This is a genomic window from Actinophytocola algeriensis (assembly GCF_014203735.1).
In the GTDB taxonomy this organism is placed as follows: domain Bacteria; phylum Actinomycetota; class Actinomycetes; order Mycobacteriales; family Pseudonocardiaceae; genus Actinophytocola; species Actinophytocola algeriensis.
Genome location: NZ_JACHJQ010000001.1, coordinates 342,554 through 457,896 on the forward strand (window position 1 = coordinate 342,554; position 115,343 = coordinate 457,896).

General features: G+C 70.3%; 96 protein-coding genes (2 of these 96 running past the window's edge). 45 read left to right on the top strand and 51 right to left on the bottom strand.

Annotated elements, in window-relative coordinates:
- Both FHR82_RS01625 and FHR82_RS01630 read left to right on the top strand, forming a co-directional pair.
- On the top strand, positions 1–180 hold the 3' portion of the coding sequence (locus FHR82_RS01625; RefSeq protein WP_311770818.1) for an NUDIX domain-containing protein. 351 nt of this gene lie to the left of the window's left edge; 180 of the gene's 531 nt are visible here — the last part of the coding sequence; its start codon lies off the left edge, out of view; its stop codon occupies positions 178–180.
- A 67-nt stretch (positions 181–247) separates the two neighbouring features.
- Positions 248–772: an NUDIX domain-containing protein gene (locus tag FHR82_RS01630; RefSeq protein ID WP_184808418.1), complete on the top strand. Its 525-nt coding sequence runs from the start codon at positions 248–250 to the stop codon at positions 770–772.
- A gap of 403 nt (positions 773–1,175) precedes the next feature.
- Here the strand turns inward: FHR82_RS01630 and FHR82_RS01635 are convergent, their stop codons facing one another.
- Genes FHR82_RS01635 through FHR82_RS01650 form a run of 4 tightly spaced genes read right to left on the bottom strand, consistent with a single transcriptional unit; the run spans position 1,176 to position 5,331 of the window.
- Positions 1,176–1,385, bottom strand: coding sequence for a DUF5302 domain-containing protein (locus FHR82_RS01635; protein ID WP_184808419.1), 210 nt, complete (start codon positions 1,383–1,385; stop codon positions 1,176–1,178).
- A 4-nt stretch (positions 1,386–1,389) separates the two neighbouring features.
- Positions 1,390–2,985 carry a long-chain-fatty-acid--CoA ligase gene (locus tag FHR82_RS01640; protein WP_184808420.1) on the bottom strand — a complete coding sequence of 532 codons (1,596 nt, stop codon included), beginning with the start codon at positions 2,983–2,985 and terminating at the stop codon, positions 1,390–1,392.
- Positions 2,986–2,997: 12 nt separating this feature from the next.
- On the bottom strand, positions 2,998–4,125 hold the full coding sequence (locus tag FHR82_RS01645; protein ID WP_184808421.1) for an acyl-CoA dehydrogenase family protein: 1,128 nt from the start codon (positions 4,123–4,125) through the stop codon (positions 2,998–3,000).
- Between the two features lie 3 nt (positions 4,126–4,128).
- Positions 4,129–5,331, bottom strand: coding sequence for an acyl-CoA dehydrogenase family protein (locus FHR82_RS01650; protein ID WP_184808422.1), 1,203 nt, complete (start codon positions 5,329–5,331; stop codon positions 4,129–4,131).
- 71 nt (positions 5,332–5,402) lie between these two features.
- Here FHR82_RS01650 and FHR82_RS01655 point away from each other — a divergent pair, with 71 nt between their 5' ends.
- The 12 genes from FHR82_RS01655 (at position 5,403) to FHR82_RS01710 (ending at position 17,707) form a co-directional block, all read left to right on the top strand.
- On the top strand, positions 5,403–5,744 hold the full coding sequence (locus FHR82_RS01655; RefSeq protein ID WP_184808423.1) for an alcohol dehydrogenase catalytic domain-containing protein: 342 nt from the start codon (positions 5,403–5,405) through the stop codon (positions 5,742–5,744).
- Complete coding sequence (locus FHR82_RS01660) at positions 5,741–6,628, top strand: 3-oxoacyl-ACP reductase (protein ID WP_221463374.1); 888 nt, start codon at positions 5,741–5,743, stop codon at positions 6,626–6,628. The genes FHR82_RS01655 and FHR82_RS01660 overlap by 4 nt, the downstream gene beginning before the upstream one ends.
- A complete protein-coding gene (locus FHR82_RS01665) occupies positions 6,625–8,136 on the top strand; it encodes an aldehyde dehydrogenase family protein (RefSeq protein ID WP_184808425.1) in 1,512 nt (503 codons plus the stop codon). Before FHR82_RS01660 ends, FHR82_RS01665 begins: the two co-directional genes overlap by 4 nt.
- A gap of 1 nt (position 8,137) precedes the next feature.
- Positions 8,138–8,899, top strand: coding sequence for a glucose 1-dehydrogenase (locus FHR82_RS01670; RefSeq protein WP_184808426.1), 762 nt, complete (start codon positions 8,138–8,140; stop codon positions 8,897–8,899).
- 42 nt (positions 8,900–8,941) lie between these two features.
- Positions 8,942–9,733 (top strand): MlaE family ABC transporter permease, encoded by a 792-nt coding sequence (locus FHR82_RS01675; protein WP_184808427.1) that lies wholly within the window; start codon positions 8,942–8,944, stop codon positions 9,731–9,733.
- Positions 9,733–10,590, top strand: a complete 858-nt coding sequence (locus tag FHR82_RS01680) for an MlaE family ABC transporter permease (protein WP_184808428.1) — start codon at positions 9,733–9,735, stop codon at positions 10,588–10,590. The genes FHR82_RS01675 and FHR82_RS01680 overlap by 1 nt, the downstream gene beginning before the upstream one ends.
- 121 nt (positions 10,591–10,711) lie before the next feature.
- Complete coding sequence (locus tag FHR82_RS01685; protein ID WP_184809240.1) at positions 10,712–12,028, top strand: MCE family protein; 1,317 nt, start codon at positions 10,712–10,714, stop codon at positions 12,026–12,028.
- Positions 12,025–13,062 (top strand): MCE family protein, encoded by a 1,038-nt coding sequence (locus tag FHR82_RS01690; RefSeq protein WP_184808429.1) that lies wholly within the window; start codon positions 12,025–12,027, stop codon positions 13,060–13,062. Before FHR82_RS01685 ends, FHR82_RS01690 begins: the two co-directional genes overlap by 4 nt.
- 28 nt (positions 13,063–13,090) lie before the next feature.
- Entirely contained in the window at positions 13,091–14,116 is a 1,026-nt protein-coding gene (locus FHR82_RS01695; RefSeq protein ID WP_184808430.1) for an MCE family protein, read from the top strand.
- An 11-nt stretch (positions 14,117–14,127) separates the two neighbouring features.
- The gene (locus tag FHR82_RS01700; protein ID WP_184809241.1) at positions 14,128–15,324 is read left to right on the top strand and encodes an MCE family protein; all 1,197 of its coding nucleotides are present in this window, start codon (positions 14,128–14,130) and stop codon (positions 15,322–15,324) included.
- The gene (locus tag FHR82_RS01705) at positions 15,321–16,478 is read left to right on the top strand and encodes an MCE family protein (protein ID WP_184808431.1); all 1,158 of its coding nucleotides are present in this window, start codon (positions 15,321–15,323) and stop codon (positions 16,476–16,478) included. Before FHR82_RS01700 ends, FHR82_RS01705 begins: the two co-directional genes overlap by 4 nt.
- Positions 16,478–17,707, top strand: a complete 1,230-nt coding sequence (locus tag FHR82_RS01710) for an MlaD family protein (protein WP_184808432.1) — start codon at positions 16,478–16,480, stop codon at positions 17,705–17,707. Before FHR82_RS01705 ends, FHR82_RS01710 begins: the two co-directional genes overlap by 1 nt.
- Here FHR82_RS01710 and FHR82_RS01715 read toward each other — a convergent pair whose 3' ends face one another.
- The 4 genes from FHR82_RS01715 to FHR82_RS01730 are packed head-to-tail and all read right to left on the bottom strand — an operon-like array spanning position 17,708 to position 20,312.
- Entirely contained in the window at positions 17,708–18,523 is an 816-nt protein-coding gene (locus FHR82_RS01715; protein ID WP_184808433.1) for a hypothetical protein, read from the bottom strand.
- Positions 18,524–18,532: 9 nt separating this feature from the next.
- Positions 18,533–19,165, bottom strand: a complete 633-nt coding sequence (locus FHR82_RS01720) for a TetR/AcrR family transcriptional regulator (protein ID WP_311770820.1) — start codon at positions 19,163–19,165, stop codon at positions 18,533–18,535.
- A gap of 47 nt (positions 19,166–19,212) precedes the next feature.
- A complete protein-coding gene (locus FHR82_RS01725; protein WP_184808435.1) occupies positions 19,213–19,989 on the bottom strand; it encodes a DUF1700 domain-containing protein in 777 nt (258 codons plus the stop codon).
- Positions 19,986–20,312 (bottom strand): PadR family transcriptional regulator, encoded by a 327-nt coding sequence (locus FHR82_RS01730; protein ID WP_184808436.1) that lies wholly within the window; start codon positions 20,310–20,312, stop codon positions 19,986–19,988. Before FHR82_RS01730 ends, FHR82_RS01725 begins: the two co-directional genes overlap by 4 nt.
- A gap of 276 nt (positions 20,313–20,588) precedes the next feature.
- On the opposite strand from FHR82_RS01730, the gene FHR82_RS01735 reads away from it, so the two are divergent.
- Complete coding sequence (locus FHR82_RS01735) at positions 20,589–21,818, top strand: hypothetical protein (protein WP_184808437.1); 1,230 nt, start codon at positions 20,589–20,591, stop codon at positions 21,816–21,818.
- Between the two features lie 22 nt (positions 21,819–21,840).
- Here the strand turns inward: FHR82_RS01735 and FHR82_RS01740 are convergent, their stop codons facing one another.
- Positions 21,841–22,902 (bottom strand): dihydrofolate reductase family protein, encoded by a 1,062-nt coding sequence (locus tag FHR82_RS01740; protein ID WP_311770821.1) that lies wholly within the window; start codon positions 22,900–22,902, stop codon positions 21,841–21,843.
- Here FHR82_RS01740 and FHR82_RS01745 point away from each other — a divergent pair.
- A complete protein-coding gene (locus FHR82_RS01745) occupies positions 22,901–23,365 on the top strand; it encodes a cupin domain-containing protein (protein WP_221463251.1) in 465 nt (154 codons plus the stop codon). The two genes, FHR82_RS01740 and FHR82_RS01745, sit on opposite strands and share 2 nt — an antisense overlap.
- A gap of 77 nt (positions 23,366–23,442) precedes the next feature.
- The gene (locus FHR82_RS01750) at positions 23,443–24,219 is read left to right on the top strand and encodes an ankyrin repeat domain-containing protein (protein WP_184808439.1); all 777 of its coding nucleotides are present in this window, start codon (positions 23,443–23,445) and stop codon (positions 24,217–24,219) included.
- Here the strand turns inward: FHR82_RS01750 and FHR82_RS01755 are convergent.
- The 3 genes from FHR82_RS01755 to FHR82_RS01765 all read right to left on the bottom strand — a co-directional run bounded on the left by FHR82_RS01755 (position 24,216) and on the right by FHR82_RS01765 (position 26,280).
- Complete coding sequence (locus FHR82_RS01755; protein WP_184808440.1) at positions 24,216–24,962, bottom strand: sugar isomerase domain-containing protein; 747 nt, start codon at positions 24,960–24,962, stop codon at positions 24,216–24,218. The genes FHR82_RS01750 and FHR82_RS01755 overlap by 4 nt on opposite strands.
- Positions 24,959–25,597 (bottom strand): TetR/AcrR family transcriptional regulator, encoded by a 639-nt coding sequence (locus FHR82_RS01760; RefSeq protein WP_184808441.1) that lies wholly within the window; start codon positions 25,595–25,597, stop codon positions 24,959–24,961. Before FHR82_RS01760 ends, FHR82_RS01755 begins: the two co-directional genes overlap by 4 nt.
- Positions 25,598–25,845: 248 nt before the next feature.
- Entirely contained in the window at positions 25,846–26,280 is a 435-nt protein-coding gene (locus tag FHR82_RS01765) for a MarR family winged helix-turn-helix transcriptional regulator (RefSeq protein ID WP_221463252.1), read from the bottom strand.
- 80 nt (positions 26,281–26,360) lie between these two features.
- On the opposite strand from FHR82_RS01765, the gene FHR82_RS01770 reads away from it, so the two are divergent.
- Positions 26,361–27,761 carry an MFS transporter gene (locus FHR82_RS01770; RefSeq protein ID WP_184808442.1) on the top strand — a complete coding sequence of 467 codons (1,401 nt, stop codon included), beginning with the start codon at positions 26,361–26,363 and terminating at the stop codon, positions 27,759–27,761.
- On the opposite strand, the gene FHR82_RS01775 is transcribed toward FHR82_RS01770, so the two are convergent.
- From FHR82_RS01775 to FHR82_RS01795, 5 genes are all read right to left on the bottom strand, one after another.
- On the bottom strand, positions 27,762–29,495 hold the full coding sequence (locus tag FHR82_RS01775; protein ID WP_311770909.1) for an ArnT family glycosyltransferase: 1,734 nt from the start codon (positions 29,493–29,495) through the stop codon (positions 27,762–27,764).
- A gap of 44 nt (positions 29,496–29,539) precedes the next feature.
- Positions 29,540–30,769 carry a bifunctional glycosyltransferase family 2/GtrA family protein gene (locus tag FHR82_RS01780; RefSeq protein WP_184808444.1) on the bottom strand — a complete coding sequence of 410 codons (1,230 nt, stop codon included), beginning with the start codon at positions 30,767–30,769 and terminating at the stop codon, positions 29,540–29,542.
- Positions 30,770–30,834: 65 nt separating this feature from the next.
- Positions 30,835–32,580, bottom strand: coding sequence for a glycosyltransferase family 39 protein (locus tag FHR82_RS01785; RefSeq protein ID WP_184808445.1), 1,746 nt, complete (start codon positions 32,578–32,580; stop codon positions 30,835–30,837).
- Between the two features lie 39 nt (positions 32,581–32,619).
- Positions 32,620–34,068, bottom strand: a complete 1,449-nt coding sequence (locus tag FHR82_RS01790; RefSeq protein ID WP_311770822.1) for a sensor histidine kinase — start codon at positions 34,066–34,068, stop codon at positions 32,620–32,622.
- 7 nt (positions 34,069–34,075) lie between these two features.
- On the bottom strand, positions 34,076–34,792 hold the full coding sequence (locus FHR82_RS01795) for a response regulator transcription factor (RefSeq protein WP_311770823.1): 717 nt from the start codon (positions 34,790–34,792) through the stop codon (positions 34,076–34,078).
- Between the two features lie 133 nt (positions 34,793–34,925).
- Here FHR82_RS01795 and FHR82_RS01800 point away from each other — a divergent pair, with 133 nt between their 5' ends.
- Positions 34,926–35,462, top strand: coding sequence for a hypothetical protein (locus tag FHR82_RS01800; RefSeq protein WP_184808446.1), 537 nt, complete (start codon positions 34,926–34,928; stop codon positions 35,460–35,462).
- Here FHR82_RS01800 and FHR82_RS01805 read toward each other — a convergent pair.
- From FHR82_RS01805 to FHR82_RS01830, 6 genes are all read right to left on the bottom strand, one after another.
- Positions 35,444–36,658, bottom strand: a complete 1,215-nt coding sequence (locus FHR82_RS01805; protein WP_221463254.1) for a lytic transglycosylase domain-containing protein — start codon at positions 36,656–36,658, stop codon at positions 35,444–35,446. The genes FHR82_RS01800 and FHR82_RS01805 overlap by 19 nt on opposite strands.
- 192 nt (positions 36,659–36,850) lie before the next feature.
- Positions 36,851–37,861: a M14 family zinc carboxypeptidase gene (locus tag FHR82_RS01810; RefSeq protein WP_184808447.1), complete on the bottom strand. Its 1,011-nt coding sequence runs from the start codon at positions 37,859–37,861 to the stop codon at positions 36,851–36,853.
- Between the two features lie 43 nt (positions 37,862–37,904).
- A complete protein-coding gene (locus FHR82_RS01815; protein WP_221463255.1) occupies positions 37,905–39,089 on the bottom strand; it encodes an MFS transporter in 1,185 nt (394 codons plus the stop codon).
- 6 nt (positions 39,090–39,095) lie between these two features.
- A complete protein-coding gene (locus tag FHR82_RS01820) occupies positions 39,096–39,809 on the bottom strand; it encodes a hypothetical protein (protein WP_184808448.1) in 714 nt (237 codons plus the stop codon).
- Complete coding sequence (locus FHR82_RS01825; protein WP_184808449.1) at positions 39,806–40,681, bottom strand: ATP-binding cassette domain-containing protein; 876 nt, start codon at positions 40,679–40,681, stop codon at positions 39,806–39,808. The genes FHR82_RS01820 and FHR82_RS01825 overlap by 4 nt, the downstream gene beginning before the upstream one ends.
- Complete coding sequence (locus FHR82_RS01830) at positions 40,678–41,082, bottom strand: GntR family transcriptional regulator (protein ID WP_221463256.1); 405 nt, start codon at positions 41,080–41,082, stop codon at positions 40,678–40,680. The genes FHR82_RS01825 and FHR82_RS01830 overlap by 4 nt, the downstream gene beginning before the upstream one ends.
- A gap of 185 nt (positions 41,083–41,267) precedes the next feature.
- On the opposite strand from FHR82_RS01830, the gene FHR82_RS01835 reads away from it, so the two are divergent.
- The 5 genes from FHR82_RS01835 (at position 41,268) to fxsT (ending at position 50,865) form a co-directional block, all read left to right on the top strand.
- A complete protein-coding gene (locus FHR82_RS01835) occupies positions 41,268–42,074 on the top strand; it encodes a sugar phosphate isomerase/epimerase family protein (protein ID WP_184808450.1) in 807 nt (268 codons plus the stop codon).
- Between the two features lie 32 nt (positions 42,075–42,106).
- Entirely contained in the window at positions 42,107–43,516 is a 1,410-nt protein-coding gene (locus tag FHR82_RS01840) for a M20/M25/M40 family metallo-hydrolase (protein ID WP_184808451.1), read from the top strand.
- A gap of 121 nt (positions 43,517–43,637) precedes the next feature.
- Complete coding sequence (locus tag FHR82_RS01845; RefSeq protein ID WP_184808452.1) at positions 43,638–45,368, top strand: VMAP-C domain-containing protein; 1,731 nt, start codon at positions 43,638–43,640, stop codon at positions 45,366–45,368.
- A gap of 12 nt (positions 45,369–45,380) precedes the next feature.
- Positions 45,381–46,478 (top strand): AAA family ATPase, encoded by a 1,098-nt coding sequence (locus FHR82_RS01850; protein ID WP_376706379.1) that lies wholly within the window; start codon positions 45,381–45,383, stop codon positions 46,476–46,478.
- Between the two features lie 67 nt (positions 46,479–46,545).
- Positions 46,546–50,865, top strand: a complete 4,320-nt coding sequence (gene fxsT, locus FHR82_RS01855; protein WP_221463258.1) for an FxSxx-COOH system tetratricopeptide repeat protein — start codon at positions 46,546–46,548, stop codon at positions 50,863–50,865.
- A 6-nt stretch (positions 50,866–50,871) separates the two neighbouring features.
- Here fxsT and FHR82_RS01860 read toward each other — a convergent pair whose 3' ends face one another.
- Positions 50,872–52,725: an HEXXH motif domain-containing protein gene (locus tag FHR82_RS01860; protein ID WP_184808454.1), complete on the bottom strand. Its 1,854-nt coding sequence runs from the start codon at positions 52,723–52,725 to the stop codon at positions 50,872–50,874.
- A 352-nt stretch (positions 52,726–53,077) separates the two neighbouring features.
- Here FHR82_RS01860 and FHR82_RS01865 point away from each other — a divergent pair, with 352 nt between their 5' ends.
- Positions 53,078–53,407 carry a hypothetical protein gene (locus FHR82_RS01865; protein ID WP_184808455.1) on the top strand — a complete coding sequence of 110 codons (330 nt, stop codon included), beginning with the start codon at positions 53,078–53,080 and terminating at the stop codon, positions 53,405–53,407.
- Here FHR82_RS01865 and FHR82_RS01870 read toward each other — a convergent pair.
- Together FHR82_RS01870 and FHR82_RS01875 are read right to left on the bottom strand one after the other, a co-directional pair.
- Entirely contained in the window at positions 53,404–54,924 is a 1,521-nt protein-coding gene (locus FHR82_RS01870) for an Nramp family divalent metal transporter (RefSeq protein WP_184808456.1), read from the bottom strand. The genes FHR82_RS01865 and FHR82_RS01870 overlap by 4 nt on opposite strands.
- 785 nt (positions 54,925–55,709) lie before the next feature.
- Positions 55,710–56,066, bottom strand: coding sequence for a VOC family protein (locus FHR82_RS01875; RefSeq protein WP_184808457.1), 357 nt, complete (start codon positions 56,064–56,066; stop codon positions 55,710–55,712).
- Between the two features lie 55 nt (positions 56,067–56,121).
- Between FHR82_RS01875 and FHR82_RS01880 the strand changes: the two genes are divergently transcribed.
- The gene (locus tag FHR82_RS01880) at positions 56,122–56,643 is read left to right on the top strand and encodes a TetR/AcrR family transcriptional regulator (protein WP_184808458.1); all 522 of its coding nucleotides are present in this window, start codon (positions 56,122–56,124) and stop codon (positions 56,641–56,643) included.
- On the opposite strand, the gene FHR82_RS01885 is transcribed toward FHR82_RS01880, so the two are convergent.
- Entirely contained in the window at positions 56,597–57,079 is a 483-nt protein-coding gene (locus FHR82_RS01885) for an FxsA family protein (protein WP_184808459.1), read from the bottom strand. The genes FHR82_RS01880 and FHR82_RS01885 overlap by 47 nt on opposite strands.
- Before the next feature lie 27 nt (positions 57,080–57,106).
- Positions 57,107–57,472 (bottom strand): DoxX family protein, encoded by a 366-nt coding sequence (locus FHR82_RS01890; protein WP_184808460.1) that lies wholly within the window; start codon positions 57,470–57,472, stop codon positions 57,107–57,109.
- 71 nt (positions 57,473–57,543) lie between these two features.
- Here FHR82_RS01890 and boxC point away from each other — a divergent pair, with 71 nt between their 5' ends.
- The 4 genes from boxC to FHR82_RS01910 are packed head-to-tail and all read left to right on the top strand — an operon-like array spanning position 57,544 to position 63,048.
- Entirely contained in the window at positions 57,544–59,124 is a 1,581-nt protein-coding gene (gene boxC, locus FHR82_RS01895; RefSeq protein ID WP_184808461.1) for a 2,3-epoxybenzoyl-CoA dihydrolase, read from the top strand.
- Positions 59,121–60,542: a benzoyl-CoA 2,3-epoxidase subunit BoxB gene (boxB, locus tag FHR82_RS01900; RefSeq protein ID WP_184808462.1), complete on the top strand. Its 1,422-nt coding sequence runs from the start codon at positions 59,121–59,123 to the stop codon at positions 60,540–60,542. Before boxC ends, boxB begins: the two co-directional genes overlap by 4 nt.
- A 26-nt stretch (positions 60,543–60,568) precedes the next feature.
- A complete protein-coding gene (locus tag FHR82_RS01905) occupies positions 60,569–62,191 on the top strand; it encodes a benzoate-CoA ligase family protein (protein WP_184808463.1) in 1,623 nt (540 codons plus the stop codon).
- Positions 62,191–63,048, top strand: a complete 858-nt coding sequence (locus tag FHR82_RS01910) for an amidohydrolase family protein (protein WP_184808464.1) — start codon at positions 62,191–62,193, stop codon at positions 63,046–63,048. Before FHR82_RS01905 ends, FHR82_RS01910 begins: the two co-directional genes overlap by 1 nt.
- A gap of 38 nt (positions 63,049–63,086) precedes the next feature.
- Here the strand turns inward: FHR82_RS01910 and FHR82_RS01915 are convergent, their stop codons facing one another.
- The 7 genes from FHR82_RS01915 to FHR82_RS01945 all read right to left on the bottom strand — a co-directional run bounded on the left by FHR82_RS01915 (position 63,087) and on the right by FHR82_RS01945 (position 68,418).
- Positions 63,087–63,788, bottom strand: a complete 702-nt coding sequence (locus FHR82_RS01915; RefSeq protein WP_184809250.1) for an SAM-dependent methyltransferase — start codon at positions 63,786–63,788, stop codon at positions 63,087–63,089.
- Positions 63,789–63,793: 5 nt separating this feature from the next.
- Positions 63,794–64,696 carry a GNAT family N-acetyltransferase gene (locus FHR82_RS01920; RefSeq protein WP_184808465.1) on the bottom strand — a complete coding sequence of 301 codons (903 nt, stop codon included), beginning with the start codon at positions 64,694–64,696 and terminating at the stop codon, positions 63,794–63,796.
- 134 nt (positions 64,697–64,830) lie between these two features.
- The gene (locus FHR82_RS01925) at positions 64,831–65,238 is read right to left on the bottom strand and encodes an ABA4-like family protein (RefSeq protein WP_184808466.1); all 408 of its coding nucleotides are present in this window, start codon (positions 65,236–65,238) and stop codon (positions 64,831–64,833) included.
- Entirely contained in the window at positions 65,235–65,996 is a 762-nt protein-coding gene (locus tag FHR82_RS01930) for a hypothetical protein (protein WP_225943976.1), read from the bottom strand. Before FHR82_RS01930 ends, FHR82_RS01925 begins: the two co-directional genes overlap by 4 nt.
- 631 nt (positions 65,997–66,627) lie before the next feature.
- On the bottom strand, positions 66,628–66,981 hold the full coding sequence (locus FHR82_RS01935) for a YybH family protein (protein ID WP_184808467.1): 354 nt from the start codon (positions 66,979–66,981) through the stop codon (positions 66,628–66,630).
- Positions 66,982–67,039: 58 nt separating this feature from the next.
- The gene (locus FHR82_RS01940) at positions 67,040–67,873 is read right to left on the bottom strand and encodes a PaaX family transcriptional regulator (protein ID WP_221463259.1); all 834 of its coding nucleotides are present in this window, start codon (positions 67,871–67,873) and stop codon (positions 67,040–67,042) included.
- A gap of 14 nt (positions 67,874–67,887) precedes the next feature.
- Positions 67,888–68,418, bottom strand: coding sequence for a methylated-DNA--[protein]-cysteine S-methyltransferase (locus FHR82_RS01945; protein ID WP_184808469.1), 531 nt, complete (start codon positions 68,416–68,418; stop codon positions 67,888–67,890).
- 99 nt (positions 68,419–68,517) lie between these two features.
- Here FHR82_RS01945 and FHR82_RS01950 point away from each other — a divergent pair, with 99 nt between their 5' ends.
- Positions 68,518–69,042, top strand: a complete 525-nt coding sequence (locus tag FHR82_RS01950) for a hypothetical protein (protein WP_184808470.1) — start codon at positions 68,518–68,520, stop codon at positions 69,040–69,042.
- A 99-nt stretch (positions 69,043–69,141) separates the two neighbouring features.
- On the opposite strand, the gene FHR82_RS01955 is transcribed toward FHR82_RS01950, so the two are convergent.
- The 7 genes from FHR82_RS01955 to FHR82_RS01985 all read right to left on the bottom strand — a co-directional run bounded on the left by FHR82_RS01955 (position 69,142) and on the right by FHR82_RS01985 (position 75,784).
- Positions 69,142–69,399, bottom strand: a complete 258-nt coding sequence (locus FHR82_RS01955; RefSeq protein ID WP_184808471.1) for a helix-turn-helix transcriptional regulator — start codon at positions 69,397–69,399, stop codon at positions 69,142–69,144.
- Entirely contained in the window at positions 69,396–70,235 is an 840-nt protein-coding gene (locus FHR82_RS01960; protein ID WP_184808472.1) for an ABC transporter permease, read from the bottom strand. The genes FHR82_RS01955 and FHR82_RS01960 overlap by 4 nt, the downstream gene beginning before the upstream one ends.
- Positions 70,232–71,113, bottom strand: coding sequence for an ABC transporter ATP-binding protein (locus FHR82_RS01965; protein WP_184809251.1), 882 nt, complete (start codon positions 71,111–71,113; stop codon positions 70,232–70,234). Before FHR82_RS01965 ends, FHR82_RS01960 begins: the two co-directional genes overlap by 4 nt.
- A 176-nt stretch (positions 71,114–71,289) precedes the next feature.
- Positions 71,290–72,363, bottom strand: a complete 1,074-nt coding sequence (locus FHR82_RS01970) for a hypothetical protein (RefSeq protein WP_184808473.1) — start codon at positions 72,361–72,363, stop codon at positions 71,290–71,292.
- Between the two features lie 449 nt (positions 72,364–72,812).
- On the bottom strand, positions 72,813–73,634 hold the full coding sequence (locus FHR82_RS01975; protein WP_311770824.1) for an enoyl-CoA hydratase/isomerase family protein: 822 nt from the start codon (positions 73,632–73,634) through the stop codon (positions 72,813–72,815).
- Between the two features lie 9 nt (positions 73,635–73,643).
- The gene (locus FHR82_RS01980; RefSeq protein WP_221463260.1) at positions 73,644–74,459 is read right to left on the bottom strand and encodes a siderophore-interacting protein; all 816 of its coding nucleotides are present in this window, start codon (positions 74,457–74,459) and stop codon (positions 73,644–73,646) included.
- Complete coding sequence (locus FHR82_RS01985; protein WP_184808474.1) at positions 74,456–75,784, bottom strand: lysine N(6)-hydroxylase/L-ornithine N(5)-oxygenase family protein; 1,329 nt, start codon at positions 75,782–75,784, stop codon at positions 74,456–74,458. Before FHR82_RS01985 ends, FHR82_RS01980 begins: the two co-directional genes overlap by 4 nt.
- A gap of 101 nt (positions 75,785–75,885) precedes the next feature.
- Here FHR82_RS01985 and FHR82_RS01990 point away from each other — a divergent pair, with 101 nt between their 5' ends.
- Positions 75,886–76,836, top strand: coding sequence for a methionyl-tRNA formyltransferase (locus tag FHR82_RS01990; RefSeq protein WP_184808475.1), 951 nt, complete (start codon positions 75,886–75,888; stop codon positions 76,834–76,836).
- 156 nt (positions 76,837–76,992) lie between these two features.
- On the opposite strand, the gene FHR82_RS01995 is transcribed toward FHR82_RS01990, so the two are convergent.
- The 3 genes from FHR82_RS01995 to FHR82_RS02005 are packed head-to-tail and all read right to left on the bottom strand — an operon-like array spanning position 76,993 to position 93,573.
- Positions 76,993–77,196, bottom strand: coding sequence for an MbtH family protein (locus FHR82_RS01995; RefSeq protein WP_184808476.1), 204 nt, complete (start codon positions 77,194–77,196; stop codon positions 76,993–76,995).
- Entirely contained in the window at positions 77,193–92,534 is a 15,342-nt protein-coding gene (locus FHR82_RS02000) for a non-ribosomal peptide synthetase (RefSeq protein ID WP_184808477.1), read from the bottom strand. Before FHR82_RS02000 ends, FHR82_RS01995 begins: the two co-directional genes overlap by 4 nt.
- Positions 92,535–92,550: 16 nt before the next feature.
- Positions 92,551–93,573 (bottom strand): iron-siderophore ABC transporter substrate-binding protein, encoded by a 1,023-nt coding sequence (locus FHR82_RS02005; RefSeq protein ID WP_184808478.1) that lies wholly within the window; start codon positions 93,571–93,573, stop codon positions 92,551–92,553.
- A 118-nt stretch (positions 93,574–93,691) separates the two neighbouring features.
- Here FHR82_RS02005 and FHR82_RS02010 point away from each other — a divergent pair, with 118 nt between their 5' ends.
- Genes FHR82_RS02010 through FHR82_RS02025 form a run of 4 tightly spaced genes read left to right on the top strand, consistent with a single transcriptional unit; the run spans position 93,692 to position 96,828 of the window.
- Positions 93,692–94,732, top strand: a complete 1,041-nt coding sequence (locus FHR82_RS02010) for a FecCD family ABC transporter permease (RefSeq protein WP_184808479.1) — start codon at positions 93,692–93,694, stop codon at positions 94,730–94,732.
- A complete protein-coding gene (locus FHR82_RS02015) occupies positions 94,729–95,763 on the top strand; it encodes a FecCD family ABC transporter permease (RefSeq protein WP_311770825.1) in 1,035 nt (344 codons plus the stop codon). Before FHR82_RS02010 ends, FHR82_RS02015 begins: the two co-directional genes overlap by 4 nt.
- Before the next feature lies 1 nt (position 95,764).
- Positions 95,765–96,583, top strand: coding sequence for an ABC transporter ATP-binding protein (locus tag FHR82_RS02020; RefSeq protein ID WP_311770826.1), 819 nt, complete (start codon positions 95,765–95,767; stop codon positions 96,581–96,583).
- Positions 96,584–96,642: 59 nt separating this feature from the next.
- Entirely contained in the window at positions 96,643–96,828 is a 186-nt protein-coding gene (locus tag FHR82_RS02025; RefSeq protein WP_184808481.1) for a hypothetical protein, read from the top strand.
- 101 nt (positions 96,829–96,929) lie between these two features.
- On the opposite strand, the gene FHR82_RS02030 is transcribed toward FHR82_RS02025, so the two are convergent.
- Complete coding sequence (locus FHR82_RS02030) at positions 96,930–98,159, bottom strand: glycoside hydrolase family 18 protein (RefSeq protein ID WP_184808482.1); 1,230 nt, start codon at positions 98,157–98,159, stop codon at positions 96,930–96,932.
- Positions 98,160–98,321: 162 nt separating this feature from the next.
- Here FHR82_RS02030 and FHR82_RS02035 point away from each other — a divergent pair, with 162 nt between their 5' ends.
- From FHR82_RS02035 to FHR82_RS02055, 5 genes are all read left to right on the top strand, one after another.
- Positions 98,322–99,482, top strand: a complete 1,161-nt coding sequence (locus FHR82_RS02035; RefSeq protein WP_184808483.1) for an iron-containing alcohol dehydrogenase — start codon at positions 98,322–98,324, stop codon at positions 99,480–99,482.
- Positions 99,469–100,638: a sensor histidine kinase gene (locus FHR82_RS02040; RefSeq protein WP_184808484.1), complete on the top strand. Its 1,170-nt coding sequence runs from the start codon at positions 99,469–99,471 to the stop codon at positions 100,636–100,638. The genes FHR82_RS02035 and FHR82_RS02040 overlap by 14 nt, the downstream gene beginning before the upstream one ends.
- A complete protein-coding gene (locus FHR82_RS02045; protein WP_184808485.1) occupies positions 100,631–101,239 on the top strand; it encodes a response regulator in 609 nt (202 codons plus the stop codon). The genes FHR82_RS02040 and FHR82_RS02045 overlap by 8 nt, the downstream gene beginning before the upstream one ends.
- Positions 101,240–101,343: 104 nt before the next feature.
- Entirely contained in the window at positions 101,344–102,558 is a 1,215-nt protein-coding gene (gene fdhA, locus FHR82_RS02050; RefSeq protein ID WP_184808486.1) for a formaldehyde dehydrogenase, glutathione-independent, read from the top strand.
- Positions 102,559–103,071: 513 nt separating this feature from the next.
- Positions 103,072–104,106, top strand: coding sequence for an MBL fold metallo-hydrolase (locus FHR82_RS02055; RefSeq protein ID WP_184808487.1), 1,035 nt, complete (start codon positions 103,072–103,074; stop codon positions 104,104–104,106).
- Here FHR82_RS02055 and FHR82_RS02060 read toward each other — a convergent pair.
- From FHR82_RS02060 to FHR82_RS02080, 5 genes are all read right to left on the bottom strand, one after another.
- Positions 104,087–104,302: a hypothetical protein gene (locus FHR82_RS02060; RefSeq protein WP_184808488.1), complete on the bottom strand. Its 216-nt coding sequence runs from the start codon at positions 104,300–104,302 to the stop codon at positions 104,087–104,089. The genes FHR82_RS02055 and FHR82_RS02060 overlap by 20 nt on opposite strands.
- Positions 104,303–104,661: 359 nt before the next feature.
- The gene (locus FHR82_RS02065) at positions 104,662–105,438 is read right to left on the bottom strand and encodes an SWIM zinc finger family protein (RefSeq protein ID WP_184808489.1); all 777 of its coding nucleotides are present in this window, start codon (positions 105,436–105,438) and stop codon (positions 104,662–104,664) included.
- Between the two features lie 70 nt (positions 105,439–105,508).
- Positions 105,509–107,875, bottom strand: a complete 2,367-nt coding sequence (locus FHR82_RS02070) for a DEAD/DEAH box helicase (RefSeq protein ID WP_184808490.1) — start codon at positions 107,873–107,875, stop codon at positions 105,509–105,511.
- Positions 107,876–107,882: 7 nt separating this feature from the next.
- A complete protein-coding gene (locus FHR82_RS02075; RefSeq protein WP_184808491.1) occupies positions 107,883–108,668 on the bottom strand; it encodes an ABC transporter permease in 786 nt (261 codons plus the stop codon).
- Positions 108,665–109,618, bottom strand: a complete 954-nt coding sequence (locus FHR82_RS02080; protein WP_184808492.1) for an ATP-binding cassette domain-containing protein — start codon at positions 109,616–109,618, stop codon at positions 108,665–108,667. Before FHR82_RS02080 ends, FHR82_RS02075 begins: the two co-directional genes overlap by 4 nt.
- Positions 109,619–109,701: 83 nt before the next feature.
- On the opposite strand from FHR82_RS02080, the gene FHR82_RS02085 reads away from it, so the two are divergent.
- The 4 genes from FHR82_RS02085 to FHR82_RS02100 all read left to right on the top strand — a co-directional run.
- Entirely contained in the window at positions 109,702–110,493 is a 792-nt protein-coding gene (locus tag FHR82_RS02085; RefSeq protein ID WP_184808493.1) for a TetR/AcrR family transcriptional regulator, read from the top strand.
- Positions 110,494–110,551: 58 nt separating this feature from the next.
- Positions 110,552–111,433: a bile acid:sodium symporter family protein gene (locus tag FHR82_RS02090; protein WP_184808494.1), complete on the top strand. Its 882-nt coding sequence runs from the start codon at positions 110,552–110,554 to the stop codon at positions 111,431–111,433.
- A gap of 121 nt (positions 111,434–111,554) precedes the next feature.
- On the top strand, positions 111,555–113,777 hold the full coding sequence (locus tag FHR82_RS02095; RefSeq protein WP_184808495.1) for a heterodisulfide reductase-related iron-sulfur binding cluster: 2,223 nt from the start codon (positions 111,555–111,557) through the stop codon (positions 113,775–113,777).
- A 186-nt stretch (positions 113,778–113,963) separates the two neighbouring features.
- A protein-coding gene (locus tag FHR82_RS02100) for a 2-oxoacid:acceptor oxidoreductase subunit alpha (protein WP_311770827.1) crosses the window boundary here: on the top strand, positions 113,964–115,343 show its 5' portion. Its footprint extends 498 nt past the window's final position; the window shows 1,380 of its 1,878 coding nt (coding positions 1–1,380); it begins with the start codon at positions 113,964–113,966; the stop codon falls past the right edge of the window.

Consider the following 115,343-nt stretch of genomic DNA (forward strand, 5'->3'; position numbering starts at 1 on the left):
AGCTACCACGTGTTCCTCGCGACGGACCTGACACCCGGTAGGCCGGAGCGGGAGGTCACCGAGCAGGACATGCGGCAGGAGTGGTTCCCGCGCGGCGAGGTGGAACGGATGCTGCGCGACGGCGTGATCACCGACGACTCGTCACTCGCCGCGTACCTGCTCTACACGATGCGTACGTGAAGGCGCTCGCTCTCGGCGTGGCCGGGTTCGCGCTGGCCGGAGGGGCTGTGGGGAGCAGGGTGCGGTCGTGAGGCAGCTGTCGTCGCGGTTGGTGTACGAGAACCAGTGGCTGTCGCTGCGGGAGGACCAGGTCGCGCGAGCGGACGGCTCGCAGGGCATCTACTCGGTGGTGGACGCCGCCGACTTCGCGCTGGTGATGCCGTTCGAGAACGACGGGTTCCACCTGGTCGAGCAGTACCGGTACCCGGTGGGGGCGCGGTCGTGGGAGTTCCCGTCGGGGTCGTTCCCGCAGGGTGTCACCGGCACGCCGGAGGAGCTGGCGGCCGCCGAGCTGCGGGAGGAGACCGGGCTCACGGCCGGGAACCTCGAGCGGATCGGGTATCTCAACCCGGCGAACGCGATGTCGGGACTCGGGTGCCACGTCTTCCTCGCGACGGACCTGGCACCCGGTAGGCCGGAGCGGGAGGCCACCGAACAGGACATGCGGCAGGAGTGGTTCCCACGCGGCGAGGTGGAGCGAATGCTGCGCGACGGCGTGATCACCGACGGTCCGTCGATCGCGGCGTACCTGCTGCTGAGACTGCGGAGCTGACGCACCGCGGCAGGTTGCCCGCGAAGCGGGCCGCAACAAAGGGAGCCGCAAGGGGGCGCGAGCCCACACCACTCCCGAGGCTGCCATCCCGGAGACCTGCCACTCTGGCGAGGAGGCCCGTCCGGCGAGGACAAACCACCCACAGCAGCCGGAGCAGGGCGGACCGGGGCAGCGGGGTCAACCCCAAGCACGCCGCACAGCCGAACCAGCCAGATCAGCGGGCCAAACCGCCCGGAACGCAACCCCCACCCTGTCCCGGGGGCATCCCGCCTTGCCAGTCTACCAGTGGGTACCGACAAAACCAGGCGAACCGAGCCAGCCTGTGGATAACTACCCCTGCTGTGGACAACTCAGGGCACGAAAAGGGGCCGGCACGAAGGCCGGCCCCCATGTGATCGACAGTTCAGCCGCTCTTGCGGCGGAACGTGCGTTTCGCGGCCGCGGGGCCGTGGGCGTTGTCCACCTTGGAGCGGGCGTCCGCGTGTTCCTGGCCCTTGCGGTTCTGCGCCTGCTTGCGCTCCAGTGCCGCGCGGAAAGCGGCCTTCACATCCTCCTGCTCGGGCTCCGCCTCGGCGGACTCGGGAACGGACGTGGATTCCGGTTTGTCAGGCATGACCTCAGGGTCGCACGGACCGGGCACCCCAGTCGAGCCGGATTGGGTCGCTCGACGGGGTCAGCGGTTCGAACTCCAGTTCACGTCCCGGGCGCCACCACACGGTGTCCGGGGTGCGCCAGCGCTGGGCCGACAACGTGCGCTTGAGCACCTTGTAGGTGGCCGTTCTCGGCAGGCGGGCCGTGATGCGGAGGAACCTCGGGACCTGCTTGGGGCCCAGGTCGGTCTGCGCCGCCAGGAACTCCGCGAACTCATCCGGGTCGAACTCGCCGCGTACCACCAGCGCGGCCATCACCTGGTCGCCGGCGTGCGGGTCCGGGACCGCGTACACCGCCGCCTCGGCCACCGACGGGTGGCGCAGCAGGACCCGTTCGATCGGGCCCGCGCCCAGGTTCTCACCATCGACCCGCAGCCACTCCGAGGTGCGGCCCACGAAGAACAGGTAGCCGTCCTCGTCCTGGTAGACCAGGTCGCCGCTCCAGAACCTGCCGTCGCGGACGCGGTCGGCGTCGGCGGACGAGTCCTTGTAGTAGCCCGCGAACTGGCCCGCGCCCGACGTGTTCACCAGCTCGCCCACCTCGCCAGGTGGGCACGGCGCTCCCGACGGGTCCAGCACCGCCAGCGGGGGATCCAGGTGACCCAGTGAGCCCTGCGGCGTGCCCGGCGGGCGCGGCACGACGATGCCGCCCTCGGTCGAGCCGTACGCGTCCACCACCTGGCAGCCGAACCTCGTCGCGAACGCCTCGACGTCGCGTGCGTTGGCCTCGTTGCCGAACATCACCTTCAGCGGGTTGTCCGCGTCGTCCGGCTTCTCCGGGGTGGAAAGCACATAGGAGAGCGGTTTCCCCACGTAGTTCGCGTACGTCACGCCGTAGTCCCGGACGTCTTCCAGGAAGCCCGACGCCGAGAACCGCCGCCGCAGCGCGATGCGCGCGCCCGCCGCCAGGCCCACCGCCCAGCCCGCGATGATCGCGTTCGAGTGGAACATCGGCATCGACACGTACGTGGTGTCACCCTGGCCAAGGCCGTACCGGGCCGCCAGCATCCTGCCAGGACCCGCGATCTTGCCGTGCGTGCAGCGGACCGCCTTCGGCTCGCCGCTGGTGCCGGACGTGAAGATCAGCATCAGCAGGTCGTCCGGGGTGGCGGGTACCGCTTCGAGCGGCGCGTACTGGTGGCGGTACGCGCTGACGTGCCAGGCCGCCGAGTCGACGTCCAGCACGCGGGCGCCGATCTCCAAGCCCTGCAACAGTTCCACGTACCGGCTGTCGGTCAGCACAACCTGACAGTCGGCGAGTTTGATGTCCCTGACCAGCGCTTCGCCGCGCCTGCTGGTGTTCAGGCCGACGACCACCGCGCCCGCGAGCGCGGCGCCGCCGAGCAGGAACGAGAACTCGGGGGTGTTGTCCATCAGCACGCCGACGTGGAACGGACCGGGCCTGCGCAGCGACCGGAGCAACGCCGCGCGGTCGGCGCACTCCCGCAGGTGCTCGGCCCAGGTCCACTGCCGGCCCTCGAACACGAGTCCGGGGTCCGCATCTTCCGCGCGGGCGAGCAGCAGCTCGGTGACGGTGGGGACCTGATCCCCCTGCGCGGTCATGCGAAAACCTCCTCAGGCCGGCTCCGCGGCCAGTGCTGTACCGATGCGGCGCAGGTGCGTGGTGGCGCCGCCAAGAGTGAACTCGATGCGTTTCGTGGCCACAAAATATCGATGCAACGGGTAGTCCACGTCAATACCCACTCCGCCGTGAATGTGTACCGCGGCATGGGCTATGCGGTGACCACCATCGGCGGCCCAGAACTTCGCGGTCGCGATCTCATTGTGGGCAGCCAGATTTTTGGACAGTCGCCAAGCGGCCTGCCACAGGGTGAGCCGAATCGCCTCGACGTCGATGTAACAGTCGGCGAGGCGTTGTCCCACTGCCTGAAATGTCGCAATCGGTCGGTCAAATTGCACTCTGCCAGTTGCATACTTCGCCGTCATCTGCAGACTCTCGGCCGAAACTCCTGCTTGGAGCGCGCAGAGGCCGACCGTGCCACGGCTGGTGAGCCAGTCGACGACCGCCGAGCCGCCGCCGGGCTCGCCCAGCACGCGGTCGTCGCCGAGAACGACGTCGTCGAGTTCCAGCAATCCTTCGACATCGCCGTCGACGATCTCCTGGCGCCGTACGGTCACACCCGAATCCGTTGGAGTGATAAGGAACACAGTCAGTCCGAGCGCGGTTTCCGCGGGCACCAGAAACAGATTCGCCACAGGTCCGGCTTGCATCGCGACTTTTGAACCGTGCACATGCCATTGTGCAGATGCACTTGCACGCTCGGCGGTTGTCGCGGGCCGCGCCGGATCGACATCGACCTCTTCGGACAGTGCCGCCGTGAGCACCAGCGCCCCGGCCGCGGCCGGGGCGGCCCACGCCGCCCGCTGCGCGTCGGTGCCGAACTCCGCGATCGCCGACGCGGCCTGCACGATCGAGCACAGGTACGGCACCGGCGCGACCGCGCGGCCCAGTTCCACGAGCACCGCGCACTGCTCGAGGAGTCCCAGCCCGCTGCCGCCGACGGACTCCGGCAGCGCCGCGGACAGCACGCCCGCCTTCGCCAGGTCCGTCCACAGTGCACGGTCGAACCGGTCGCCCGTCGCCTCGACCTCGGCGAGCCTGACGGGTGTCAGGTGGTCGGCCACGATCGTCCTGGCCAGTTCCGCCAGGTCGGTGCACTCGTCACTGAAGGAGAAATCCACAGCTCACCTCTTCGCCACGGGCAGGCCGAGACCGACCGCTGCCACGATGTCCCGTTGCACCTCGTTGGTCCCGCCGCCGAACGTCAGGATCAGCGACGCCCGCTGCATGCGTTCGATCCGGCCGCGCAGCAGTGCGCCCGGGGAGCCCGCCCGCACGTTCGCCTGCGGCCCGAGCACCTCCATGAGCAGCCGGTACGCCTCGGTCGCGAACTCGGTGCCGAACACCTTGGTCGCGGACGCGTCGGCGGGGTTGAGCCCCTTGCCCGTGTCGTCGTCCGCGCCCCACGCGATCTTCCAGTTCACCAGCTTCAGGAACTCGGCCTTCGCGTGCACCCGGGCCAGGTGGAGCTGCACCCACTCCTGGTCGATCACCCGCCGCCCGTCGGGGAGTTTCGTCGCCTGCGCCCACTCGCGCACCTCACGCAGGGCCTCGCGGACCGGCGCCGACGACGTCAGCGCGACGCGTTCGTGGTTGAGCTGGTTGGTGATCAGCGGCCAGCCGCGGTTCACCTGACCGACCAGCGCGTCGGCGGGCACCCGCACGTCCTGGTAGTACGTCGCGCTCGTGGTCGGCCCGGACATCGTGCGGACCGGCGTCCACGAGAAACCGTCGGCGTCCGTCGGCACGATCAGGATCGACAGGCCCTTGTGCTTCGGCGCGTCCGGGTCGGTGCGGCACGCGAGCCACACGTAGTCGGCGTAGGAGATCAGCGAGGTCCACATCTTCTGCCCGTTGACCACCCAGTCCGCGTCGTCACCGGAGCCGTCGCGGACAGCCCTGGTCCGCAGCGACGCGAGGTCCGTCCCGGCCTCCGGTTCGGAGTAGCCGATCGCGAAGTGCAGCTCGCCGGAGGCGATTCGCGGCAGGTAGAACCGCTTCTGTTCTTCGGTCCCGAACCGCATGATCGTCGGGCCGACCGTGTTGATCGTCAGGAACGGCACGGGTGCCCCGGCGACGGCCGCCTCGTCGGTGAAGACGAGCTGGTCGATCATGGGCCGGGCCTGTCCGCCGTACTCCTCCGGCCAGCCCAGCGCGAGCCAGCCGTCGGCCCCCATCTGCCGCACGATCTCCTTGTACACCTCACCGTCGCCGTAGTCGCCGCCCGCGGCGAGCGCCTCCCGCCGCTCGGGCGTCATCAGCGTGGCGAAGTACGCCCGCAGTTCGCGCCGCAGTGCTTCCTGCGCCGGCGTGTACGCGATGTGCATCCGCCCTCCCTGAACACTAGAACACGTTCTAAGAATGTACTAGAGTCCTGGCCAAACGAGGAGGTCCGGCGATGAAGGCGGCGGTACTCAACCAGATCGGGGACGCCGAACTCGAGCTGCGCGACGACGTGACGACCACCGCCGTCGGCCCCGAGGAGGTCCGGATCCGGGTGCGTGCCACCGGCGTGTGCCACAGCGACATCTCCGCCATGGACGGCACGCTGCCGGCACTCGCGCCGGGCGTCCTCGGGCACGAGGGCGCTGGCGAGGTCGTCGAGACCGGCGGCAACCCGGCCTTCGGCTACGGGAAGCTCGACCTCGACGGCATGATCACCACGCGGATCACGCTCGACGAGGTCAACGACGCCCTGCGGGACGGCGCGAACGTCATCCGACAGATGGTCGTCTGCTGATGCTCGCCGGGAAGGTCGCGATCGTCACCGGCGCTGGTGCCGGGCTGGGGCGGGCCGAAGCGCTCGCGCTCGCCCGCGCGGGCGCCGACCTCGTGGTCAACGACGTCGACGAGGTCTCCGGCGCGGACCTGGTCGACGAGATCGAGTCGTTGGGTGCCAAGGCGGTGCTCGTGCGCGGCGACGTGTCCGACTCGGACACCGCGAAGGCGCTGACCACGACCGCCATCGACCGGTTCGGCGGGCTGCACGTCGTCGTGAACAACGCGGGTGTGCTGCGCGACCGGATGCTGTTCAACATGACCGACGACGAGTGGGACCTCGTCGTCCGCGTGCACCTGCGCGGCCACTTCCTCCTGTCCCGCAACGCGGCCGCCTACTGGCGGGGGCACGCCAAGGCCAACGGCGGCACCACGTACGGGCGCGTGGTGAACACCGCGTCGGAGGCGTTCCTGTTCGGCTCGGAAGGTCAGCCGAACTACGCCGCGGCCAAGGCGGGGATCACCTCGCTCACCCTCGCCACCGCGCGCGGGCTCGCCAGGTACGGCGTGCGGGCCAACGCGATCTGCCCGCGCGCCAGGACCGCCATGACCGCGGCGGCCTTCGGGGCCGCTCCGGCCGGTGTGGATCCCCTGTCCCCGGACCACGTCGCGCCGCTCGTCGCCTACCTCGCCTCGCCCGCCGCCGACAAGATCAGCGGACAGGTGTTCGTCGTGTACGGCGGCATGGTGGCGCTGCTCGCGCCGCCGACCGTCGAAGCGCGGTTCGACCATCCACAGTGGACTCCGGAGGCGCTGGACACCGCGGTGGGGGCGTACTTCGCCGACCGCGACCCCGGGAAGACGTTCGCCGCGATGGACCTGATGTCGCTCGAGGAGGGGCAATGACGCTCAGTCTGCTCGCCCGCCGGGACGAAGTGGGGCTCACGGACGGCATGCTGCTGATCGACGGGAAGTGGCGCGGTGCCACGTCCGGCGAGACGTGGACGCACCTCCACCCCGCGACCGGCGAGGCCATCGGCGACATCGCGGTCGCCGGACCGTCCGATGTGGATGAGGCGGTCCAGGCCGCGCGCCGCGCGTTCGACGACGGCCGCTGGTCGAACACCCGCGCCGGGGTACGCGTCAAGGCACTGCACCGGTACGGGGACCTCCTGCGCGACCACGCCGACGAGCTGCGTGGCCTGCAGGCACTCGACAACGGCGTGCCGCTGTCGTTCGGGCCGGTGTACGCGACCTCGGTCGGTGCCGCCGCGGACGCGTTCGACCACCACGCGGGCTGGATCGACAAGCTCGGCGGCCAGACGCTCACCCCGTACCAGGGCGGCGACCACCTCGCGATGACCTTCCGCGAGCCGATCGGTGTGGTCGCGGCGATCCTGCCGTGGAACGGGCCGTTCCTGCTGTACGCGCAGAAGCTCGCGCCCGCGCTCGCCGCCGGGTGCACGGTGGTGCTGAAGCCGTCCGAGTACGCCACGTTCTGCGTGCTGCGCATGGTCGAGCTTCTCGCCGAGGCGGGTATCCCGGACGGTGTGGTCAACGTCGTGACCGGACCGGGTGACCCGACCGGCGAGGCGCTGATGACCCACCCGCTCGTCGACAAGGTCAGCTTCACCGGCAGCCGCGGCGTCGGCAAACGGATCGTCGCCGCGTCGGCCGACACGCTCAAGCGGGTCTCGCTCGAACTGGGCGGCAAGAGCCCGACGCTGGTGTTCCCGGACGCACCGGACATCGGCCTCGCCGCGATGACCACCATGGGCACCGTCACCATGGGACTGTCCGGGCAGGCCTGCGTCGCGCACACCCGCGCCTTGGTGCACCGGGACGTCTACGACCAGTTCCTCGGCGCCGCCGAGATGATGGCGGGCGCGATCACCTACGGCGACCCGTTCGAGGCGTCCACACTGGCGAGCCCGCTCATCAACACCAAGCAGCTCGACCACGTCATGGGCCTCATCGCCCGAGGCAAGGAACAGGGCGCGCGGGTCGTGTGCGGCGGCGAGCGCGTCGAGGGCGACCTCGCGGCGGGCAACTTCGTGCGGCCGACGATCTTCGCCGACGTGGACAACACCATGGACATCGCCCGCCAGGAGGTCTTCGGGCCGGTCCTCGCGGTGATCCCGTTCGAGCACGAGGACGAGGCCGTCGCGATCGCCAACGACACCGAGTACGGTCTCGGCGCCGGTCTGTACACGGCGGACGCACGCCGGGCCTTCCGGCTCGCGCGGCGCCTGCGGGCGGGCACGGTCGGCATCAACGGGTTCCAGGTCGAGCCGCACCTGCCGTTCGGCGGCTTCAAGCAGTCCGGGCTCGGGCGTGAGGGCGGGCAGAGCGCGTTCGAGGCCTACACGGAACTCAAGACGGTCCTGATGCCACTCACTGAGGAGTTGATGTGACATGGGTCGGCTGACCGGGAAGGTCGCGCTGATCACCGGCGCCGCCGGTGGACAGGGCGCGGCCGCCGCGCGGCGGTTCACGGAAGAGGACGCGCGGGTCGTCGTCACGGACGTCAACGACGAGGCGGGCAAGGAGTTCGCCGCCGAGATCGGCGCGCACTACGTGCACCTGGACGTGTCGCGGGAGGACGAGTGGACGGCCGCGGTCGCCGAGGCGGTCGAGGTGTACGGACCACCGAACGTGCTGGTCAACAACGCGGGCATCCTGCACTTCGCACTGCTCACCGAGACCGCGCTCGACGACTACATGCGAGTGATCCAGGTGAACCAGGTCGGCACGTTCCTCGGCATGCGCACCGTCGCGCCGCTGATGGTCGACGGCGGTGGCGGCTCCATCGTCAACGTGTCCTCTGTGGAGGGACTGGCGGCGACACCGGCGCTGACCGCGTACACCGCCAGCAAGTTCGCGGTACGCGGCATGACGAAGGTGGCGGCGCTGGAACTGGCGCGCAAAGGGGTGCGGGTGAACTCCATCCACCCCGGCGCGATCGAAACGGGCCTGTTGCCCACCGCGCTCGGCGGGCAGCCCGTCGACCTGACCTATGTTGGCAAACGGGTGCCGCTGAAAAGGGTGGGCCAGCCACCCGAGATCGCGGAGCTGGTGCTGTTCCTGGCCAGCGATGAGAGCTCCTATTGCACGGGCGCCGAGTTCGTGGCGGACGGGGGTGTGACCGCGGCCCATTCTTTGTCGAGTTTCGGGTAACCGCAACGGATCGCGGTCGTTGTACCTCACGGGTGATGGCACATGAGCAATGAAGCTGGCGTGCGTCCCCCGCCTGTGCGTGCGCTCGCCCAGGTGGGGCGCATGTCGACGCTCGCCTGGGAGGTCGTCAGGTACACGCCCCGGCGGCCGTTCCAGTGGCGTGAGCTGATCCAGCAGTGCTGGTTCTTCGCGAGCGTCACGATCCTGCCGACGGCACTCGTGTCGATCCCGTTCGGTGCGGTCATCGCGTTGCAGCTCGGGTCGCTGACACAGCAGATCGGCGCGCAGTCGTTCACCGGCGCGGCCAGCGCGCTCGCGATCGTGCAACAGGCGTCGCCGTTGATCACCGCGCTGCTGGTGGCGGGTGCGGGTGGGTCGGCCATGTGCGCGGACATCGGGTCGCGGACGATCCGTGAGGAGATCGACGCGCTCGAAGTCCTTGGCGTGTCACCGGTGCAGCGGCTCATCGTGCCGCGCGTGCTCAGCATGACGATCGTCGCGGTGCTGCTCAACGGGCTCGTCAGCGTGGTCGGGGTCGCGGGTGGCTACTTCTTCAACGTGGTCATGCAGGGTGGTACACCGGGCGCGTACCTGGCGTCGTTCAACGCGCTCGCGCAGCTGCCGGACCTGTGGATCAGCGAGATCAAGGCCGTGCTGTACGGGTTCGTCGCCGGCATCGTGGCGGCCTACCGCGGGCTCAACCCGGGGCGCGGGCCGAAGGGTGTCGGCGACGCGGTGAACCAGACGGTCGTGATCACCTTCCTGCTCCTGTTCCTCATCAACGTGGTCCTGACGGGCATCTACCTGCAGATCGTTCCGCCGAAGGGCATGTAATGGCCACAGTGGACATTCCGCCGAAGGTGCCGCGACGGCTGGTCGTCGTCGCCACCCAGCCCGCGGACGGGCTCGCCACACTGGGCCGGCAGCTCGCGTTCTACGTGCGTGTCCTCGCGTGGGTGCCGCGCACGCTCGCCCACTACCCGCGCGAGATCCTGCGTCTGCTGTCGGACGTGTTCTTCGGCTCCGGCGCGCTCGCGGTCATCGGCGGCACGCTCGGCGTGATGATCGGCATGACCGTGTTCACCGGGCTCATCGTGGGCCTGCAGGGGTACTCGGCGCTCAACCAGCTCGGCACGTCCGCGCTCACCGGGTTCATCGCCGCGTACTTCGACACCCGCGAGGTCGCGCCGCTGGCGGCCGGGCTCGCGCTGTCGGCCACCGTGGGCTGCGGGTTCACCGCGCAGCTCGGCGCGATGCGGATCTCCGAGGAGATCGACGCGCTCGAGGTCATGGCGGTGCCGTCGCTGCCCTACCTCGTGACCACGCGGGTGATCGCCGCGGTCACGGCCGTGATTCCCCTGTACCTGGTGGGTCTGCTGTCGTCGTACGTGGCGTCGCGGCAGGTGACGGTGTGGTTCTACGGGCAGTCCGCGGGCACGTACGACCACTACTTCTACCTCTTCCTACCGCCGGAGGACGTGCTGTGGTCGTTCCTCAAGGTGATCGTGTTCAGCATCGTCGTGATCCTCGTGCACTGCTACTACGGCTACACCGCGTCCGGCGGCCCGGCCGGAGTCGGAGTGGCAGTGGGTAGGGCGGTGCGCGCGGCGATCGTGGTGCAGATGCTCCTCGACTTCTTCCTGTCGCTCGCCATCTGGGGCGCTACCACGACAGTGCGGTTGGCAGGGTGAGCGGAGCTTGCGGAGCGAAAAGACGATGATGAGCGGAGCTTGCGGAGCGAAAAGACGATGGTGAGCGGAGCTTGCGGAGCGAAAAGACGATGGTGAGCGGAGCTTGCGGAGCGAAGAGACGATGATGAGCGAACGACGCCGATACCAGATCTACGGGCTGATCTTCCTGGTGATCGCCGGGATGTTCGTCGTGCTGTCCGTCGCCTTCTACCGCAAGACGTTCACGCCGGTCGTGCCGGTGACCCTGGAGACCGACCACGTCGGCAACCAGCTCCGCACCGGCGCGGACGTCAAACTGCGCGGGGTGATCGTCGGCGAGGTGCGGACCATCCGGGCCCACGGCGACCACGCGGTCCTCGACCTCGCGCTGGACCCGGACCACGTCGGTGACATCCCGGGCAACGTGTCCGCACGGCTGCTGCCGAAGACGTTGTTCGGTGAACGGTACGTCGCGCTGCAGACGCCAGGGGCGCCGAACGGGACGCTGCGGGAGGGTGCGGTCATCGGGCAGGACCGCACCAGCTCGGCCATCGAGATCGAGCAGGTGCTCGACAACCTCATGCCGGTACTGCGGGCCTTGCAACCCGAGAAGCTCGCGTCCACCCTGAACGCGATGTCGACCGCGCTCGACGGGCGCGGCAAGCAGTTCGGGGACACGCTCGTCCAGCTCGGGCAGTACCTGGGGGAGATCACGCCGTCGCTGCCGGACCTGCGGGCGAACATCCAGCGGCTCGCGACGGTCGCGGACACGTACGCGCAGGCCGGGCCGGAGCTGCTGACCGCGTTGCGGGACCTGACCGTCACCACGCAGACGGTCGTCGAACAACGCGGCCAGCTGGCGAACCTGTACAGCACGCTGACGAACGCGTCGATCGACCTCACCGGTTTCCTGGCCGCCAACAAGGACAACATCATCAACCTGGCGAGCGAGTCGGAGTCCACCCTGGCGGTGCTGGCGAAGTACGCACCCGAGTACCCGTGCCTGCTCAAGCAGCTGGTCGACGCGATCCCGTCGGCCGACAAGGCGTTCGGCAAGGGCACCGACACCCCGAACGTCACCCGCGTGACCATCGAGATCACGTCCAGCCGCGGCAAGTACGAGCCGGGGGTGGACACCCCGCGGTACGACGACAAGCGTGGTCCCGCGTGTTATCCGGTCGCGAAGCCACCGGCCAGGTTCCCGCAGTACCCGGAGGGCGGGCCGCTCGACGACGGGTCGTCGAAACCGCCGCCACCGAACTCGGACCGGCCGGAGGACTTCCCGAACACGCTGCCGCAGAACGCCTCGGACGCCCAGGTCGCGAACACGCCCCCTGAGCGGGAACTCATCGCGGCACTCATCGCGCCGGGGCTCGGGGTGTCTCCGGCGGACGTGCCGGAGTGGTCGTCACTGCTGCTCGGTCCGCTGTTCCGAGGGGCGGAGGTGACGGTCGAATGAGGCACTTCGCCGGTCCCCTGATCAAGATGACCGTGTTCGCGGTCGTCACCGTGACCCTGACCGCGTTGCTGGGGTTGACGATCGCCAACACCACGCTCGGCGACACCTCGGGTTACGTCGCCAGGTTCACCGACGCCACCGGGCTCAACGAGGGCGACGACATCCGCATGTCCGGTGTCCGGATAGGACAGATCACCGACATCTCGGTGGTCGACGACAGGTGGGCGGACGTCCGGTTCGACGTGGAGGCGTCGCGGCGGCTGCCGAAGTCGGTGACCGCGACCATCAAGTACCGCAACCTGATCGGCCAGCGGTACATCGCACTCGCGATCGGCTCCGGCGACACCAACGCGGTGCTGCGGCCCGGCGACCTGATCCCGCTCGACCGCACCCAGCCCGCGCTGAACCTGACGCAGCTGTTCAACGGCTTCCAGCCACTGTTCCAGGCGCTGCAACCCGACCAGGTCAACAAGCTCGCCGGTGAGCTGATCCAGGTGCTGCAGGGCGAAGGCGGCACGATCGACAGCGTGCTGGCGCACACCGCGTCGCTCGCGAGCACGGTCGCGAGCAAGGACAAGGTGATCGGACAGGTCATCGACAACCTCAACACCGTGCTGACCACGGTCAACGAACGCACGACCGAGGTGTCCGGCCTCATCGACCAGCTGCAGCAGCTCGCCTCCGGGCTCGCCGCGCAACGGCAGCCGATCGGTGACGCGATCAGCGCGCTCGGCGACCTGACCCAGTCGACGGCCGGGCTGCTGTCGTCGGCACGGCCGCCGATCAAGGAGGACATCGCCGCGCTCGGCAGGCTCGCGGGGAACCTCGCCGACCACGGCGACACGGTCGACAAGTTCCTCGCCGGCCTGCCGCACAAGGTCCAGACGATCAGCCGGGTGTCGAGCTACGGCGGTTGGTACAACTACTACCTCTGCAGCATGTCGGGCCGGGTCGGGGTGTCGGACCTCGGCATCTCCGTCGACCTGCCGCTGCTGCCCGTGCCAGGAACGCCTCCCGCTGAGAGGTGCCAATGAGCGGAGCTTGCGGAGCGAGGAAGAACCCGTGAAGTCACTGAAAGAGCGGGACCAGGCGGCCGTCGGCACGGTGACGATCGTGCTGCTGGTGCTCGGCCTGCTCGTCGCGTTCAACTCCGACGACCTGCCGATCATCGGCGGCGGTACCACCTACACCGCCGAGTTCCGCGAGTCCGCCGGGCTGCGGCCGGGCAACGAGGTGCGGCTCGCCGGGGTCAAGGTGGGCGAGGTGCGGTCGGTCGAGCTGGCCCGCAACAAGGTGGTCGTGGACTTCCGCGTCGACGACGTGAGCCTCGGTGACCGCAGCACGGTGTCCATCCAGATCAAGACGTTGCTGGGGGACAAGTTCCTGGGCATCACCTCGTCCGGAAAGACCCCGCAGAGCGCCAACGACCCGATCCCGGTCAGTCGCACGCAGACGCCGTTCGACATCGTGCCCGCGGTCGGGAAGCTGTCGCAGACCGTCGACCAGATCGACACGAAACAGCTCGCGCAGAGCTTCCAGACCATCTCCGACACGTTCGCGAACAGCCCTCGGCACATGAAGGACACGCTGACCGGCCTGTCCCAGCTGTCGGCCACACTGTCCACACGGGACGAGCAGCTGAAGACGCTCCTCGCGAACACCGCCGGGTTCTCCAAGACCGTCGCCGACCGCGACGAACAGCTTCAGCAGCTGTTCACCGACGCGTCACTGCTGCTCGGCGAGCTGCAGCTGCGCCGAGACGCCGTGCACCTGCTCCTGACCGGCACCACCACCCTGTCCGGTGAGCTGCGCGGGCTGGTCGCCGACAACCAGGCGCAGCTCAAACCCGCGCTCGACGAGCTGGACCGCGTCACCACGATCCTCGCGAAGAACCAGGCGAACCTGTCGGAGAGCCTGCGTTCGCTCGCGCCGTACGTGCGGACCTTCAACAACGTCGTCGGCAACGGCCGCTGGTTCGAGGGGTACATCTGCGGGTTGCTGCCGCCCCCGACCGACCTCGGCGTCCTCACCATCAACCCCGAGGGCTGCACGCCGCCGCTCGCCTACACCGAGGGGGGTGGGCGGTGAACGCGCGGGCGATGCTGGGCGAGAGCCGCGCGAGCCGCCGCGCCGCGCTCGTCGTGATCTACGCGCTGGCGTTGATGCTGCTGATCAGCGCGGCGCTGTGGTGGATCACGATGGAACGGCCCGGCACCAGGATCACGGCGTACTTCTCGAAGGCCGTCGGGGTCTACCCGGACTCCGAGGTGAAGGTGCTCGGGATCGGCGTCGGGCGCATCACGTCGGTGACCCCGCAGGGCGACCGGGTGCGGGTCGAGATGTCCGTGGCCGACGGCATCGAGATCCCCGCGACCGCGCAGGCGGTCGTGGTCGCGCCCTCACTGGTCAGCGACCGGTACGTGCAGCTGACCCCGGCGTACGAGTCGGGCCCGCTGATGGCCGACGGCACGGTCATCCCGCTGGAACGCACCGCGACACCGGTCGAGCTGGACGACCTGACCGCGAGCGTCAACGACCTCACGACCGCGCTGGGACCCAATGGTGCCAACTCCGACGGTGCGCTGTCGGACGTGCTCGACACCGCCGCCGCGAACCTGTCGGGCAACGGCGAGCTGTTCAACCAGACCATCCAGCAGCTCTCCGCCGCCTCGGCCGCGCTGGCGGACTCGAGCGGCGACCTGTTCACCACCGTCGACAACCTCGCCACGTTCACCGAGGCGCTCGCCGAGAGCGATGCGCAGGTCAGGTCGTTCAACGACAAGCTCGCCGACGTGAGCGGCTACCTCGCCGAGGACCGCGACGAGCTGGGCACCGCCCTCACCTCGCTCGGCACCGCGCTCACCGACGTGCACGGGTTCATCGCCGACAACAAGGACGCCATCAGCTCCAATGTGGGCAAGCTGACCGGCGTGACGCAGGCCTTGGTCGACCAGCGGGCCGCGGTCGCGGAGATCCTGGACGTGGCGCCGCTCGCCATGTCGAACTTCCTCAACACCTACGACGCGGCGTCCGCGTCGTTCGCGATCCGCGGCAACCTGAACGAGCTGACCTACCCGCCGGTGCTGATGCTGTGCCGCACGCTGCGAGCCGGCACCCCGGCGGAGCTGCCGAAGACGATCAGCGACATCTGCACGCAGCTCGCCCCGTACATCGACGGCACGCTCGGCCTGCCCTCCCTGGCGGAGGTGCTCGGCGCGTTGTCGGCGGGCGAGCTGCCGCCGTTGCCGATCCCGATCCTCGACCTGTCCACCGCGGCCACGGGCGGTGGCCGATGAGAAAATTGTCGCTGTGCCTGGTTTTCCTGCTCGCGGGCTGTGCCACGGGCGGGTTCTCCGGCATGTACCAGCTGCCGCTGCCCGGCGGTGCGGACCTCGGTGAGCACCCGTACCGGGTCGTCGCGCAGTTCGGTGACGTGCTCGACCTCGTGCCGCAGGCCGGGGTGAAGGTGCACGACGTCGCGGTCGGCCGGGTCGACAGGATCGAGCTGGCCGAGGACAACAGGACCGCCGTGGTGACGATGCTCGTCAACGGTGACGTGCACCTGCCTGCCAACGCGGCCGCCGAGCTGCGGCAGTCGTCGCTGCTGGGCGAGAAGTTCGTGGAGCTGCGCGCCCCGGACAGTCCGGAAGGGACACTCCGCGACGGCGCGGTGATCCCGATCGACCACACCAACCGGAACCCGGAGATCGAAGAGGTCCTCGGCGCGTTGTCGTTGCTGCTCAACGGCGGCGGCATCAGCCAGCTCTCGACGATCGTGGACGAGGTGAACCAGGCGCTCGACGGCAACGAGCCGGAGCTGCGCGCCACGCTCGCCAACATCGACAGCGTCGTGACGGTCCTGGACAGCGAGAAGAACAACATCACGAAGGCCATCGACGCGCTCGGCCGCCTGTCGGGCAGGCTCGCCGCGCAGACCGACGACATCAAGGTCGCGCTCGACCGGCTCGGCCCGGGGCTCGCGGTCGTCAACGAGCAGCGGGACGCGCTCGTCACGATGCTGGGCGCGCTGGAGAACCTGTCGACCGTCGCCGTCGACACCGTCGAGCGCAGCCGCGACGACCTCGTCGACGACCTGAAGCTCCTCGCCCCCACGCTGAACAAGCTCGCGGAGGCAGGCTCGGACCTGCCGAACTCGTTGCAGTTCCTCGTGACCTACCCGTTCACCGATTACTTCCTCAACGCCGTCAAGGGCGACTACGTCAACGTGGACGTCAAGTTCGACCTGGACCTGTCGGTGCTGCTGGAGAACCTGGAGAACGCGAGCACGCCGATCATCCCGATCCCCGGCCTGTCGCCGGCTCCCGGGCCGGCGCCGTCGCAGTCCCAGGAGCCGCTGCTGCCGGTGCCGACGCTGCCGCAGGTCCCGCAGGGCGACGTACCCGGCGGGCTGACCGGGCTGCTCGGCTCGCTGCTGGGGGTGGGGCGCTGATGTTGTTGCGTGGCACCAAGGTCCGGCTGTTCCTGTTCGCGATGATCGCGGTCGTCGGCATCGTGTACGTCGGCGGCACCTACGCGGGCCTGGACCGGTTGTTCGGTACGCGCGGCTACCGGGTCGTCGTGCAGCTCGCGGACTCGGGCGGGATCTTCGCCAACGCCGAGGTGACCTACCGCGGTGTGACCGTCGGCCGGGTCGAGCGGCTGCGGCTGTCCGACGACGGGGTGGACGTGCTCCTCGACATCGAGGACGACGCGCCGCCCATCCCGGCTGACACGCGTGCGGTGGTGGCGAACCGGTCCGCGGTCGGCGAGCAGTACGTCGACCTGCGACCCGAACACGACCGCGGCCCGTACCTCGCGGAGGGCTCGGTCGTGCCCCGCGACCGCACGTCGACCCCGTCGAGCCCGGAGACCCTGCTGTCCAACCTGGACACGTTCGTCGACAGCGTGCCGCAGGACTCGTTGCGCACCACGGTCGACGAGCTGTACCTCGCCTTCCAGAACGCGGGCCCGGCGCTGCAGGTGCTGCTCGACAGCGCGGGCACGCTGACCGACGCCGCGACCGAGCACCTGCCGCAGACCACGTCGCTGTTGTCCAACGGCCGCGTCGTGCTGGAGACGCAGGCGGAGCAGACGCGGCAGATCCTGGACTACAGCGGCAACCTGCGGCTCATCGCCGAACAGCTGAAGACGTCGAACCCGGACCTGCGCAAGCTGATCGCGGCGGCGCCGGTGGTCGCGGTGCAGGTCAACGACCTCCTCCGCGACTCCGGCCAGGACCTCGGCGTGATCATCGCGAACCTGCTGACCACCATGCAGGTCACGAGCACCCGCACCGACGGGCTGGAGCAGTTGCTGGTGGCGTTCCCGATGATCACGGCGACCGCGCCGGGTGCGAACCCGGACGGCACCGGGCACCTCGGTCTCGTGCTGACGTTCAACGACCCGATGTCGTGCACCCGCGGCTACGAGGGCACGAAACAGCGGCCGGGCAACGACGTCACCCCCGCGCCACCGAACGACCAGGCGTACTGCGCGGAGCCGCCGGGCAGCCCGATCGGGGTGCGTGGCTCGCAGAACGCCCCGTTCGGCGGGAAACCCGTCGAGGTCCCGGCCCCGGCGGTGGCGCCGCGGACCTCGGTGCCGGGTCTGCCTGGCGCGTTGTCGTTCCCGGGCGGCGACCCGACGACGCTGGGTGGGTTGCTGGCGCTGCCGCGCTGATCAGGCCTCGACGGAGTGGTCCACCGGCGTGCGGTCGGCGGTGAACTGGACCGCCAGCCAGTAGCCGTCCATGACCAGGACATCGCTCGTGCCCTCGTAGTGGATCTCGAAGTCACCCGGCGAGAGGATCACCAGGCTGGTCGGCGCCATCACCTCGAGGAACGCCGCCTTGTCACCCTCGGGATCCGTCGTCCAGAGGAACTCGGCGCCCACACGGCCGATGTCCGCCAGGTCCGCCAGCAGCTCGCGGGCGTGGGAGAGCTGCCGCGTGACCTTCCCCGGCCCCGCGCACTCGAAGTCGAGCCACACCTCGCCGTCCCCGATCGCCACCATCGCCTCGCCCGCCGCGACGACGTCGGCCGGCTCGCGCAGCGCCGCGTCGCACGTGGGCGACTCCCGCGGCGGGGCGAACCGTTGTGGCGGGCGGAGGTGCGTCTCCAGGAAGAGCTGGTCGAGCTGCTCGGCGTACCGCGGGTTGACGTCCTCGTCGAGGAGTCTCGGTTCGACGGCGAACTGGTCCGGCGTGCCGTGCACCGTCCGCCCGTCCGCCGACGTGAGCACGAACTCCGCACCGTCCCGGCGGATCCCGGTCACGGGGAACGAGCGGGGCACGTGGATCGTGCTGATCGCGTTGCCGACCCCGTCGCTGCCGACGATGGCGACCGTGCCCGTCTGCTTCCCGTCGGCGGTGGGCCGCACCACGAGCACGCTCGACAGGTCCGGGGCGACGTCGATCATCGCGTCCGGTCCCGCCACGGTCCGCAACTCGGAGTCATCGCCTTCGATGGCCGCCATGAACGGCCCCAGCCTGCGCACCGGAGGAGGTTACCGCCCCAGCATCGCGTCGAGCTCCGACTGGAAGAACTGCCCGGTGTCGAAGCCCATGTTGGTGAAGTGGTTCGCGATCTCCAGGCTGATCACGCCGTGCAGGTTCGCCCACAGACCGAGCGCGGTGCGGAGCGTGCCCGCCCGGAGGTCGCTCTCCGCCCAGTCGCGGTGGGCATCGAGGTGCTCGTCGAACGCGGTCGCCGGACCGGGATCGCGGTCCGCCAGCGCGTCGAGCAGCATGCCCATCAGCTCCCCGGCGATCTCCGTGGTGGTGTCCGGCGCGTGGTAGCCGGGGATCGGGGTGCCGTAGATCAGGAAGTACCGCTGCGGGTACGCCAGCGCCCAGTCGCGCATGGCGTGCGCGATCACCGCCGGGTCCGAGCCCTTCGCCTCGACGGCCGCGTGGAACGCGTCGGCCAGCTGCCGGTACGCGTCGGTCACCAGCTCGGTGATCAGCTCGTCCCGGTTGGCGAAGTACCGGTACAGCGCCGGGCCGCTCAGGCCCATGGCCTTGGCGATCGCGTTGAGCGAGATCGCGGACGCGCCTGCTTCCGCGATCTGCGCCCAGGCGTGTTCCTTGACCTCGGCACGCACCTGCGCCCGGTACCGCTCACGAGGAGTAGTGCTCACCCCAGTCACTGTAACAGGCAGGTACGCCAGTTAGAACCTGTAACAGATCATGGCCAGGCGTGTTCGCCCGTGGACAGCAGCGGCAGCAGCTCCATGGCCCGGACGGCGACGCCCAGCGCCCACCCGGTGAGCGGGATGCCGAGCCACAGCCACCGCCGGTCACGTTGCGCGCGGTTGCCGACCAGCACCGTGAGCACCGCGGCGACCACGGCGACCGTCGCCGCGCCCGCGCCGAGCCACCCGAACCAGCCGAGCAGCCACACCGTGCCGAGCCACACGAGCGCGGCCTTGACGAGGCGCAACCCCGGCCGAACAGACGTCAGGTACGCGACGACCGGCAGCCGTCGCTCCGCCACGGCCAGCCGCTCCCGCACCAGTCGCAGCTCGGGCAACGCGGCGATCTCGTTCATCGTCGACCGGTCCCTGCCGACCGCGAGCCAGGACGCGAACAACCCGAAGAGCAGGAACACCAAGGGGGACCGGGGGTCGTTCCCCATGACCTGGCTCATGACGTAGCCGGCCACGCACGCCGTGACGGTGGTGGCCAGGAGCACCACCAGGCCGGTGCGCGCCAGCCACGGCGGCGGGTGCCACGGCGTGGGCTCGTCCGGCATGCCGAGGGCGCTGCGGAGTTCCTCCGCGTAGTCGGCCGGGTCGCCGAGCCGGTCGGCGAGCGTGTCCGTGCCGAGGTCGGCCGCCATCGCCGTCACCTGTGGTTCGACGTCCTGGAGGATCTCCTCGATCTCGGCGGCGGGCAGCCCGGCCAGTTCGCCTCGCAAGCGGTCCAGATAGGCCTGGACCTCGGTGTCCGTGCTGGTGTTCACGCCGTCGCCCCTTCCAGTAGATCCGTCATCGTGGTCGCGAACCCGCGCCAGGTCTTGCTCGCGTCCGCGAGCCGCTGCCTGCCGACGTCGTTGAGCGCGTAGTACTTGCGGTGCGGGCCTTCCTCGCTGGGCCGCACGTACGAGGTGAGCGCGCCGGAGTTGTACAGGCGGCGCAGCGTCCCGTACACCGACGCGTCGCCGACCTCGTCCAGCCCGGCCTGGCGCAGCCTGCGGACCACGTCGTACCCGTAGCCGTCCTCGTCGCTCAGCACGGCGAGCACGGCGAGGTCGAGCACGCCCTTGAGTAGCTGGCTGATCTCCATCGATGTCCAGTCGCGTCGTGTTAGTAGTACGTCGTGGACACTACCACGCAATGCGGAGTAGTCGGCAAGATCGCGAACACGCAGTTTCGGCACAGTTCTGGGCAATGTCATTGGTTGCCCTCTGTCACTCAGATAGGCTCGAATCGCCCATTCGGGGGCGGGGCGGTTCGCTGGGGGACACGGTGAGTATGCGCGCGCCTGCCCTCTGGTCCGCGGCTCCGCAACCTGTGTCAGACCATGAGGGGTTTCTTGATGCGTAGTCGAAGAATTGCGGCTGTGGTGGCCACTGCGGCCGTCGCGCTGCTGGCCGGGACGGTCACCGCGAACGCGGAGCCCGCGGGCGCGGGCCGGGACGGTGTGCTGGCCGAGCCGCTGCAGAGCGCCGCGGCGCGCGGGGACGCGCGCGCGGCCGACGACCCGCTGGGGTCCTACTTCGTCCCGGTGTCACCGGTTCGGGTGCTGGACACGCGGTCCGGTGCCAAGGTGGGACAGCGTGGCCAGGTCACCGTGGACCTGTCGGCGCGCACGCCGGCCTCGGCCACCGCGGTCGTGCTGAACGTGACCGGCACGGAGACGACGGCCTCCACGTTCATCACCGCCTACCCGACGGGTGAGGCGCGGCCCGAGGCGTCGAACCTCAACCTGGGTGCCGGCAAGACGCGGGCGAACGCGGTCGTCGTGGCGACGAGCTACGAGCGCCAGGTGACGCTGTACAACAACTCGGGCAGCACGCACCTGGTCGCCGACCTGGCCGGGTACTACATGCTCGACACCGCGTCCCGCTTCACCCCGACGGCCCCGCGGCGTGTCCTGGACACGCGGAACAGCGCGCCCGTCGGCCAGGGCGGCGTGGTGAACGTCAACCTGTCGTACCTGCCCGCCAGCGCCACCGCGGTGACGTTCAACCTGACCGGTGTCGGCGCCACGGCGTCCACCTACGTCACGGCGTACCCGTACGGCCAGGCGCGGCCGACGGCGTCGAACATGAACCTGTCGCCGAACGAGGTGGTCCCGAACCAGGTCACGGTGCAGCTCGGGACGAACCGGTGGATCAGCCTGTACAACAACACGGGCCGCACCCACCTGATCGTCGACGTCGCGGGCTACTACGCGTCCGACCGGGGCTACCAGTTCGTGCCCACCATCCCGTTCCGGCAGATGGACACCCGGCCCGACTTCCCGCTGGACCCGTCGTTCTTCCTCGCCCTGCCGGGCTGGGACAGCGAATCCGCGTCCATGACGATCGTCGGTGTCGCCGCCAACCTGACCGGTGTCGGCGCGACCTCGTCCACGTACGTCAAGGTGTGGCCGGGTGGCCAGGACGAGCCGCCCACGTCGAACCTGAACGTGGTGCCGGGGCAGGTCGTGGCGAACGCGGTGACCGTCGGGATCGGGTACGAGGACCACCCGCAGATCCAGGACCGCACGGTGAACTTCGCCAACAACTCGGGTTACGTCGACGTGATCTTCGACGTCGCGGGCCTGTTCGTGCAGTACAACGCCTGACCGTTCGCGTCGCCCGGGTGCGTCACCGCCCGGGCGGCGCGAGCTGCGGGCGGTTGACCTCGCGGACCGCGTCCGCGAGCTCCGGTCGTTCGACGACCGCCACCCCCGCGGCCGTGAGCTGCTCCGCGCCCTCGCCGACCACGAACGTCGACGGCTCCCGGTAGGCGAAGACGACGCGCGGGATGCCGGCGTCGAGGATCAGCCTGGTGCACGACCGCGGCCGGGACTTGCGGGTGCTGCAGGGTTCCATCGAGCTGTAGATGGTGGCGTCCGCCAGGCGCGGGTCGTCGTCGGCGAGCTTCGCGAGTGCAGACTCCTCGGCGTGCACGGTGTCGTCGGTCTCCCGCGAGTACCCCCACGCGATCTCCTCACCCGCCGCGTCGACGATCACCGCGCCGACGCTGAACGCGGTGGTGGACGGCGGGCACAGCCGCGACAGCTCGACCGTGCGGGACAGCCAGTGACCGTCCACAGCGGACTCGCTGAGCAGGTACCGGTGCAGCACGACGTTCCCGATCCGCGTCACGTCCGCGAGCGTCGCGCGGTGCTCCCTGGTCCACGGGAACCGTCCATCATGGACATAGCGGGGCGCGGCGGCGTCCCCGACGAAGAACGGCGCGATCACCAGCTGCAGCTCGTCGACCCGGCCGGAGGCGAGGAACTCGGTCAGGACGCGGCCACCGCCCTCGACCATGAGCCGCTCGACGCCTTTCGCCGCGAGCCGCGCCAGGACCGCGTCGACGTCCCCGTGGGTGACGAGCGACTCGCCGTCGGCGCGAAAGGCCGCGTCGGCAGGCAGGTCCCCGCTCGACAGCACGACTTTCAACGGTGTCACGGGTTTACCCGCTGCCTCCCGCGCGGCCCGGCGGGCCGGCGAGCGGACGGAGAGCCGCGGGTTGTCGTTGCGGACCGTGCCCGCGCCGACGAGGATCGCGTCGGCCTTCGCGCGCTCGGCGTCCACGCGGTCGAAGTCGGTGGCGTTGGAGAGCACGAGCCGCTCGGCCGACGTGTCGTCGAGGTAGCCGTCGAGCGAGATCGCGCAGCTGATCAGCACATACATGGTGTCGCCTATCATCCCAGACATGTCATTCTCCGGTGAGGTCAGCGCCACGTACCGGAAGGCGGACACCCCGCCGGAACTGGCCGGTGCCAGGACAACCGGCCGGTTCCTCGCCACGGGCGCGCTGACCGGCGGCCACTTCGGACTCTTCCAGTGGGACATGGCGCCACAGGCCGGTGGTCCGGGTGCCCACTTCCACAAGACGTTCTCGGAGAGCTTCTACGTGCTGGACGGCACGGTCCGCCTGTACGACGGCGAACGCTGGGTGAACGCCGAGAAGGGCGACTACCTGTACGTGCCGGAGAACGGCGTCCACGCCTTCCGCAACGACACCGACGAGCCCGCGTCGATGCTCATCCTGTTCGCGCCGGGGCCGCCGCGTGAGGAGTACTTCCTCGAGGCCGCCGAGATCGCGCGCAGCGGGCGGCAGCTCAGCCAGGAGGAGCGCACGGAGTTCCTCGCCCGCCACGACCAGTACATGGTGTAGCCCGGAACACGCCGGGCACCGCGCTCGTGGTGGCCGGAAACGGCCGGGAACCTGTTGGCACGGCATAGGATCGGCGCATGAACCTCCATGAGGCCGCCGCGGGCGGGACCGTCGAACAGGTCGCCGAACTCGCCGCACAGGCGACGGACGTCGACGAACTGGAGGAGGGCCGCACGGCGCTCTGGTGGGCCGTCTTCGAGCACCAGCGTGCCAACGCGCTGGCACTCGTCGCGGCGGGAGCGGATCCGTGGCGGCCGATGATGTCGGGCTGGTCGCCTGCGCGGCTTGCCGCCGCCGGCCCGGCACCGGACCTGTTCGGGACCGGCGCGGAGTTCCGTGCCGCCGAGACCGCGGCCGTCGAGGAGGCCATCCGCCTCCCCGGGGTGCTGTGGGACGTGGAGCGCGAGGGTCTCGGCCTGACCTGTGTGGCGGGCATCGACGTGGCGGAAGCGGTGCGGCGGCTGGCCGCCGTTCCGTGTGACCGCGAGGAGTCCCTCGACGTCGTCGGCGCGACCGACGTGCCGGGCGGCGTCGTGCTCGCGCAGCCGTGGGGATTCCGCCCGGCCGAACGGAGTGTGCTCGAACGACTGTCCGCCGGCACGGTCTGCTACGGCCTGTACGTGAACCCGAAGAGCGGCGACCAGGGCACCTCCGCTCGCGACGGGGTCATCACCGGATGGGACCTGTTCCCCGGCGGGGACGTCGCCGAGGACGCTCCCGCCGAGGAAGTCCTGCTCACGTACCTGTACCGGTTCGAGCCGGTCGCCTTCACCTGCGCCTACGCCGGACTGCGGCTCACCGACAGCCGCGCGATCGCCGGTGAGCCGGACGTGTGGCTGCGGGTGCTCGCCTAGCTCGCCGTGCGGCGGAGGCGGCCCTCGTACAGCGCTTCGAGCTTGATGTTGCGTTCGTAGCCGCCCGGGACGTTGTTCGACACGTACACCGGCGGCTCGATGCCCCACTCGATGAGCAGCCGGACCGTGTCCGCCACCAGCATCTGTGCCAGCAGGCCCGCGGTCAGGGACGACACGCCGCCGACGGAAGTGCCGTCCGGCAACGGAAGCAGGGTGTCGCCGAAGGGGGCGCCGTTGTCCAGCGTCACGTCCGCGAAGTCCGAAAGGCGCTTGCCCGACTCGTGCCGTGCCGGGACCTGGCTGCTGTGCTGCAGGGACGTGATCACCACGAGCTTGTGGCCCTTGGACGTCACGATGTGCGCCATCTCCACGACCGACGAGTTCACCCCGGAGCTGGACGCGATCACGAACACGTCCTGCGGCTGCGGCGCCGCCATCTCGTACAGGCGCGACACGACGTCACCGCGGCGCTCGAGCATCGGGTCGGCCAGGACCGCGGGGTCCTCGCCGCCGAACTGCACCAGGTCGGACAGCGCGATGCGGTTGGTCGGGATGAGCCCGCCCGCGCGACCCGCGATCTCCAGCGCGGTGCCCTGCGAGTGGCCGGTGCCGAACGCCTGGATGACGCCGTTGTTCCGCACCGAGGAGGCGAGCAGCTCGGCGGCGGGGGTGACGTCGGTCTTCGCCACCTCGTTGAGGCGCTCCAGCAGCGCGGCCGCGGAAGCGGTGGCGGAGACGCTCATTCGGCGGTCACCGCCGCGACCGCGAACCGCACTACTTCCGTGATGACCTCGTCCAAGGTGATCCTTCCGCGATTGACCGAGTAGTGGTGCACCAGTTCGTTGACCGAGGCGATCACCGCGAGCGCGGGCATCGTGAAGTCGCGCGGTTCCGCCTCGCCGCGCAGCACCGCGCGGTCGGCCTCGGCGACCATGAAGTCCCACCACCGCTTGCGCCACGCCAGCCGGTGCTTCTCGACCTTGTCGCTGACGCCGTACATCTCCACGTACGCGAGCCGCGCCCAGCGCGGGTCACTGGCCATGTTGCTGATGAACGTGCGCACGGCCAGCTCGAACCGTTCACCGAGCGCCGCGTCGGTCGCGTCGGCGAACGCGGCGTTGACCGCGTGGTAGGACTGCTCGTTCGCCCGCGAGTGCAGCGCGATCAGCAGGTCCTCGCGCGCGTGGAACTCCTCGTAGAAGTTGCGCGTGGACACCCCAGCGTGGGTGCACAGCTTCTCGATGGACGAGTTCGCGTACCCGTCGGTGCCGAACAGCTGCAGTCCGGCCTCCATCAGCCGTTCGCGCCGCTCGGCCCGCCGGTCGGCGGCCGTCCGGCCGCCGTACGTGCGGCGTGTCACCGCATCGGTACCCGGCATCCGCTTCCCCTCGCCCTCAAACCTCGTGCACTGCCACCGGTCAGGCTACTGGCAGTGCACGAGGCGAGACAACGAGGCAGCGCAAGCGGTCACGATGCCAACAAAACGTGCAATCAGGTCTGTATCGCGCTTCCCGGTTGCTGGTGCTGTGTACGCCTACGTTGGCGGGGGTGGTGTCCCAGCCGGACGAGCTTTGCCTCCGGCGGCTCCTCCCGCGTGCCTGGTGGCAGGAGCGGCCCGGCGCGGCGCTAGGTCTTCTTGGTTCGCAGCCCTTCCGCCAGTGCCTCCAGCGCGGGCAGGGCGTCGTGCAGGGCGTCCGTGACGTCGGGGGACAGCCCGTCGAGGATCCTGGCCACGGTCTCCGTGCGGGATTTGATGATCCGCAGGTGCACCTCGTGGCCCGCGTCGGTGGCCTCGAGCTGCACCGCCCGCTGGTCGGCGGGGTTGGGCAGCCGCGTGGCCAGCCCGTCGTCGACGAGCTTGGCCACCACGCGGGACAGCATCGTCGGGTTGAGGCCCTCGATGTCGGCCAGCTCGGTCATGCCGATGGGCCCTCGGTACGCGACGAGGCCGAGCACGGAGGCCTGCGTGGGCGTCAGGTTCTCGCTGACCGGGGCGGCGTTCAGCAGCCGCGCCAGCCGGCCGATGACCCGGCGCAGGCGGGTCACGTTCTCGGCATCCACTTACCGACTCCCCGTAGGTCTGGTTGGTCACACGCACTTGGTTGCTTGCCAGCAAGCAAGTATTATCCGCGGATATGGGGATGCGAAGCATAGGAGCAACGGCACCGGCCGACATCCCCGCAGGTGAGGTTCCCGGTCCGCTGCCACGTCGCCACGTGGTGTTCGCCGTGGTCGCGCTCGCCCTGTTCATGGCGTCGATGGACCAGACGATCGTCGCGACCGGCCTGAACGCCATCCAGTCCGACCTCGGCGCGGAGCTGACCTGGAGCGGGTGGACGATCACCATCTACTCGCTCGGCCAGATCATCGCCATGCCGATGGCGGGCAAACTCGGCGACCACTTCGGTCGCAAGAAGGTCTTCCTCATCGCCGTCGTGGTCTTCACGGCGGCATCGCTGGCCTGCGGGTTCGCGAACAACATCTACGTGCTGGTGGCCCTGCGGGCCGTCCAGGCGCTGGGCGGCGGCGCGTTCATGCCTGCCGCCACGGGCATCATCGCCGACCACTACGGCCCGGCCCGCGACCGCGCGGTGGGCATGTTCACGTCGATCTTCCCCATCGGCGGCATCCTGGGCCCGATCCTGGGCGGCGTCTTCGTGACCTACTCCTCGTGGCGGACCATCTTCTTCGTCAACGTGCCGATCGGCGTGGTGCTGTTCGTGCTCGCCTGGCGGCTGATCGGCGAGACACCGCGCAAACGGGCCGACCGGATCGACGTGCGCGGCCTGGTGCTGCTGGCGTCGCTCATGCTGACCACGATGTACGGCCTGACGAACCTCGACCACGGCCTGACCAGCCCGTGGTTCCTGGTGCCGGTGGTGGGCGGGGCGCTGTTCTCGTACCTGTTCGCGCGGCACACGGCCCGGTCCTCGGCACCCTTCATCCCGATGAGGTTCCTGCGTGGCAAGGGTTTCGGCGCGATGAACGTGCTGAACCTGCTCTTCGGCGGCGCCGCCATCGGCTTCGGCGCGCTGGTCCCGCTGTACGCGGAGGAACGCTTCCACCTGGACCCGCTCGCCGCGGGGACGGTCCTGACCGCCCGCGGCGCCGGGGTGATCGCGGTGGCGGCACTGGCCGTGCTCACGCTGCGCCGCCTCGGCTGCCGCATCCCGATGGTGGTCGGCTTCGTGCTGATCACGACCGGGTTCGCGCTGATGGCGTTCCCGCCCCCGAACACCAACGGCTACCTGTGGCTGATGATGGCCGCGGGCATCACGGGCGTCGGGATGGGCGTGTCGGTGCCCGCGTCGAACAACGTCGGGTTGCAGCTGGCCCCGGACCAGATCTCGTCGATCGCGGGCCTGCGGGGGATGTTCCGGCAGAGCGGTTCGATCATCGCGGTGTCGGTGATGACCGCGGTGGCCGCCAACAGCGCCAACCCGGCGCTGGCACAGGCACACGGTTTCGTGGTCCTGTCGGTGCTGCTGCTGGCGGCCGTCCCACTGATCTTCACGATCCCGGACCACCGGGGTAGCTGGTAGTCAGCCACGCAGGTCGTACACGGTCTGCCCGTCCACCTCCTGGGACTCGAAGGTGTCCGACACCCACTCGTCGATGTCGGAACCGCCCCGCGGCCCCATGCCGCTGATGTAGTAGCTGATCTCCCCGTCCTCGACGTACCGCTGGAACTCCGCCAGCGTCGGCGCCGGATCGCCGCCGTTCCAGCCGCCGATCGCGATCACCGACTTCCCCGAGGCCAGCGCCAGGTCCGCCGCCGCCGTGCCGCCGGTGGTCGCGGCCGCCCACGTCGTGCCGGTCGCGGCCAGCAGGCCGGCCACCGACGACGACACCGGCGGCCCGTCCATGTCGAACTGCTGCCCGTCGGCCACCGGCCCCGACAACGGAATCGATCCGGAGTGCGCCTCGGCCGCGGTCGCCACCGTGAAGGCGCCACTGCCCAGCAGCGCCGTCACCACCGCCGCCACCCCCAGCACCCGGGCCCGCACGCCCACCGCGAGCACCGCGGCGACCACGACCGACGCCACCACGATCACCCAGCGCAACCACGGCAGCCACTCCGGTGACCGGTCCAGCAGGATGAACGTCCACACCCCGGTCACCGCGACCATCCCCGCCAGCACGAACCGGGCAGGCGGATGCGCACGTCCCCGCCACAGCTCCCGCCCCGCGATCGCCGCCACCGCCGCCACCCCCGGCGCCAGCGCCACCGCGTAGTACGGGTGGATGATCCCGCTCATCAGGCTGAACACGACCGCGGTCACGACCGTCCAGCCGCCCCACAACAGGAGCGCGGCCCGCGTCCGGTCGGTCCGCGGCGCACGGCGGGTGAACCACAGCCCCGCCACCAGCCCGATCAGCGCCGCGGGCAGGAGCCACGACACCTCCACCCCGAACGCCGAGCCGAACATCCGCCCGGGCCCGCTCGCACCGCCGAAGCCGATGTTCCCGCCGCCCATGCCGCCGCCAGGGTTGCCGTCACCGCCGAAGATCCGGCCCAGCCCGTTGTACCCGAGCGCCAGCTCAAGCACGCTGTCGTCCGTCGAGCCCGCGATGTACGGCCGCGTCCCGGCGGGCCACAGCGCCACCAGCGCGATGTACCACCCCATCGACACGACCACCGAGACCAGGCCCAGCGCCAGGTGCCACAGCCGCCGCCCCAGCGACGTCGGCGCCGCCAGCAGGTACACCAGCGCCAGCGCGGGCAACGTCAGGAACCCCTGCAGCATCTTGGTCAGGAACGCGAACCCGACCGTCGCCCCCGCCAGCACCAGCCACGCGGGGCTCGCCTTCTCCACCGCCCGCACCGTGCAGTACGCGCCCGCCACCAGCAGCAACGTCAGCAGCGCGTCCGGCTGGTCGTACCGGAACATCAGCGCCGCCACCGGGGTCAGCGCCAGGCCGGCACCCGCCAGCAGACCCGCCGTGGTGCCGGACGTCCCGCGGACCGCCGCGTACAGCAGCCACACCGCGCCCACACCCATCAGCGCCTGCGGCACCAGCACCGTCCAGCTCGAGAACCCGAAGACCCGCGCGAACAACCCGGGAACCCACATCGCCGCTGGTGGCTTGTCGACCGTGATCACGCCGCCCGCGTCGGTCGCGCCGAACAGCCACGCCTCCCAGCTCTGCGACCCGGCCTGGACCGCGCCCGCGTAGTAGCTGTTCCCCCAGCCGGTCGCGGTCAGGTTCCACAGGTAGAGGACGGCGGTGCCCACCAGGAGCAGCGCCAGTCCCCACGGCCGTTGCCGCCGCACGGCAGCCGTCGGCGCGACGGCGGTGACGGGTGAGGCGGTGGCGATCACGACGCACTCTTCTCGGTCAGGCGGCGCGGGTGGAACACCCAGCCGCGGAGCAGCAGGAACCGCAGCACGGTGGCCGCGAGGTTGGCGGCGACGAGCACGGCCAGCTCCAGCCCTCGGCCGGGCGACGTCAACCCGTGCAGCACGGCGAGCGACCCGGACGTCAGCGCCAGGCCGAGGCAGAACACGATCAGGCCCTCGAACTGGTGGCGTGCCACCCCGGCCCGCCCACGCACCCCGAACGTGTACCGCCGGTTCGCGGCCGTGTTGCCGACCGCGGTGACACCCAGCGCGGCGAAGTTCGCGCCCTGCGCGCCCAAACCGTTGCGCAGCAAAGAGAACAACACCAGGTAGGCCAGGGTGGACACCACGCCGACCGCGGCGAACCGGACCAGCTGCCGCAACAACCCGGCCGGTGGCGCGTCCCGGCCGAGTTGTTCGCGCAGGTGGGCCACCGGGATCCGGCCCGTCGCGAAACCCCGTGCCAGGCGGGCGATCCCCTTCAGGTCGGCGATCGCCGTCGCGACGAGGTCGACGCGGCTGTCCGGGTCGTCCACCCAGTCCACCGGCACCTCGTGGATGCGCAGCCCCGTCCGCTCCGCCAGCACCAGCAGTTCGGTGTCGAAGAACCAGCCGGTGTCCGCCACGTGCGGCAGCAGCTTCTCGGCCACATCCCGGCGGATCGCCTTGAACCCGCACTGCGCGTCGGAGAACCGGGTCGCGAGCGCACCACGCAGCAACAGGTTGTAGCCGCGGGAGATCAGCTCCCGCTTCGGCCCGCGGACCACCCGCGCACCCCGTGCGAGGCGGGACCCGATCGCCAGGTCCGAATGGCCGGACAGCAGCGGCGCGATGAGCGGGGGCAACGCGTTGAGGTCTGTCGACAGGTCGACATCCAGGTAGGCGAGGACCGCGGCGTCGCTCGCCGACCACACCGCCCGCAACGCGCGTCCGCGGCCCTTCTCCGCCAGGTGCACGGCGGTCACCTCGGCGAACTCCGCCACCAGTGCGTCGGCGACCGCCGCGGTGCCGTCGGTGCTCGCGTTGTTCGCGATCGTGATCCGGAAGCGGTAGGGGAACCCGGTCGACAGGTGCTGGTGCAGTCCGCGGACACAGGGGGCGAGGTCCCGTTCCTCGTTGAACACGGGCACGACGACGTCGAGCACCAGGGTGTCCCCATCGGTGTCGATGGCACCCCGGTCGGTGGGGTTGGGCACGGTCAGCGTCATGGTGAACACGCTTCGCTGCCAGGCTGGGCCGGCCGTGTGCCTCGCCTGTGCGTGAGCTGTGGGTGTCATGACAGGTCGTAGACCGCGACGCCGGACACCTGCTGTGCCTCGAAGTTCTCCGCCACCCACTCGGCGATCCGCGCGCCCGCGTCACTGCCGCCGGTCGCGGTCGACGACATCGCGCCGTCACCGATGAACCAGTGGATCTGTCCACGCCGGACGTACTCCTGGAACTGTGCGAGCGTCGGCGACGGGTCCGTGCCGTTGAACCCGCCCACCGCCAGCACCGGTTTTCCGGACCCCAGCTGGTATCCGGCCGCGTTGTTCGATCCCACGGTCGCCGCGGCCCACGTGTGGTCGCCTTGCCGCAACAGCGCCACGAGGTCCGCGCCGGGCGTCGGCGCGTCGAGCAGGCCACCCATGCCGCCGAAGTTCATGTTCCCCACAGGCGGACCCACTGACGGGCCCGCCGACGGCAGCGCACCCGAGTGCGTCGCCGCCGCCGTCTGCAACGAGTACGCCGCGGGCCCAGCCAGCGCGATCACCACCGCGAGCGCCGCCACCGCCAGACTCCGCTCCACCAGCAGCAACAACGCCGCCGCCGCGAGCCCCAAGACCAGCAGCACCAGCGACTCGAGCAGGAGATACGTCTCCATCGCAGTCAGCGCCACCGCCCCCGACAGCACCGCGACCCCGGTGAACCCCTTGCGCCACAACGCCACCACGCCGATCCCGAGCACACCCGCGAGCGCCGGGGCCAGCGCCACCGTGTAGTAGGCGTGGATGATCCCGTCCATCAGGCTGAAGACCACGGCCGTGACGACCAGCCACCCGCCCCACAGCAACAGCGACGTCCACACCGGACCACGCCGCCATGTCGCCCACAGCCCGCCTGCCAGCAGCACCACGGCCGCGGGCAGCAGCCACGCGATCCCGCCCGCCATCTCCGCACCGAACAGCCGCCCCCACACGCCACCGGTCCCGCCCCCACCGACGCTGCCGACCTCGTCACCGGTCAGGCGGCCGAACCCGTTGTAGCCGAACGTCAGCTCCAGCACCGAGTTGTGCTGCGAACCGCCGATGTACGGCCGGTCCGCCGCGGGCCACAGCGTCACCAGCAGCACCCACCAGCCGGCGCTGACGATCACCGCGCCGGCCGCCACCGCCAGGCCCAGCAGGCGTTCGCGCCGCGCGCCGACCAGCCACGCGAGCCCGAACGCGGGCAGGACCAGGAACGCCTGCAACATCTTCGTCAGGAACCCGAACCCGACGCACGCGCCCGCCAGCACGAGCCACCACACGCGTCCGCGCCGGTTCGCGTCCTCGATCGCGCGGACCGTCGCGTAAGCGCCCGCGGTGAGCAGCAGCACGAGCAGCGCGTCCGGGTTGTTGAACCGGAACATCAGCACCGCGACCGGCGTCAGCGCCAGCACGATCCCCGCCAGCAGCGCGGCCGCCTCGCCGGCCACGCGTTTGACGGCCGCGTACAGCAGCCACACGGTCGCCACACCCATCAGCGCCTGTGGCACCAGGATGCTCCACGAGTGCACACCGAAGATCCGTGCCGACAGGCCCATCACCCACACCGACGCCGGTGTCTTGTCGACGGTGATCCCGCCCGCCGCGTCCGTCGCACCGAACAGCAGCGCCTTCCAGCTGGCGGCACCGGCCTGCGCGGCCGCCGAGTAGTACGCGTTCGCCCAGCCGGAGGCGCCGAGGCCCCACAGGTACAGCACGCCGGTGGCGGCGAGCAGGACCGGCAGTAAGGGGCGGAAAGCCGTCCGGGGCAGGGGAGGGGCGAGTGTGGTCATGGCAGCCAACCTGGCGAGCCGGGCTGGGTGCCGCCTTGGTCAATCCTGTGACCGGGCTGTGTCCGTGCGCGGCAGCCTGACCGTGAACCCGGTCCGGCCGGGACGGCTCTGGACGCTCACGTGCCCGTGGTGCGCCTGCACGACCGCCGCGACGATCGCGAGGCCCAGGCCCGTGCTGCCCGCGGCGCGGGACCGGGACGAGTCACCGCGCGCGAACCGCTCGAACACCTCCGGCAGCAGGTCGGCGGGGATGCCGGGACCGTCGTCGGTGACCGTGAGCGTCGCCGCCTCGTCCGATGTGGACAGTGTGGTGGTGACGGTCGTGCCGGGCGGGGTGTGGGTGCGGGCGTTGGACAGCAGGTTCGCTAGTACCTGGTGCAGCCGCGCGTCGTCACCGGGCACGACGACCTCGTCCGGTGGCACGTCGAGGCGCCACACGTGCTCGCGGCCCGCGACCTGCGCGTCGCTGACGACGTCGACGACCAGCCGCGACAGGTCGACGTCGGCGTACTCGAGGGGACGGCCGGAGTCCAGGCGCGCCAACAGGAGCAGGTCGTCGACGAGCCTCGTCATGCGGGCCGCCTCGGACTCGACGCGGCCGAGCGCGTGCGACACCTCGGGTGCCACGTCGTCGTCACGGCGGCGGATCAGCTCGGCGTACCCGCGCACGGCGGCGAGCGGGGTCCGCAGCTCGTGGCTGGCGTCGGCGACGAACTGGCGGACCCTGGTCTCGCTCTCCTGCCGCGCGGTGAGGGCGTCCTGCACGTTGCCGAGCATCCGGTTGAACGCGAGGCCGACCTGCCCGACCTCGGTGTTCGGGTCGGTGTACCGCTTCGGCACCCGTTCGGCCAGCTCCACCTCGCCGCGGTCGAGGGGCAGGTCGGCGACCCGGCTCGCGGTCGCCGCCACCCGTCGCAGGGGTTGCAGTGCCCGCCGGACGATGAACGCGCCCGCGCCCGCCGCGGCCAGCAGCCCGGTCAGCGCCACGCCACCCATGATCAGCCCCGCGCTGACCAGGACCTCGTTGACCTCGGACATCGGCAACCCGGTCACGAAGGTCTCGCCGCCAGGGCCCGCCCGCGCGACGAGCCGGTACTCGCCGAGGTTCTCGATGGTTCTCGTGTAGTACCGCCCGTCGGTCGGCACGTCCTTGATGTCGGCCGCCTCGGCGGTCGTCAGGACGCGCGGGGTGTCGCCGCTGGTCTCCTGCCAGGCCGTGCCGGAGCCGTTGGCGAAGATCCCGGAGACGGTGCCGGTCGCCTGGGGCGGCGCGTTGCCGGGGCCGGGCGTGACGAATATGCCGCCTCCGGGCTGCTCCCGGCGGACCTGCCACCCCTTGCTGCTGGCATCCTCGACGCGGTCGTCGAGTTGGTCCACCAGGAACGCGCGGAGGGCGATCTCCGAGATCGCGACGATGACCACGCAGACCAGCGTCAGCAGGACGATCTGCTCGAAGATCAGCCGCCTGCGCAGCGACCAGCTCTCCACGCCCCGCTCAGCCTGCCGGTTTGAGGACATAGCCCGCGCCCCGCATCGTGTGGATCATCGGCGGCCGGCCCGCGTCGATCTTCTTGCGCAGGTAGGAGATGTACAGCTCGACGATGTTGGCCTGGCCGCCGAAGTCGTAGTGCCACACCCGGTCGAGGATCTGCGCCTTCGACAGCACCCGCCTCGGGTTGCGCATCAGGTACCGCAGCAGCTCGAACTCGGTGGCGGTGAGGTCGACCAGCTCGCCGCCGCGGTGGACCTCGCGGCTGTCCTCGTCGAGGGTGAGGTCGCCGACGACCAGCGACGCGCCCGCGGTCGCCTCGGTCACGCCGGTGCGGCGGAGCAGCGCACGCAGGCGCAGCGTGACCTCCTCGAGGCTGAACGGCTTGGTGACGTAGTCGTCGCCGCCCGCGGTGAGGCCCGCGATGCGGTCCTCGACGGCGTCCTTCGCGGTGAGGAACAGGACGGGCAGCGTCGGCAGGTCGGCACGCATGCGGCGGAGGACCTCGAGGCCGTCGATGTCGGGCAGCATGACGTCGAGGACGACGGCGTCGGGCCGGAACTCGCGGGCCGCGCGGACCGCGGCCAGGCCGTCGAGGGCGCTGCGGATCTCCCAGCCTTCCAGGCGCAACGCCATCGTGACGAGCTCGGCCAGCGCGGCCTCGTCGTCGACCACCAGGACGCGGACCGGTCGGCCGTCCGGTCGTCGCAGCTCACTCCGCATGGGCACATGGTCGCCCGGGGTGGTGTGGTGCCGCTGTGTGAAGCCTGTGGGTTTCCTGTGCCCGGCGAGGGTCACAGCGGTTGCCCACAGCGAGCACAGGTCACGCACAGGAACAACCCCGACTGTGGTGGGCATGAGTACGGAACAGACAGAAACCCCCCAGTGGGGCGCCCCGCCGCCCCCGGAGCAGCCCGGCAGGCGGTGGTCGACCAAGCGGATCGTGGTCGCCGTGGCCATCGCGGTGGGCATCGCGGCGGCCGGTGGCGTGGCGATCTACGCGGCGAGCGGCTCGACCACCGCCGATGGCGGCCCGGGCGGCGGCCGGGGCGGGGCGGGTGGCCCGGTGTTCGTCGGCGGCCCGCTGGGCGGGATGTCCGGCACCGACCACGGCGAGTTCCAGACCGGCGAGGTCACCGAGCTGACCGACGAGTCGATCACCGCGAAGAGCGAGGACGGCTACACGAAGACCTACGTGATCGACGACGAGACCCAGCTGGGCGACGGCATCGCCACGGGCGACGAGGTGACCGTCATCGCCACCACGGAGGGGTCCACGACCACGGCCGAGTCGGTCATGGAGATGGGGGCGATGCCGCAGCGCCGCGACGGCGACGGCGGCCGCCAGAACGGCGGTCCGCAGGACGGTGGCCCTCAGGACGGCGGCAACTGACCGCCGGTCAGGGTGCCGGGGTCTCCGTCGCGGACAGCTCCAGCGGGTGCGCAGTCGGGTGACTCGCCGACCAGCCCGCCGACCAGGCCCTCGACGGTGTCCAGCAGGCCGCACTGCTGCGCCGGTTCCTCCGGCGCCTCCACCGGCGGTTCCGGCGGTTCCGGCGAGGTCGGCGGCAGGGTGGGCGGTGTGTCCGGTGGGGTGCTCGGCGGTGTGGTTGGTGGCGTGCTCGGCGGAGTCGAGGGCGGTGTGGACGGAGGCGTGCTCGGCGGAGTCGACGGCGGCGTGGACGGTGGCGTGCTCGGCGGTGTGCTCGGTGGTCGTGACGGCGGGACGCTGGGCGGCGTGCTGGGTGGCGTGGTCACCGGGGTCGTCACCGGCGTCTCCGGCGGCAGCCACGTGACGTCGGTGATGTCGTCCACCGTGATCGTGTTGTTCTGGTAGACCGACATCCACGACCGCACCAGCGACAGGTAGCTGGTCGAGTGGTTGTAGCTCAGCACCGCCTCGTCCAGCCCCGCAGGCGTGCCGAGGTCGCGGTTCGCGGCGCACAGGTACCTGGCCGCGGCCAGGCTGGCGTCGTACACGTTGTGCGGGTCGGCCGTGCCGTCGTCGTTGCCGTCGGACCGCCACCGCGACCAGGTGCCCGGGATGAACTGCATGGGCCCGACCGCGCGGTCCCAGGACGTGTCCGTGTCGAGGGCACCGCCGTCGGTGTCGTGGATCGCCGCGAACGGGCCGCCGTTGAGCACCGGGCCGAGGATCGGGGTCAGGGTCCGCCCGGTCGCGTCCACCCGCCCACCCCTGGCGTGCCCCGACTCGACCTTGCCGATGGCCGCGAGCAGCTCGAGCGGGACGTGGCAGTTCGGCTGCACCAGGTCGGTCCTGTCGACCGCCCGCTGGTAGGCCGCCAGCACGGTCGACGGGATGGTGCCCGTCACCGACGGTGGCAGCGCGTTCACGAACCTGCTGCTCGCGAGGTGGCTCTCCACCAGCGGGAACGTCAGGTCGGGCGGTGTGCCGCCGTCCACGCCCGCCTCCGCGGGCGCGGCCTCCGGGTCGCTCACGACCGGCGCGCCTGCCCCCGACGACGCGGACGACGCCGACGAGGACACCGTCGACGCCGCCAGCAGCACCGCGCTGATCGCGACCAGTCCGCTGGACGGCTGCCGGACGCGCGCGTTTCTCTTCCGCACCGCGCTCCACCCCTTCGATCCACCGGTACGTAGGTGAACCCACGCCAGTAGAGCACCGGGGCGACGCGGAGATAGCGACCGAGGCACAGGCGTACCCGATCGGGCAGGCATGCCAGCCTCATCGGTGACCAGGCCCTGCCCGGAGCGTCATGACGGCGCGAAGAGGTCACACGGTCGCGCGGTAACGCCTCGTCAGTCTGCGGCTTCGACCGACTCGGCACCGACGGGTGCGCCGCGCGGTGGGATGGCGTCCGCGCGGGCCGGGTCGATCCGCGTCACCGACCCGTCGGCCGCGGTCTGGGCGACGGTCAGCATCACCAGGTAGGCCGCCCGGATCTGCGACTGCTCGTCGTCGATCGCCGACAGCTCCAGCAGCACGGAGGCGCTGCCGAGCAGCCCGTACGCGTTCCTGGCGATGCCCTGGTAGTCGCCGCCGGGGTACTGGCTGACGTTGCCGCCCGCCAGGTGGTCGATGGTCTGCTGGGCCACGACCGTCACCTGCTTGGCCGCGTCGACCGCCGCAGGCGTGACGTCCGGGTGCGTCGGCCACATCAGCGACGCGGTGATCTCCCGGCCGTCGTCGTCGAGGTACCGGCCCTGCATGTGGAAGTCCATCGCGATGTGCGGCCGGAACCCGGCGTACGCGCGCTGGATGTGCGCGGCCTCGGTCGCCGGGTTGTCCTCGGGCGCCACGGCCGGGTCGTGGTACCGGTTGATGTCGTAGCCCTTGCCCTTCTCGCCGTACTCGGGGTCGGCGTCCGGGTCGTAGTTGTAGCGCCAGTTCCGCTGGTGGCCGTCCGGGTTCGCGCGCACCACCACGTCGAGCGTGATCCGCGACAGCAGCCACCGGTGCCAGAACGTGTTCGGCACCCCGACGGTCCGCAGGAACTCGACGGCGGCAGGCGTGCCGAGCGGCTCGTTGCCGTGCTGCTGGGTCACGTACTGGATCCGCACCGGCCCGTGCCCGAGGCGCGCGGCCCAGACCGGCCTGCCCTCGTTGGTGTCCCCGATGCCGCGGACCTCGATCCGCCCGTGGCTCCTGCGCGCGAGGTCCTTCAGCTGCGTGGCGAGGACTTCGTTGGAGGGGCGTGGGTCGACGGTGTGGGCGAGCGGTGCCGCGGGCTGTGCCTGCGCGGGTGCGGTGGGGGAGACGAACGCCATCGTGGTGGCCGCGGTCAACGCGAGCAGGGTACGTGAGCGCATACCACCAACCTGACACGCTCCTGACGCATCTGACAAGGACGGTTCAGGTGCGTCCCCGCAGCGCGACTCCGGTCGCGACCGTCGCCAGCAGGCCGAGGCCACCCGCCACGACCAGTGTCACCGGCGCGGACGTCAGGTCCAGCAGCACGCTCCCGCCCACATAGGACAGTGCGGCGGCGACCCCGATCGCGCCGTACAGGTTCCCGAACACCCGCCCCAGCATCGGCGCGGGCACCAGCCGCGGCACCAGCGTGTTGGTCGCGACGTCCATCGCCGCGATGCCGAGCCCGCGCACGGCCTGCACGGTGAACGCGGCCGCCACCGCCCACGCCAGCCCGGTCAGCAGGTTCCCCGCGCTGCTCACCGCGAACCCGGCGACCAGCAGCACCACCATCGGTACCCGCTTCCCGGCCGCGCCCAGCACCGCGTATCCCGCCAGCAACCCGATGCCCACCGCCGCCAGCAGCAGTGCCACCGCCGAGTCACCCGCGCCGAACGTGTCGTGCGCGAGGAACACCAGCGCCACGTCGTCGACCCCGTTGCACGCCACCACCGCGCAGAACCCCAGCGCGATCGCCCGCAGCGCCTTGTCCGACCACATGAACCGCACACCCTCGCGTGCCGACCCCAGCAACCCGCCCTCCGCGGGTGCCGGCCGCAGCGACGGCACCGCGAGCAGCAGCAACGCGGACAGTCCGAACGACGCCGCGTCCACCACGAGCACCCCCGGCACGCCGATGAACCCGACCAGCCCGGCCGCCAGCAACGGCCCGAGCACCTCACCCGCGTTGGCGCCGAACCCCAGCAACGCGTTGGCAGCGGGCAGGTCCCGGTCCGCCACCAGCGCGGGCATCGCCGCCCGCGACGCGGGCAGGAACACCTGTCCCGCCACCGCCCGCAACGCCACCAGCACCAGCAACACCGGCAGTGGCGGCAGCGTCAGCGCGATCACGAGGATCAGCCCGCCCTGCACCACGTCCGCGGCCACCATCACGCGCCGCAGGTCGAACCGGTCGCTCAGCGCACCGGTCAACGGCCCGAGCAGCGCCGGCGCGAAGTCGCCGACCAGCAACAACAACGCGACCGCCAGCGCGTCCCCCGCGCGGTCGGCGACGAGCAGCATCAACGCGACGAGGCTGAGCGCGTCGCCGGTCAGCGACACGATCCGCGCGGCGGCCAGGGCGCCGAACGCCCGGTTGGTCCGCACCAGGCGGAACGTGTCGGTCACAAACGGTCAAGCTACCTTCGCACGCACCGGGATGTCGCGCACGATTCCCCAGGTCGCCGCGCAGCCCACCACGGCCCCGCCCAGGCACACGGCGACGGCGGTCAGCAGCGGGAACCGCAGCGGCTCGGTCAGCGTGTCGAACAGCGGCACCCCGTTCAGCCCCACCAGCACCTCGCTCGGCGCGACGATCAGCAGTCCGAGCGGGATGGTCGCGAACCCGAGCAGGATGTTCCTGGTGAACCCGGCGGCGATCATCGCCCCGGCGATCGACCACAGCAGGAACATCAGCGTGAACACCCCGAGCAGGCCGAGGACGTTGCCGGTGTCGCCGAACAACGTGGCGAACGGGGTCCGGTGGTGCCACCCGGCCATCGCGAACGCGCCGCGCTCGATCTGGTAGGCGATGGTGATCATCGCGGCGAGGGCGACGGCCAGTCCGGCGAGGTAGGGCCACAGCTGGCGCAGGAAGTCGCGGCGGGTGCGGCCGTGGGCGAGGTTCAACCGCAGGTACGTGGTGGCCGCGTCGACGCCGAGGCCGAGCACGACCCACCGCGGCACCTGCGTGGCGACGTAGTGCCAGATGCTCTGGTCGACCGTGCCCCAGAGCGCGACGCCGGCGAGGATCGCCGCCGACACCAGCATCGCGGGCAGCCACAGGATGAACAGGAAGGACACGTGCGAGGTGAGCAGCACGCGCAGCAGCGGCCAGCGCGCGGTCATCGGGCACCCCCGGAAGTCAGGTGTACGAACAGGTCCTGCAGCGCGATGGGGTCGAGGTCGAGGCCGGCCTCCCTGGCCCGCGCCCTGCGCTTCTCGTCGAGCGGGCCGTACACCATCGCGGACTTGGTGCGCCCCAGCATCCGCTCACCGAGCACCTCGAGGCCGAGCGTGAACGAGTCGACCAGCGCCGCGTCCCCGGTGACCGCGGCACCCGCGGCCCGCATCGTGTCCGCGTCCTCGTGCAGCATGAGCTTGCCGCGGTCGAGGATCAGCACGTCCTCGAACAGCGTGGCGACCTCCTCGATCAGGTGCGTCGAGATGATCACGAGGCGCGGGTGTGCCAGGACGTCGGCCAGGAGCGCGTCGTAGAAGGCGTAGCGGGACGGCGCGTCCAGCCCGAGGTAGGACTCGTCGAAGATCGTCACCGGCGCGCGGGAGGCGAGGCCGATCGTGACGCCGAGCGCGCACCGCTTGCCGTGCGAGAGCGACTTGGCCTGCTTCTCCGGTGCCACCTCGAACTTCTCGAGCAGCTCCCCGGCGTACCGCGCGTCCCAGCCCGGCCGCAGCCGCGCGGCGTAGTCGAGCAGCTCGCGGACGCTCACCGAGGCGGCGGTCGCGTCGCCGACACCGCGCACGAGGCACACCTTCCCGGTCGCGACCGGGTTCTCCCACACCGGTTCGCCGTCGACGAGCACCGTGCCGCCGGTCTGCCGCTCGAAGCCGGCCACGATCGACAGCAGCGTGGTCTTGCCCGCGCCGTTGCGACCGAGCAGACCGCAGATCTTGTTGCCGGACAAGGAGAAGCTCACGTCGGTGAGCGCGTCGACGGTGTCGAACCGCTTGCCGAGACCGGTCACCTCGATGTCGGTCATCGCCCGTCCTCCCGTGCCAGCTCGTTGATGCGCTCGACCAGCTCGGACAGGTCGATGCCGATCGCCCTGGCCTCGTTGACCATCGGGTCGACCACGTCGGTGAAGAAGCTCTTGCGCCGCCGCGCACGCAGCGTCTGCCGTGCCTGCGGGCTCACGAACATCCCGATGCCCCTTCGTTTGTAGAGGATCCCGTCGTCCACCAGCTGCTGGAACGCCTTGTTGACGGTCGCGGGGTTGATCCGGTGGTGCGCGGCGTACTTGTTGGTCGACGGCACCTGCTCGTCCCCGGCGAGCGTGCCGCTCAGCACCTCGGCCTCGATCCGGTCGGCGATCTGCCGGTAGATCGGGCTCCGGTCGTCGAAGTTCACGGTCACCGCCCGGTCCGTCGGTTTGTTACTCAACTAATGAACCACGCAACCTGGCCGAAGTCAAGAGTCTGGGATGGAGCTAGCGGGAAAGCGCTTTCTCAGGTACTTTCCGAAGCGATACGAGGCGAACGTGACCACGAGGAAGTGCACGGATGAACCACGGGATCAACAGACGGAGACTGCTCGCGTTACTCGGTGCGGGCGTGGCGGGAGCGTCGATGGCGGGCACTGCCGGCACTGCCGGTGCCGACCCCCTCGCGGCGGGCGGGCGCCGCAGGCGCATCCCCCGCGGCGGGATCGGGATGCACCTCTACACGGTCCGCGACATACTCGCGGCCGACCCGCTCGGCACGCTGAAGGCGCTGGCGGGGATCGGTTACCGGTGCGTCGGGGTGAGCGCGTTCCCGCGCCCCGCGGCGGAGATCAGGGACATGTGCGCGGAGGCCGGCCTCAACCCGGTGATCCTGCACGTCGGGCACGGTGACATCACCGGTAACTGGGCCGCGAAGCTCGCCGACGCGAAGACGATCGGCGTGAAGTGGGTTGTCCTGTCGTCGTTCCCCGGGAGCATGTACACCGTCGACGGCATCCGCCTCGGCGCCCGGCAGCTCAACGAGGCAGGTCAGGCCGCCCGCGAGATGGGGTTCGGCCCGCTACTGCACCACAACCACGACTCCGAGTTCCGCGTGGTCGACGGCACCCGCCTTTCCGACATCCTGTTCGGCGAGACCGACCCGCGCTACGTCGGGTTCGAGCTCGACCTCGGCTGGGCCGACCGGGCGGGCATGGACGGCAGGCAGCTGTTCCTCGACCACCCGCGCCGGTTCCCCGTGCTGCACGTCAAGGACCACAACGGCCAGGGCGGGTGGGCCGATGTGGGCCACGGCGTCATCGACTGGTCCGAGACCTTCGAGACCGCGCACGTCGGCGGCGTGAAGTACTGGCTGGTCGAACGCGACGACCTGCCCGCACCGCTCGACACGGCCAGGAACAGCTACGAAACTCTTGCCAGGCTTAGGTTCTAGCGATCACACCGTTCTCGGTGTAGGCAAGAGGCATGACTGAGAACACTCGGCGGACGTTTCTCACGGCGACGGTCGCGGCGGCAGGCGGCGCGGCACTCACGGGTGTACCGGCGGTGGCCGGCGCGTCGGGGGCGGGTGGCGATGACGGCCGCCCGCCTCTTCCCCAGCCGCCGGACAAGGAGCTGCGCGCGATCCTGCGCGAGGTGGACCCGGACCGCATCGAGGCGATCGTGCGGAAGCTGGTGTCGTTCGGCACCAGGCACACATTGTCCACACAGGACGACCCGGCGCGGGGCATCGGTGCCGCCCGGGACTGGATCTTCGCCGAACTGCGGCGCTACGCGGCGGCGTCGAACGGCAGGATGACGGTCGAGCTGCAGTCCTACATCCAGGAACCGGCGCCCCGGATCCCGGTCCCTACCCGCATCACCAACGTCGTGGCCACACTGCGCGGCTCGGTCACCCCGGAACGCGTGTACGTGGTGTCCGGCCACTACGACTCGCGCGTCACGGACGTCATGAACGCGACCGCCGACTCCCCAGGCGCCGACGACGACGCGTCCGGTGTCGCCGTGTCCATGGAACTGGCCAGGATCATGGCGAAGCGGGCACCCGAGTCCACGATCGTCTTCGCCGCCGTGGCAGGCGAGGAGCAGGGCCTGTACGGCGCGCGGTACATGGCCGCCCAGTACAGGGCGGCGGGCACCGACGTGCAGGCGATGTTCACCAACGACATCGTGGGCAGCAGCCGAGCCGACGACGGCACCCGCGACCCGCGCACCGTCCGGCTCTTCGCGGAAGGCGTCCCGACCGCGGAAACCCCCGCCGAGGCCGCGACCCGCCGCTCGGTCGGCGGCGAGAACGACTCACCGCCGAGGCAGCTGGCCCGGTTCGTGCGGTCGGTCGCGGACAACCGCGAGACCGGCATGGACGTCCACGTGATCTACCGCAGGGACCGCTACCTGCGCGGCGGCGACCACATCGGCTTCCTCGAGCAGGGCTACCCGGCCGCGAGGTTCACCGAACCCAACGAGGACTTCGCCCACCAGCACCAGGACGTCCGCGTGGTGGACGGCAAGCAGTTCGGCGACCTCCCGGAGTTCTGCGACTTCGACTACATCGCCCGCGTCGCCCGCGTCAACGGCGCGGCACTGTGGTCCCTGGCGACGGCCCCGGGCACCCCGAAGGACGTCCGCGTGCGGACCAGCAACCTCACCAACGACACCGAGCTGTACTGGCAACGCGGCACCGAACCCGACCTGGCGGGCTACGAGATCGTGTGGCGCGAGATGACCGAACCGGACTGGACCCACGTCATCCGCGTCGGCGACGTCACCACGGCGACCGTCGACATGTCGAAGGACAACTTCTTCTTCGGCGTGCGGGCCGTGGGCCGGGCCGGTCACCGCAGCCCGGTCGCCTACCCGGCACCGGGCGGCTGACGTGACCTGACAGATCTTGGTCAAAACCGGGACTGCGCGCCTCTGACATCGTGGTCGAAACCGATAATCGACGACGTCGAAGGCCTGCCGACCTCCGACGGTGTCCCGTGGAGGTTTCCGCATGCCGGAGTCGCTCATGGTGTTGGTCGATGTCGCCGGTTTCACCCGCTCGGACAGAACGTTGACCCATCAGGTGACGGTTCGCGAGGGCCTCTACAAGGTGCTGACGGCAGCGTTCGACAAGGCGCGGCTCGACTGGTCGTCGTGCTACCACGAAGATCGCGGCGACGGCGTGATGATCCTGGTCCCCGCGGACGTGCCCGCGGTCGTGCTGGCGGACGAGTTGCTCGACCGCATAGTGGCAGCACTGCGCGAACACAACGCGGTGCACGTCCGCGAGGCCTCGATCCAGCTGCGGATCGTCCTGCACTCGGGCCAGGTCGAACGGGACGCGGCGGGGGTGGCGGGGCCCGCGCTGAACTTCGCCTTCCGCCTGCTGGCGGCCCCGGTCGCGAAACGGGTGCTGCACGAGTCGACGGGCATCGTCGCGGTGGTCGCCAGCGAGATGTTCTACGAGGGGGTGATCTCCCAGCGGCCCGCCGCCGCACCCGAGTCGTACGAGCCGATCCGTGCCGAGTTCGACGGCTTCTCCAGCGGTGCGTACCTGCGCCTGCTGGGCCAGATGTCCCCGCGTGCCGCTCCGGTGCCCGACCCGCCGGGTGTGCTGGGCCAGTTCGCGGGCCCGGAGATGGACCGGATCCGGGGCTGGCTGGGCGATGTCAAGGAACCGGCCTTCTCCGACATCGCACGCCGGGCCGCGCGTTCGGCGCTGCCGCTGCCCCGCTTCAGCGACGCCTGGCACGCCTTCGCCCAGTTGGCGGACCTCAACTCCGGCCCGGACGGCATCTCGCCCGCGCTCGTCTACCTGGACGCCCTGGCCACGGAGGTGGGCGGCGAACTGGGGGAGGTGATGACCTCGTGGGTGGACCAGCAGGTCGGCCTGATGGGAATCGAAGAAGCCGTCGCGGACCGCAGGCGGGAGATGGCGCGGCCGGTCGTCGCCGAGCAGCGACTGCACCTGGTGATCTCCCTGGAACATGACGGAATCGAGCCGGATCGCTATGTGCTGTCGGCCTGGCGGCAGGACGATCCGGAGGCATGGACACCGGTCCGCAGCGACATCAGGGAAGTACGGCTGGCCGACATCGAACGGGTGGTCGACGACGTCGTGGTGGCCGCAGAACGGGCGTGGGCCGACCAGCGAGCCGCGGTGACGCTGGAGGCGTTCCTCCCGAGGGCACTCCTCGGACTGCCCGTCCACAGCTGGTGCAAGGAGCACGACACCGGCCAGCCACAACCGCTGTGCCTCGACTACATCATCCGCGTCCGCTCCCTGGACCGGCTGCGGGCCACGCACTGGCACCGCGCCTGGCGAGAACGCTGGCAATCGCTCCACGAGAACCCGTCACCAGCGCGAATTCATTTCGCCAGAGAAGGAGAGGAGCGGGTCGATGTCGCGCTGCGCGACCACGACGCGGTGGCAATGGTGCTCAACGGCCCGCCGCTGGTTTCCGTGAGCTCGACAGTCGACGAATTCACGGCGGCGTTGAGAAGTGGCCTGCCGGTCCTGTTGTGGTGTCCGGGTGCTACTTCCGAAGAACTGCACGATCTGGTGACATGGCTGGCCGAACGGGGTGGCGACTTGCTCGACGTGCCACACCGAAGTAAAACCTCCAGACGGGCGGCGCTCGGGTCATCCGTCTACCCGTTTGAGGGGAAACACGCCCGTGACATGGTGGTACTGTGGGACGACCCTGAAAGAGCAGTCGAAATCGGCCGGCCCGCCTCCTAGGGGATGTCGCGGATGAGCGCGCACGACCACGGTGTGGACCAGACGCCCCAGTCGGCGGCGTCCGATTGGTGGATATACCGCGGCACCGGCCGACCACTGCACGACGTGCGACTGGCCGACCAGCTCCCGCCCCCGCCACCGTGGCGCCGCTTCCGGGGCGAGCCGCCTCCCGGCCCGGAAACCCTACCGGTGGATGACTACGAAGCGGAACGCAGGTTGGGTGCGGAATTCCACCTGACGGCAGAAGACGTAGATCCTCGCGAAATAGACATGGTCAACGCTTCGTTGTTCCTGCGTCGGCCCTTGCTCGTCACCGGGAAACCGGGATCGGGGAAATCAGCGCTGGCATACCGGGTTTCTCGGGAACTGCGCTTGGGCAGAGTGCTGCGGTGGTCCGTGACTAGCAGAACCACACTGCAATCCGGCCAGTACGAATATGACGCCATAGGCCGAGCCCAAGCCGCCGCGACCAGTTACGCAGCAGCTCGCAGGGCGGAAACAAACGGATCAACAGACGTCGAAGAGCCCGCCATCGGTGACTTCATCCGCCTGGGCCCGCTGGGTACGGCGTTCCTGCCCACCCGGACTCCGCGCGTGCTGTTGATCGACGAGCTGGACAAATCGGACGCGGATCTACCCAACGATCTGCTCTCCATCTTCGAGGACGCGGAATTCGGCATCCCCGAGCTGGAGCGCATCCGCGCCCATACGTCGACCGTACGCGTATTCACCAGCGACCGGAACGGAAGCGCCACACTGACCGACGGTCGCGTAGCGTGCGCCGCCTTCCCGGTCATCATCATCACCAGCAACGGAGAAAGAGAGTTCCCGGCGGCATTTCTACGCCGCTGCCTACGCCTGGAAATGCGCGAGCCGGACGCGAACCAACTCGCGGCGATGGTCGCCAACCACATGTTGGACCAGGACGGCGTCCATTCCGACCGGCTGATCCGGGAATTCGTGGCCCGCAGCGCCGAACTGGACGGCCTGCCCGCCGACAAACTGCTGGAAGCCGTGTACCTCGCCACCTCGGGCGCGTTCCGCGAGAACGGTCAGAGCTGGCCCCGCCTGCTTGACGCACTCTGGCGCCGGCTGAGTTTGGCGCCCTGAGTTGTCCCGCCCGGCAGGCGTCCCAGGGCCCGGTTTCGCCGGAACGGCGAGACCGGCGAACGCCGCCATGCCGATCGACCGACTCGACATCGACGACCTGACCTGGCACGAACTTGCCGAAGCGGTCTACCTTGCCGCGGTCATCCGCCCGCGGGCGGAACCCGAGCCGCCCGCCGAGCCGAAGTCCCCACCGAACGACGCCGACCGGGTCACCCCGCAACGCGACGAACCTGACGACAACAAACCTGATGGACCAGATCCGGTCGAGGACGACGCACCTGCGCCGGAACCGACCGTACGTCCCGAACCAGGCCCGGCGCGTGAGCGACCACAACAGAACCCCGAACCCGAACCGGTGGCGGCGACCGGGAACGTCACCGCATCGACGTCCCCAGCGGGTTGGTCATTACACGATCGATTGAACATCACTCGAGCTCTCCGGCCGCTGAAACGCCATGTGACGTCCCGACGCGTAGGCGACGTGGTCATGGACGAGATAGCGACCGCCGAACGTGCGGTGCAAGATCAGCTGTGGTGGCCGGTCACCCGGCAACGACGCGAACGATGGCTGGACCTGACGATCGTCATCGACGCCGCGCCATCCATGGCTCTGTGGCGACGCAAAATCGCCGCCTTCGTCGAACTGCTCGAACAACTGGGCGCCTTCCGCACGGTCCGAGTCCGCCGCCTCGACACGAACCGGTCCGCGTCAGGAGTGCCGTTGCCGCCGGTCCTGTGTGGTGCCGCCGGCCCACGCGACCCGTCCGAGATGGTCGACCATTCCGGCCGAAGCGCGGCACTGGTGATCACCGACGGTCTGGGCGAGGCGTGGCGCAGCGATCTCATAGGACCGGTGTTGGCGCAGTGGGGCAGGGTCATGCCGGTGGCCGTCATCAACTGCCTCCCGCAGTGGATGTGGGGCCGGCACGGGCCGGCGCTGCACCGCGCACGACTCTCATCCGAAGAAGATCTACGGCCAAACCGAACCTGGTCGATAGAACTTCTCGACGCATGGTTGGCACCCGTCCCGGAACAAGCATTACCGGAAAGTGCTCTCCCGGTACCGATCCTGGAAATGGGTCCACGTTGGTTGGCATGGTGGAGTCGTCTTCTCACGACCGGTCACCGCAACCCAGCGGACGCGACCGTCCTCCTGGCCTCGGGCAAGCCACAACCACGGGTCAGCGTGTACGCGAATATCCGCGAGCCATTGACAGCCAGAGCCCGCATTGCGGAGTTCCGCTCGATCGCGTCCCCCGACGCGCAACGCCTCGCACAATTGCTGGCGGCTCTGCCAGGGGATATGTCGGTGGCCCGCCAAGTCCAAAACGACTATCTGCCTGGGACCGGACCTGAACTTCTGGGTGAGCTAATGGGCGCCCGGCTACTGCGGTACGCTTCGCGCACCGCACGCGCGGGATCCACAGAGGACTCAGGCGTATACCACATCGCAGAGTCGGACCGCGAGATTCTGCTAGAAGGTGCACGTCGCTCGGAAACAGCGGGCGTTGTGCGGATGGCCGCCCACCACCACGGTCATCGAATAGATGCGTTGGCGCTGCTGCGTGATGCCATCGCCGATCCGGACAACACCCCGGAACCGACGCCGGCAGACCGGCCGCTCCAGCGCATTGTCTTGCGTGCGCTCAGTGGTCCGTATCTTCTCCGAGTCGAACGACTGGACCAAACCTCGGAGCCAGACTCGGCGGCGCCGCCTCCAGTTCCAAGTCCCGCCGAGTCTCGCGAGAGTGTCACCATGTCCCAAGCGGCCGAGCGCGCCGATGTCCTCAGTCAGTCCCCGGCAATCTCGGCCGCTGAGAGAGAAGCCTCCCAAAGCACCCAATCCACAACACCGCAGACGACGACGTTCGTCCATGGATTAGGTGAACGCCAACCGGGTGATCCACCTCCGGTTTGGGGCAACGTCCCGCCGCGCAACCTCAACTTCACCGGCCGCGACGACCTGATCGACGAGCTGCACGCACACCTGACAGCCGGCGGCACAACGGTGGTTCTCCCGGCGACACTGCACGGCATGGGCGGTATCGGGAAGACCCAGACAGCGGTGGAGTACATCTACCGCCACTTGGACGACTACGACCTCGTGTGGTGGATCGCGGCAGCACAGCCGACGCAGGTCCGCTCCGGGCTGACAGAGCTGGCAAAGCAGCTGGGCCTGCCGGGAAGCTCGGAGGCGCACACGGCGGTCCCGGCCGTGCTGGAGGCACTGCGCCGAGGTAACCCGATACGTCGGTGGCTGCTGGTCTTCGACGCCGCGGAGAGCCCGGAGGCGGTCCGGAGGTTCTTCCCGTCCAACGGGCCAGGCGAAATCCTGGTCACCTCCCGCAACCCCGCGTGGGCAGGCGTAGCCCGCCCAGTGGAGGTCTCGGTCTTCCGCCGGGAGGAGAGCAAAGAACTTCTACGCCGCCGAGGCCCGGACATCAGCGACGGCGACGCGGACCAGATAGCCGACAAGCTGGGCGACCTCCCGTTGGCGATCGAACAGGCTGCGGCCTGGCGCGCGGAAACCGGTATGCCGGTACGCGAATACCTCCGCCTTTTCGAAGAAAAGGTAGCGGAAATCTTCGAGTCGTCCTCCACTCCCGACTACGAAGTATCGCTGGCAGCCGCATGGAATGTTTCGTTCGACGAACTGCGAAACCACAACCCTGCCGCACACCAAATCCTGCTGATCTGTGCGTTCTTCTCCTCAGAGCCGATCTCCCGCGACTTGTTCACCGGTGTGCGCAACGCACAGATCTCAACCGAGCTGGACGTGACCCTGCGCGACCCCATCGCGCTGGCGCGCGCGATCCGCGAGATCAACCGCTACGGGCTGGCGAAGATCGACCACGGCAGCAACACGATCCAGCTGCACCGCCTGGTCCAGTTGGTCCTCCGCAACCGCATCACCACACCGACGATGCAAACCCAGATGCGCCACGGCGCACACCAGCTACTGGCGAACATCGATCCGAACGACCCGGAGAACAGCCGGAACTGGCCGCGTTACCGGGAGCTGCTGCCACACGCCTACGCGGCGGACGTCGTGAACTGCACCGACGGCTGGGTCCGGCAACTGGTCATCAACCTGATGCGCTTCCTGTTCCAGTGGGGCGACCACGAAGAGGCTGCGATCCTGGCGCAGCACGCCTACCGGGACTTCACGGACAAGTTGGGCCCGGACGACCCGCAGACACTCGAGGTGGCATGGCGCCTCGGCTTCTACCTGTGGGTACTGGGTCGCTTCAACGAGGCGGCAACGCTGAACCAGCGCACGTTGGAACGACGGATCCTGGTGTCGGGCGAGGACAGTGAGGAAACGTTCGGCGTACAGGCCAATATCCTGGCTGACCTCAAGGCCAAGGGTGAGTTCGCGGAAGCCAAGCGACTGAGTGAGGAGGTCCTGCTCAGGACGACAAGGCTGTTCGGTCCGGATGATCCGGAGACGCTGCAGGCCGCCAGCCTGCACGGCATGAGTCTTCGGCTGATGGGAGACTTCTCCGCTGCGCGGGAGTTGGACGAGAACACCTATCAGAAGAGGGTCGAGATTCTGGGCCGCGACAACCTCCAAACGCAGGGCTCCTTCATCTCGATCGTCGTCGACCGGCGTGACGCGGGCGAGTACTCCTGGGCGCGGATCGAACAGGAGAAGCTTGTCGAGCGAGCGATCGAGCAGTTCGGCATCGACCGCCAGGCCACCCAGATGCGGATCTACATGCTTTCGATCGCCCGCCGAAAGGACGGCGACCACCAAGGCGCGTTCGAGTTGTCGGGACCGGTGCTCGACAACTTCCGCCACCGGTACGGGTCCGAACATCCGCACACAGTTGGTTGCGTACTGGCACATTCCATCGACCTGCGTCACGCAGGCGACCTGGCCGAAGCTCGAGGCCTGGGTGAGGAAGCGTATGACAGTTATCGGCGATTGCTGGGAGAACACCACCCACACACGTGTGCCGCGATGGTCGACCTGGCGGTGACTCTGCGGCTCAGCGGTGACGCTGCCGGCGCACGTGCCCTCGACGAACGGGCGTTCGAGCAACTGAGGACCAGCCTCGGTGCCGACCACCCCAACGCGGTCGTGGGCGGCATCAACCTGGCGAGCGACCTGGCGGCGATCGGTGAGACCGATGCCGCGATCGAACTCGGTCAGGAGATGCTCGAACGGTCGCGCGGCTCACTCGGACCTGACCACCCCACGACGTTGGCCGCCGAGTTGAACATCATCTTCGACCTGCGGACGGCGGGACACGACGGTACCGACGTGCGGTTCTCCGACGTCCTGGCCCGCTACCGCCGAACGCTGGGAGAAGCGCACCTCGCGACCAAGTCGGCGGCCGGTGGCAGTCGCGCGAACTGCGACATCGATCCGTTGATCCTCTGAAGGCGGTCAGTACACGCTCTGGCCGAGCCACGTGGCGAGCCGTTCCGGTGTGGGCACGTCGGGCGACACGGTGGTGATCCGCCGCCACACCGCACGGACCAGCTCGGGGTAGTGGGTCAATGCCCGTGCTGCTGGGCTGGTGCCGACGCCGGCGAGCGCGAGTCCCAGGCCGATCCACGACGACACCCGGTCGGGGTGCTGTGCCAGCTCGGCCCGGTAGCCGCGGACCGCGTCGTCGAACCGTCCGGTCGCGTAGGCCAGGTCCGAGGTCGTGACGTCCTCCGCCGACCGCCACATCGACGCCAGCTCACGCCGGTCCGCCAGTGCGATGTCGAGGTGGATCAGGTGGGTTCGTGCCTCGGACGACGAGCCGTCCGGCACGGGCGTCGGAGGGGGATCGACATAGGCGAAAGCGGGCGGAGGGTGAAGCTGGTCGGCCAGCCACGCCTCCGCCAAGATCACCACCGAACGGTGGTCCGGCCGGAGGTGCCGCATTCGGTAGCCCGCGTGGTGATCCGCGGTGATGGCCTCCGCGCGCCGTCGGAGGTCGTCGGGTACCGGTTCGGCCAGCCACGGCCGCAGTCGCTCCGCGATGCCGTCGACGAACCTGCGGCCCGTGGTCGTCAGGCTCGCGTCCCGGTGCACGGAGTCGAGCACGCGCCACGTATCACCGCGTGACTGGGCGAACTCGAACATGGCTCGGCGCGCGAGCTTTCCGTCGTGGGCGCGTGCGATCTCCCGCCAGAAAGCCGCGATACCGAAGAACGCGTAGATCCCCTGCAGGGTCTTGCCGATGGGTCGTGGATCGGGACGCCATGGCACGTAGAACCGTTCACGCGGGTCGTCTTCGTGCAGTTGCGCGAGGTGCAGGACCCCACCGAGGACGATGTGCTGGAACTCGTGCACGAGCGTGGCCGCGAGTGTCGGGGCGTCGTCCGGCCGTGCGATGAGGGCGCTGCCGAACGCCTCACCGGTCGACGCGCTCGCACTCCGGAACGGCGCGGCCGGTCCGGGTACGACGGAATCCAGACCAGCGGAAAATGCTTCTGCGCGCTCAGGGAAATGCTGCGCGATCAGCCGCCACGCTCCCGTCAGTTCAGCTCGCCACGCGCGCAGTTCGGCCGGGTCCATGCGCCGGGGGCGCATTGGTTCGTGCAGTCCGCGATACGGATCGATGTCGTCGAGCCGGGTCGTGAGACGATGCCGCCCGGCTGTGGCCGTCGCATCGCGTACGGCCCACCAGTTCGGCCGGTCGGCGTCAAAGGGCTCGGTCAGCACCACCAGGCCGAGGTCGTTCGTGATCTCTGCCCGGCCCTGCGTGCCACGCACCTCGGCCACCGAGTGTGGCTCGTCGGCAGGCAGGTGTGCCATGCCCAGAGTCGGCAGGATGACACCGCCTTCCCACACCGGCACGATGGCGTGGAAGTTCAGCCGGGCGCGGATCGCGGCAGCGGCGGCGACAGCGTGGACATGCCCTACGTGTGACCACATCGGACAGACGCCGGTTATTCCCTTGCGTAGCAAGCGGATCGTGTACCCTGCCCAGCTCCCGAGATAGGGGTGGGCGAGGACGAGTTCGAACACGTCGGGACTTCTGGTCTCGACTCTGGCCAGGAGTTCCCAGGCGTCCTCCGGTGACGGGAGAGGGGCGAACAACTCAGGCGTCTTGCTGACCTCGTCCATCAGCGCGCGCAGAAGAAGCAGCCGCCTGCTGCGTTCGGCGTGGCGTAGTCGGTGCACTACCGCCGGGCGGATCTCGCCGCGGGCCAGTTCATCGAAGTCGGACCAGGGCAACTGGTGGAACGTGGCCTCAGGTGAGTCCGGGGTGTTCCGGTGCGGCGCGACGTCCCTGGGTGGCATCGGTTAGTCCACCCGTTCTCCCTGGCCGGACTCACCGCTTTTCTTGTCCCGTAGAGCGCCGGTTCGCTCCAGTGCGTGATGCACTGCCTGGCGGATCGCTGAACTGTTCAGCCCGCGTAAGCGGGCGAAAGAGGTGGTGCTCAAGTCGATCAACAGGGATTCGATGCCCGTGTCCGTGGTTTTCACGTCGTGGCCCCCTCCACCCGTTCATGGCTTGCGCCCAGTGTTTCCATCATCGCTCACCGTGGTGGATTCGGGAAGTGGGGGTGAATTCCGGTGAGTGTGCCAACTGGCATACGCGCTGGTCGCGGTGTGTCCGACCATGGTCATACCGGGAGAGAAGGGGCGAATCATGGACAACCACGCGAGGACACTGGCCCGTCAGGCCGAATGGACGCCGCAGTCCGGTGCGAGCAGGCCGGTCGCCTTTCCGCCGCATCCGCCGTTGCAGTCCGGGGGCTGGTACCGCGGGGCGGACGTGGAACTGCCGGGGCCGGGGCGGCCGCCGGTGGGTGCGTCCTCGGGGATGTCTGCTCGGGCGGCGCTGATGTTGACCCTGATCTTCGGGCTGATCGGGGTGCTTGCCAGGTCGTTGGACGACGGGGCGTTCGCGGTCGTGGTGACGGTGGCGGTGCTGGCGGCGCCGGCCCTGCTGCTGCGGGGCCGGCGCCGGAGCGACTAGAACGACACCAGCGGGCCGCCGGTGATGAACTCGTAGGCGAAGTTCACGAAGAAGAAGCCGAAGAACAGCACGTTCAGCACCAGGATCACGTAGTGCCATGGGCGTGGGCGTGCTGCCTTCGGGAGCCGGGAGTTCAGGTACATCAACGCGAACGGGAACATCAGCGCGCCGAAGTTCGACATGTTCGCCGAGATCTGCACCAGTTCCACGGGGAGTGCCAGGTGCAGGGCGGCCGCGATGACGACGAGGACCACCAGCATGTAGGGGTAGTAGAACTTACGCGGGTCACCTTCCAGCCTCCGGCGCAGCCGGGGGCTGGTCGCGTGCGCGGCGTCGGTGAAGTTGCGTACCAGGGCCTCGAAGATGCCGAGCTGCGTGGAGAACAGGACCAGCACACCGACGGTGAGCATCAGGTAGAACATGCCCTGGCCGTAGTCTGCGCCCAGGTGTTCGGCGGTGAACGTCGGCACGTTCGCGGTCGTGGGTACGTCGCCGCTGGTCGTCACCACGTGGGCCATGAGGATGGTCGGCAGCAGCATGCCGATCATCGCGCCGCAGAAGAAGACCAGCCACAGGTCGATCATCAGCAGCTTGTACCAGCGGCGCCAGCGCGTCGTGTTCTCCGGCGTGTCCGGGAACGTCACGCCGACGGAGCGGATCTCCTCCTGTTTGCCGCGCATGCCGGACAGGAACCCGACCTTCGAGCCCATGCCGTAACCCTTGTCGCGGTAGTGGTTCATCGCGTACCAGTTCAGGCCGGACGCGAGGGCGGTGAACCCGGCGAGCGCGCCGAGCGTCGTCGCCGTGATGCCTTCCGGTGGTGCCGCCGGGGTGACGAGGCCGCGCACGCCCTCCCACCAGGTCGACCACGGCACGATCAGGACGCACACCACGATCAGGACCGCCAGCAGCGTGCCGACGATCACCCAGTTGGCGAGCTCGAGGGTGCGGGACACCTTGCGCGCCAACGCGGTGATGAGGAAGACGACGAGCAGCAACCCGATCGCGAGCAGCCGCACCCACTCGATCTCGTCCGGCCGGTGTACGCGTCCGGTGATCAACGCGAACAGGCCCTGCCCCGCGCCGGCGGCCCATCCGCCGAAGATGAACGCGAAGTAGAACGCGATCAGGGAGAACGGAACCCACAGCTTCCATCCGGGCGGCACCCGTCCGAACCCGACGATCGGCACCTCGCCGGTCGCGGTCACGTAGCGTGCGCACTCGACGTTGTAGAACGTTTGCAGGATCGCGGAAACGGTGATGACCCACCCGACACCGACGAAGCCGAACTCGCCGATCGCGCCGGGGCCGAGCAGCCACTCGCCGCTGCCGACGGAGATCCCGAGCGCGATCAGGCTCGGGCCGATCACGAACTGGATAATCTGCCGCACACCGAGCTTGCGGACCTTGAACACTTCTTCCGGTTCCGGCAGGTCAGCCACGGCCAGCGGGGGCCGGCTGACGCCGAGCGGGTATTCGGTGGACTGAGAAGCGCGTTCATCGACATCTTTGGCCATGACGACCTCCTCAGTCTGATTTAGCGCACGACGAGATTCCCGTCAATTGTCCTTTCCGGACAACGGAGAAGTGTTCGCGATGCGAACAGGCTCCGGTGAGGTCCGGTCCTGTCCCGAAAGGAAACGTGAGCACGTCGGTCTCCCTCCAGGAATTCCTCCGACGTGTAGCCGCCGTAGGATGACGCCCGGGGACCGCGACAAGGTCGGATCGACCCGGACCGTGACACCGGCGTTGAGCCGCACCGAAGGTGCGGAGCCCGATGAGTGCGAACCGCCCGCACGGCGGTGCACAGGGCGGCGCGATAACCGGTGTCGGCGGTCCAAGGGGACCATGGAAGCACTTCCTGGGGGAGTGCTTGGTGCCCTTCCACGGAAAGCGGTCCGACGCGTATCGGGCCGGGCCCGGCTGTGCCACCGCGTGCCTGGCAGGGAAAACCGCTGCGTGTACGCGCCTCCGACGACGCCGTGAGCGCGTTGTGTTCGAGTCGACGCAGTGCGTTCCTGGCAGCGTCCAGCCTGCCGAGAGCGAGCGCGCACAGCACGACGTACCGCTCCGCCACCGCGACCTGGAGAGCCGACCTGGCAGCCGCGCTCGCTTCCCGGAACAGGTCCCTGGCCCACATGAACTGCCTGGGCGGTGGTGGCCGTGTTCGCGTCCGACAGCGTTCGCAGCCCGGTGCGCACCGCAGTCGTGCAGGGCTGTTCGAGCGCGTCGACGAGTTTCTTGATGCCGTGCTTCGCCGCGATCGCCGCGACTGCCGTGATCGGTTCCACGCCGCCGAAATCTAGTCCGTCGGTTCGGGGGCGGACTGGTCCATGAGGTGGACGGTGTTGCCCGCCGGGTCCTGGAAGGTCGCCGACTTCCCGCCGGGGACGTCGATGATCTCGCCGACCCACGTGATGTTCGGGTGCTCGGCGACGAACGCCTCAACGCTGTCGACGGCGAAGAAGCCGCCCGCCCTCCACTCCGGACCGTCGTCGGGTGGGGTGTCCAGCATCAACTCGATCTCGGTGCCCGGCAGGCGGAACGCGGCGGTGGTCTTGCCCTCGCGCCACGACTCGTCCAGGCCCAGTTCGTCGCGGTAGAAGGCGACTGTCGCTTCCAGGTCGGTCACCGGCTGGTACAGGAACATCAGCTTCATACGCCGGACCGTAATTGGATTACGGTCGTGGGTCAATGGGTTACGCTCCACCGTGATGCGAGAATGGGTTCCGGTACCGGGCACCGCGAAGGCCCGGCTGGTGGAGGCGGCCATCCACCACTTCGAGACGGCCGGGTACGACGGCGTGAACGTCACCGAGCTGGCCGCCAAGGCCGACGTCACCACCGGGTCGCTGTACCACCACTTCGAGTCGAAGCTCGGGCTCTACCTCGTGGTGCGTGAGGAGATGGAGCGGCGCGTCGTGGACCGCATGGCCGGGGCGGCCGCCGCGGCCGACAAGCCCGTGAGCGCCGCCTTGCTGGTCGCGTTCGACGCGGCCGTGCACTTCGGGGTCTGCCGGATCCTCGCGGAGCCGTTGCCGGTGCCGCGTGAGGACCCCATCGCGACCACGTTGCGGTCGCTGCTGCCCAAGCGGCTGCGTGCGGCACCCGAGATCTTCGCCGCCTCCTGGCGCGCGGCCCTGCGGGCCGTGGTCGACGGCGTGCCCAGTGCTACGGCACGCGCGTCGCTCAGTTATCTCCTGGACGGCGCTGTTCGATCACCGGCGCGTCGATGACGAACGGGCTGTCATCCGCGGAGTCGTCGCGCACGGGGTTGGCGACGACCTCGCCGTCCACGACGTCGTGGCGGACCACCCGGGTGCGGGCGGCGGCACGGGACAGCAAACGTTTGCGGACGACTGCCCTGGTCGGCGGGAACAGCAGCAGCAACGCGGCCACGTCACTCAGGAACCCGGGAAAGAGCACGAGCGCCGCGGCGACGCCGATCAGCATCCCGTCCGCCATCTCCGGGCTCGGGTCGCGCCGGTTGCGCAGCGCCTCCGAGAACGACGTCAACGTGCGGGTGCCCTGCCTGCGCAACAGCGCCACCCCCGCCATCGACACGGCGATCAGCAGCAGGATCGTCCACAGCGCGCCCACCGCCTGACCCACCGCGATGATCACGGCGAACTCGGCGACGACCGCGATGAGCAGCAGTACGAAGACAGGCATGTCCACTCAACGAACGAACCGCCGGATTCACTCCCGGGCCCTGAGGGCCTCCGTGACCAGCGGGACCTGCAGCGGCAGCCGGGCGAGCATGACCGCGCGCAACAGGGGTTTGCGCCAGAACAGCCGGACCGCCCAGATGTTGGCGGGGAACACCGCGACGAACAGGGCCGCGGCCAGTGAACCGCCAAGGCGCCTGGTGCGTGGTACCGCCAGCAGGCCGGCCACGCCGAGTTCCGCGACCCCCGACGCGTAGGTCCAGAACCGCGGCGGGCCCGGGATGGCGGGCGGGATCACCGAGTCGAACGGTCTCGGAGCCGCGAAGTGCAGCGTGCCGGTCGTCGTGAGCAGTGCCGCCAGCCGCACCGCGGCACGTTTTCCCCGGTTGGAGGCCATGGGCCACTGTAACCGGGCAGATCTTCTACAGAACCTTGACGTTTGAGAGGTGATTTGTAGAGAATGGACGGATGGTGTCCTTCGACACACACCCGGACCGCTATCGGCACTGGTCCCTGCGGGTGGACGGCGAGGTGGCCTGGCTGGTCCTCGACGTCGACGAGCAGGGCGGCCTCACCCCCGGCTACGAGCTGAAGCTCAACTCCTACGACCTCGGCGTCGACATCGAGCTGTACGACGCCACCCAGCGCCTCCGCTTCGAGCACCCCGCCGTCCGCACGGTCGTCGTGACCAGCGGCAAGGACAAGGTCTTCTGCGCGGGCGCCAACATCAGGATGCTCGCCGCCGCCTCCCACGAGTGGAAGGTGAACTTCTGCAAGTTCACCAACGAGACCCGCAACGGCATGGAGGACGCGACCGCCAACTCCGGGCAGACCTACCTGGCCGCGGTCAACGGCTCCTGCGCAGGCGGCGGGTACGAGCTGGCGCTGGCCTGCGACCACATCGTGCTCGTCGATGACAACTCCTCGACCGTCGCGCTGCCCGAGGTCCCGCTGCTCGGCGTGCTGCCCGGCACCGGCGGCCTCACCCGCGTGGTCGACAAGCGCGGCACCCGCAAGGACCTCGCCGACGTGTTCGCCACCCGTGCCGACGGCGTCAAGGGCCGCACCGCCGTCGACTGGAAGCTGGTCGACGAGCTGGCCCCGCCGCGGCGGTTCACCGAGGTCGTCACCGAGCGCGCGAAGGAACTCGCGAAGCGCTCCGCCAGGCCGGACGCCGAGGGGGTCGAGCTGACACCCCTGGTCCGCGACCGGTACGTCACCGCCGAACTCGGTGACGGCACGGTCGACATCACCGTCCACGTCCCCGACGCCGTGGAAGAACGCCGGGACGCCGAGTTCTGGCCGCTGGCCATGACCCGCGAGTTGGACGACCTCATCCTCCGCCTGCGCACGAACGAGCCGGAGCGTGGCGTGTGGCTGTTGCGCACCGAGGGGGACCACGAGGTCGTCCGGGGTTACGAAGCCCTGCTCGACACCAGCGACTGGTTCGCGCGCGAGGTCGTCCACTACTGGAAGCGCACGCTGAAACGTCTCGACGTCACCAGCCGCAGCCTCATCGCGCTCATCGAACCAGGCTCCTGCTTCGCGGGCATGCTCGCCGAGCTGGCGTTCGCGGCCGACCGCCAGTACCTGCTCGACGACCAGGACGCGGGTGCTGCCGGCACGCTCGTGTTGACCGAGGCCAACTTCGGCACCTACCCGATGGGCAACGGGCTCACCCGCCTGGAGTCCCGCTTCTGGGGCGAGAAGTCCCAGGTGGACACACTGCGCAAGCAGGCGGGCACCGTGCTGTTACCGGACGAGTGCAAGGACCTCGGCCTCGTCACCGACGCGCTCGACGACATCGACTGGGCCGACGAGATCCGCATCGTCGTCGAGGGCCGCGCCGCGCTGTCGCCGGACGCGTGCACCGGCATGGAGGCCAACCACCGGTTCGTCGGCCCGGAGACGATCGAGACCAAGATCTTCGGTCGCCTCTCGGCCTGGCAGAACTGGGTTTTCGTCCGCACCAACGCATCCGGTGAGGACGGGGCGCTGCGGCGCTACGGCACCGGCAAGAAGGCGGTATTCGACAGGAGGCGCGTGTGACCACCTCGATCAACTACGAGGACAAGATCCCCAACAACGTCGACCTGTCGTCGGACCGGCGGCTCCAGCGCGCGCTCGAGGGCTGGCAGCCGAAGTTCATGAACTGGTGGGGCGAGATGGGTCCCACGCTGGAGACCCAGGGCGTCTACCTGCGCACCGCGATCAGCGTCGGCCGCGATGGCTGGGCGCACTTCGACCACGTGCACGTGCCCGACTACCGCTGGGGCATCTTCCTCGCCGAGCGCGACCCGGGCCGCACCATCGCGTTCGGCGAGCACATGGGTGAGCCGGCCTGGCAGCAGGTGCCCGGCGAGTACCGCGCCGACCTGCAGCGCCTCATCGTCATCCAGGGCGACACCGAACCCGCGTCGGTGGAACAGCAGAAGCTGCTCGGCCTCACCGCCCCGTCGCTCTACGACCTGCGGAACCTGTTCCAGGTCAACGTGGAGGAGGGCCGCCACCTGTGGGCGATGGTGTACCTCCTGCACGCCTACTTCGGCAAGGAGGGCCGCGAGGAGGCGGAAGGCCTGCTGCTGCGCAACTCCGGCAGCCCCGACTCGCCACGCATCCTCGGCGCGTTCAACGAGGAGACCGCCGACTGGCTGGCGTTCTTCATGTTCACCTACTTCACCGACCGGGACGGCAAGTACCAGCTCGGCACGTTGAAGGAGTCCGCGTTCGACCCGCTGTCGCGCACGTGCGAGTTCATGCTGAAGGAAGAGGCGCACCACATGTTCGTGGGCACCACCGGCGTGGACCGGGTGGTGGAGCGCAGCGCCGCGCTCATCCGCGAGCACGACACCCTCGACATCGCCCCGCGCGGCGGCATCCCGCTCGACATCATCCAGAAGTACATCAACTTCCACTACACGGTGTCGCTCGACCTGTTCGGCAGCGAGACCTCCACCAACGCCGCCAACTACTTCACCGCGGGACTCAAGGGCCGCTGGCAGGAGACGCGCCGCAAGGACGACCACAGGCTCACCGACGACGGCGTGTTCCTGGAGAAGCCCGCCGAGAACGGCACGTGGACGAGCGAGGAGCTGCCCGCGCTGCTCGCGCTCAACCTGGACCTGCGCGGTGAGTACATCGCCGACTGCGAGACCGGCATCAAGCGCTGGAACCGGATCATGGAGAGCGCGGAGCTCAACCACCGCTTCGCGCTGCCGCACCCGGGGTTCAACCGGTCGGTCGGGGTCAGCTCGGGACACCACGTCACCCCGGACGGCACCATCGTCGACGAGGCGACCTGGCAGGCCGCGAAGCACAAGTGGCTGCCCACCAGCGAGGACCTCGCGTTCGTGCGGTCGTTGATGCGACCGGTCTACGAACGGGGCAAAATCGCGAGCTGGGTGGCACCGCCACGCAACGGCATCAACGGCAAGCCGTTCGACTACGAGTACGTCCACCTCGCCTGATCCCGGCCCCCAGAAGGCGGTCAACGATGACAGCTCCCACCACGTTCAACGCCACCGACTGGTTACTCCACCGCCACGTGCGGGACGGCGACGGTGACCGGACCGCTGTCGTGTGCGGCGGGCGGAGCGTCACCTACGAGGAACTGTCCGACGAGACCAGGCGGGTGGCCGCCGGGTTCCGCGCGCTGGGCGCGCGACCGGAGGAACGGGTCATGCTGTGCATGGCCGACGGCGTCGAGCTGCTCACCGGCATCCTCGGCGCCATGCACATGGGTGCCGTGCCGGTGCCCGTGTCGACCATGGTCACCGGCACCGAGCTGGCGAGCGTGCTGATCGACTCCCGCGCCCGGATCCTGTGCGTCTCCACCGAGTTCGCCGACGCCGCGCGCGTCGCGCTCGCCGTCGCCACCGAGGTCACGCAGGTGGTGGTCGACGACCCCGCCGGGGACAGCGACCTGACCGGCGTCTCCTGGTCGGCCCTGCGCACCGCGGGCGAGCGCGGTGAGGCGTATCCGACCTGGGCGGACTCGCCCGCGTTCTGGCTGTACACCTCGGGCACCACCGGCAAGCCGAAGGGCGCCATGCACCGCCACGGCAGCGTCCGGGACGTCGCCGAGCTGTACGGGCAGGGCGTCCTCGGCGTCTCTCCCGGCGACCGGACGCTGTCGGTGCCGAAGCTGTTCTTCGCCTACGGGCTGGGGAACTCGGCGTTCTTCCCGCTGTCCGCCGGGGCCACTGCCGTGCTGGAACGTGCCCGGCCCACCCCGGCCGGGATCGCGGAGCGGGTGCGGGAGACCGCGCCCACGCTGTTCTTCGGCGTGCCGACGTTCTACTCGGCGCTGCTGAACTCCGACATCCCCGACGACACGTTCTCCTCGGTGCGGCAAGGCATCTCGGCCGGTGAGCCGCTGCCGCCGGTGCTGTACCACCGGTTCCGCGAGCGGTTCGGCGTGGAGATCCTCGACGGGCTCGGGTCGACCGAGGCGCTGCACATCTTCCTGTCGAACCGGCCCGGCGCGGTGCACCCCGGTTCGTCCGGCACGCCCGTCGACGGGTACCGCGTGGAGATCCGCGGCGAGCAGGGCGTGCCGATCACCGGGACCGGTGAGCCGGGTGACCTGTACCTGTCCGGCCCGTCGGTCGCGTCCGGGTACTGGTGCCGCACGGAGACCACGCGCGCGGTGTTCCAGGGCGAGTGGCTGCGCACGGGCGACACGTACGTGCGCAACGAGGACGGGACCTACACGTGCCTCGGCCGGTCCAACGACATGCTGAAGGCGGGTGGCATCTGGGTGTCGCCGGCGGAGGTGGAGGAGCGGCTGCTCGAGCACCCTGACGTGGCCGAGGCGGCGGTGGTCGCGGGCCGCGACCGCGACGGGCTCGACAAGCCGGTCGCCTGCGTGGTCCCGGTTTCCGGGCACTCGGTCGACGCCGACGCGCTGGTCACGTGGTGCCGTGCGGGTCTCGCCGCCTACAAGCGGCCCCGTGCCGTGGTGGGCATGGAGGAGTTGCCGAAGACCGCGACCGGCAAGATCCGCAGGAACGTGCTGCGTGCGCTGGTGGCGGACGAGCTGGTGACCCCGGTACCGCCTGCGGAAACGGTGCTGGCTCCGTTGGCGCCGCAGGACCACGTGGGTGGGCGCGCCTGATGCTGGACGGGATGCCGCTGGTCGACGCGCACGTGCACGCGCCGCGCCTCGCCACGCTGAAACCGGCGTGGCGGGAGTGGGCGGTGCGGTTCGCGAGCCGCTACGACTGGCGCGCGGCGTACGACGAGGACGGCGTGCCCGTGCCCGCGCTGTTCGACGCGTTGTTCGAACGCGAGGGCGTGGACCGGGCGCTGCTGTTCTGCGAGTACAGCCCGCGCGCGACCGGTATCCAGTCCATTGAGGACAACCTGCCGCTGGTCGAGCACAACCCGGTGCGGTTCCGCCTGGTGGCGAACGTGAACCCGCACCTGCACCACCCGCTCGCCGCCGAGGTGGAACGGCAGCTCGACCTCGGCGCGGTCGCGCTGAAGATCCACCCGGTGCACGGCGCGTTCGACCCCGGCGACAAGGAGCTGTACGCCGCGTACCACGTGTGCGCCGACCGCGGCGTGCCCGTGATCGTCCACACGGGATCGTCGACGTTCCCCGGTGCCAGGGCCAGGTTCGGCGATCCCGCGCTCATGCTGGACCCGGTCGACGACTTCCCCGGGGTGAACTTCGTGTTCGCGCACGGCGGCCGCGGCTGGTGGTACGACACGGCGGCGTTCCTCGCGCAGTCCAAGCCCAACGTGTGGCTCGACCTCGCGGGGCTGCCACCCGCGAAGCTGCCGGAGTACTACGCGCGGTTCGACCTGCCCCGGCTCGCGTCCCGGATGGTCTTCGGCACCGACTGGCCGGGCATCCCCGGTGTGGCACACAACGCCCGTGCGCTCGCCGCGCTCGGGTGGTCGGGGGAGGTGCTTCGCGGCGTGCTGTCGGGGAACGCCGCGAAGCTCTTCCCCGGCCTGAACATCTGACGCACAGGACGCGCCCAGCGCCAGGTGGAGTTCCGACCTCAGCGGGCCAGCACGAGGTAGGCCAGGCCGAACACGCCTCGGTAGGCGGTCAGGTACTCGCGTTCCCTGGCGTCATCCCGTGCCTTGACCTCCTCGGCGCGCGGGTCGTCCGGGTTCGCCAGCAGCCACTCCCGGTGCCCGGCCCGGTGGCCGGACTCGAACTCGTCCCACTCGTGCTGGTCGGCGGTGCTCAGGTGCAGCACCTGCCAGCCGGTCTCGCCGCAGGCCGCGACGAGGTCGGCGAGCGGCAGGATGTCGTCACCGAAGACGGCGTGGGCCGCCTCGGTCGGCGGGCGTTCCCAGCAGCCGTCGCCGACCAGGACCCGGCCGCGCGGCACGACCTCCGCGAGTGCGGCGAGCATGGCGTGGCTGCCGCCGAACGCGTGCGACGCGCCGATGCACAGCGCCCGGTCCGCGGTGCCGTGCCAGTCGGCGGCCGCCCGCTCGACGAACTTCACGTCCAGGTCCCGGACGAGAGCTGCTCGCCGCCCGCGGTCGAGACCGGCCGGGTCGGTGTCGACCCCGACGGCCTTCGCCACCCCCCGTGCGGCCGCCCGCAGCAACAGCTCACCCCAGCCGCACCCGAGGTCGACGATGCTCGTCGCCGTGGGGAGGTCGAGGTGGTCCAGCAGTTCGGCCGCGTGGGCGTCGCTCAGCGGGGTGTTCCAGCGGAGCTTGGCGTACCGCGCGGCGGCGAGCATGTCGGTCACTTCAGGTAGACCCTTTCCTGGGTGATGGGGTAGCCGGCCTTGGCGAAGTTGGCCGCCATCGGCGTGTTGGTCGAGTCGGTCTCGGCGACGATCTCCTCGACGCCCTCCTCGACCAGCATGTGCGTGGCCTCCACGAGCAGGTCGAAGGCGTAGCCGTGCCCGCGCTGCTCGGGCACCACACCGATGATGCCGATGACCGGGTTCGAGTAGTTCCGGCCGGGCACGGTCAGTCCGACGACCTCACCGTCCGGTGTGTACGCGAGCCGCCACCACTCCCTCGGCGACGGCATCCAGTTGAGGAACGCCAGCTCGTCACGGGCGGCCGCGTCGACGCCGTCCTGGTCACGGGTGCGTTTCTCGTGCGCGTCGAGCGAGCCGACGACGATGCGCCGGAGCACGTCGAGGATCCGCTCGTCGTCCGGCTCCGGCCGGAACTCCAGCCGTCCCGGCCGCGGTGGCAGCCCGTCCTCGGGGGTCCACCGGTAGCGCAGCCGCTCGACGAACGGTGTCATGCCCGCCCGCTGTGCCACGTCGACGCGTGCCTCGGCGGCCGCGCGGACGTCGGGATGGTCCCGCCATCCCGGCGGCACGAGCAGGCAGTACTCGACGGCGAAACCCGCTTCCTTCAGCAGGTCGACGGCCGTGTCGTCCTCGCCGTCGGCGAAGTCGAGCCAGTCCAGCGCGACCGGTGCGGTGTCCTCCGGCCCGCCCCACCAGGCGGCCCGCGCGACCACGGTGCCGTCGCGCAGCGCGACCCACGTCCACTCGGGGCGGTACTGGTGCAGCGTCACCAGCTCGCGGTAGTCGCGGCCGACGCTCTGGAAGCCGACGAGTGCCGGGTCTTCGAGGGAGAGGAAGAGGTGCTCTTCACCCGCGGTGAGCGGGCGCAGTTCCAACATGTGTGTCCTTACGGGTGAGCTGTGCTCCCCCGCGCGGACGCCCGGAACGCGAGGTGGGAGCACGTGAACGTCGTTGCGATCAAGGCCCTCACCTCCCTTCGTCCGTTGGGCGTGGCTACAGGTAACCACGCGGGTCAAGTTCTTTTCCGGATTGCCAGGTAGAGCGGTAGGCCGATGGGGGAGAGCAGCACGGTGAGGACGAGCAGCGGGCCCATGAGGAGCGGGTGCACGCGGCGTGCGCGGCTGTCGAGGTACATCCAGCGGCCGACGAACAGGTCCCACGCGATGATCTGCGCCCAGACGGCGGTGACGGCGGCGGGATCGGCGAGCAGGCCGGTGAACCCGGTGAGGCTGGGGCTCGTCACCACCGTCCACAGTGGCCCCACGACGGGTGCCGCGGCGACAGCCCAGACGATGAGGACCGGGGACACCAGCCACGGCGTGCCCACGATCCTGGCGGTCCACGACCAGGTCGGCGCGAAGATCATGAGCGCCCAGAACGGCGCGGCGGCATAGAACGCGAGATCGAAGAGCAGGCTCATGCGACAGCCATCTCCTTCTTGATGAGGGCGGCCCGCACCCCACCCGCGGTGCAGGCGACGAGCACCCCGAACGCGGCGGCGGTCCACCCGTCCGGGCTGGTGAGCGGCTGGCCCCGCAGTGCCTGCCAGGTGACGAGCGCGGTGAGCCCCGCGTAGGCGAGGCCGCCGACGACGACGAGGCGGGTCCTGGCACCGGGGTTCAGGCCGGTTCGGGCCAGCAGGACCGCGAGCAACGGGAGTGCCTGGAGGGCGTGGATGCCGACGAAGTGCGGGATGCGCAGGTCACCGCCGGTGGTGCTCCAGCCGGTGACCGGCATGCCGGGCCCGCCGTCCGGCACCCCGACGCTGTGCGCGCCGACCCGGTCCGGCGACAGCCCGTGGTCGAGCGCCGCGAGCTGGTCCGGGGTGGCCCCGGTCATGAGGAACGCGAGCCCGATCCCCGCCGACCCGAGCCCGATCCCGAAGCGCAGCGCCCAGGTGAGGGTCCGGTCCGGAACCCGCTCCCGGAGCAGCACGACGCCCTGGACCATCCCGAGCACCCAGACCACGCTGATCGCGACGCCCATGACCGTGAACAGGGCGGTGTCGAGGCTGGTCGCGGCGTTGAAGTGACTGGCGCGCCCCCGGACGACCTGCCCGACGATCACGATCATCTCGACACCCAGGAGCACGGCGGTCAGCGTGCCGCCCCACCACATCAGACGGCGGGGTCTCCGCTGCAGGGAGAGCAGCCAGGACCAGGTCAGCGCGTACACCATCAGGGAGACCGAGAAACGCCGCAACCGTCGGCTTCATCCCCTTCGGCGACGTCGACCAGGACTTGAACGGCTTGAGCCAGATCGGCTCGCCGGTCATGGTCCGGTCGTCGAGAAGCAGGCCGGTCGCGGAGACGAGCGTGGTGACGAGCATCAGCGCGCTGAAGCCGAGCAGCGGTCGGTGGGTCATGTGGATAGTTTAAGTATCGATACTGAGACTACCCACAGCTTCGCTCCGTGCTGCGAGCCGTGCCGTCGGCGACCAGCGCCCTTCCCGCGGCCGGTGCCTCTCCAACAGCCACGTCTGTTCCCGCCACCCCGAGTAGGGCGACGCGATGCCGAAGCGCGGTCCAGCCATCGCCGTGTGGCCGGGCTCGGGGTACGCCCAAGCCCGGCCGCTCACGCGGCGTCCGGTTCCGGGGCAAGCTCCGGGCTTGTTCAGTTGTCGTCGGCTCCTTGGCCGGGTCCTCCTTCCGTGCTCGGGCGCGGACAGGTGTGCGAGCTTGGCCGCGTGGCGGGCCGCCAGCCCGTGGCGGCGGCGTGCCTCGAACGCGGCGCGTCCGGCGGCTCGGGCCGCGCGTCTGGCGCGTAGCTCGTCTGACCGGGCGGCGGCGGTCATGGCGCCGCCGCCCGGTCACGGGATGAACGTGGGCTGGTCCACGGCCCATAACCAGTAGCCGTCGGGCTGGCGGTGGGCGATTTCGACCGTGACGGCGCCGTTCGGTAGATCTGTCGCGGTCAGGGCCAGGTCGCCGCTCACCAGCGGTGGGCGTTGGCGGCCAGGGGACAGCGCGGGCGCGGACGCCACGAAATCCCGGTACACAGCACGGATTTCGTCGTGGCCCGTCGCTATCGTGCCCTCCGGGAAGGCCAGCACCGCGTTGCGCTCGTACAGGGCCACCAAGCCCTCCACATCGCCCGCGTTCGCGCGTTCCACGAAGTACCTGCCAAGGTCGTTGGGGTCCGTGGCCCCCGGGGTGACTGCCATGCGCGCACCTTGCCACCGGGCACCGACAATTCCCGGTGGTCGTCCACAGGGCACCCGGCTACTCGGCCGCCAGTTCCGACCAGCGTTCCTGCGCGGGCCCCCGCCACCGCACGTGCAGGTCGTTGAACAGAGCCGTCGCCGTCGTTCCGGTCCACTTCGGAGGCAGCAGCGCCGCGGGCAGTTGCGGGTCCAGGAACGGGAACCGGCGCCACTCGTGCACCAGCATGGCCTGCGCCCGCAGCACCTCGTCGGGTGTCGCGGGCGACAGGTCGCGGAACTCGTCGATGAACCGCTGGTAGCGGGCACCGACGTCGGCGAGGTCCCACGCGCTCGTCACCATCGACCGTTCCGACCCCAGCGCGCCGTAGCCTGCCAGGAACGACATGGCCTGCGACGACAGGTCCAGCTCGTCGAGGATGAGCTTCGCGTCCGCTTCCGCCGCCGGGTGCGGGGTGATCCACACCCCGGCCGTCGGGGTGCCGAAGCCCGCCCAGCTGAGCCTGGTCCGCAGCTTGTGCCGCAGGTCGCGCATCGACTCCGGCACCGAGACCAGGACCACCAGCCACTGCCCGTCCCACTCGCGGGAGCCGCTGCCGAAGCCGTAGATCCTGGACGCGCCCTCCGCGAGCAACCGCCTGCCAGGCTCGGTCAGCGTCCAGCGCACCCGTCTGCCGACGCGGTCGGAACGCAGCCAGCCCTCCGCGGCCGTGCGGGCCAGTGCCTGGCGGGCCGCCTTCTCCTCGACGTCGAACAACGCGAGCACGTCCACCAGCGTCGACGTCCACACGGGCGCCGCCGACGGCAGCACGTACTCACCGAGCAGCGTCGTCAGAAGTGAGCGTGCGCTGCCGCCGCTGACCTCCCGGCGCCGGCTGACCACCGGACCAGCCATGGATGCTCCCCACATCAGAACAGTGTCGGTGGAAGATATCCCTCCAACGTCAGCAGGCGACGTTTCGACTCGACACCGGTGCCGCCGCTGAACCCGCCGAGACCGTCACCCGCGACCACCCGGTGGCACGGCACGACGATCGGGATCGGGTTGCTCCCCATGATCGACCCGATGCCGCGCGGCGGAATGCCGGAACCGCTGCGTGTCGCCAGCTCCCCGTACGTCACGACCTCGCCGTAGCCCACCGTCGAGTACAGCGTGCCGAGCACCCGCCGCTGCGCTTCGGACATCAGCCGCCAGTCCACCTCGATGTCGAAGTTCCGCAGCTCACCGGAGAAGTACTTCGACAGCTGGGTGCGAATCCCGTCCGTCCGCTCGGGGGCCGGTTCCTCCGCGAGCCCCAGCCGCGCGGAGATCGCGGCTCTGATGTGCGGCGAGTCCGAGAAGGCGGTGGCCACCAGGCCGTCGGTGGTGACCGCCGCCAACACGTCACCGAGTTCTGTCGGCACACTGCCGAACGCGACCGTGCCAGTGCTGTCCGCCATCCGGCCATTATGCGCACGTCGCGCCGGGATTCGCTGCCCCCTCCCTGCGTGTTCGCCGATTCCGGGGCGGGCCGCCCGCGCTGCTGGCACCATGCCCGCATGGCAAGCAAGATCGGCATTCCGATCGCGGTCGCCTGCGCGGTCGTCGCCGTCGGTGCGGTGCTCGGCGGGATCATCGTGTTCGCGGACGACGGGAACGAGTCCGGCGGTGGCCGGGCGGCGGGCCCCGCGCCGACCACGCGGTTGAGCCTGGCGGCACCGGATCCGTCCGGTACGGAACCGGTATCGGACAACCCTTATCCGCGGGTGCCGTCCGAGCAGGTGGACGGCAACCTGTCCGGCGAGGCGCGCACCGCGGGCCGGCACGTCTACATACCGGTGCAGGACAACGACTGCTGGCGGGAACAGGTGTGGCCGCTCGCCGAGCACGCCGACCGGGTGGCCGTCGAGATCCGGACGCTGCCCTTCCCGCCGCCGTCCGGCGCGACCCTCGACGCCGACGGCGGCTTCGGCTGTATGGCGTACGGCAGTCTGGACGGACCCCACGCCGTGGTCGAGCTGGCCGAGCCGCTGGGTGACCGGCGGCTCGTGGTGACGTACGACTACGGCACTCAGCCGAGCTGAGGTCCCGAAAGACGCTTCGGGGCGTTCAGTGTCCTAAAGCGTCTTTCAGGGCATCGCCGAGTGGCCTGAGGACCCGGCAAACGTTGGTGGACAACAGCACTAAGCCGACTGTTCCGAGTGCCCGAGCCGGGGGAACGGCGAGGTGGAGAACACCACCTCCACCGCCACCCCGAAGTACTCCGCGATCCGCAGCGCGAGGAACAGCGACGGGCTGTACTCGCCGCGCTCCAGGTAACCGATCGTCTGGTAGTGGACGCCGAGCGCCTCCGCCAGCTGCCGGCGCGACACCCCGCGTTCGACGCGGAGCATCGCGATCCGGTTGTAGATCGTCTCGTTGGTCGTGCTCTTGCCTGTCATGTCACCCGCTGCATGGCCTTCTCCCGGCGCTCGGCGACGCTCGAGCCGGACTCGCGGCGTGCCATCCTGCGCAACACCATAGGGGCCACGATCAGCCCGGCCGCCGCCCACGCGCCGAGCACACCCAGCATCTCCAGGTGCCGCCACGACTCGCCGATCTCCACCGCGGACAGCCCGTCCGGCAGCATCGCCGAGCGCATGCCCAGGCCCAGCCAGTAGATCGGGAACACCTGCGCGAGGCCCTGCACCCACTCCGGCATCGCGCTGATCGGGTAGAAGATGCCGGAGATCGCGACCAGCCCCATGACCGGCAGCATGATGATCCCGGTGTTGCGCGTGTTGGAGAACATCGAGCCGGCGACCGCACCCAGCGGTAGGGTCGCGACCAGCCCGAGCGCCATCACCCAGATCAGGGTGAACCAGTCGATCGTGATGCCGTCCAGCATGAACAGGCTCGGGATCAGCACAATCGACTGGGCGACCACGGTCATCCCGGACACCGTCACGATCTTGCCGATCAGGTAGCCGAGCATGCCGTTCGGGATCGCTTTGGCCCGCAACAGCGTGCCGTCCTCGCGTTCCACGGCCAGCTGCATCATCAGCGTGACGAGCCCACCGAACGCGATGCCCATGCCGATCACGCTCGGCAGCGTGCGCGAGCCGAGCGAGAACGTCGTGCCCGGCACGGTCGAGTCGCGCATGAAGAACATGACGATCAGGAAGACCATCGACGGGAAGATGTAGTTCCACAGGTCCTGGCCGTTGGTCAGCGTCTGCCGCACCTCGGCGCGGCCCCGCGCGAGGCCTGCCCGCACCGCCGCCGTCGTGGAAGTCATCGGGTCACCACCTCGAACTCGCGCACCGCGGCCTCCTGCCTGCCCGACTCGAACTGCTGCACCATCGCCATGTAGGTGTCCTCGAGGCTGGCGCGGCGCACCTCCAGGTCGGCGAGCTTGTCGTCGTGCTGTGCGAACAGCTGCCGCACGAACTCGGTCGCGTCGCTCGTCGAGTGCACGAACCGCTGCCCGTCGACCGTCCACTTGACCTCGGCCTCGGTCGACATCCGCCGGGCCAGCTCGTCGGCGGACCCGTCGGCGATGATCGTGCCGCCCGCGAGGATCAGGATCCGGTCGGCCAGCTTCTCGGCCTCGTCCAGGTCGTGCGTGGTCAGCAGGATCGTCGTCGCGGCGTCGGCCAGCTGGTGCACGAGGTCGTGGAACTCGCGGCGCGCCTCCGGGTCGAACCCGGCGGTCGGCTCATCGAGGAACAGCAGCTCCGGTCGCCCGACGATCCCGATCGCGACATCCAGCCTGCGGCGCTGCCCGCCGGAGAGCCGCGAGATCTTCTTGTCCGCGTGCTCGGTGAGCCCGACCGCGGCGACCAGCTCGTCGGCGTCCCACGGCCGCGTGATGTGGTCCGTGCTGTACGGCGCGTAGTAGAGCCCCAGGTGCTGCAGCAACTCGCGGACCTTCCACTTGCCGTGGTCCCGCCAGGACTGCAGCACGACCCCCAGTCGTGCCCGCCAGTTCTCGTCCCCGTGCGCCGGGTCGACGCCCAGCACGCTCACGTCCCCCGCCGAGCGCATCCGGAACCCCTCGAGAATCTCGATGGTCGTCGTCTTGCCGGCCCCGTTCGGGCCCAGCAACGCGACCACCTCACCCGGATGAGCGGTGAAGTTCACCCCAGTCAGCACGTCCTTCGTGCCGTACCGCATCCGCAAGTCACGGACGTCGAGCACGTTCCCCTCCGGCGCAGGCTTCGTCCCCCTCGCCTGCGTCTCCGCGTGATCAACCACGGCCACGGTCCACCTCCTGTCGTTCTTCTGCTCCGAAAGATAGCAGGAGTACTACATCTGAAGGTAGGTGTTATCCGATCTGTTCAGTATCTGGATCAGCGGCGGGACTGGGCGCGCAGCGTGATCAGGGTGGTGAGGTCCTCGCCGAGGGGCTCCTCGATCGGCAGCAGCCAGTTCTCGTCCGCGCCGCGCAGGCGTACGGCGTGGCCGGGTGGTACCTCGATGCTGGTCCCGGTGCTGGCCTGCCACGTGGTGGCGGTGCCGACGGGCTCGAGCCGGGCCTCGGACAGCTCGGCCCACAGGATCTCCTTGCGCACCTTGCCTTTCCCGGCACCGAGGCGGTCCAGCACCAGGCGGTCGCGCTGGACACGGAGGCGGGCGGGCGAGTCCGGCACCTGGTACGGGACCTCCAGCTCCGACGGCACCAGGTCCAGCGCGATCGGCTGGCTCAGGCGCCACAGGACCAGCCTGCCCATCAGGTAGTTGAGCCACACGAGCCCGGCGCCGAGTGCGAGGTTCGGCAGGAACGACCCGCCGGACCCCATGACCGAACCGAGCAGCACACCCGGCGCGAGCGCGAACACCGCGAGCCACAGGCACGTCTTCGGCCACATCGCGAACATCGTCCTGCGGACCAGGAACACCAGCAGCACCAACCCCGGGAGGATCGCCGCGTAGCCCACGCGGCCGATGGCGTCGCGGAACTCGGCGCCGAACGTCGGGTCCGGGGCGCCGAAGCCGGCGAACGTCTCGCCGAACGACACGCTCGCCCACGCCGACATGGCCACCTGGCCGAGGAGTGGCACCAGCGTGGCGAGCAGCAGGAACGGCGCGGCCAGGCACCACCGCGCGACCAGGCCCGGGCCGGCGGGCAGCGGTGCCATGTCGTCGGTGACCGCCAGCTCGGCGCGGGTGCGCGGGGTGTCGCGGCGCTTCTCGGCGCGGCGCCACACCCACAGACCACCCGCGCCGATGCTGCCGAAGAACAGCGCGCCGAACAGGTAGCCGATCATGCCGCCGATGCCCCGGCTGTCGACGCCCATCGCGTCGCCGACCGCCGGGACCACAGCGCCGACCGCCATCGCCAGCCCGACCAGCCCCAGCACACCGCACAGACCGATCGGGATCAGCAGTACCCCCGAGCTGGTCCGTTCCTCACCTCTGACCATCGCAAGCCCCCTCTTCCCGGCGGGAAGGTTAGTGCTGTGTCCACTTGCGTTGGCCGGGGTGGGTCCTTGCCGGACGGGCTTTGCCTCCGGCGGCTCCTCGCCGGAGGGGCAGGTCTCCGGGATGGCCTCGGGTTGGCAACGGGGTTGGTTTGGCAGGGACTCTTTTCGGTGGTCTGGGGCTTGCGCCCCCGGCGCCCCCGGCGTCTCCCGCACCCTCACGACATCCCGTCATGCCGCGAAAGGCGCTTTTACGGCGTTGGCCATGCTGGGAAAGGCGCTTTCAGGGCACTCAACGCCCTCAACGCGCCTTTTCACAGCACCGGTGATGTCCTGAACGCGCCTTTCACGGCATACCAGCCCCACCCCGGGTACGGCGATCACCGTCGGCTTGGCCGAACCCGCCGCAGGACCCGGCAGGCGTCGGTGGACACAGCACTGGCGGGCCGCGGTTACTCCGAGGCCGGGCCGGTGAACTCCGCCCGTCGCTTGTCGCGGATCGCGGCGACGCCCTCGTGCACGTCCGGGCCCGCGAAGCCCATGAACTCCAGGCCGAGCGACGTGTCGAAGATCGGGCCCGCCTGCCGCAGCCAGTTGTTCAGCGCGTACTTGGTCCAGCGGATCGCCGACTGCGAGCCGTGTGCCAGGCGCGCAGCGACCTTGCGGGCGCGGTCGTGCAGTTCCTCCTGCGGCACGCACAGCGAGACCAGCCCGATCCGCTCGGCCTCCTCGCCGGACACCGGGTCGCACGTCAGCAGGTGGTACTTGGCCTTCGCCATGCCGCACAGCAGCGGCCACACGATCGCCGCGTGGTCACCGGCCGCGACGCCGAGGCGGGTGTGGCCGTCCATGATCCGGGCGTCGGTGGCCGCGATCGACACGTCCGCCAGCAGACCGACGACCAGACCAGCACCCACCGCGGGGCCCTCGATGGCGGACACGATCGGCTTCGAGCAGTTGATCACGTTGTAGACGAGGTCGCGGGCCTCGCGGAGCACGCGGATCCGCACCTCGAAGTCGCTTGCCATGTCGCTGACCAGGTCGAGGTCGCCGCCAGAGGAGAACACGCCGCCCTCGCCGCGGATGATGGCGACGCGGACGTCCGGGTCGCGGTCGATCGCGAGCCAGACCTCGGCCAGCTCGCGATGGCCCTCGTGGCCGACCGCGTTGAGCCTGCCGGGCGCGGACATGGACACCTCGAGCACCCCGGGGCCGACCTCACTGCCGAGGTCGGCGAACCGCAGTGTCGGGAACTGTGTGGAGTAGTCGTGCACCCCACATGCCTACTCGATCGCACCGCCGAGGAGCCAGTAACCCGAGAAGTACACGTCGGACTTGTCGAGCCCGCGCTCCCGCACGAGGTGCCGCCGCAGCTCCACCACCGCGCTCGACTCGCCGGCCAGCCACGCGTACGGGCGGCCGGCCGGGAACGCCGTGCGCGCGATCGCGTCCCGCAGCACCCCGCCGCCCGCGGGTGCGTCACCGCGGCACAGCCACGTCACGTGCGCACCGGCCGGGCAGTCCAGCGGCCGCATCTCCCGCGCGGAGCACACCTCCAGGAACACCAGCGCGTGCCGGTCGGCGGGCATGGCGGACAGGATCGCGGCGATCGCGGGCAGCGCCGTCTCGTCCCCCGCCAGCAGCGTCCAGTCGGTGCTCTCGTCCGGTTTGTACTCGTAACCGAGGATCGGCGAGTGCCGCACGTCCGGCCCGAGGATCGTGAGCCGGTCACCCGGCTGCGCCTTGCCCGCCCAGCGGGACGCGGGGCCGAGGTCGCCGTGCAGCACGAAGTCCACGTCCACCTCGTGCCGCTCGGGACGCAGCGCGCTGATCGTGAACGTGCGCATCGGCGGCCGGATGTCGTCGGGCAGCGCGCGGTACTCGGGGAACCAGTCCTCGCCCTCCGGCACGATCGGCTCGCTCTGGCCGGGCAGCGGGAAGAACAGTTTGATCCGCTGGTCGTTGCCCGCGGTGGTGCACAGGGCCAGGTCGGGGCCCGCGAACGTCACCCGCAGCATCGCCGGGCTGATCCGTTCGGTCCGCACCACTTCGACGCGGAACATGCTGTACGGCTGGACCGCCGTTTCGGTGACCGTCATCGCGTGCTCACCAGCTGCGCGGGGACCTGCGTGACGATCGAGTCGAGGATCTGGCCGGCCCGCACCGCGGTGGTCGACAGCAGCGACGACGAGATGCCGTGCGAGTGCTCGGTGCTGCCCTGCAGGTACAGACCGGCCCGCAGCTCGCCGTCGGTGTGCACGCGGTAGTCCCGGGCCACGGCGGGCCTGCCCGCCTCGTCGCGGTGGCAGAGCGCCGAGAGGTCGCCGAGCAGGCCGAGTGGGTCGCCCGGCCGGTAGCCGGTGGCGTACACGACGATGTCGCAGTCCAGCACGGTCTTCTCGTGCGTGGTCAGCGACTCGACCGTGGTGCGCACGCCGTCGCCGGACTCGACCGACTCCACCACGCGCGACACGTTGAACAGCCGCAGCCGCTCGGTGCCGAGCACCTTCTCCTGGTAGACCCGCCGGTACAGCTCCTCGATCAGGTCGGTGTCGACGACCGAGTAGTTCGTGTTGGCGTGGTAGTCCATGATCAACTGCTTGACCTCGGGCGGTGCCGAGTAGAAGTGGTCCACGGCCTCGGGGTCGAACACGCGGTTGGCGAACGGGCTGTCGTCCGACGGGCTGTAGCCGTAGCGCGAGAACACGCCGCAGACCTCGGCGTGCGGGAAGTTGTCGTGCAGGTACTTGGTGACCTCGGCCGCGCTCTGGCCCGCGCCGACGACGACGAAGCGGACGGGTGGCGCGTCGCCGGTGGGCCTGCGCAGCGACTCGACGCGGTCGAGCAGGTCCCGGTTGTGCCACACGCGGTCCGACAGCACTACGCCCTCGGGCAGGTGCGGGGTGAGGCCAACGCCGAAGACGAGGTTGCGGGCCCGGAAGGTGGTCGTGGTGCCGTCGGCGCGGCGGGCGGTGATGTCGAGCAGTTCGACCGCGCCCGCGGTGTTGGCGGGCGTGACCTGGACGACCTCGTGGCCGTAGCGCACCACGTCGGTGAACCGGGTCGCCGCCCACTCCAGGTAGTCGTGGAACTCGACGCGCAGCGGGAACAGGGACTTCTGGTTGATGAAGTCGACGAGCCGGTCGGCGCTGTGCAGGTAGGACAGGAAGCTGAAGTCGCTGGTGGGGTTCCGCAGCGTGACGAGGTCCTTGAGGAACGAGACCTGCATCGTGGCGTCGTCGATGAGCATGCCGCGGTGCCAGCCGAAGCGGGGTTGCCGCTCGAGGAACAGGCTCCGCACGGGGTGGGTGTCCTGCTGCGCGTTGTGTTCGGTGACCGCGATCGCGAGAGCGAGGTTGGCGGGTCCGAAGCCGATGCCGACCACGTCATAGACGTCCGGCTGCTCGGCGAGTTCCTCTGGCATTACCGTCCTCTCCTCGACTTAGAGGTAAGGCTAACCTAACGCGATGGGGTAAGGATAGCCTCGCTTCACTTGACGGAGATCACTGAGAACAGGGAGTAGTCATGCGCGTGGCGTTGTTCGGGTACCAGACCTGGGGACACCGCACACTGGAGGCGTTGCTCTCCTCGGAGCACGAGGTGGTGCTGGCGGTGACGCACCCGGCGAGCGATCACGCGTACGAGTCCATCTGGAGCGACTCGGTGGCGGATCTCGCCGCGGCGCACGGGGTTCCGGTCGTGGTGCGCAACCGGCCGGACGAGGAGGTCGTGCGCGCGCTGAAGGAAGCCGAGCCGGACATCATCGTCGCGAACAACTGGCGCACCTGGATTCCGCCGCACATCTTCAACTTCCCGGCCAAGGGGACGTTGAACGTGCACGACTCGCTGCTGCCCGCGTACGCGGGTTTCGCGCCGGTGATCTGGGCCCTCATCAACGGCGAGTCCGAGGTCGGCGTGACCGCGCACCTGATGGACGAGGACCTCGACGCGGGCGACATCGTGCTGCAGCGGTCGGTTCCGGTCGGCCCGGCCGACACGGCGACGGACCTGTTCCACCGCACGGTCGACCTGATCGGCCCGATCGTGGTGGACGCCCTGGCCCGCATCGCCCGCGGCGACACGGATTTCGCGAAGCAGGACCCGTCGAAGGCGTCCTTCTTCCACAAGCGGTCCATTGAGGACAGCCGCATCGACTGGACGTGGTCGGCGGCGGAGCTGGAGCGGTTCGTGCGCGCGCAGTCGGACCCGTACCCGAACGCGTTCACCTACCACGGCTCGACGCGCCTGCGAGTGCTCTCGGCGGCGGTGTCCGCCGGGCGGTACGGCGGCACGCCGGGCCGGATCTTCATCAAGGAGGGCGACGGCGTGGTGATCGTCGCGGGCGCCGACGCGCGTTACGGGCGCAACCACGGGCTGCTGCTGCGCCGCCTGCGCCTGGACGACGGCACCGAACTCGCGGCGACGGAGTACTTCCGCGCCATGGGCGGCTACCTGCGCGGGTTCCCCCAGGCCTAGCACCAGAACCAACCGATGCCGTGAAAGGCGCGTTTAGGACACCGCCGATGCCGCGAAAGGCGCGTACAGGTCGTTGAGTGCCCCGAAAGCGCCTTTCAGGGCATGCCCAGTGCCGCGAAAGCGCCTTTCACGGCGACAAAGCACCCCGTGAAGGAACTAAGCCTCCGCGCGCAGAGAAAGAGGCCGCAGATCGGTCCAGTGCTCCTCCACGTACGCCAAGCAGGCCGAGCGGGCGTCCTCACCGAAGACGACCCGCCAACCCGCGGGAACCTCGGCGAACGCAGGCCACAGCGAGTGCTGGTCCTCGTCGTTGACCAGGACGTAGTACCGGCCGTTCTCGTCTTCGAACGGGTTCGTCATCGGGTGTGCTCCTCCAGGATCTCGAGCAGCCGAGCTGCCATGGACTCGACCGCCGACCGGTCGTGTGTCGCCGTGCGGTAGTGCAGGTAGCAGTGGACCGGGTGGCCCGCCGGGGGTTCGTAGAACGCCAGTGTCAACTCCGAGGCCGACGTCCCGGTCGGCACCGCTTCGATGTCCGTGGTCGCCAGCGATGCCTGTTCGTGGTGGATCAGCATCACCGCCGGGGCCCGGTCCGCCAGTTCCGAGTAGGGCAGGTTCTGGTTGTCCAGCGCGTCCAGGTTGTTCTCGCGGATCTCCGCCAGGGTGGCCTCGAACGACTCGCGGGCCCGCGTGCGCAGGACCACCGTGTTGAAGAAGCAGCCCACCAGGTCCGTGAGCTGTTCGTGGTCGCGGCCTGCCACCAGGGTGCCGATCGGGACCTCGCCGCCGAGCACCGCCGCCAGCGCGGCCTGCAGGACCATGAACATGCTCGTGCCCGTCCGCGTCGCCAGCGCGTCGATCGCCGCGTGCAGCTCCGGGGGCAGGGTGAACGGGACCAAGTCGGCCGCGGGATCGGTGGACTTCGTCGTCCAGTCCACATCGGACAGCCGGTCCTGCCAGAAGGCCAGTTGGCGGTCGCGCACCGGAGAAAGCAGCTCCGCCGACCACGCCGCGTAGTCCGAGTACGTCACCGGCAGCGGCGTCCACGACGGCTCGCCGCCGGTGAGACGCGCCTGGTACGCCGTGTGCAGGTCCCGGAACAGCGGGACCACCGACCACTCGTCCACCGCCGCGTAACTCATCCGCAGCGTCAGGACCTCCGTCCACTCAGCGTGGAAACCCGGGCCCCGCAACGGTTCATGACGTGCCACCACGTCCGCCAACGCCGCCCGCAGAGCGTCATGAGATGGCCAGCGGACCGTGAAGACGTGGTCGGCGCCCGGACGGTCGCGCCACTGGGCCTGCACCGGGGCGGTCACCCCGGACAGGCCTCGGCCGACCAGCGGCGGCCGGGCCGCGGTCGCGTCACCGAGCACGGCGGCCAGTGCCACCACCGTCGGTGCGTCGAAGATGTCGCGGATCGTCACGTCCACGCCGAACACCGCGCGTACGCGACCCACCAGGCGCATCGCCACCATCGAGTGGCCGCCCAGTGCGAAGAAGTTGTCGTGCACGCCGACCCCCGGCAGGTCCAGCACCTCCGCGAACACGCTCGCCAGCCGCTGCTCGACGGCCGTTGTCGGGCGGTCGTCGCCGATCAGCGCCGTCCAGTCCACCGGGGGCAGCGCCTTGCGGTCGAGCTTTCCGTTGGGGGTCAACGGGAGCGGGCCGTCGAGCGCCACGATCGCCGACGGGACCATGTGTTCCGGCAGGAACAGTGCCGCGTGTGCGCGCAGGTCCGGCACGTCCGCGCGCGGCACCACGTACCCGACCAGTCTCCCGTTGTCGGTCACCACCGCCGCCTGCCGCACCGCGGCGTGGCCGGCCAGCACGGCCTCGATCTCACCCAGCTCGATGCGGAAGCCGCGGATCTTCACCTGGTCGTCGACCCGGCCGAAGAAGTCCAGGTTGCCGTCGCGGCGCCATCGCGCCCGGTCGCCCGTGCGGTACATCCGGGTGCCTGCCGGCCCGAACGGGCACGCCACGAACCGTTCCGACGTCAGGGAAGCCCGGTTCAGGTATCCCCGCGCCAGGCCGCGGCCCGTCACGTACAGCTCGCCCACCACGCCCGGCGGCACCGGCCGCAACGTCTCGTCCAGCACGTACACCCGCGTGTTCGGGTCCGGCACACCGATCGGCACCGAGCCCGGCCAGTCCGGTGCCGCGGGCCACAGCGTCGAGTTCACCGTCGCTTCGGTGAGACCGTACGCGGCCAGCACGTTCAGCCGTCCCGCGAACCGCGCGATCAGGTCCGGTGGCACCGTCTCCGTGCCCACCAGGATCGTCGCGCCCGCCGGCAGCTCACAGCCCTCCGGCAGCGCCGACACCAGCGACGGCGGCAGGATCAGGTGCGTGATCCGTTGCGCCGCCAGGAAGTCCGTCAGCTCGCGGCCCGCCGTGCGGACCTCGTCCGGCGCGATCACCAGCGTGCCGCCCACGCACACGGCCATGGTCAGCTCGAACACCGCCACGTCGAAGCCCACCGACGCGTACTGCAGCACCCGGCTGTCGGTCTTCAGCCCCATCCGGTCGATCGCGGTCGCGGCGAGCGACGCGATGCCGTCGTGCGGCACCAGCACACCCTTCGGGCGGCCCGTCGAGCCGGACGTGTAGATCACGTACGCCGTCGTGTCCAAACCGAACGGTACGGTGTCCAGCGGGCTGCCGTCGGCGGGGACCACGTCCGGGGCGTCGAGCAGGACCACCTCGGACTCGGGGACCTTGCCGCTCACCGACTCGGTCGCCAGCACGAGCCGGGCTGACGCGTCGTCCAGCATGTAGGCGAGGCGGTCCGCTGGGTGGGACAGATCCAGCGGCAGGTACGCGGCACCCAGCTTCACCACCGCCAGCACCGCCGCGACCATCTCCGCCGACCGCGGCACGGCCAGCGCCACCACGTCGCCCTCGCCGATCCCGTGCGCAAGCAACAGCCGCGCGAGCTGGTTCGAGCGCGTGTCGAGCTGTGCGTACGTCCACGTCACCCGCTCGTCGACCACCGCGTCGGCGTCCGGTTTCTCCGCCACGCAGCGGGCGAACAGCTCCGGCATCGTCAGCGCGGGTACCTCACGGTCGGTCGCGTTGAAGCCCTCGACCACCTGCCGCCGCTCGTCGTCGGTGAGCAGGTCGACGCTGTCGAGCCGCGCCGACGGGTCCGCCGTCACCGCCGCCAGCAACGTGGTGAGCCGTTCGCCCAGCAGTGCCACGGTTTCCGCGTCGAACAGGTCGGTCGCGTACTCCAGGCGGCAGTCGAGCCGACCCGTGCCCATGTACTCGGCGAAGGAAAAGACGAGGTCGAACTTCGCGGTCGTCATGCGGAACGGCACCGGCTCGACGACCAGGTCCGGCAGGTCCAGCCAGTCCGTGCCCGTGTGGTAGCCGACCATGACCTGGAACAACGGGTTCCGCGCGACCGAACGGGCCGGGTTGACGCGTTCCACCACGGACTCGAACGGCACGTCCGCGTGCGAGAACGCGGCCAGGTCGGTCTCCCGCACCTGCTCGACCAGCGAACCGAACGTGGTCGAACCGGTCACGGACGTCCGCAGCACCAGCGTGTTCACGAAGAACCCGACGAGGTCGTCGAGCGCGTCGTCCACGCGGCCCGCGATCGGCGCACCCAACGGGATGTCGGTACCGGCGCCCATCCGGTGCAGCAGGGCCGCGACGGCCGCGTGGAGCAGCATGAACATGCTCGCCCCGGTCCGCGCCGACAGCTCCCGCAGGGCGTCTGCGGTCTCGGCCGGGACGGTCAGGACCTCTTCCGCGCCGCGGAACGACGGCCGCGCCGGGCGGCCCCGGTCGGTCGGCAGCTCCAGCTCCTGCGGCGCGCCGTCGAGCGCGCGCTGCCAGTAGCCGAGCTGGTCGTCCGCCACCCCGTCGAGCAGTTCCCGTTGCCACAGCGTGTAGTCCGCGTACTGCACGGGCAGCGGCGCCCAGTCCGGCGCGTGGCCGTGCCGCCGCGCCTCGTACGCCGTGGTCAGGTCGCGCAGGAACGGGCGGTCGGACCACTCGTCGGTCGTGATGTGGTGCAGCAGCACGACGATCACGTGCTCGACGTCGGACACCCGCGCGATCGTCACCCGCAGCGGCAGCTCGGCCGCCAGGTCGAACGGCCGGTCGACCGCCTCCCGCACGACCTCGTCGGTGTACTCGACGACCTCGACCGGCGGCGTCACGTCGGCCAGCACGCGCTGGAACGGGCGCCCGTCCCGCTCGCCGAACACCGTCCGCAGCGCCTCGTGCCGGGCCACGACATCGCTGAACGCGGCCGTCCACGCCGCCAGGTCGAGCGGGCCACGCAGCCGGAACACGAGCGGGAAGTTGTACGCCGACGACGTGCCCTCCAGCTGCTGGATCACCCACAACCGTTGCTGCGCGTGGGACAGCGGCAGCTCGTCCGGCCGCTCCACCGGGCGCAGCGGCGGCCGCGTCGCCCCCGCCGCACCCGCGACCCGCGCGGCCAGCTCGGCGACCGTCGGCGCCTCGAACAGGTCACGAATCGACAAGTCGACGTCCAGCGCGGACCGCGCGCGGCTCACCAGCCGGGTCGCGAGCAGCGAATGCCCGCCCAGCTCGAAGAAGTTGTCACCGGCGCCGACCGTCGGCACCCCGAGGATGTCGGCGAACAACGCGCACAGCGCCTCCTCGGCGGGCGTGTTCGGCGCGCGGTGCGACGCGGTCACGAGGTCCGGCTGCGGCAGCGCCTTCACGTCCAGCTTGCCGTTGACCGTCAGCGGCAGGTGGTCGACCGCGGTGATCGCGGCCGGGACCATGTAGTCGGGCAGCCGCTGCTTCAGGTGGTCCCGCAGGTCCGGCGACCCGACCACGTAGGCAAGGAGCCGTTTGGTGGCGCCGTGGTCGACCGCGATCACCGCCGCCTGCGTGACGGCCGGATGGTCGGTCAGCGCCGCCTCGATCTCACCCAGCTCGACCCGGTAGCCGCGGATCTTCACCTGGTCGTCGGTGCGGCCGAGGAAGTCCAGGTTGCCGTCCTCGCGGCGGCGCACCAGGTCACCGGTGCGGTACATGCGATCGCCCGGCGCGCCGAACGGGTCGGCGACGAACCGTTCCGCCGTCAGCCCCGACCGCGCGTGGTAACCCCGCGCGAGGCCGATGCCCGCGATGTACAGCTCACCGGGCGTACCAGGTGGCACCGGCCGCAGCCGCGCGTCCAGCACGTAGCCGCGGGTGTTCCAGATCGGTTTCCCGACCACCGGTGTCGGGGAATCCACTGTGGACGCGCCGAGTGTGTTGATCGTGTACTCGGTGGGCCCGTACAGGTTGTAGCCGTACGTGCCGTCGGTGTCGCGTAGCCGGGTCCAGACGGCGTCCGACACGGCCTCGCCACCCAGCAGCACCAGCGGCGGCACGTGCCCGTCGAGCAGGCCCTCCTCGAAGAGCAGCTGCGCGTACGTCGGGGTCACGTTGACGACGTCGATGCGGTGCCGTTCGCAGTACGCCACCAGGGCTTCCGCGTCGCGGCGCAGCTCCTCGTCGCACACGTGCACCTCGTGGCCCTCGACGAGCCACAGCAGCTCCTCCCACGACATGTCGAACGCGAACGACACCGTGTGCGCGATCCGCAACCGCCGTCCCGCCGCCGACACCGTCGGGTCGAAGATCTCCGCGCGGTGGTTGAGCTGCATGTTCGTCAGGCCGCGGTACGGGGTGACCACGCCCTTGGGCTTGCCGGTCGACCCGGACGTGTAGATCACGTACGCGGGGCGCTCCAGCCTGCCGGGCAGCCCGTGCGCGAACAGCGGCCGCTCGGCGTCGGTGATCTCGTCGTCGGGGGTGGTGTCCAGCTCGGCCCGGATCTCCGGGTCGTCCAGCAGCACCGCGCCCGCCGACAGCGTCGAGTCCACTGTGGACATCGACAGCAGGCAGACCGGCTCGGTGTCCTCGACCATCATCCGCAGCCGGTCGACCGGGTGGTCCAGGTCCAGCGGCAGGTACGCGGCACCGGTCCGCAACACCGCGAACAGGGCGACGACCATCTCCGTCGAGCGCGGAAGTGCCAGCGCCACCACGGTTTCCGGCATCGCCCCGCGTGCGAGGAGGTGGCGGGCGAGCTGGTTGACCCGGCCGTCCAGCTCGGCGTAGGTGAGGGTCTCCTCGCCGAACACCAGCGCGGGCTCGTCCGGCTGCGTTCCCGCGCGCTGCGCGAGCAGGTCCGCGATGGTGTCGTCCGGCACGGGGTGCTCGTTCGCCGACCACTCGGCCGCGAGCGTGTCGTGTTCGCCCGGCAGCAACAGGTCCAGCCGTCCGACCGGCGCGTGTGGATCGTCCGCGAGCCGGTCGAGCAACGTCGTGAAGCGGTCGAGGAACACCCGCGCGGTGTCGTCATCGAACACGTCCGGCCGGTACTCGAGCTTCACCAGCAGCCGTTCGCCTGGCGTGATGACCAGCGTGAGCGGGTAGTGCGTGGCGTCGACGCCACCCGCCGGGGTGACGCCGAACCGGTCCGACAGCGCGGCGAACGCGTCGGCGTCGATGAAGTTCTGCAGCACGTACAGCGTGTCGAACAACCGCGTGTGCCCGGACTCCTGCTGCAGCTCGCCGAGGCCGAGGTACTCGTGCGGCATCAGCGCGGTCCGCTGGTCCTGGATGCGGCGCACCAGCTGCGCGACCGTCTCGTGTGGATCGAGCGCGACCCGGACCGGCACGGTGTTGAGGAACAGGCCGAGCGTGCTCTCCACGTCCGGCACCTCGGTCGGCCTGCCCGCGACCGTCGTGCCGAACACGACGTCGCCGCGGCCCGTCGCCCCGGCCAGCACCAACGCCCACGCCGCGTTGAGCAGCGCGTTCAGCGTCACCCCCGCCTCGCGTGCCGCGGCCAGCAGCCGTGACCGGTCCACCTCGTCCTGGTGGCGGCGGGGGATGGCCGGGCGCATGGCCGTGTCGGCGCGGCCCACGAGTGTGGGCTCCGCGAGCCCGGCGAGCGCGTCCCGCCACGCCTGCTTCGCCGCGTCCTTGTCCTGTGCGGCCAGCCAGTCGAGGTAGTCGCGGTACGAACCCGGCTTCGGCAGCCCCCGGTCGTCGCCGCCCCGCTCGTACAGCGACAGCAACTGCTCGAGGAACCGGCTCTGCGACCACCCGTCCCACAGGATCAGGTGGTGCATGGTGACGAGCCGGTCGGTGCCGTCCGGGAAGCGGAACACCTGCATGCGGCACAGCGGTGGTCGCGTGAGGTCGAACCGGACCGCGCGGTCGGCGGCCGTCAGCTCGGCGGCCTCGTCGCGGGTCGCGACCTCGTGCACCGTGATCGGCAGCTCCGGCGCGACGGCGATGACCTGGCCGTCTCCGGTGAACCCGGCACGCAGGCTCGCGTTGCGGGCCAGCAGGGTCCGGCACGCGGCCCGGAGCCGGTCGAGGTCGATCCGCCGGTCGAAGTCCAGCGCGCTCTGGGCGGTGTAGACGTCGAGGTCGGACGTGTCGTAGGTGGCGTGGAAGTACAGGCCCTCCTGCAGCGGGGACAGCGGCCAGACCTCGTCGGACGGAGCCGACAGCGCGGTCAGCGCCTCTTCCCAGTACGCGGCGATGGCGTGGACGTCGTCCTCGGTCAGGTCGTGCGTCCACGTCCACGTGGCCCGCAGGCGCGGCCCGTCCGGGGTCTCCGCGCACACCGCGTTGAGCTCCAGGACGTGCGACATCCCCATGTCGGGGTCCGGCAGCGACGTCGGGGCGTCGGGCGTGGGCAGCCAGTCCTCGGTGCGGGCGGAGGGGAAGCGGCCGAAGTAGTTGAGCAGCACCTGTGCGGGCGGCAGCTGCGCGAGCAGTGGCGCGGTCTGCGGGTTGAGATAGCGCAGGATGCCGTACCCGAGGCCGTTGTCCGGCGCCGTGGCGAGCGCGGCGCGGACGAGCCGGAGCTGTTCGGCCGGGGTGTCCGCGGCGGGGACGCGGACGGGCTGGAGGCTGGTGAACCAGCCGACGGTGCGCGACAGGTCGAGGGCACCCTCTCTGCCGTGGCGTTCGACGTCGACGAGCAGGTCGGCTTCGCCACGCCAGCGGGTGACCGCCATCCGCAGCGCACCGAGCAGCAGGTCCGTGCCGATCGCGGCGGGAGCGGGCAGGTCGACCACGTGCGCGCGCAGATCGCGGACCCGGCCGGGACGGGCGCCGGGCTTCAGCTCCGCGCCGGGGGCGAGCGTCTCGGTCCAGTGGGGCAGCTCGGCGAGCCGGTGCGGTTCGTGCGCCTGCTCGGCGACGTGGCGGGCGAAGCGGCGCAGCGACGTGCGGACGGGGTCGAGCGGTTCGCCTTCCCACGCGGACGCGAGGTCGGCGAACAGGATCCGCCACGAGACGCCGTCGACCACCAGGTGGTGCGCGACGATCAGCAGGCGGTTGTCGGCCTCCTGCCACACGAACCGCAGCATCCGGCCCGACTCGGGGTCGAGGTCGATCTCGTCGACGTCCCTGGTGAGCCGCACGGTGACGGACGGCAGGGTTTCGAGGGACCACACGTCCGGCGCGTGTCTCGTGAGCTTCTGGCGCAGGCCGTCGTGGTGGTCGACCACGGCCTGGAGCGTGCGGGTGAGCTGCTCCTCGGTCGCGCCGTCGGGGGTTCGCACGGCCATCGACAGGGTGAACCGGTCGATCGGGCCACCGCGGTCACGGAGATGGTGGACGATCGGGAGGAGCGGCACCGTCCCCACGCCGTCGGTGTCCTGTGTGGACTCGGCGGGCGCGGCGACGGCCGCCAGCGCTGCCGGGGTGCGGTGTTCGAAGACGTTCTTGGGGCTCAGGTCGAGCCCGGCCTTGCGGGCGTGCGAGGACACGGTGATGGACAGGATGCTGTCGCCGCCGAGGGTGAAGAAGTCCTCGTCCGGGCCGACCCGGTCGAGCTTGAGGACCGTCGCGAAGATGTCGCACAGGGTCTGCTCGACGTTCGTGCCCGCCTGCCGCGTGGTCCTTTCGTGCCTGGGCAGCCGGTCGCGGTCGAGCTTCCCGTTGGGGGTGCGGGGAAGGGCGTCGAGCGCGATGACCTGGTCGGGCACCATCGCCGGGGGCAGGGCACGCTTCAGCGCCGTGTGGACGGACGCGGGATCGTCGGTGACGACGTACGCCAGGAGACGGGTGCCCGGCCCGTCGCTGTCCACGATGACCGCCGCCTCGCCGTGTTCGCGCAGGCGCGCCTCGATCTCACCCAGCTCGACGCGGTTGCCGCGGATCTTGACCTGGTGGTCGGTGCGGCCGAGGTAGGTGAGCACGTCGCCGTCGCGGCGGACGAGGTCGCCGGTGCGGTACATGCGTTCGCCGGGCGCGTACGGGTTCGCGACGAAGCGTTCCGCGGTGGTGCCGGGGCGGTGGAGGTAGCCGAGTGCGAGCTGGGGACCCGAGAGGTACAGCTCACCCGTAATCGCGGGCTTGAGGTAGCGGTCGAGCACGTACGCCGTCGTGCCGGCGACCGGCCGCCCGATCGGGACCGGGCCGGTGGTCTCCTCCGCGAGCCACGACGTGACCAGGACCGTGGCTTCCGTCGGGCCGTAGACGTTGTACAGGTCGGTGCCGGTTGCCTCGCGCCATCGCGCGGCGAGGTCACCGGTCATGGCCTCGCCGCCGCTGAACGCCCTGCGCAGGGAACGCAGACCGTCCACATCGGACGCGAGGAGCGCGTTCAGTATGGGGGCCACGGAGACCAGCGTCGTGACCCGGTGCTCCCGGATCACCCGCACGAGTGCTTCCGCGTCGCGGTGGTCGTCGGCGACCACGAGGGTCGCGCCGTGGGTGAGGGGCCAGAAGACCTCGGCGAGCGACGGGTCGAAGCTGGGTGAGATGTGGTGCAGGACCCGGTCCCGGTCGTCGAGCGGGAAGGTGCGCTGGAGCCAGGTGAGCAGGGTGACCAGTGCCGCGTGGGTGACGAGCACGCCTTTCGGCCTGCCGGTCGAGCCCGAGGTGTAGATCAGGTAGGCGGGCCCGGGCAGGGCGTGCGTCGTGGGGGCCGGGCGGGTGCGGGCCGCGTGGATGTCGGCGGCGGTGAGGACGGTCCTGGCGCCGGAGTCCGCACGCAGGAACCGGCGGCGCTCGGCCGGGTAGCCGGGGTCGACGGGCAGGTAGACCGCACCCGCCCGCAGCACGCCGAGGAGGCCGACCACCTGCTCGGCGGACCGGGAGATCTCCACGGCGACCACGGTGCGCGGCTCGATGCCGCCCGCGACCTGCCGCGTCCACGTGTCCAGCTCTGCGTAGGTGAGCCGGGCGTCGCCGTCGATCACGGCCACGGCGTCCGGGGTGGCGGCGGCCTGCCGGGCGAACGCGTCGGCCAGGGTGACGTCCGCCACCGGCAGGGCGGGGCCTGCCAGTGGCTCTTCGTCCACAAGGGACAGCTCGGCGATCGGCCGGGCGGGGTCGGCCTGGAGCGCGGCCAGCAGTCGCGCGCCGATCGCCGCCACGTTCGTGATCCTCGCCGCGTCGAACTCGAGCTGGATGCGCAGCCGGTCACCCGGCACGACGATCACGGCGAGCGGGTAGTGGCCAACGCCGAGGTGCTCCCACGACGCCAGGTCGGGAAGCGGGTCGAGTGGGATGTTCTCGAACACCAGCAGCGTGTCGAACAGCGTGCCGGTGCCCTTCTGCAGGTCGGCCAGGCCCGCGTGATGGTGCGCGGACAGTTCCGACTGCTCGGCCTGCGTCCGCCTGGCCACCGAGGCGAGTGACTCGTCCGGCCGCCACCGCACGCGCACGGGCAGCGTGTTCGCGAACAAGCCGATCATCGACTCGATGCCGGGCAGGTCCGGCGACCGGCCGGACACGGTCGTGCCGAACACGACGTCCTCGCGGCTGGTCAGCCTGCCCAGCACCACGGCCCACGCGGTCTGCAGCCACGTGCCGAGCGTGACGCCCAGCTCCCGTGCGCGGGCCGTCATCTCGTCCTGGGAGAGCTCCAGCTCCAGCCGTTCCTGCCGGGGCGGGCCGCCGGCCGCCGCCAGCATCGTGGGCTCCGCGCCGTCCAGCACCGCGCGCCAGGCGGCCAGCGACGCCGGCCTGTCCTGTGCGGACAGCCATTCGTGGTAGTTCCGGAGCGGCGGTACCGGAGGCAGCTGCTCGCCCCGGTACCGCGCCAGGAGCTCCTGCACCAGGATCGGCGCGGACCAGCCGTCGGTCGCGATGTGGTGCATCGTCAGCACCAGCCATCGCCCGCGCACCAGCGCGACCCGCAGCATCGGCGCGGTCGCCAGGTCGAACCGGACCGACCGCTCGGCCTCGGCCACCGCGCGGGGGTCCTCGTCCGACTCCCGCCACGGCACCGCGACGCCGTCCCGGATCACCTGCAGCAGGCGGCCGTCCGTGAGCTGGTGGAACGCCGCCCGCAGCGGCGCGTGCCGGTCCAGCACGTCCTGCGCGGCCCGCCGCATGGCCGCCGGGTCCACCCGCTCGTGCAGCTCGATCAACTGCTGCACCGCGTACACGTCGTTGTCGACCGACTCGAACCGCTCGTGGAAGTAGAGCCCCGCCTGCAGCGGGGAGACGGGCAACACGTCGTCGAGGACGCCCAGCTCGTCTACTTCGGACTGCGTGAGCGGCACCAGCGGGAAGTCGGACGGCGTGTGGCCGCCACCGTCGAGTTCGGACAACCGGGTCAACGCTTCCGCCCACAGCTCGGCGAGCGCCGGCACCTCGTCCTCCGACAGCACCCCTTCCGGCCACGACAGCGTCGCGGTGAAAGAGCCGGCGTCGGTGTGGACGTCGATCGCCAGGGCGTGCGCCGACGGCAGGGCAGGCGCGGCACCGCGACCCGGGTGCCGGAAGAGGATCTGCGGGCGTCCGGCAGGCAGTCGCAGCAGGCCGTAGCCGATGCCGTTGTCCGGCACGGCGCGCAGCTGTTCCTTCACCCGCCTGACCGCGGTCGCCAGGTCACCTGTTCCGGGGTCGAGCCGCACGGGGAAGGCGGACGTGAAGCAGCCGACCGTGCGGGACAGGTCGGCACCTGGGACGACGTGCTCCTCCCGGCCGTGACCAGCCAGCTCGACGAGCACCGAGTCCGCGTCCCGCCACAGGCCGACCGCGACCGCGAGACCCGTCAACAGCACGTCGTCGGCCGAGCCGTGGAACGCGGCCGGTACCCGCGACAGGAGTGGCGCCGTCACGTGCGGCGGCAGCGTGATCGTGTGCGTCCGTGCGGTCGCGGCGGTGTCCTGAGGTCCCGGCGGCCTGGTGCCGATCAGCGGGTCCGGACCGTCGAGTTGCTGCTCCCAGAAGGGGAGCTCCGCCGACCGGTCCACCTCGGCGAGCGCCGTGGCCCAGCGGCGGAACGACGTCGCCACCGGCACCGGGTCCTCCCCGGCGGCCAGCCGGGCCACGTCCTCGGCGATGATCCGCCACGACACCTCGTCGACCACCAGGTGGTGGACCACGAGCAGGAGCCGGTCGGGGAAGCGGACCGCACGCACCATGCGGCCCTCGCGCGGCGCGAGCCGGGTGGCGGCGAGCCGTTCCCGCACGTCGACCGACGCGTCCGCGCCGACCTCGTCGACGACCGCCTCGACCGCGCCCGCGGGCGGCACGTCGAGGGTCCAGCCGGACGTCAGGCGGGCACGCAGCAGGTCGTGGTGGTCGAGCAGCCGCTGCACCACCGCCACCGCGTCCACAGTGGACGGCAGCGGGAGCACGGCCGACTGGTGGTACGCGTCGATCGGCCCGTCGACCTCGCTCAGCCACCGGACGATCGGGGTCGCGGGCACGACGCCGGTGCCGACGTCGGTCACCCGCGTCGTCGTCGGGGTCGCGACCGCCGCGAGTGCCTCGACCGTGCGGTGCCGGAACACGTCCCTCGGGGTCAGCGCGAGCCCGGCCGCCCGCGCCCGGCTCACCAGCTGGATCGCGACGATGCTGTCGCCACCCAGCGCGAAGAAGCTGTCCCGCACCCCGACCTCGGGCAGCCGCAGCACGTCCGCGAACACCGCGGCCAGCGTGCGCTCGGTCTCCGTGGTCGGCGCGGCGGCCCCGGCGAGGCCGGCCCAGTCCGGCTCCGGCAGCGCCTTCGTGTCGAGCTTTCCGTTGGGGGTCAACGGCAACGGGCCGTCGATGGTGATGATCACCGACGGCACCAGGTGTTCTGGCAGCTCGTCGGCCACCGCCGCCCGCACCACCACGGTGTCGAGGTCCACGCCGGACAGGTACGCCACGAGCCGCGGCGCCTTCCGGTGGTCGTGCCGCAGCAGCACCGCCGCCTGCGCCACGTCCGGCTGCCGCAGCAGCACGCTCTCGATCTCGCCCGGCTCGATCCGGTGCCCTCGGATCTTCACCTGGTTGTCCGTGCGCCCGAGGAACTCGAGGTTCCCCTCCGCCGTCCAGCGCACGCGGTCGCCGGTGCGGTACATGCGGTCGCCGGGCTCGCCGAACGGGTCCGCCACGAACCGCGACGCGGTCATACCCGGCTTCCCGAGGTACCCCCGCGCGAGCCCGCGCCCGCCGACGTACAGCTCGCCCGTCACCCCGACGCCGACCGGCGACAGGACCGGGTCCAGCACGTACAGCCGCGTGTTCGGGTCCGGTCCGCCAATGGGCACCGGCCCGTTCCAGCCGGGCTTCGCGAGCCACAGCGTCGAGTTCACGGTCGCCTCGGTCAGCCCGTACGCGACCACCACCCGCAGCGTCGGCGACCACCGCGCCACCAGCTCGGCGGGTACCGCCTCCGTGCCGACCACGAGTACCGCGCCGTCGGGCAGCGTGCACTCCGGCGGCAGCGCCGCCACCAGCGACGGCGGCAGGATCATGTGCGTGACACCGTTGTCGTGCAGGTAGTCCGTCAGCTCCGGCCCGGCCACGCGCCGGTGCTCGGGCACCACGACCACGCGCGCACCGGTGCCGAGCGACATGCAGAGGTCCCACACGGTGACGTCGAACCCGACCGACGCGAACTGCGCGACCCGGCTGTCGGCGGTCACCCCGATGCGGTCGACGGCGGTCGCGATGAGCGATCCGATCCCGTCGTGCGACACGACGACACCCTTGGGCTTCCCGGTCGACCCGGACGTGTAGATCACGTACGCCGCGCCGTCCAACGGGATCTCGACGTCCACATCGGACGCGTCGAGGCCGGACAGGTCGGTCGGCAGCACGCGTTCGCAGGGCGGCAGCTCGGCATCGGCCGTCGTCACGACCAGGCGCGCGGACGAGTCGGCCAGCATGTACGCGAGGCGGTCGAGCGGGTGGTCCATGTCCAGCGGCAGGTACGCGGCACCCGTCTTCATCACCGCGAGCAGCGCCACCACCAGGTCCGCGGACCTCGGCAGCGCCACGCCGACGACGTCCTCGCGCCCAACGCCCCGCGTGATCAGCAGGCGCGCCAACCGGTTCGCGGCCGCGTTCAGCTCCGCGTACGTCAGCGTGACGTCCTCGCACACCAGTGCCACCGCGTCCGGCGCGAGCGCCACCTGCCGCTCGAACGCACCCGGCCACGTCACCTCGTCGGCGGCACGCGGGTCGGTGCCGAAGTCCAGCGGCAGCGGTGACAACGGGATCGACCGCAGCGGGGTGTCCGGAGTGGACACCAGCGCGTCGAGCACCGCGAGCAGCCCGCGTTCGTGCGTGGCCAACTCCGCGTCGCCGCACACGGCCGCGTCCCCCTCGACGCAGAACAGGAACGACTCGCCGTCCGCGTTCTCCAGCACGGTGATCGCGAGGTCGTGCACCGGACCGGGCCACACGGCGCGGAACTCGGCGTGGGCCGAGCCGAAGTCGACGTCGCGCATGAAGCTGAGCACGTTGACCGTCGGCCCGACGAGCCCGTCGACACCGTCCTCCAGGCCGAGTTCCCTCGCCAGCTCCTCCGCGCGGAACCGGCCGTGCCGCACCGTGTCCACGACCTCGTCGGCGACCGCCGCGAGCAGCGCCGACACCGGCGCGTGCGGGTCGGCGGCCACCCGCATCGGCAGGATGTTCGACGTCATGCCCGGCACGTCCCACGCGGCACGTCCGGCGACCGGCAGGCCCAGCACCAGGTCCCGCTCGCCGCTGACCCGGTGCGCGTACCCGAACGCCGCCGCGACCAGCAGCCGCGACGGCTTCGTGCCCGCCAGGGCCGCGGCCGCCCGCAGTGGCGCGGCGTCGAGTTTGAACTCCCTGCGCACCAACCGTTCCGCGGGCGTCGCCGGCCGGTCGAGCAGCCGCACCGGGACTGGTGCGTCCGCGAACCGGGCGAGCCAGTGCGCGCGGTCGGCCTCGTGCGCCGGGCCCTCCCGGTAGGCGGTCTCGTCGTCGACCAGCCGCGCCAGCGACCAGTCGGCCGTGTCGGGCGCGGCGCCGGCGTAGCGGGCCGCGACCCGGCGGACCAGCAGCGAACTGCCCCACCCGTCGATGACCGTGTGGTGATACCGCTGGTACCACCACACGTGGTCGTCGGCGAGCCGCAGGACCGCGTGGTGGCACAGGGGACCGGTCGTGAGGTCCATGGGGCGGGCCCGGTCCGCGAGCATCCACTCCCTGGCCGCGTCCTCGGACGGGAAGTCCAGCACCGGCACGGAAACCGGAGCCGGCACCACCGTCTGCCGCGGCACACCGTCCACAGTGGAGAACCGGACGTGCAGCGCCTCCGCCTCGGCGAGGGTCTGCTCGATCGCCGCGACCAGGCGGGGCACGTCGGATGCGCCCCGCAGGTCGACGACGAACGCCACGTTGAAGTCGGTGCCGTCCGGTTCCGCCTGCTGGGCGTACCAGACACCGGCCTGCGCACCGGTCAGAGGCAGACCTGTCCCCATGATTTCTCCGACCGTCTCAGGACTTCTCGAGGAGCGGGACGAACTGGTCGATCGCGTACGGGATGCTGATCACGGTGTTGAACGACAGCGCGGCACCGATCGCGGGTGCCGAGTACGGCACGAACAGCACGCGGCCGTCCTTGACCGCCTGCAGGCCCTGCCACACCGGGCTGGCCTCGAGGCCCTGCTTGGCGGCGTTCGGGTCGAACGAGAGCACGACGATCAGGTCGGTGTCGATCATGTCGAACCGCTCGGCGGAGAGCTCGACCGCGTTGTTGCTCGTGCTCTCCCGTGCCGCCTCGTTGATCTCCTCGGGCACCTCGAAGCCCAGCTCCTCGAGGAACGCGGCCTTCGGGTCGGTCTCCTGGAACGCCGCGACCTTGCCGGGCTCGAACGGGTCGATGACCGAGACCGACTTGCCCTCCCAGTCCGGGTGCTCCTCGCGGATCTCGGCGAACCTGTCGTCGATGGCCTTGATCTGCTCGTCCAGCTCGGCCGTCTCGCCCATGGCCTGCGCGGCGAGCTTCGCCATGTCCTGCCACGGGGCGCCGTAGTCGTCGAAGCCCTTCGGCTGGCCGACGGTCGGCGCGATCTTCGACAGCTCCCCGTACTGCTGCTCGGACATGCCCGAGTACTGCGCCAGGATGAGGTCCGGCTTGAGGTTCAGGATCTTCTCGAGGTTGTAGTCGTCGCGCTCGCCGACGATCTCCGGTGGGGTGTCGCCCCAGAGGTCCTTCGTCCACGGCCACAGCCCGTACGGGCGCTCCTTGAACCAGTCGATCGCGCCGATCGGCTTCTGGCCCAGCGCCAGCACCACGTCCTGGTCGGACAGCCCGAGCGTGACGATCTTCTCGGGCTTCTCCTGGATGGTGGTGGTGCCGTACTTGTGCTCGACCTCGACGGGGAAGGTCACGGCCCGCGCCGTGCCACTGGCCGTGTCCTGACCACCCGAGGGCTCCTGCGCCGCGGGCGGGTCGCCGACCCCGCAGCCGGCGAGCACGAGAACCAGTAGACCGGCGGCGACCTTGGCTAAGCGCATGTGTTCCTCTTTGCTCCGGCAGGCGAAACCACGAAGAGATGTAGGTAAGGCGAACCTAACATGCAGAGGTTGCGCTGAGGTATACCTACCCTAAGTTCCGCCGAGTAGGGTGAGCCACATGATCCAGACCCACGCCGCGCCCGTGGGCGCTCCTGCGCGTGGGCCCTCCCGTCGTCGCGGGACGTACCTCTTCGCGGGCCTCGCCGTACTGCTCGTGCTGTGCGTGCTGTCGCTCGCGATCGGCACCAGGAACCTCCCGCCCGGCGAGGTCGTCGCCGCGCTGTTCGGGCAGGGCGACGGCTCCGCGGACGCGATCATCTGGGGCACCCGCTTCCCCCGGACGCTGATGGGCATCGTCGTCGGCGTCGCGCTCGGCCTCGCGGGTGCGGTCATGCAGGCGCTGACCCGCAACCCGCTCGGCGACCCAGGGCTGCTCGGCATCAGCGCGGGCGCCGCGTTCGGCATCGTCGTGGCCGTCGCGACCACCGGCATCGCCTCGCTGTACGGCTACATCTGGTTCGCGTTCGCCGGCGCGGCGGTCGCGAGCGTCGTCGTCTACCTGCTCGGCAGCGCCGGCCGGGGTGGCGCCACCCCGGTCAAGCTCGCGCTGGCCGGTGTCGCGATCACCGCGCTGCTGACCTCGCTCACCAACGGCATCTCGCTCGTCGACCCGGAAGCGCTCAACCGGTACCGCTTCTGGGCGTCCGGCTCGCTCGCGGGACAGGACAACGGGGTGCTCCTGCGGGTGCTCCCGTTCATCGCCGTCGGCACGGTCATGGCACTCGCGTCGGCGAACGCGTTCAACAGCATGGCGCTGGGCGACGACGTCGCGAAGGCACTCGGCCGCCGCGTCGCGCTCACCCGGCTCCAGGGCGCGGTCGCCGTCACGCTGCTCACCGGCGCGGCCGTCGCCGTCGTCGGGCCGATCGTGTTCGTCGGGCTCGTCGTGCCGCACGTCGCCCGCGCCATCACCGGACCCGACCACCGCTGGCTGCTGCCGTACAGCATGGTGCTGTCCCCGATCCTGGTGCTCGCCGCGGACGTCATCGGCCGGGTCGTCGGCAGGCCGGGCGAGGTCGACGTCGGGATCGTGGTCGCGTTCATCGGCGCGCCGTTCTTCATCGCGCTGGTCCGCCGCCGCCGGCTGGCGGAGCTGTGACCGCGCTCGCGATCCGGGTGGGCGGCGTCTCCGCGCGGGTGCGGCCGAGGCTGCTCGGCACCGCGCTGGTCCTCGCCGCCGCCGCGTTCCTGTTGTTCTGCCTCGGCATGACGATCGGCGACTACGACCTGTCGGTGGCCAAGGTCGTCGCCGCGCTGTTCTCGCAGGGCGACTACTACGACCGGGTCGTCGTCTACGACTGGCGCATGCCGCGCGCGCTGTGCGGGTTGTTCGTCGGGCTCGCGTTCGGCATGTCCGGCGCGATCTTCCAGACCATCACCCGCAACCCGCTCGCGAGCCCGGACGTCATCGGCGTCTCCGCGGGCGCGACCACCGCGGTGGTCGGCGGCATCGTGCTCGGCATCGGCGCGGGCCTCGGCACGCAGACGCTCGGCCTGGTCGGCGCGCTCGGGTCCGCGCTGCTCATCTACGTGCTCGCGTGGCAGCGCGGCACCACCGGCTACCGCATCGTGCTCGTCGGCATCGGGGTGTCGTGGGCGTGCACGAGCGCCACCAGCTACCTGCTGGCGCACGCGAAGCTGTACGAGGCGCAGCAGGTCGTCGGGTGGATGGTCGGCAACCTCAACGACAGCACGTGGGCGCAGGCGACGCCGCTGCTGATCGCCATGTCCGTGCTCGTCCCGGTCACGCTCGCGATGAGCGGCTGGCTGCGGGAGCTGCACCTCGGCGACGACGTCGCCATCGGCCTCGGCACGCCGGTCCAGGTGGCCCGCCTGACGCTGCTGATCGCGGGTGTCGGGCTGGTCGCGTTCGGCACCGCGGCCGCGGGCCCGGTCGCGTTCGTCGCGCTCGCGGCGCCGCAGATCGCGAAGCGGGTCGCGGGTACGCCGGTGCCGCCGCTGGTCACGTCCGGCATCTGCGGCGCGGCCGTGCTGCTGGGCAGCGACCTGCTGCCGAGGGTGCTGATGCCGGACTGGCAGATCCCGGTCGGCGTCGTGACCGGTGTGCTGGGCGCCCCGTTCCTGCTCTGGCTGCTGGCCAGGGCCAACCGAGCCGGTTCCGGAGGCTGACGTGACTGAGCTGAGGGCGTCGGGTTTGCGCCTGGCCTACGACAACCGGGTCGTGGTCGAGGACCTGGACCTGCTGGTGCCGCCGGGCCGGATCAGCGTGATCGTCGGCGCGAACGCGTGCGGCAAGTCGACGCTCCTGCGTGCGCTGGCCCGGCTGCTGACGCCGAGGGCCGGGGTCGTGCACCTGGACGGCAAATCGGTGCACGCGATGCCGACCCGCCAGGTGGCGAAGCAGCTGGGCATCCTGCCGCAGTCGCCGGTGGCGCCGGAGGGCCTGACGGTGATCGACCTGGTCGCCCGCGGCCGGTCACCGCACCAGAGCTGGTGGCGCCAGTGGTCGGCGACGGACGAGGCCGCCGTGGCCGCGGCGCTGGCGGCGACCGAGATGACCGACCTCGCGGACCGCCCGGTGGACGAGCTGTCCGGCGGGCAGCGGCAGCGCGCGTGGATCGCGATGGCGGTGGCGCAGGAGACGCCTGTGCTGCTGCTGGACGAGCCGACGACCTTTCTCGACCTGGCGCACCAGATCGACGTGCTGGACCTGGTCGTGGACCTGAACCGCGGTGAGGGCAGGACGATCGTGATGGTGCTGCACGACCTGAACCAGGCGTGCCGGTACGCCGATCACGTGATCGCGATGAAGGCGGGCCGGATCGTGGCGGAAGGGACCCCCTCGTCGGTGGTGACGCCCGCGCTGGTGTCGGACGTCTTCGACGTGCGCTGCCAGGTGACGCCCGATCCCGTCAGCGGAACACCGCTGGTCATTCCCACAGGGCGGCACCACGCGCTCACGGAACGTGAAACCCAGCACTCTCGGTAACACTTTCGTGGGCCGCAGCGAAAAGCCAGGCATCGACGTGCCTGTTGTTTGGGGGTCACATGGCCATCCGGTGGATCGTCGGCCTTCTTGCCGCTGCCGCGTTCATCGTCGGTGTCGTGCTGCAACTGCTCGCGTTGACGATCGGCGGCCTGATCGGCCTTCTCCTCGCCGTGGTGGTGCGCTCAGGCCACAACCCACTGGCGGAGAGCTACCGCGACACCCGGGACCCGCGCGGCATGCCCTGATGGGCCGTTGAGCCCTTCCGCTACGCGCCTTCGTCGGTGCGCCTCGAAGGGCACCTCCAGGAACCCCACCGTCCCGAAGGTGCCCTTCATGGCGCGCCCGGTCAGCCTGCCATCGCGGAGATCAGCTCACCGTTCGACGTGTCGCCCGAGAGTTCCCAGAAGAACGCGCCGCCGAGGCCCTGGTCGGCCGCGTACGACATCTTGCCGCCGATCGTGGCCGGGGTGTCGTAGCTCCACCACTGCCCGTTGCAGAAGGCGTACGCCGTGCCCGCGACCGTTCCCGTTGCCGGGCAGCGGTCCTTGAGCACCTTGTAGTCCTCGATGCCCGGCTCGTACGTGCCCGGCGCCGGGCCGGTCGCCGCGCCGCCCGGTTCGGCCTGTGTCACGCCGGTCCAGCCGCGGCCGTAGAACCCGATGCCCAGCAACAGCTTCGACGACGGGATGCCCTTGCCCTTCAGCTTCTGGATCGCGGCGTCGGAGTTGAAGCCGGCCGCCGGGATGCCGTCGTAGCTCGTCAGCGGTGAGTGCGGGGCCGTGGGCCCGTCCGCGTCGAAGGCGCCGAAGTAGTCGTAGGTCATGACGTTGTACCAGTCGACGTGCTGCGCGGCGCCCGCGTAGTCGGCCGCGTCGATCTTGCCGCCGTCGGAGCCGTCCGCCGTGATCGCGGCCGTGACCAGGTTGTCCGAGCCGAACCTGGCGCGCATCGCGCCCATCACGTTCTCGAACGACTCGAAACCGCTGGTGTCGCACTGCAGGCCGCAGGCGTTGGGATACTCCCAGTCGATGTCGATGCCGTCGAAGACGTCCGCCCAGCGCGGGTCCTCGACCAGGTTGTAGCAGGACTCCGCGAACGCGGCCGGGTTCTGCGCGGCCTGGCCGAAGCCCCCTGACCAGGACCAGCCGCCGAACGACCACAGCACCTTCAGCCCGGGGTGCATGGCCTTCAGCTTGCGCAGCTGGTTGAAGTTGCCGCGCAGCGCACCGGCGTCCCAGGTGTCCGCCGTACCGTCCACACTGGACGCCGCGTCGTAGAACCTGTCGTAGTCGGCGTACGCGTCACCGATGGCGCACTGGCCGTTCGTCACGTTGCCGAACGCGTAGTTGATGTGGGTCAGCTTGTCCGCCGAACCCGACGTCTCGATGTTCTTGACGTGGTAGTTGCGCTGGTAGACGCCCCACTGCACGAAGTAACCGAGGTTGATCCCTCCCGCCGCCACCGACACGGCGGGTGTGGATCCGGGCTCGGCGCCCTGTGCTGGGGCGGCCACCAGGCCGAAGGTCGTGGCCACCAGGGCCATTAAGGCGGGTACGCGCCATCGTTTACGGGACATCGTTCTCCTCGTGGATGCAGGGGTCCAGCGCATGAACGGAGATCCACTGTCCACTATGTGGTCTAGACCACGTCTCGTCAAGTGGTACAGACCAACTGGCAAATGTGAGGGCGCTGGCTACGCTGGTCGTCGGGTACGCGACGCCGCCGCCCTGGAGGTCCCATGTCGGCCCGAGGCAAGCTCGAGAAGTTCCTCATCCCCGAGACGATCTTCGGGATCGGCAGCCTCGCGGAGGTCGGGGCCGCGGCCCGCGGGGCGGGCGGGTCCCGCGCGCTGCTGGTCACCGATCCCGGTGTGCTGGCGGCCGGGTGGGTCGACAAGGCCGTGCCGCACCTGCGGGACGCCGGTCTCGCGTACGAGGTGTGGTCCGGCGTCACCCCCAACCCCAAGGACCACGAGGTCGAGGCCGGGTTCGCGGTCTACCGGGAGCGGGGCTGCGACGTGGTGGTCGCCATCGGCGGCGGCAGCCCGATCGACGCGGCCAAGGCCATCTCCGTGCTGTCCGGCAACGGCGGCCGGATCCTCGACTACGAGGGCATCGACACCGTGGGCAAACCGATCCCACCGATGGTGATGGTGCCGAGCACCGGCGGGTCCGGCGCGGACGTGTCGCAGTTCTGCGTCATCACCGACACCACGCGACGGATCAAGTGCACGATCGCGGGCCGTGCGCTGGTGCCGGACATCTCGGTGACCGACCCCAGCCTGCTCACCACCATGCCGCCGGAGCTGTCCGCGCACACCGCCATGGACGCGCTGAGCCACGGCATCGAGGCGTACGTGTCGCGCGCGGCGAGCTTCCTGTCCGACGGGCACGCCCTCGCCGCCGTCCGCGGCGTCCTGGAGCACCTGCTGCCGACCATGGACGACCCCGGCGACCTGCGTGCCCGCGAGGGCATCGCGCGGGCCAGCCTGCAGGCCGGGATCGCGTTCACCAACGCGCTGCTCGGCGCCACGCACGCGATCGCCCACCAGATCGGCGGCTACCTGGAGGTGCCGCACGGGCTGCTGAACGCGATCCTGCTGCCGCACGTGATGCGGTTCAACGCGGCGACGCACCCGGAGCGGTACACCGGCGTGGCCGCCGCGATGGGCGTCGAGACGCAGCGGCTCACCCCGCAGGAGGCGGCGGAGGCGGCGATCGCGACCGTGCAGCGGCTGCGGGAGAAGGTCGGCATCCCACCCGGACTCGCCCGGGTGGGCGTCCGGCGCGAGCACCTGCCGCGGTTCGCGGAGAACGCGCTGCACGACGCGTACATCACGACCAACCCGAGGGTGGTGAGCAAGGAGGATGTCGAACAGATCTGCCTTGCCGCGCTCTGAGGAGTGGCTGGAGCGGCTCACCGGCGCGCGGTCGTCGAAACCGACGTTCTACGCGGAGTGGCGCCGCACGAGCCACGGCCTGGACCGCGCGGTCGAGGCGCTGCGTGCGATCTCGGCCGCGCTGTGCACGACCACGAGCGGCCCCGACGCGTTGTGCGCGGCCGTGGTCGACGCGCTGACCAGGCACTTCGGTGAGGGTGTCGTGTCGCTGAAGCTCGGCGCCTGCCAGGACGGCGTTCCGGTGCTGGTCGACGGTGCTCCGGTCGGCGCCCTGCTGGTGGCGCGGCCCGGTGACAGTGGCGCCCCTGACGCCCCTGACGCCCCTGACGCGTCTGACGCCTCTGACACCCCTGACGACAGCGACCTCGACGAGAGCGACCTCGCGATCCTCCAGATCGTCGCCAACCAGCTGGCGGTGGCACTGCAGAACGCCGTGCTGTACCAGGAGGCGCGTGAGCAGGCCCGTGAGCTCGCGGAACGCAACCGGCAGCTGGAGGTCGCGCACCGCAGGCTCGGTGAGGCGGGACAGCGGCAGCTGATCAGCCAGGAGCGGCACCGCATCGCCCGTGAGCTGCACGACAGCGTGGCGCAGCACCTGATCAGCATCGGCATGAACCTGGAGTGGTGCGGCCGCAACGAGCCGTCGCCCGTGGTCGGCAGGCGGGTGGTGGTGACCAAGGAGCTGACCCGCGCGGCGCTCACCCAGCTGCGCGCCGCGATCTTCGAACTGTCCGAACTGGACGGTCACGGTGGCGGGATGCGGGGCGTGCTGGTGGAGCTGGCGCGCGAGTTCCGCGCGATCACGCCGCTGCGCGTGCGGGTCCGCGTCCGGGGCGAGCCGGTGGTGCTGCCGCTCGCGACGCAGCACGCGTTGTTCCACATCGCGCAGGAGGCGATGTTCAACGTGGTGCGGCACGCGTCGGGCGGGAGCGTCTGGGTCGACCTGGCGTACGGCGCGGGCACGGTCGCGCTGACCGTGTCCGACGACGGCACCGGCGACCCGGCGGCGATCGCGGACCTGCTGAGTCGATCGGCGGCGCCGGCCGGGCTGGGCAACATCCGCGAACGCACCCGCGAGCTGCACGGCTCGGTGCGGGCACTCGCGCGCCGCGGCGGCGGGGTGCGGATCCGCGTGACGGCACCGACCGATGGCTGAGCGCACCCGCGTGGTGATCGTGGACGACCACACGATCGTCCGCGAGGGCCTGCGCTCCATCCTCGAACTGGAGCCGGACATCACGGTGGTCGGCCACGCGGCGAGCCCGGCGGAGGCGCTGTCGACGGTCGCGGCCACGCAGCCGGATGTCGTGCTGCTGGACCTGAAACTCGACCGGGACGGCCCGGTCACCGGCCTCACCCTGTGCGGCGACCTCGTCGCGCGACACCCGGCGGCGAGCGTCGTGGTGCTGACGACGTTCCACGACCGGACGCTCGTGATGGAGGCACTTCGCCGCGGCGCGAAGGGCTACGTGCTCAAGGACGTCGACGTGGTGGACCTGTTGAAGATCATCCGTGGTGTCCGCACGGGGTCACTGATGGTCCACGTCGCGTCCGAACCGGACAGTCCGAGGCTCACTCGTCGTGAACTGGAGATCATGCGCCTGCTCGCCCGCGGGCTGACCAACCGGGAGATCGGCAAGGCGGCGTTGATCAGCGACAGCACGGTCAAGTTCCACGTCCGCGGCATCATGCGCAAGCTCGCCGTCCACCACCGCGCGGAGGTCGTCTACGCCGCGACGAAGCTCGGGATCCTGTAGCACCCTGCCCGTTCGGGTAGGTGCGGTCCTGTCCGCCCGGTCAGTTACGCCTGCTCCGTCCGGCTCGTAGTTTTCCTTGTACGGACTGGGAAAGGGTGAGCGGAATGCCGGACAATCGGGTTGTCGTCTACCAGGGACCGGGGAAGGTCGGCGTCGAGGGGGTCGAGTACCCCAGGCTCGAGCTGCCGGACGAGGTGGTCAACGGGCTGGGGCTGGCGAAGGGCGCGCCGCACGCGGTCATCCTGAAGGTCGTCACGTCCAACATCTGCGGCAGCGACCAGCACATGGTCCGCGGCCGCACCACCGCGCCGATCGGCCAGACGCTCGGGCACGAGATCACGGGCGAGGTCGTCGAGGCCGGTGACGACGTGCTGTTCCACAAGATCGGTGACATCTGCTCGGTGCCGTTCAACATCGCGTGCGGGCGGTGCCGGATGTGCAACGAGGGCAAGACAGGCGTGTGCCTGAACGTGAACCCGGCGCGGCCCGGCGCCGCCTACGGGTACGTCGACATGGGCGGCTGGATCGGCGGGCAGGCCGACTACGTGATGGTCCCGTTCGCGGACTTCAACCTGCTCAAGTTCCCCGACCGCGACCAGGCGCTGGAGAAGATCCTCGACCTGACGATGCTGTCGGACATCTTCCCGACCGGGTACCACGGGGCGTACACGGCCGGCGTGACGACGGGTTCCACTGTGTACGTGGCCGGTGCGGGACCGGTCGGGCTGGCGGCCGCGCACGCCGCCCAGCTGCTCGGTGCGTCCGTGGTGATCGTCGGGGACATGGTGCAGGAGAGGCTGGCGCAGGCGCGCAGTTTCGGTTGCGAGACGGTCGATCTCTCCGCCGACGGGACGTTGTCGGAGAAGATCGACGATGTTCTCGGCGAACCCGAGGTGGACGCCGCTGTCGACGCTGTGGGGTTCGAGGCCCGTGGGCACGGGGCCGGGGCGGCCGAGCAGCCCGCGACCGTGCTCAACGACGTGATGACGATCGCCCGGGCCGGTGCTTCGCTGGGAATTCCGGGGTTGTACGTGACCGGGGACCCCGGGGGGATCGACGAGCACGCGAAGGTCGGGCAGCTGGGGGTGCGGATCGGGCTCGGGTGGGCCAAGTCGCACCGGTTCACCACGGGGCAGTGCCCGGTGAAGCAGTACAACCGGGTGCTGATGAACATGATCCTGTCGGGACGGGCGCGGATCGCTTCTGCCGTGAACGCCACGAAGATCTCGCTGGACCAGGCCCCGGAGGGGTACCAGCAATTCGATCACGGGGCGGCTCGCAAGTACGTCCTTGATCCACACGGGATGGTGCCGGCTTAGTGCCGGTCCCCTGCGGGCGCTTCTCTTCTGGGGAGGCGCCCGCAGGTCTGTGGATGGTTGTTCCGGTTTGTGGGTGTTGTCCTCGCCGGAGGTCCTGCTTCGTCGGGTTTGTGCTCGCCGGACGTTCTGCATGGTGTGGTTTGTCCTCGCCGGAGGGGCAGGTCTCCGAGATGGCAGGCAGCCTCGGGGGCGCTGTGGCCCGGCCTGCGCACCCTGACGACGTCCCGTTGTGCCGTGAAAGGCGCTTTCACGGCAAACCAGCCCACCCCGGCACGGGCATCACCGCCGGCTTGGCCGGACCCGCCGCAGGACCCGGCAAACGTTGGTGGACCCAGCACTAGCCGCGGCTGCCGCCGCGCAACCCATGCGGCTACGCCGCACCTCGCGCCCCCGCCATCCACCCACTGAGACAGTGCGTGAACCGCCAGTTGACGACGTGGTCTTGCGCACGTCACCGGCTCGGAAGTGAACCGGGATTTGCTAAGTTCGGTGTGCTGACGAGGAGGTGGCCGAATGGCCGAGGACCGGCACGCGTGGGTTGAGCCGGGGGCGTACGAGGTGGCCCCCGGTGTGCACCGCATCCCGTTGCCGTTGCCCACTGACGGGCTGCGTGCGGTGAACATCTACGCCATCGAGTCCGGTGACGGCCTCGTCCTCGTCGACTCCGGGTGGGCGCTCGAGGTCGCGGAGCGGCAGCTCGAGACCGCGCTCGGCACGCTGGGCTACGACTTCGGTGACATCCAGCGGTTCCTCGTCACGCACGTGCACCGTGATCACTACACACTCGGGGTCTCGCTGCGGAAGATCTACGGCAGCAAGATCGCGCTCGGGATCGGCGAGCAGCCCTCCCTGGAGCGGATCATGGCTCGGCGGCTCGACGGCCAGGTCAGCGAGATGATCCGGTGGGGGGCGTCGCCGCTCATGCAGGAGTGGCGGGAGCAGTTCGTCGACCGGGACGAGCGGGAGGCGCCCGCCCGGTACGAGGAGCCAGACGAGTGGCTCGACGGCACCACCAAGATCGAACTCGGGGACCGGACGCTCGTCGCGCTGCCGACGCCGGGGCACACGCAGGGGCACGTCGTCTTCGTCGACGAGCAGGCCGGGGTCCTCTTCGCGGGCGACCACGTGTTGCCGCACATCACGCCGTCGATCGGGTTTCAGCCCGCGCCCGCGAAGCTGCCGCTCGGGGACTACCTCGACAGCCTCCGCCTGGTGCGGTCCTACCCGGACCTGCGCCTGCTGCCCGCGCACGGGCCCGTCACCGCGAGCGTGCACGCGCGTGTCGATGAACTACTGGCACATCACGAGGAACGGCTCGCCGAATCGCTCGCGGCGGTGCGCGACGGGGCAGGCACCGCGTTCGAAGCGGCGCGGCGGCTGGGGTGGACCCGTCGGCACCGCCGGTACGACGACCTCGACCTGTTCAACAAGACACTCGCGGCGGGGGAAACCGCGGCTCATCTCGACGTGCTGGTCGTGCGGGGTGACCTGCAGTCGTCCACAGTGGACGGAGTGGTCGAGTACTCGGTCACTCGACAGGGGTCTTGATGGCCCCGTTCTCGTCGACTGTGTCGAGTCCCAGCATCGCGAGCAGGTTCGCGCAGTCCTGCGAGTCCGACGCGTGGCAGGCGACGGTCATCGCCGCCTTGCGGTTCTGAATGGCGTAGTGAACTTTCTCGCTCGCCCGCGCTTCGGCGAAGCGGCCTTGCTCAAGGGTCGGGCTGGCGTGTCGTGCCCAGGTCATGCGGAGCCTTTCTGCCTGTCTGCCGCGGTGGCGTCGGGGCCATCTGCGGCAGCGCCATCGCTGATCGTATCGCTCGGTAATCGGGGGTCCGATCGGCACGATCGTCCGGGGAAACCTCCCGGCGGTCGCATCCTGACACTCGCGGCGGGCTTCACACCACCCCCGCGCTGGTCTGACCGCCGGTAACACGTGCACTAAAAAGATCGCTTATCGCCAGGTGAACCAGGCTTTAGGGTTTTAACCTCTCAGATTATTCCCAGCTTTCACGTATATTAGCGTGAAGCACGTTCCGGATTCGGTCGATCACCCGGGGTGGGCGTGTTCACCCCGGGATCACGGACGCGAACATGTTCGTAACGTTACCCTGGGTGTTCGGCGAGGAGTTTTCTCGCCCGTGCCGCGGCGCGGGCCGCGATGCCTGCCAGCTCGTCGGGATCAATGCCCGGCGCGGGCGGGACCAGCAGTTTTCTCGGTGGTCCGGACACCGGCGGCAGCGCGGGAAGCGGTTTCGGCTCGGGTGCCTGCGCGGGAGCCGGCCGAACGCGTGCCGCGGCCCTGCGGCGCAGCTCCTCGGTGAGGTCGTCCTGACCGAGGCCACGCAGCAACAACAGTACGAACGGGTCCGCGTCGAGCAGCCACGCCGCCTGGAAACACAGTGCTGCGGCGTGCGTGCACGGCAGTTCCCAGCCCTCGCAGTCGCATTCCGGTTGCAGATCGCCGATTCCCGGCAGCAACGTGACATCCGCATCCGCGGCGGCTTCCACCAGGTCATTCGGCATGTCCCGGTCGAGCAGCGCGGCGATGTGGCCTGCCTTCGCGGCGACCTCGTCGAGGAACCGCCGCCACTGCGCGTCGGACAGCCGGTCGACGAGCACGACCGTGTGGTGCACCGCGCCGTCGTCGCTCGTCACCTGCGCCGCGATGCGGCCCGCGCTGACCGTGATCGGCCCGACGAGGCCCGCGTAGGCGAACTTGCGGCCGCGTTTGAGCTGTGCGAGGTCCAGCGACGTGTCCTCCATCGCCTGCAGCCACGCGTTGCCCCACCACGTGCGCGCGAAGCGCCCCGGCTTCCTTTTCGTGACAGGAAAAGCGGGGAATCCGGTGCCGATCGGCTCGCTGCGTTCCTCTGCTACCACGTCGTCTTCCCTCCTCTCGTGCTCGTCAGTCCAGACGGTGCCCGCTCCGTCGCTCCGCTCGCGATCGCACTCACAGGGCCTCCCTCAGTTCCACCAGCTCTGCCAGCTGTGCGTCCGACAGCTCGGTCAGCTCCGCGTCGTCCTGCTTGCCCAGCACGGCGTCCGCGAGCTCCTTCTTGGCCGCCAGCATGGTGGCGATGCGGTCCTCCAGGGTCCCCTCCGCGATGAGCCGGTGCACCTGCACCGGCCGGTCCTGACCGATCCGGTACGCCCGGTCGGTGGCCTGCGCCTCGACCGCCGGGTTCCACCAGCGGTCGTAGTGCACGACGTGATCGGCACGTGTCAGGTTCAACCCGGTGCCCGCCGCCTTGAGCGACAACAGGAACACCGGCGGCTCCGCGCTCTCCTGGAACGCCCTGACGAGCTCGTCCCGCTGCCGCACCGGGGTGCCGCCGTGCAGGAGCTGTGTGGGCACACCCCGCTCGCCGAGGTGCCGCTCCAGCAGCCGCGCCATCGTGACGTACTGCGTGAACACCAGCAGTCCGCCGCCCTCCGCGCGGATCGTGTCGACCAGCTCGTCCAGCAGCTCCAGCTTCCCGGACCGGCCCGGCAGCACACCGTCCTTCTCGCCGAGGTACTGGGCCGGGTGGTTGCACACCTGCTTGAGCGCGGTGAGCAGCTTGAGCACGAGCCCTTTCCGTTGCATGCCGGTGGTTTCCCGGATCCGCGCCATCGTCTCGCGCACCACCGCCTCGTACAGCCCGGCCTGCTCGCGGGTCAGGCCGACCGGCCGGTCGGTCTCGGTCTTCGGTGGCAGCTCGGGGGCGATGCCGGGGTCGGACTTGCGGCGCCGCAACAGGAACGGCGTGATCAACCGGGTGAGGTGCGCGGCCACGACCTGGTCGCCGGACTCGACCGGCTGCGCCCACCGCGCCCGGAACTCGCCCAGCGAACCCAGCAGGCCGGGGGTCGTCCAGTCGAGGATCGCCCACAGCTCGGACAGGTTGTTCTCGACCGGCGTGCCGGTGAGCGCGACCCGTGCGGTCGCGGAGATGCGCCGCAGGGCCCGCGCGGTGTCCGACCTCGGGTTCTTCACGTGCTGCGCCTCGTCAGCCACGACGAGGTCCCAGTCCACGGTGGACAGTTCGTCGGCGTCGAGCCGCATCGTGCCGTACGTGGTGAGCACGAACCCTTCGGTGTCCACAATGGCGCGACCGCCACCGTGGTAGCGGTGCACGGGCACACCGGGTGCGAACCGGCGGATCTCCCGCTCCCAGTTGCCGAGCAGCGACGCCGGGCACACCACGAGCGTCGGCCCCGCCGCGCGGTGCAGGTGCAGCGCGATCAACGTGATCGTCTTGCCGAGGCCCATGTCGTCGGCGAGGCAGCCGCCCAGCCGCAGCTCGGTCATCCGCGCGAGCCACCGCAGGCCGCGCAGCTGGTAGTCGCGCAGTGTCGCGGTCAGCGCCGCGGGCTGGTCCACGGTTTCCGTGCTGGACAGCTTGTCCCGCAACAACTCCAGGGGCCTGCTCGCCGCGACCGGCACCCACTCGCCGTCGACGTGCGCGCGGCCGGTGAGCGCGGCGCCGAGCGCCTCGACCGCCGTGAGCGGCTTCAGCACCCGGTCCCGCGCCAAACGGGCGATGTCGGGCGCGACCAGCGTCCACCGGTCCCGCAGCCGCACGACCGGCCGGTGCGCCTCGGCGAGCAGGTCCATCTCGGCCTCGGTCAGGGGCGCACCGCCGGCCGCGACCTGCCACGAGAAGTCCAGCACGCCGTCGAAGAACGACGGCAGCTCCGTGCCGCCGACCAGCGCCGACGCCGTCACGTCCCGGTCCAGCTCCCTCGGCCAGTGCACGGGCACGCCCGCGGCGGCCAGGGCCTGCTCGCCGCCGCCCGCCAGGTCCCGCACCTCGTCGTCGGACAGTTCCAGCTGGTCCGGCACGGCCAGTTCCAGCAGCCGCGCGAGGGGTGCCCAGGCCTGCGCGGCACGCCGGACCTCCAGCACGGCGTCGAGCCGCTCCTGGTGCTCGAACACCTCACCCGCCCACACCGCGGCCGCGTCGGCGACCACCCCCGGCTCGGCCATGCTGTGCACCTGGAGCACGGCGGTGAGCGCGTCACCGGTCAGCTCGACCCGCAGCGACACCCGCGCGGACCGGTCGTGTTCCGCCGCGATCGCCGCCGCCCAGTCCCGCAGTTCCGGCACGTGGTGCGGGACCGGGTCGGCGAACGGCGTGGTGGCGCCGGGCTCGCGCGCCAGCCGGTCGGCGACCTGGTCGAGCTGCCCGCGCGTGATCCCCAGCCGTCGCATCCGGTCCACATCGGACGGGTCGAGCGGTCCGACCCGCCACGCGGCGTACCCGTCTGCGGTCACCGTGGGCAGGAGGCGGCCACGGGCGACCAGGTGCAGCGCGAGCAACTCGGCCTCGGTCATCGATCTCCTATCGGGAGAGGCGCTGGAAGCGGCGGACGGACAACGGGGCGAAGATCGCGATCAGGACCACCGGCCACACGATCGCCATCAGCAGTGCGTGCTCGGCGACCCACGAGTCGGCGCCCCAGGACGGGTTGCCGAACAGGTCGCGCGTCGCCGCGACCGTGGAGGACAACGGGTTCCACTCCGCGATGGTTCCCAGCCAGCCCGGCATCGTCCCCGGCGCCACGAACGTGTTCGACAGGAACGTGACCGGCCACACCAGGATCTGCACCATCACCACGTTCTCCGGCCCCTTGATCACCAGGCCGAGGAAGATCCCCAGCCACAGCAGCGCGAACCGCAGCAGGAGCAGCAGCCCGACCGCGGCCAGCACCTCGGCGGGGCCGGTGTGCGCCTGCCAGCCGATCAGCAGCCCGGCGGCCATGATCACGGCGAGGCTGAGCGCCGAGTTGAGCATGTCCGCGCCCGCCCGGCCGGAGACCACCGCGGACGGCGCGATCGGCATCGAGCGGAACCGGTCGGTCACGCCCTTCTGCGCGTCCGTGCTGACCGCGATCATGGTGGCTTCCAGGCCGAACGCCATGGTCATGGCGAACATGCCCGGCACGATGAACTCGCGGTACCCGTCGCCGCCGCCCGGCACGGTCATCGCGCCGCCGAACAGGTAGCCGAACATCAGGACCATCAGCACCGGGAACAGCAGCCCGATGATCACCGGGCCCGGGTCGCGGGTCCAGTGCAGGATGTCGCGGCGGGTGATCGTCCACCCGTCGGCGAGGGCGTACCTCATGCGGCCACCTCCTTCTTCTCGTCACCGGTCAGGTGCAGGAACACCTCGTCCAGCGTCGGCCTGCGCAGTGCCACGTCCTCGACGGCGAGGCCCGCCTCCCGCAGTGCCCGCACCGCGTCGCCGAGGGCGGCGAGCGGGTCGGTCACTGGTGCGCTGACCATGCGGTTGTCGAGGTCGGTCTCGGGTGCCGCGCCCGCGACCCTCTCGACGACCCTGGCGGCCTCCGGCAGCGCCGCCACGTCGTGGAGGACCACGTCGAGCCGGTCGCCGCCCAGCCGTGCCTTGAGCGCGGCCGGGCTGCCCTCGGCGATCACGCGGCCGTGGTCGACGACCGAGATCTCGCTCGCGAGCTGGTCGGCCTCGTCGAGGTACTGCGTGGTCAGCAGCACCGTCGTGCCCTCGCGGACCAGTGCGCGGACCGCCTCCCACACCTCGTTGCGGCCACGCGGGTCCAGACCGGTGGTCGGCTCGTCGAGGAACAGGACGCGGGGCCGCAGGATCAGGCTCGCGGCGAGGTCGAGGCGCCGCCGCATGCCGCCGGAGAACTGCTTCACCGCCTTGGTGCCGGTGTCCGCGAGGTCGAACCGGTCGAGCAGTTCGGTCGCGCGGGCCCGGGCGTCGCGGGTGTTCAGGTGGTAGAGCCGGCCGAACAGCTCGAGGTTCTGCCGCGCGGACAGGACCTCGTCGACCGCGGCGTTCTGGCCGACCAGCCCGATGTGCGCACGCACCTGGTCGGGCCGGGCCATGACGTCGAAACCGGCCACCTCGGCGCGGCCCCCGTCGAGTTTCAGCAGCGTGGTGAGGATGCGGACGGCGGTGGTCTTGCCTGCGCCGTTCGGGCCGAGCACCCCGTGCACGGTGCCCGCCGCGACGGTCAGGTCGACCCCGTCGAGCGCGGTCTTGTCGCCGAACCGCTTGCGCAGTCCCTCGGCGACGATGGTCGGGCTCACCTGTCAGCTCCCTTGTCGTACGTTGTACGGAATTTGGTCGAACGCTACCGTACATCGTACGAAGATTCTAGGATGTTACGGCGATGGCAAAAAAAGATGAGAGCGCTGCTGAGACCAGGCACTACGGCGGCCGCGGCGACCCGGTGCGCAGCATGGAGCTGCTGTGGGGGACCAGCCCCGGGCCCAGGTCACGCGGCCCGAAACAGGGCCTCACGGTGGAGCGGATCGTGCAGGCGGGCATCGAGATCGCCGACGCGGAGGGCCTGGCGGCGGTGTCCATGCGCCGCGTCGCCGACCGGCTCGGCGTCGGCACCATGTCCCTCTACACCTACGTGCCGTCGAAGGCCGAGCTGGTCGACGTGATGTTCGACCGCGCGATCGGCACCGCGGCCCGGCCGGAGGTCGAGGGTGGCTGGCGGGAGAAGCTGACGGCGGTGGCGCGGTCCGAATGGGACCTCTACCGGCGCCACCCGTGGCTGCTGCAGGTCATGGCCATGTCGCGGCCGCCGCTGGGCCCGAACAGCATCGCGGGCTACGACCACCAGCTCCGCGCCGTCGACGGTGTCGGTCTGACCGAGCTGGAGATGGACTCGGTGGTCAGCATGGTCGGCGTGTACGTCCAGGGCACGGCCCGCGCGGCCGCGGAGGCGGCGGCGTCGGCGCGGGACACGGGCCAGACCGACGACGAGTGGTGGTCGGTCTACGCGCCGCTGCTTGAGAAGGTCTTCGACGCGGACAAGTACCCCGTGGCGGCCCGCGTCGGCGCGGTGGCGGGCGAGACCTACCAGTCCGCCTACGACGCGACGCACGGCTTCGAGTTCGGCCTGGCCCGCATCCTCGACGGCGTGGAGTCACTGATCAGTTCGCGCCGGTGACCGTGGTTCGGCCTTTCGGCTGATTGTCACTTTGTCCGTTTGGTGTGACTCTCCGTCAATGAACTCGTCGACGGCGACGACGGTCTTCCTGCCGGTCGCGCTCGGGATCGTCATGTTGGGGCTGGGCCTGTCGCTCACCGTCGCCGACTTCACCCGAGTGGTGCGGTACCCGAAGGCCACGATCGTGGCGCTGGGCTGCCAGATACTCGTGCTGCCCGCGGTGTGCCTCGGGCTGGTGCTGCTCTTCGACCTCGATCCCGTCCTGGCGGTGGGCATGATGCTGCTCGCCGCCTCGCCCGGCGGGACCACGGCGAACCTGTTCAGCCACCTCGCGCGCGGGGACGTGGCGCTCAACGTCACGCTCACGGCGATCAACTCGGTGCTCGCCGTCGTGACGCTGCCCATCGTGGTGAACCTCTCGCTCGCCGGCTTCCTCGGGGACGGCGACGACGCGATCGGCCTCCAGCCGGCCAAGATGCTGCAGGTGTTCGCGATCGTGCTCGTGCCGGTCGCGATCGGGATGCTGATCCGGCGCAAGGCGCCCGACTTCACGGAACGTATGCGCGGACCGGTCAAGATCGCCTCGATCCTGGTGCTCGTCGCGGTGATCGTCGTCGCGGTGTGGCAGGAGCGGGACAACGTGCTCGGATACCTCCGGGACGTCGGCCTCGTCGCGGTCCTGCTGTGCGTGTTCAGCCTCACGATCGGGTACCTCGTGCCCCGCGCGGCGAAGATCGAGAGGCGGCAGTCGATCGCGTCCGCGTTCGAGATCGGCGTGCACAACTCGACCCTCGCCATCACGATCGCGCTGTCGCCGTCGCTGCTGAACAGCGCGGAGATGGCGGTTCCGGCGGCCGTCTACGGCATCCTCATGTTCATCCCGGCCGGTGTTCTCGCGTACCTCTTCGCACGTGACCGGGAACCCGCACCGATCCAGTAGGCGGCAAAGGTCACACCCTGTTGTGCGACTCGCGGCCCGATCGGAAATACTGGCGAGTAACAAGTAAGACTGACACTCTTCAGGCCTTGCTCAGTCACTGTCGCCGGATGCGGGAGAGCTCGTGGTCGTTCGACTTATTCTCGGTCTGCTGATCACCGTCGTGGTGCTCGGCGTAGCGGCCCGGCGTGCGAAGTTCCTGTCCGACCTGATCAAGTCGGGTCAGCCGGTGGACCGCTTCGACCACCTCGGCCAGCGGCTGTGGGCGCAGGTCAAGGAGGTCTTCGGGCAGCGCAAGCTCCTCAAGTGGTCCATCCCGGGCGCGGCCCACGCGTTCACCTTCTGGGGCTTCGTCATCCTCATCTCGGTCTACCTGGAGGCCTACGGCGTCCTCTTCGACCACGACTTCCACATCCCGCTGATCGGCCGCTGGTCGGTACTCGGGTTCGTCCAGGACTTCATCGCGGTCATGGTCCTGGTGTCGCTGGTGGCGTTCGCGATCATCCGGTACCGGCAGGCGCCCGAGCGCAAGGAGCGGGCCTCCCGCTTCTACGGCTCGCACACCGGCGGCGCCTGGCTGATCCTCTTCATGATCTTCAACGTCATCTGGACGTTGTTCCTGTTCCGTGGTTCGGCCGCGGCGCTGGGCAACTTCCCCTACGAATCCGGCGCGTGGGTGTCGCTCGGGGTCGGCGAGCTGCTCGAAGGCGTGGACCACACGGCGCTCGAGTGGATCGAGTCGATCGGCCTGCTCCTGCACATCGGGGTGGCGCTGTCGTTCCTGATCATCGTGCTCTACTCGAAGCACCTGCACATCTTCGTCGCGCCGATCAACGTCTCCACCAAGCGCCTGCCGGACGGGCTCGGCCCGCTGCTGCCGATGGAGTCCGACGGCAAGCCGATCGACTTCGAGGATCCCGGCGAGGACGACGTCTTCGGTCGCGGCAAGATCGAGGACTTCACGTGGAAGGGCATGCTCGACTTCGCCACGTGCACCGAGTGCGGGCGCTGCCAGAGCCAGTGCCCCGCGTGGAACACGGGCAAGCCGCTGTCGCCGAAGCTCGTGATCATGGACCTGCGCGACCACCTGTTCGCGAAGGCGCCGTACCTGATCGGCGGCCAGGAGGTGCCCGACCACTCCGGTGTCGACGTGCTGGCGCTCGCCGAGGGCGACAACGGCCACCGCGGGGTGCCCGAGTCCGGCTTCGGGCGCGTTCCGGGTTCCGGTGCGGAGCAGGCGGTGCGGCCGCTGGTCGGGTCGGCCGAGGTCGGCGGCGTCATCGACCCCGACGTGCTGTGGTCCTGCACGACCTGCGGCGCGTGCGTCGAGCAGTGCCCGGTGGACATCGAGCACGTCGACCACATCGTCGACATGCGCCGCTACCAGGTCATGATCGAGTCGGAGTTCCCGTCCGAGCTGGGCACCCTGTTCCGCAACCTGGAGAACAAGGGCAACCCGTGGGGCCAGAACAACAACGCGCGCATGGACTGGGCGAAGGACCTGCCGTTCGAGGTGCCGATCTACGACGGCACCCTGGAGCCGGACGTCGAGTACCTGTACTGGATCGGCTGCGCGGGCTCGTTCGACGACCAGGCCAAGAAGACCGTGAAGGCCACCGCCGAGCTGCTGCACATCGCGGGCGTCAAGTACGTGGTGCTGGGCAACGAGGAGTCCTGCACCGGTGACCCGGCGCGGCGCGCGGGCAACGAGTTCCTGTTCCAGATGATGGCGCAGCAGACCGCGGAGATGCTCAACACCGTGTTCGAGGGCCGCGAGCCGGAGAAGCGGAAGATCATCACCACCTGCCCGCACTGCATGAACACGCTCGCCCGCGAGTACCCGCAGCTGGAGGGCATGATCCCGACGTTCGAGGGCACGAACGGGCACTGGGACGTGCTGCACCACACGCAGGTACTGAACCGCCTGGTCCGCGACAAGAAGCTGACGCCCGTCAAGCCCCCCGAGGGCAGCACGCCGGTCACCTACCACGACCCGTGCTACCTGGGCCGCCACAACAAGGTCTACGAGGCGCCACGCGAGCTGGTCGGCGCGACCGGCATGGAGCTGACGGAGATGCCGCGCCACGCGGACCGCTCCCTGTGCTGTGGCGCCGGCGGCGCGCGGATGTGGATGGAGGAGCACCTCGGCAAGCGCATCAACCTGGAGCGCGTCGACGAGGCACTGGACACGAACGCGAAGGAGGTCGTCACGGGCTGCCCGTTCTGCCGCGTGATGATCACCGACGGCCTCGTGCAGCGCCAGAGCGAGGACAAGGGCACCGACGTCCAGGTCCGCGACGTCTCCCAGATGCTCCTGGAGTCGGTGAAGCGCGGTCAGAACGCCTGACGGACCCAACGCGACGAAGGGCTCCTCGGTCACGTCGGGTGTGAGGAAGGACTCCTTCGTCACGCCCGGTGTGAGGAAGGAGCCCTTCGTTGCGCCCGAGGTGAGGAAGGGCCCCTTCATCACGCCCGGTCAGGCGCTCTAGCCGGATTCGTCCCGGGCTCGGCCGGGGTCACAGACACTGGGTCGGTGATCTCCGGAGGAAAGCCCGCTGGCCGGGTGCGACTTGACCGGGTGGTGATCCGGTTCGCCGGTGACTCGGGTGATGGGATGCAGCTCACCGGTGACCGGTTCACCTCCGAGGCCGCCGCGTTCGGGAACGACCTCGCGACGCTGCCCAACTTCCCCGCGGAGATCCGCGCGCCCGCGGGCACGCTGCCGGGTGTCTCGTCGTTCCAGCTGCACTTCGCGGACGACGACATCCTGACGCCGGGTGACCGGCCGGACGTGCTCGTCGCGATGAACCCGGCCGCGTTGAAGGCGAACATCGGCGACGTGCCGCAGGGCGGGACCCTGCTCGTCAACACCGACGAGTTCGTCAAGCGCAACCTCGGCAAGGTCGGCTACGACGCGAACCCCCTCGAGGACGGCTCGCTCGACGCGTACCAGCTGCTGCCCGTCGCGATGGCGACGCTCACGCAGGGCGCGCTCGCCGACACCGGTCTGTCGAAGAAGGACGCCGAGCGCTGCAAGAACATGTTCGCGCTCGGGCTGCTGTCGTGGATGTACGGCAGGCCGACCGAGGGCACGGAGCGGTTCCTGCGGGAGAAGTTCGCCCGCAAGCCCGACATCGCCGAGGCCAACGTCCTCGCGTTTCGGGCGGGCTGGAACTACGGCGAGACGACCGAGGCGTTCGCGACCACCTACGAGGTCGCGCCCGCGAAGTTCCCGCCGGGGGAGTACCGCCAGATCACCGGCAACGCCGCGCTGTCGTACGGGATCGTCGCGGCGGGCCAGTGCGCGCAGCTCCCCGTGTTCCTCGGCAGCTACCCGATCACGCCGGCGTCGGACATCCTGCACGAGCTGTCGAAGCACAAGAACTTCAACGTGATCACCATGCAGGCCGAGGACGAGATCGCCGGTGTCGGCGCCGCGCTGGGCGCGGCGTACGGCGGCGCACTCGGGGTCACGACCACGTCCGGGCCGGGCATCGCGCTCAAGGCCGAGACGATCGGGCTCGCGGTCATGCAGGAGCTGCCGCTGCTGGTGATCGACGTGCAGCGCGGCGGCCCGTCCACCGGGCTGCCGACCAAGACGGAACAGGCGGACCTGCTGCAGGCCCTGCACGGCCGCAACGGCGAGTCGCCGGTGCCGGTGCTGGCGCCGCTGTCGCCGGGGGACTGCTTCGACGTCGTCATCGACGCGGTCCGGATCGCGTTGCGGTACCGGACGCCGGTGCTGGTCCTGTCGGACGGCGCGCTCGCGAACGGGTCCGAGCCGTGGCTGATCCCGGACGTCGACGAGCTGCCGGACCTCCGCGTCACGTTCGCGACCGAGCCCAACGCGACGGACGGCAGCGGTGAGCACTGGCCGTACGTCCGCGACGAGTCCCTCGCCCGCGAGTGGGCC

Coding starts and splice junctions, on each gene's coding strand:
- FHR82_RS01635 (WP_184808419.1), bottom strand. CDS start 1,385: ATGCCTGACAAACCGGAATCCACGTCCGTTCCCGAGTCCGCCGAGGCG.
- FHR82_RS01640 (WP_184808420.1), bottom strand. CDS start 2,985: ATGACCGCGCAGGGGGATCAGGTCCCCACCGTCACCGAGCTGCTGCTC.
- FHR82_RS01650 (WP_184808422.1), bottom strand. CDS start 5,331: ATGCACATCGCGTACACGCCGGCGCAGGAAGCACTGCGGCGCGAACTG.
- FHR82_RS01655 (WP_184808423.1), top strand. CDS start 5,403: ATGAAGGCGGCGGTACTCAACCAGATCGGGGACGCCGAACTCGAGCTG.
- FHR82_RS01665 (WP_184808425.1), top strand. CDS start 6,625: ATGACGCTCAGTCTGCTCGCCCGCCGGGACGAAGTGGGGCTCACGGAC.
- FHR82_RS01670 (WP_184808426.1), top strand. CDS start 8,138: ATGGGTCGGCTGACCGGGAAGGTCGCGCTGATCACCGGCGCCGCCGGT.
- FHR82_RS01675 (WP_184808427.1), top strand. CDS start 8,942: ATGAGCAATGAAGCTGGCGTGCGTCCCCCGCCTGTGCGTGCGCTCGCC.
- FHR82_RS01680 (WP_184808428.1), top strand. CDS start 9,733: ATGGCCACAGTGGACATTCCGCCGAAGGTGCCGCGACGGCTGGTCGTC.
- FHR82_RS01685 (WP_184809240.1), top strand. CDS start 10,712: ATGATGAGCGAACGACGCCGATACCAGATCTACGGGCTGATCTTCCTG.
- FHR82_RS01690 (WP_184808429.1), top strand. CDS start 12,025: ATGAGGCACTTCGCCGGTCCCCTGATCAAGATGACCGTGTTCGCGGTC.
- FHR82_RS01700 (WP_184809241.1), top strand. CDS start 14,128: ATGCTGGGCGAGAGCCGCGCGAGCCGCCGCGCCGCGCTCGTCGTGATC.
- FHR82_RS01705 (WP_184808431.1), top strand. CDS start 15,321: ATGAGAAAATTGTCGCTGTGCCTGGTTTTCCTGCTCGCGGGCTGTGCC.
- FHR82_RS01710 (WP_184808432.1), top strand. CDS start 16,478: ATGTTGTTGCGTGGCACCAAGGTCCGGCTGTTCCTGTTCGCGATGATC.
- FHR82_RS01730 (WP_184808436.1), bottom strand. CDS start 20,312: ATGGAGATCAGCCAGCTACTCAAGGGCGTGCTCGACCTCGCCGTGCTC.
- FHR82_RS01745 (WP_221463251.1), top strand. CDS start 22,901: ATGTCATTCTCCGGTGAGGTCAGCGCCACGTACCGGAAGGCGGACACC.
- FHR82_RS01740 (WP_311770821.1), bottom strand. CDS start 22,902: ATGTCTGGGATGATAGGCGACACCATGTATGTGCTGATCAGCTGCGCG.
- FHR82_RS01750 (WP_184808439.1), top strand. CDS start 23,443: ATGAACCTCCATGAGGCCGCCGCGGGCGGGACCGTCGAACAGGTCGCC.
- FHR82_RS01755 (WP_184808440.1), bottom strand. CDS start 24,962: ATGAGCGTCTCCGCCACCGCTTCCGCGGCCGCGCTGCTGGAGCGCCTC.
- FHR82_RS01760 (WP_184808441.1), bottom strand. CDS start 25,597: ATGCCGGGTACCGATGCGGTGACACGCCGCACGTACGGCGGCCGGACG.
- FHR82_RS01770 (WP_184808442.1), top strand. CDS start 26,361: ATGCGAAGCATAGGAGCAACGGCACCGGCCGACATCCCCGCAGGTGAG.
- FHR82_RS01780 (WP_184808444.1), bottom strand. CDS start 30,769: ATGACGCTGACCGTGCCCAACCCCACCGACCGGGGTGCCATCGACACC.
- FHR82_RS01785 (WP_184808445.1), bottom strand. CDS start 32,580: ATGACCACACTCGCCCCTCCCCTGCCCCGGACGGCTTTCCGCCCCTTA.
- FHR82_RS01795 (WP_311770823.1), bottom strand. CDS start 34,792: ATGCGGAGTGAGCTGCGACGACCGGACGGCCGACCGGTCCGCGTCCTG.
- FHR82_RS01800 (WP_184808446.1), top strand. CDS start 34,926: ATGAGTACGGAACAGACAGAAACCCCCCAGTGGGGCGCCCCGCCGCCC.
- FHR82_RS01810 (WP_184808447.1), bottom strand. CDS start 37,861: ATGCGCTCACGTACCCTGCTCGCGTTGACCGCGGCCACCACGATGGCG.
- FHR82_RS01820 (WP_184808448.1), bottom strand. CDS start 39,809: ATGACCGCGCGCTGGCCGCTGCTGCGCGTGCTGCTCACCTCGCACGTG.
- FHR82_RS01825 (WP_184808449.1), bottom strand. CDS start 40,681: ATGACCGACATCGAGGTGACCGGTCTCGGCAAGCGGTTCGACACCGTC.
- FHR82_RS01835 (WP_184808450.1), top strand. CDS start 41,268: ATGGCGGGCACTGCCGGCACTGCCGGTGCCGACCCCCTCGCGGCGGGC.
- FHR82_RS01840 (WP_184808451.1), top strand. CDS start 42,107: ATGACTGAGAACACTCGGCGGACGTTTCTCACGGCGACGGTCGCGGCG.
- FHR82_RS01845 (WP_184808452.1), top strand. CDS start 43,638: ATGCCGGAGTCGCTCATGGTGTTGGTCGATGTCGCCGGTTTCACCCGC.
- FHR82_RS01850 (WP_376706379.1), top strand. CDS start 45,381: ATGAGCGCGCACGACCACGGTGTGGACCAGACGCCCCAGTCGGCGGCG.
- fxsT (WP_221463258.1), top strand. CDS start 46,546: ATGCCGATCGACCGACTCGACATCGACGACCTGACCTGGCACGAACTT.
- FHR82_RS01860 (WP_184808454.1), bottom strand. CDS start 52,725: ATGCCACCCAGGGACGTCGCGCCGCACCGGAACACCCCGGACTCACCT.
- FHR82_RS01865 (WP_184808455.1), top strand. CDS start 53,078: ATGGACAACCACGCGAGGACACTGGCCCGTCAGGCCGAATGGACGCCG.
- FHR82_RS01870 (WP_184808456.1), bottom strand. CDS start 54,924: ATGGCCAAAGATGTCGATGAACGCGCTTCTCAGTCCACCGAATACCCG.
- FHR82_RS01875 (WP_184808457.1), bottom strand. CDS start 56,066: ATGAAGCTGATGTTCCTGTACCAGCCGGTGACCGACCTGGAAGCGACA.
- FHR82_RS01880 (WP_184808458.1), top strand. CDS start 56,122: ATGCGAGAATGGGTTCCGGTACCGGGCACCGCGAAGGCCCGGCTGGTG.
- FHR82_RS01885 (WP_184808459.1), bottom strand. CDS start 57,079: ATGCCTGTCTTCGTACTGCTGCTCATCGCGGTCGTCGCCGAGTTCGCC.
- FHR82_RS01890 (WP_184808460.1), bottom strand. CDS start 57,472: ATGGCCTCCAACCGGGGAAAACGTGCCGCGGTGCGGCTGGCGGCACTG.
- boxC (WP_184808461.1), top strand. CDS start 57,544: ATGGTGTCCTTCGACACACACCCGGACCGCTATCGGCACTGGTCCCTG.
- FHR82_RS01905 (WP_184808463.1), top strand. CDS start 60,569: ATGACAGCTCCCACCACGTTCAACGCCACCGACTGGTTACTCCACCGC.
- FHR82_RS01910 (WP_184808464.1), top strand. CDS start 62,191: ATGCTGGACGGGATGCCGCTGGTCGACGCGCACGTGCACGCGCCGCGC.
- FHR82_RS01915 (WP_184809250.1), bottom strand. CDS start 63,788: ATGCTCGCCGCCGCGCGGTACGCCAAGCTCCGCTGGAACACCCCGCTG.
- FHR82_RS01920 (WP_184808465.1), bottom strand. CDS start 64,696: ATGTTGGAACTGCGCCCGCTCACCGCGGGTGAAGAGCACCTCTTCCTC.
- FHR82_RS01925 (WP_184808466.1), bottom strand. CDS start 65,238: ATGAGCCTGCTCTTCGATCTCGCGTTCTATGCCGCCGCGCCGTTCTGG.
- FHR82_RS01930 (WP_225943976.1), bottom strand. CDS start 65,996: ATGGTGTACGCGCTGACCTGGTCCTGGCTGCTCTCCCTGCAGCGGAGA.
- FHR82_RS01935 (WP_184808467.1), bottom strand. CDS start 66,981: ATGGCAGTCACCCCGGGGGCCACGGACCCCAACGACCTTGGCAGGTAC.
- FHR82_RS01940 (WP_221463259.1), bottom strand. CDS start 67,873: ATGGCTGGTCCGGTGGTCAGCCGGCGCCGGGAGGTCAGCGGCGGCAGC.
- FHR82_RS01945 (WP_184808469.1), bottom strand. CDS start 68,418: ATGGCGGACAGCACTGGCACGGTCGCGTTCGGCAGTGTGCCGACAGAA.
- FHR82_RS01950 (WP_184808470.1), top strand. CDS start 68,518: ATGGCAAGCAAGATCGGCATTCCGATCGCGGTCGCCTGCGCGGTCGTC.
- FHR82_RS01955 (WP_184808471.1), bottom strand. CDS start 69,399: ATGACAGGCAAGAGCACGACCAACGAGACGATCTACAACCGGATCGCG.
- FHR82_RS01960 (WP_184808472.1), bottom strand. CDS start 70,235: ATGACTTCCACGACGGCGGCGGTGCGGGCAGGCCTCGCGCGGGGCCGC.
- FHR82_RS01965 (WP_184809251.1), bottom strand. CDS start 71,113: ATGCGGTACGGCACGAAGGACGTGCTGACTGGGGTGAACTTCACCGCT.
- FHR82_RS01970 (WP_184808473.1), bottom strand. CDS start 72,363: ATGGTCAGAGGTGAGGAACGGACCAGCTCGGGGGTACTGCTGATCCCG.
- FHR82_RS01980 (WP_221463260.1), bottom strand. CDS start 74,459: ATGACGGTCACCGAAACGGCGGTCCAGCCGTACAGCATGTTCCGCGTC.
- FHR82_RS01985 (WP_184808474.1), bottom strand. CDS start 75,784: ATGCCAGAGGAACTCGCCGAGCAGCCGGACGTCTATGACGTGGTCGGC.
- FHR82_RS01990 (WP_184808475.1), top strand. CDS start 75,886: ATGCGCGTGGCGTTGTTCGGGTACCAGACCTGGGGACACCGCACACTG.
- FHR82_RS01995 (WP_184808476.1), bottom strand. CDS start 77,196: ATGACGAACCCGTTCGAAGACGAGAACGGCCGGTACTACGTCCTGGTC.
- FHR82_RS02000 (WP_184808477.1), bottom strand. CDS start 92,534: ATGGGGACAGGTCTGCCTCTGACCGGTGCGCAGGCCGGTGTCTGGTAC.
- FHR82_RS02005 (WP_184808478.1), bottom strand. CDS start 93,573: ATGCGCTTAGCCAAGGTCGCCGCCGGTCTACTGGTTCTCGTGCTCGCC.
- FHR82_RS02010 (WP_184808479.1), top strand. CDS start 93,692: ATGATCCAGACCCACGCCGCGCCCGTGGGCGCTCCTGCGCGTGGGCCC.
- FHR82_RS02025 (WP_184808481.1), top strand. CDS start 96,643: ATGGCCATCCGGTGGATCGTCGGCCTTCTTGCCGCTGCCGCGTTCATC.
- FHR82_RS02030 (WP_184808482.1), bottom strand. CDS start 98,159: ATGTCCCGTAAACGATGGCGCGTACCCGCCTTAATGGCCCTGGTGGCC.
- FHR82_RS02035 (WP_184808483.1), top strand. CDS start 98,322: ATGTCGGCCCGAGGCAAGCTCGAGAAGTTCCTCATCCCCGAGACGATC.
- FHR82_RS02045 (WP_184808485.1), top strand. CDS start 100,631: ATGGCTGAGCGCACCCGCGTGGTGATCGTGGACGACCACACGATCGTC.
- fdhA (WP_184808486.1), top strand. CDS start 101,344: ATGCCGGACAATCGGGTTGTCGTCTACCAGGGACCGGGGAAGGTCGGC.
- FHR82_RS02055 (WP_184808487.1), top strand. CDS start 103,072: ATGGCCGAGGACCGGCACGCGTGGGTTGAGCCGGGGGCGTACGAGGTG.
- FHR82_RS02060 (WP_184808488.1), bottom strand. CDS start 104,302: ATGACCTGGGCACGACACGCCAGCCCGACCCTTGAGCAAGGCCGCTTC.
- FHR82_RS02070 (WP_184808490.1), bottom strand. CDS start 107,875: ATGACCGAGGCCGAGTTGCTCGCGCTGCACCTGGTCGCCCGTGGCCGC.
- FHR82_RS02075 (WP_184808491.1), bottom strand. CDS start 108,668: ATGAGGTACGCCCTCGCCGACGGGTGGACGATCACCCGCCGCGACATC.
- FHR82_RS02085 (WP_184808493.1), top strand. CDS start 109,702: ATGGCAAAAAAAGATGAGAGCGCTGCTGAGACCAGGCACTACGGCGGC.
- FHR82_RS02090 (WP_184808494.1), top strand. CDS start 110,552: ATGAACTCGTCGACGGCGACGACGGTCTTCCTGCCGGTCGCGCTCGGG.